Here is a 111,154-nt window from a genome sequence, read left to right as displayed (position 1 = left end):
AACCGCCGAGGCCATGGGTCAGGAAATGAACCCAGGCACTGCGGCAATGATGGCCGAAGACCTCTGTGCCTACCCGGTGCCTGTCGTCAAAGCCACGTTGAAGGCGTGCCGCTTCGAAGTGAAGGGCAAGCTGGCTATGGCTGACATCCTGCAGCGCGTCCAGACCTCCGACGGACGTCCAGGTAAGGACGAGGCCTGGGCCATCGCCATGACCACCAACGACGAATTCGAAACAGTGGTGCTGACCGATGAGATCCAACTGGCCCTGGCTGCCGCGAAACCCATCTTGGATGGTGGTGACAAGATCGGTGCTCGCATGGCGTTCATTGACGCCTACCAGCGGTTCGTGAGCCAGGCCCGTGAGGATGCGAAGCCGGTCAACTGGCACGTGTCCGTGGGCTTCGACGCCAACCGTCGAATCCAGGCCGTAACCAAGGCCATGGAGCTGAAGCGTATTCCCCGCGAGCGCGGCCAAAAGTACCTGGCAGACCTGAGCGTCGAGCCGGTCACCGAAGACGGTCGCGCGATCGCTGGCTTGCTCACCGGTACCGTCACCCGGCCGGAACCCGCTATTCGCACAAAGCTTGAGATCGTAAAGAACTCGATGCTGGAAATGCGCAAGGCCAGCGCAGAGCGGAAGGATGAGATGCGGATTGCAGCGGCCAACGAGTTGGCGGATCGCCGAGCGCTGCTGATAAAGCAGGTCCAGGAATTGGAAGATAAGAGGGCGGCGCAATGACCAAGCCAACGAAACCTCGCCCAATGCCCGTGTACCTGGTGCTGCGCCGCCTGATTGATCCTGCCACCGGCAGGGAGGTGGCTGCGTTTGTGCCTTCCTCCGACGCTGACCGGTCGATCCTTCGTGAGCGTGATTTCCGGATCAATACCAAGATCCGCGCCGAACTCAAGCAGCCGCGCAATCCACGGTTCAACGGATTGGTCCACGGCCTGGGCCGGGTACTGAGCCAGAACATCGATCGGTTCTCTGGCAAGCAGTCCCATGACGCAATCAAGGCCCTGCAACTAGAGTCGGGCGTGTACTGCGACGAGGAGCAGTTCGATATCCCTGGCTTGGGCCAACTCACCCGCAAGACCCCCCGCAGCCTTTCCTACGATTCGATGGGGGAGGAGACATTCCAAGACTTCTGGCGCCAGTGCTGTGCTTACCTGGTGCTGCATGACTGGCCGACGCTCACGGAAGAGCGCCTGACCGAAATGGCAGAGTTCGAAGCATTCAAGGAGGCCGCATGAAGCGCACCCCATTACAACGCAAAACCCCGCTCACGTCCGGAGGGCCACGCCGCAAACGCTGCCCAGAGTGCCGAGTGATGTTCACGCCCGCCCGCGGCTCGCAGGCGGTGTGCGGCGAGATCGAGTGCGCCATCGCTTACGGCAAGTCGGAGAAGGGGCAGGCGAGCGCCAAGAAGGCCCTAGCTGATGTTGGTCGCCGGGACATCAAGGTGCGCAAGGAGAAGCTGAAGAGCAGGGCGGATCACCTCAAAGACACACAGATCGCCTTCAACGCCTGGGTGCGCGCCCGTGACGCGGAGCTTCCGTGCGTCAGTTGCGGCCGGCACCACCAGGGCAAGTACGATGCCGGCCATTATCGAACTGTGGGGAGCAACCCAGCGCTGCGCTTCGAGCCCAAGAACTGCCACCGCCAGTGCTCACCGTGTAACACCCGGCTCTCCGGTAACATCGTTAACTACCGCATTGAGCTGGTGAAGCGTATCGGGGCTGAGGAAGTTGAGTGGCTGGAAGGACCTCATGAGGCCAAGAAGTACACGGTCGAAGAGCTGAAGGCGATGACCGCCGACTACCGAGCGAAGACTAGAGAACTGAAGAGGGCTGTCGCATGAAGATCAATTCAGCGCGCCAGGCATGGCATGACTGCAACTACAACCCAGCGCCTGGCCAATCCTCAGATGCCGCAGAGCTTGGAGTGGTGGTGCAGAGCACCCAGCGAGGACCTACTGCAAATCACGCGGTGCACGGAGCGCTTGCTGGTCACATCCAGTCGGCGATCGCGCGTCTCCATTACCAGTTGCGCGCCTTTGGCAATGCTATGTACGCCGCAGAGCCGACCGATGATGATCGGGAGGATGCGGAAGAGGCAGTTTTCAACCTGGCTTGCTCCCGAGTAGAGCGCATGACTTCCAGCAAGCGTGAACGTGCCGCGCATGTCGCCAAGGGGGTATTTCGCCGGTATCGATACATGCACCAGGGCGGGCAGTCTTCGAACCCTGATCCACTCATCAAGCCAGAGATCTTTCGTGCCTGGTTGGAAGGAGAGTACGGCATCAAGCTCCCATCGGCAGCTTGGGGGAGGGACTGGGAGCCTTTTGTGCAGCTCTGCTTCGATGCCTGCTATGACATCGACGCCAAGGCACTGAGCCCAATCGGCGGGATAATCTACAAGATGAATGAGGCCGCTTGACTTCCCGCACGGCTGAGAGCATTATTTCCCCACAGTTAGTATTTTGCCTACGGCAACTTGCACTAAAAATCTACGAAAGCCCGGCCATTGTGCCGGGTTTTTTATTGCGCTTAGTTTGTGCAAGGTCGAAAATAGAGCTTCCGACTATAAACTGGGAGAGCGTCATGGTTTTGCGTGGCATGGCACAGATGCATGTCGACGACTTGGCGGAACGGTTCAAGAAGTTGGTTGTAGGGCAGGCTGGCAACGCGGATATTCAGTTTGCGTGGGTTGTTTTTTATCAGGGCCGAATGTTCGGGGCTTATTCAACGGCCGAGCTTGCGCTGAAGAAGATAACGGACATTGAGCACTGCATCAGCATCGACGAGGCCCCAGTCCCTCAAACTTCAAGCGACTAAAATTTTTATGAAGCCCCGCCTAGAGCGGGGTTTTTTATTGCCCAGGGAAAGGGTGATTCAGCAAAAGGAACTTGCAGATGTTGAAAGAATTCAGATGCGGTAACTGCAAAAGACTTCTCGCCCGTACGGGTGGGTTTACAGAGCTCCAGATCAAATGTTCCCGATGCGGGACGTTGAATCATGTGAAGGCCACGAGCCTCGAGCAATCGCCTTTGAGCGACATGAAAGCGGAATTCTCCGCGAACAATCATTCGACTCAACAGGTGAAAAAATGACTCTCGAACTACAACCTACTTACGTTTATCCAGATGAATACGGCACTATGCGCGGTTCTGGCTTCGCCGTTCCGTCCCCTCATTTAATGGTTGCCCGAATGGTGGAGGAGCGAAGCATCGCATACGGGCGAGGTGACTGGTCCCCTATGTTTCAGCGCCATGCTAAGGCAATGCGAAACAATAAGCCTATTCCTTATGGTCTTGATGGATTCATCACTGGCGATATTAAGGTCGCTTATGGGGCAGATCGTGTCCATTTGAAGAACCAGGATCTTTCTACGCTCGATGCATGGACACAGGGGATCAAAGAAGGAACAAAGATCAAGGATCTGAAAGAGCTCGCAGTCGAGAATGAGTTTTCAGGTAATGTCTTTACCCCGTTTGCCGCACTGGCCCATTGGCTGGTAGGGGACGGCAAACCTACCAGTGTGAAAATTGAAAACACTGGTATTCGACCGACACCAGACAAAATTCCCGATCTGAAAGCGATTATTGACACGGCCGGTATTGGTGAAACGTCCGTTAAGCTGAAAGTCCCGTACTCCACTGGGCAAGACTCTCAAATTGCGCGTGTTTACCTGGGTAATATCACCATCAGCGTGGAGGGCACAGTAGTCCACACCACCTCGGGTAAAGTCACCTTCAACGGCACTGTAAAGGCGTTTTCGGATCGTTACGATGCAAATGCCAGTAGCCATCGGGCGCAATTTGATGAGGGCGCCACCTCGGCTCTGCGGGAAATTGGTCGAGTAGCCAATGCAAAGGACTACGAAATCAAGATCACCGGGGCTCTTCCGATCAATTTTTCACGCTAATCGGATGTTGTCCTCAAGAGGCTCGATTGGGCCCTAGCTGGTAAGACTGCGACGGACTTTGAAGATAGTCCGTCGCAAGTTTTAGGCTCCAGAAGTGAACCAGCCGATCACTTGGGATGAAATGAGAGTGTTTCTCATTGTTTGGCGCTGTGCTTATACTGAGAGGCCCCTACAAATTCATTACCGAGTGCCGACTATGGGTCGCTATAAAAGCTTGTTGACTGCCATTGCCTTATTTGTTGCCGCTTGGTTCATGCTGTTATCTGCAACAGCCGGGATTCCAGAGAATCCGGCGGACTTATCCGATACAAGCGGGCTTCCTCCGGTATCGATTTATGCGGTAGCCCTACAAGCGATCGGTATTGTGGCGATCATAGTTTCAGTGCTTGGAATGTTGGCTTCCTACAAAATCAGGTCAGTCTCTTTTGGATTCAGGCTGGCCGTATTTTGGGTTTCTAATGCCCTGCTGGTGCTTGCATCGTTCTTAGGTGTCTTTGTCATTGCTTCGTATGTACTCGGAACAATATCTGGGGTAGCCGGAGCTGTTCTGTACATTGCGTCACTGGCGTTGGTCGTCATCGCGGCACCAAAGCGAGTAACGATTAAGCACCAACCGTAGAGTAGTGGGGTGAGAAGTATGGCTGAGGTCGCTGCACTTTCCTGGCGTTTAGCATCCTGGGGATGGTGACCGAGTGGCCATGGAGACTCGCTGGTAGCTAGTCGTTGAGATGGCCACTATGGGGCGATGCCAACGCGACAAAGGGGATGGAGACTGAACATACCCCATCAATTCAAGCCTCGGCATTTGCCGGGGCTTTTTCGTTTTCGGTCCCACCTCACCCATCGCTCCGAGCTGGGGGTGCTGCTGGGGCTGATTCAAATTCGCAGGTCATGGCCTGCTGTATTCCTAACTCCCTGACGGGGAGGAACCGAGATGTCCAACATGCCAGACAAACCAGACACCTGGCTCATCGTGCTTGCATGGCTGAGTCAGCATTCGCCAACGCTTTATGCTGCCGGGCTATCTGCCTTGATGGCTGGTATCAGGATCATCTATGGCGGCGGTACCCGGCGCCAGGCTCTGCTCGAGGCGGCGATCTGCACCTTGATCACGATTGGTCTGATCCCAGTCCTTGAATACTTCGGTCTGCCGCAGAACCTTGCTACGGCTGCCGGGGTGTTTATCGGGTTCCTGGGCGTGAAGAAGCTGGCCGACTTTGCTGATCGGGTCGCCGAGTTCAAGTTTCCCAGGAGCGGTGCGGGGCAGTAACTCGCGCCACGTTTTTGAATTCGCCAAATCGTGGCGCGGAGTTAACCGAGGTATGACTCACCCACATGGGTTACAAATCAGTTCACGCACATAGGTAACAGTTTTTAACTGGCAGGGTCGATTTCGCGAGGATCTGACCATGCCCTGGAAAGAGCTGAAACCTATGGACCTTAAAGTACTGTTCATTGCCGATTACCTGTCCCAGAAGCACAGCCTTAGCCAGCTGTGCCGGGACTATGAGGTCAGCCGCAAGACTGGGTATAAGTGGATCAGGCGTTACGAGGCAGAGGGCCCGAGTGGGCTTGATGAGCGTAGCCGCTGCCGCCACAACCAAACCTACGTGGTGCCCTTGGCTGTGAAACAGGCAATCGTTGAATTTCGCTTAAGTGGCGAGACGATTCCCGGCCCGAAAAAGATTCAGAATAGTCTCATCCAGCGTTTCCCAGATCAGGATCCGCCCTCGAAGACGACCATTTACAACATTCTCAAGGCAGCTGATTTGATTACCCCCAAGCCATTGCGCCGACGGGTGGCTGTGTATCCCAAGCCTTTACGCAAGGCAGAAAATCCCAACCAGTTATTCAGCGCTGATTACAAAGGCCAATACCTGACCGGAGCAGGGATTTGGTGTTATCCGCTGACGATCATGGATCATGCCAGCCGGTTTTTGCTGGCGTGCCAGAGCATGAGCAGCACCAATCTGAAGGAAACCCAGCAAACCTTCGAAAGGGTTTTTCGCGAATACGGCCTGCCAGAGCGCATTCGTACCGACAACGGCATACCGTTTGCCAGCACCAGTCGAGCGGGGTTGTCACAGCTGTCGATCTGGTGGATGAGACTTGGGATCATTCCTGAGCGGATCGAGCCAGGTCGCCCAGATCAGAATGGGCGGCATGAGCGTATGCACCGAACGCTGAAAAGCACGTTACCTCACCCGTCGGCAATTGCCTGGGAAGCCCAGCAGCGCCACTTTGATCGCTTCCTGCAGCACTATAATTACGAGCGTGGGCACGAGGCGCTTGGCCAGAAAACGCCTGCCGCTTGCTATACGCCTTCAACTCGAATGTACCCGGAGAAGCTACCGGAAATGACCTATGCGAGCCATATTGAGAGTTACCTGGCCGACAGTAGCGGAATCATCAATCGAGGAGGCATGCGGGTTTATATCGGCAATTTACTTCGTCACCAGACCATCGGAATGGAGATGATTGGTGATGGGGTATGGAATGTAATCTTCGGTCCGGTGATCTTGGGCCATGTGAATGCGAGAGATGCAAAGAACGGTTATGTCTCAATCAAAGTGTCACCTATGTGAATGCACTTTTTTGTAACCCATGTGGTTGTCCCGTACACCGATGCATAACGTCACACGCCTGCGTCACGCTCTCCCATTGAGCCAAGACATCAACGCCGCGGTAGGCGCCCTAGACAAGGCCATTGCCGATGCTATGGATGCAGCCAAGGCTGCCGGGCTGCCCCAGGGCGTGATCGTCAGCTTGCTCCACGGTCACGCACATGCACAGACATACATCATGGTGAGTGGTAGCGGGGAGCATCAGTAAGGTTATGAGGATGATTACTTTAGTCGAGCGTTGCATTATCGATTTCCTGTGATTTAAGAACTCGATACCCAGTATCTAGATTCAGAGGGTTGTAACAACTCAACTCTGTGCTTTTGCCCACCCCTTGCTAAATGCTCAGCCCTGAAGGCAGACAATGACCACAAAGCAACCCGACTGGGAGGCAATCGAACGCGCTTACCGGGCTGGTTCGCTTTCCATCAAATCCACAGCCAGGTGTAATGGCATCTGTGGCAACTATGATGAAGTACACTCTGCAGAATTTGACCGTAGGATTGCGATCATGAGCTGGCAAATCAGAGAGGCTGTCCCCAGCGACTTTAGATCGTTGGTGCGCGTGGATTCTGTAGCGGAGAAAGACGATGGCCGTCGGGCGCAAATAGCAAGTGCAATAAGCAAGGGCCATTGCTGGGTTGCTTGTGGCGAAGACGATCCAGCTGTCCCGGTCGGTTACGGATGCTTGGATAGAAGTTTTTTCGGTGAGTGGTTTGTTCCGCTCGTAATCGTCTCGAATGCACACAGAAGATGCGGAATAGGGAGGAAGATCATTGCTCACTTAGAGCGTTGTTCCTCTGCCAAAAAGATCTTCACTTCAACCAACACGTCCAATACACCCATGCGGCAATTGCTCGCGCAGCTTGGATACCAATCTAGCGGCGTAGTGGAGAATCTTGATCCTGGTGATCCGGAGTTGATTTTCATGAAGGTTCTTGACGAGTAGAAGCCCCTGTATTCCTCTGATTCATCTTCACTGATAGTGGCTTGCCATTCATGTTCATATCTCGGGGAGGACTCATGTGCAGGCCGTACCCTCCGACGTCTTTGCTTGAACTGTCCGACTTCGGCATCCGCCTCACTCCAGCTCCCGAAGTGTGGGAGTGGCTCCAAGCCGAGATACTTGCCGACACCGGCAGCATTCACAACGAAGACCATGCCCACCTACTGGATGCAGACATCCGGATCATGTGGGCGTCGTCGAGCTTCGAGAAGCAGGGCCGCACAGTTCTGGGCCAGGCCGAACAGGTAGCGTTCCGCGCGGGCGGCTGGCAGAAAGCCCGGATGGAACAACAGATGCGTGATTGGTTCGGCGATGTGCCGGCCTTCATCATCACCCTGGCTGCTGACTACTGCGCCGAGTGCAGCGACCTTGAGTTTTGCGCCCTGATCGAACACGAGCTTTATCACCTGGCTCACGCGACCGACAAATACGGTCAACCAGCATTCACCCAAGACGGCGCACCGAAGATCAAGCTGCAGGGCCACGACGTGGAAGAGTTCGTCGGTGTGGTCCGCCGCTATGGTGCGAGCCCTGACGTTCAAGCGTTGGTGGACGCTGCAAACAGTCCTGTTGAGGTGGGGAAATTGAACATTGCGAGGGCCTGCGGAACCTGTCTGCTCAAGTCGGCCTGATTCTTGACAGGCTCTAGACGGATGAGAACTTATGGCAGCCCTGAAAAATGAGGTGAAGAGCTTCATCGTTCAGGCGCTTGCGTGCTTTGACACCCCCTCCCAGGTGGTGGAAGCCGTCAAGAACGAATACGGGGTTGTGGTGAGCCGCCAGCAGGTGGAGACGCACGACCCAACCAAGGCTGCGGGGAAGGGGCTTGCGGTGAAGTGGGTGACCCTGTTCCACGACACCCGTAAGCGATTCCGCGAAGAGACCGCTGAGATTCCGATCGCCAACCGCGCCTACCGGCTTCGTGGCCTGGGGCGAATGGCTGAAAAGGCCGAGAGCATGCGCAACCTGGCGCTGACCGCTCAGTTGTACGAGCAGGCCGCCAAGGAGGTGGGCGACGTTTACGTGAATCGCCGCCTCGAACCTGAGAAACCTCTGGGCTCCCAAGCGGACCAGCAGCACGCCGTTGCTGAGTACACACTGGAGCCTGATGAGAATGTCCCCGCTACCCCGTACCTTTGACCCGCCGGTGAAGCTGACGCCCAAACAGGCGAACATTTACTGCTGGGGCTTCCAGCCTGAGGCCCGCTTCCGCGATGCGGTGTGTGGCCGTCGGTTCGGCAAGACATTCCTGGGCAAGGCCGAAATGCGCCGTGCCGCTCGCCTTGCTGCGGAGTGGGGTGTGAGCGTTGAGGACGAGATCTGGTACGGCGCGCCGACGTTCAAACAGGCCAAGCGCGTGTTCTGGCGGCGCCTGAAGCAAGCCATCCCTGAGGCGTGGCGTGCGCACCGCCCGAACGAGACCGAATGCTCTATCACCCTCAAGTCCGGCCACGTCATGCGCGTGGTGGGGCTCGACAACTACGATAACCTGCGGGGCTCCGGCCTGTTCTTCGTCCTGGTGGATGAATGGGCAGACTGCCCGTGGGCGGCGTGGGAAGAAGTGCTGCGGCCGATGCTATCGACTTGTCAGTACCAGATTCCAGACGTTGGTATGCGAAAGGGAGGCCATGCGCTTCGCATTGGCACTCCGAAGGGCTTCAACCACTGCTACGACACTTATCTGGACGGTAAACCAGGCGGCGAGCCGGACCACAAGAGCTGGCAGTACACCTCGTTACAAGGCGGCAACGTTCCTCCTGAAGAGCTTGAGGCGGCACGCCGGAAGATGGACCCGCGCACCTTCCGGCAAGAGTACGAAGCCGGCTTCGAGAACTATGCGGGCGTCGTCTACTACACGTTCAATCGAGATGAGTGCCGAACCAGCGAGCGAATCAAGCCGGGCGAGGCGTTGCACATCGGCATGGACTTCAACGTCATGAAGATGGCGGCCGTTGTCTATGTCGTGCGTAACGATCTGCCGATGGCTCTGGATGAATTTCATGGTGTTCGGGACACGCCTGAGATGATCGAGAAGATCCAGGCACGGTTCCCTGGTCACTCAGTGGCGGTCTATCCCGACGCCAGTGGGCAAAACACCAGTAGCAAAAACGCGAGCGAGTCCGACTTATCGCTGCTGAAGAAAGCAAAATTCACGGTGATCGTCGACTCCACAAACCCTGGTGTGAAAGACCGCGTGAACTCGGTAAACGCCATGTTCCTGAACGCCTACGGCGAGCGACGACTGAAGGTCAACATCGACCAGTGCCCTCAGCTCACCTTGTGCCTTGAGCGACAGACCTACACCGACAAGGGCGAGCCTGACAAAGACCCGAAGAAGGGCCATGACCACATGAACGACGCGGCGGGCTACTTCATCGCCAAGCGTTACCCGATCAAAGCAATCGTCACCTCCATCAAAATGGGATACGCCCGATGAGCAACGACGTCTCCTTCAAGCGGGCGGAATACATAGCTGTGCTGGATCGCTGGGCGACCGTTCGCGACGTCTGCGCCGGCCAGCACCGGGTTGTCGACCGACTGCCGTACATCAACTCACACGACAAGTCGCCTGAGAACGTAGACCGGAATAAAGCCTATCGCGAACGTGCGGTATTCAAGAACGCCACTGGGCACACCCGTAACGGGCTGCTCGGCCTGGCGTTCCACAAAGACCCAACGTTGACGGTATCGAAGAAGCTGGAATACCTGCAGGACAACGCCAACGGTTCGGGCGTGAGCATCTACCAGCACTCGCAGGGCACGCTGGAGAAGGTGCTTGAGGCCGGTCGGCATGGCCTGTACGTCGACTATCACCAGGACGACGGTATCGGCGGCCACTCGGTGATCCTTTCCTACTGCGCCGAGGACATCATCAATTGGCGCACAGGGATGGTGAACGGGCACAGCGTGCTGACCCTGGTGGTGCTGCACGAGTCTCCTGAGATTCCTGACGGCTTCGGCTACAAGACAGTTGAGCAGTACCGCGAATTGGCGCTTGAGGATGACGGTTTTGTCTGCCGTGTTTGGCGTCGGTCCGGGCCGAAAGGTGGCGGGCCGCTGGCTGTCATCGAAGAGTTCAGGCCGGAAGGTGTAACAGGTCGCCTCAAGGAGATCCCGTTCACCTTCGTCGGCGCACAGAACAACGATCCAAGCATCGACGAGTCGCCGCTCTACGACATCGCCATGATCAACCTGGGCCATTACCGGAACAGTGCCGACTACGAAGATAGCGTTTTCTGGTGTGGGCAGGCTCAGCCCTATATCTCGGGTCTCGATGAGCAATGGCGTGATCACATGGAGAAAAACGGCATTTACGTCGGTTCCCGGGCGCCAATGCTGCTTCCTGCTGGCGGTGCCTTCGCCTATGCGCAGCCGTTACCGAACACCCTGGTCAAAGAGGCCATGGCCGACAAGAACCAGATGATGATCGAGCTGGGCGCCCGGATGGTGGTTGCGTCACTTGCTACCAAGACCGCTACGGAGTCCCGCGGCGATCAGTCAGCCTCAACATCGGTACTGGCCGGCTGTGTGGCCAACGTCAGCGAGGCATACACTCGGGCAATCATGTGGTGCTGCGCTTACATGGGCATCACCGACAAGAAGGTCGCCTACCAGGTCAATCAAGAGTTCGTCGAGCTGACGGCAGATCCGCAGATGATCACGGCGTTGGTGGGCTTGTGGCAAAACGGCGGCTTTGCGAAAGCGGACCTTCGAGCATATCTGCGCAAGCTTGGACTGATCGCACCAGAGCGCACCGACCAACAGATCGACGGCGAGTTGGAAGAGCAGGGCGACGGCCTGGGTCTGGACGACGAGGACAAAGTAGATGGCGGTGAACCAAGCGATACTTGATGCGATCATCCGGCACGCAGTGTTCCTCGAAAAGCTCAAGGCGGGGGAGGTGGGCAAGTTTGCTCCCTTCCTCAAGGAGATTGACCGGTCTATCCGTGAGCGGCTGACCCAGTCGGACCTAACGGAATACAACACGAAGCGTCTGGAGGCACTGCTGAAGGAAGTCGACAGCCTGTTACTGGGCATTTTCGACCGCTATAGCGCGCAACTGAACCTCGACCTGGTGGAAATCGCCAATTACGAGGCTGAGTTTGAGGCGACAAGTCTCGCCAGGTCGGCGCCGGTTGGCGTGTCGCTGGATGTGGTCGCCCCGACGGCCGCTGCAATCCGCACCGCAGTGCTGACGAACCCGCTCAGCGTGCGCGGTACCGGTGGAGGGAAGCTGCTTAAGGCCTTCATCAAGGGGTGGACTGGCGCAGAGCGTGAGCGCGTCACCGGCACCATCCGGCAGGGCTTCTTCGAGGGGCAAACCAACTTCCAGATCATCCGCAACATTCGCGGCACCAAGGCGGCCGGCTACAAGGACGGCATTCTTGCCACCACCAACCGCAATGCCAGCACCGTCGTGCACACCGCCATTCAGCATGTGTCGTCACAGGCGCGCATGGAGGTGGCCAAGGCCAATAAGGGCATCGTGTCCGAAGTCGAGATGGTCGCTACGCTGGACAGCAAGACCAGCCAGCTATGTCGCTCGATGGACAAGCGCCGGTTTCCAGTCGATTCAGGCCCACGGCCGCCGTTTCACCCGAACTGCCGCACCACCTTCATTCTGCTGACCAAGCTAAGCGAGCTGTTTGCCAAGGGCGCTACCCGCGCCTCGGTAGGCGCTGACGGTGCAGGGCAGGTCAGCGCGAGCCTCGACTACTACCACTGGCTCCAGCAGCAGCCGGCGGGGTTTCAGGACGTGGCTATCGGGCCGGTGCGGGCCAAGCTGTTCCGCGAGGGCGGTCTGACCATCGAGCGTTTCACTGAGCTGCAGCTTGATCGCAACTTCGCACCGCTGACGCTGGCTCAGATGAAAAAGCTTGAGCCGTTGGCCTTCGAAAAAGCAAGAATTTAAGCAACTCTTTGTTTTTTCTAGAATTTAAAAGTATTGAATTGCCTATCTCCACTTGAAACCATAGCTGATCCATTCCGAGGGTTATCGCCATGAGCTTCAGGATTATCAGGCTTCAAACCAACGCTAAGCGTAACTACATTTTGTTGTCGGATATTTTTGATTGGTTCGAGGCAAGTATTGTAGGAGGGACGAAGAAAGCGGAGCCCTCAATTCAAAAGGCGTATGTGATATACGGCGATATAGAAACTGTTGAGGACTTTATTGTTTCCGACAAGAAAATATTCCAACAGAGAAAAGCCCGCTTTGTGACTGCCTTTTTGGATAAGTACATGTTGAAAGAAGGTGATCTCGTGCGCATAGAGCGTCTGGCACCTTTCACTTACCGATTCTCGCCTGGTTAATACAGGCACTCATACAAGCCCGCTCATGCGGGTTTTTTTATGCCTGCAAAGCGGGCCGACCAAACCCAAGGGGTGCATCAACGTGGCAGAAGAAAACGAAATCGACCTGGAAAACCCGGCAATCAAGGCCGCTATCGCGACTGCCGTTGAAGCATCCGTTTCCGGTTTGAAAACCAAGAATACAGAACTGTTGGGCAAGCTGAAGGACACCTCCACCAAGCTGACCCAGTTCGAGACCCAGTTTGAAGGCATCGACATCGATGCCGTCAAAGGCCTGCTCAGTCGTGCCGGCCAGGACGAAGAAACCAAGCTGCTGACAGAGGGCAAGGTGGACGAGGTCTTCAACCGCCGCACTGAGCGCCTGCGTGGCGACTACGACAAGCAGCTGAAGGCCATCAGCGAGCGCGCCGAGAAGGCCGAATCCTTCGCCGCCAAGTTCCAGGGCAAAGTCCTGGGCGACTCGGTACGCGGTGCCGCACTGAAAGCTGGTGCTCTCCCCGAAGCAACCGACGACATCATCCTGCGCGCCAAAGGCGTGTTCACCCTTAACGAAGATGGCGATGCGGTCGCCGTTGATGAATCCGGCCAGGTCATCCTCGGTAAAGACGGCAAGACCCCTCTGACTCCGCTCGAATGGGCGGAATCTCTGCGTGAAAGCGCACCCCACCTGTGGCCAAGGGCTTCAGGGACATTTGCCCCGGGCGGGGGTGGCGGCAAGGCTGCATTCAAGCGCTCCGAAATGACCTCCAAGCAGAAGCGTGACTTCCAGCGCAAGCACGGCCAAACCGCATATCTCGCATTGCCCAAGTAAGGGGATTAACCCATGGCTACAACCGTTAACAGCGACCTGATCATCTACAACGATGAGGCGCAAACCGCATATCTGGAGCGTGTCCAGGACAACCTGGATGTGTTCAACGCATCGTCCAACGGCGCGATGGTGCTGGACAACGAACTGATCGAGGGCGACTTCCGCAAGCGCGCCCTCTACAAGCTGAACGGCTCCCTGGAACACCGCGACGTCAACTCCGAAGGCAAGGTAACTGCCAAGAAGATCAGCGCTGGCGAAGCTGTCGGTGTCAAGGCCCCCTGGAAGTACGGCCCGTACCAGACCACCGAAGAGGCGTTCAAGCGCCGCGGTCGTCCGGTAGAGGAGTTCTCCCAGATCGTTGGTGCCGACGTTGCTGACGCGACCCTGGAGGGCTTCATCCAGTACGCAACGGCTGGTCTGCGTGCCGCCATCGGCTCTAATGCTGACATGGTGGTCTCGGCCAACATCGAAACCGACGGCAAGAAGACCCTGACTCGCGGCATGCGCAAGTTCGGCGACAAGTTCGGCCGGATCGCCCTGTGGGTCATGCACTCCAGCGCTTACTTCGACATTGTCGACGAAGCGATCACCAACAAGATCTACGAAGAAGCGGGCGTCGTGATCTACGGCGGTCTGCCTGGCACCCTGGGCAAGCCTGTATTGGTAACCGACACCGCGCCGGCGGATGTCATCTTCGGCCTGTTGCCGAATGCCGTAACCATCACCGAGTCGCAGGCCCCGGGCTTCCGTTCCTACGAAGTCAACGACGAAGAAAACCTGAGCATCGGCTACCGCGCGGAAGGCACCGTGAACATCGATGTGCTGGGTTATAGCTGGAAAGCCACCACTGGTGGTTCCAACCCGACCTTGGCTGCCGTCGGCTCGGCTGCCAACTGGGTCAAGCACGCGGGCAGCAACAAGGTCACCGCCGGCGTGATGATCAAGCTCACTGCGACGCCTCCTGCCTCCGGCGACTAAGTCTGAAACTCAACGCGCGGTCAGCGATGGCCGCCTTGGAGAAACACATGGAATTGACTTACAGCAACCAACTCTCCGGCTTCGATCCGGAGAAGCGTTACCGCAACCCGGAACACTTCGACAAGCCAGAAGCGGGAGTGACCAGTGTGCTGGTAATCGGCCATTGGCCGAGCGTTGTTGAAGCGTACGAAGCGGCCGGCATTGATGTGTCGGTGAAGGAGGCCAAGCGGGTGCAGCTTGTTGGCGCCGCCAATCAGGTCGAACTGGAAAAAATCATCGCGGCTTTACGGGCTGAACATGGATCTATCCAGGTCCTGGTTGACGGCCTGGAAGCTGGCGAGATTCACCGTCCCGAGTCGGGCGAGCTGGCGCTACGCTTGTTCGAAGCGCTGGGCACCATCCACGCCTCAGTTGGCGAGCTGACCGCCGAGCGTGACGGCCTGCTTCTTACTGTCGACGAGCTGCGCGATGAGGTTGAAGCTCTGAAGAAAGCCGCCATCACGCCGACGGCTGGTGAGGTCGACGAGATCGTCGCGCTGAAAGCAAAGCTCGATGAGGCGAAGGTTCCGTACCGGGCCAACGCTTCTAAAGAATCCCTGGAAAAGCTCGTCGCTGAGCTGACCAAGGAGTAATACTGCTGGCTGTCGGCGATCCGGCGGCCAATCTTCAAACCATTCCAGCGAGTTGACGCATGACACTCATCATCGAGGACGGCACCGGCAAGCCTGACGCCGAAAGCTACGCGAGCGCCGAGGATCTGGCCATGTATGCCGTGAAGTTCGGCACGGTCATTCCTGACGGTGTGCCAGCGCAGGAAGCGTTGCTGCGCCGGGCCGCTTTGGCTATGGATGGAATGACCTGGAAGGGCCGCAAGACCAGCAGCGAGCAGGGGCTGGCCTGGCCGCGCCAGGAGGTGCGGTTGGATTATGAGATCAAGCCGAACAACTACCTTCCGGCGAGGATTCAGTACGGGCAGATGGCCCTGGCCGCCGAAATCCATCAGGACGATATTGACCCGGTGGAAAAACGTAAAGGCGCGGTGCTGCTGGATCGTGTCGAAGGAGCGGTGACCCGGCAGTACGCGGCGATCCCAAACACCAGCAACCGGCTACTGCCTGCGGCGCCGGATCGGCCCAGCGCTACTCAGTTCGCTGACTACTTACAGAAGCGGGGCTTGTTTGTGGTCCGAGCCTAAAGACCCATATCTGCTTCAAGCTTTCGGGTCCAATATTTCTCTGTGAGCGGTCTTCTTTTGGTCATTCCGCCTTTTTCCAGCTCGGTTAGCAGTTCGATATCTGCTGGTTTTCCGTAAGGAAAGCAGTCCTCATAAATATCCAGATAGAGATCACTCAAGTGAGTTTTCTCTATCTCTTCAGCAAGCCTAGTTTTTACGATCAGCTCCTTTGCAGGAATGTTCCCGTGCTTGCTTGCAACTGCTTCTTTCAAGTCCTGCAACGCCTCTTTAAAGGTCGCCTTTTTCATGAGTGCTCCGGAGGGTATATTGCTTTTCTATAGTGAAATGGCCGCAACGGCGCTCGAGATGATTACAGAGTTCGGTCAGCCTGTAACGATCACTAAGACGGAGCCGGGTGAGTACGACCCGGATATCGGCGGCGAAGCGCCAGGCGCAAGTGTCGAGCAAATCGTCCAGGGAATCCTGCTCGACTTCACTGGTCTCGAATTCCAGAACAACAGCCTGATCAAACAGGGCGACAGGAAGCTCAAGATCGCCGCGAAGGGCTTGGCGTGGGTGCCCGGCCTGCTCGACAAGGTAATCGCCCAAGGCCGCACCTGGTCAATCGTCCCTCCGCTGAAAGAGGTCAACCCGGCCGGCACTCCGATCCTGTATGAACTGCAGGTGCGGTCGTGAGTCGCGCAGGCGCCGGCCAGTCCGGCAGTTTCGCCCTAAGCCTGGCTGAGTTCGCCACCCAGGCCGGCGAAGCCATCGACGCCAGTGTGCGCGAGATCATCATCGAGGTCGGCAGCAGCCTTATTCGCATGTCTCCCGTGGGTAACCCGGAGATATGGGCACAGAACGCCGTAGCGACCCAGTACAACAAGGCCGTCGACGAGCACAACAGCGCGTTGCGCAGCGATCCGGCCAACCTCACGAAAGGTGGCAGGCTCAAGAAGGGCCGCAAGCTACACGACGGCATGGATATTATCGCCCCAGAAGGCTATGTCGGCGGCCGGTTCCGGGCGAACTGGCACATCTCGCTCGGCGTGGTCGAAAACGTCACATTTGACGAGGTAGACCCCAGCGGCGCCGAAACCACTGCCGCACTCGTCGCTGCAATGAGCGACTTCACCGCCGGCCAGATGGCCTACATCATCAACAACTTGCCCTACGCGATTCCGCTGGAGTTTGGCCATTCCACCCAGGCCCCTGGCGGCATGGTCCGGGTAACCGTGGCTCGCTTTCAGCAGATCGTGTTGGAGGCCATCAGGAACAACCAGGTATGAGTCACGCATGCGCCCGTCAGGCCATCGAAACGAAGCTGGCCGTATGGGCGGCTGCGCGCCCGATACGAGTGGCCTATCCGAATCAACCGTTCACACAGAGTCCGTCTGAAACCTATCTGCGGGCTTTTCAACTGCCGGCCAGCACCACCTGCCGCTATCTCGGCGGTGAGGCCTACGAGTACGCAGGCGTTTACCAGATCAGCATCGTCTGCCCCTCCACCCAGGCCATGTCCACCGCCGAGGCGCTTATTGATGAGCTGACGCGGTTGTTTCACGCCGATACGCCACTGACCCGCAACGGGTTCGAAGGTTTGATCACCGAGCCTGTAGATCAGGGGCCAACCATCACAGAGTCGGCGACCTACACGGTCCCGGCCAGCTTCACCTATCTGGGTGTCGCAGACCAACCGCCCGCTGGGGCATAACCTACCGCCGCCAGGCGGGCACTCAAGAGGAAATACACCATGGCCGCACGCTTCCCGCTGCCGAACGGCGCTGTGCTGGAGATCGCCAGCGTTATGGGCTCCGCAGTCGCCTTCACCACATTGACCAATGCAAAATCGCCAGTCGCTGCGTCTGTAGGGCACAGCATTGAAAACGGCGACGTCCTGCTGATCAACTCTGGTTGGGCGCTGATCAACGACCGCGCAGTAAAGGCTTCCGGCATTACTGCTGATGCTTTCGCTCTGGCCGGCCTCAACACCACCAATACCGACAAGTACACCGTGGGCGCAGGTGCTGGCTCAGTGATCCCGGTATCCGGCTGGACGCAGATCTCCAAGGTCACGTCTTTCACATCTTCCGGCGGCGAGCAGCAGTATCAAACTGTCGGCTACCTGGAGGATGACGACGACAAGCAGTTTCCAACCAACCGCAACCCCACGACGATCACCATCGTTGTAGAGGACCAGCCAACGGCCCAGTACGTCGAAACTGTTGAAGGTTATGACGATACCAAGGAGTTGGCGGTGGTCCGCATGAAGCTGCGGAACGGCGATCAAATTCTCTACCCGGGCTATGTGAGCATCACTCCCGACCCGACGATGGAGCGCAACAACGTGATGACGCGCACTATCAGCATCGGGCTTTCTGCTCGTTCGCTTCGCTACTTGGCTGGCGCATAAGGACTTCCCATGGCAAAGATCAGGATCGCCCAGAGCCCAACATTCAAGGCATTCGTGCTGATCCCAATTGTTGGAGATGAGCCCGAAAAAATCGAGTTCACCTTCAAGTATCGGGATCGCCCGGGACTTGCCGCCCTATTCGATGAATGGAGCGCAAAGGGGAGGGAGATGCGCGAGAGCTTCGGTGAGGCGACCACATTGTCCGATGTCGTCGCAGCTGAGACGGAGCTTCAAGTGCAGCAGATCAAGGACCTAGTTGTAGGCTGGGGCTTCGATGACAAGTTCGACGACAAGAGCATCCAGGCCCTTGTTAAGTCCTGTTATGGCACCGCCGAAGCGGTCGTCAGCGCTTATCAGGACGCGTTCAGCCAGGCTCGCCTGGGAAACTGATAGCGGCAGCCAAGGCAATGTACGCAAGCGGCCAATCTGCTGAGCAGTTGGCTGCTCTCGGGCTGACGGCTGCCGATCTCGATGAGGAAGATGTTGAGGTCTGGCCTTGCAACTGGCCGGCCTTCCTGCTGTTCAATCGTATGTCTACCCAGTGGCGAGCAGGCGCCGGCGGCGCGATCGGTCTCGACTACAGCTGCATCCGCGACGTGGCCGGGTTCCTCGGCATCAAGAAAAAGAAGCTCGCTGAAATCTTCCCTGACCTTCAAGTCCTGGAAGGCGAAGCCCTGCGCGTCATGGCGGAGGAAAGGGAAAACAGCCCGTAACCACGGGCACTTATTCAAGGTGAGTCGATGAACATTGCAGAACTCGGCGTCAAGATCGACTCGGCCGATGCGATCCAGGCAAAAACGAGCCTGGATGAAATGGCGAAGGCCGGCGGCCGGGCCGAGCAGTCCGCAGTTTCGCTGATGAACGAAATGCAGGCGCTGGAGAAATCGCTTTCCACCAGTGCCAAGACCACACAGGACCTGGCAAAGCAGCGTGAGGCACTCGCCAAGCTGACCAAGACCGGCGCCTATGGCGAGGCCGAGGCGGCGAAGATCTCCGCGCAGCTCGACAAGCAGCAGGTGGCTCTGGCCAAGTCTGCCCTGGATGAGCAGAAGGCCCTGAACAGCCTTCTGGGTGCCATCGACCCGGCCCGCGCTGCTCTGGCGAAGCTGGATACCCAGGTCGAGCAACTTGGCAAGCACCTGGACGAGGGGCGCCTGAGCCAGGAGGACTACAACAAGGCCCTGGGCAAGATCGACAAGGATTACGTCAAGCTCGAAAAGACGGCCACCGGTTTCGACAAGCTGCGCCTCGGCACCCGTCAGGCGCAGGAAAACGTTGTGCAGCTGGGTAATGCGCTGTCCTCTGGCGACTGGGGTAGCGGCGTACGCGCCGTGGCTCAGTTGGGCGCGGGCGCCGGGGCTGGTGCTGCGGGGCTGCTTGCCATTCTGGGGCCGCTGGCCCTGGCCACAGCAGCCGTGGGCGGCCTAGCTGTTGCCTACTACAAAGGTAGCGATGAGCAGGACCGCTACAACAAATCACTGATCCTCACCGGTAACTACGCTGGTATCAGTGCTGGGCAGCTTGGCGATATGGCCCGGCAGGTGAGTGCCACTGTCGGCACCACCGGGCAGGCCGCCGAAGTTTTGGCCCTGCTGGCTGGTAACGGAAAGATCGCCGGCGAGAGCTTCACTGGCATTACCCAGGCTGCCGTTTCGATGCAGGAAGCCACCGGCAAGGCGGTGAGCGAGACGGTCGCCGAGTTCTCCAAGCTGGCAGACGACCCGGTAAAGGCCTCTGCTGCACTAAACGAGCAGTATCACTACCTGACGGCCTCGGTTTACTCACAGATTGCCGCGCTGGAAGCGCAGGGTGACCATGCGGGTGCTGTGAAGCTGGCCACTGAGCAGTACGCCGAGGCTATCAACGAGAGAACTCCGAAGATTCTGGAGAATTTGAGTTGGTGGGAGAAGGGTTACAACGCGGTGACGCGCGCGGCAGACAATCTCAAGAATATCGGGCGCCCAGATATCGGCGCAGACATCGAGCAAGCTCGGCAGGATCTTGCTCGAGCGCAGGCTGGAGACATCGGCGCCTTCCAAAATAAAGATGCGATGGTCGAGCTGTACACCGACCGACTCAATCTGTTGGAGGACCAGAGGGACGCCCAGGCCGATATCGCTAAGTGGGAAGGTGATCAGGCCAAGGCGCAGCTAGCGTCTGAGCAAGCGATGGTCAAAGTTGATGCGCTGACCAAGTCGACATGGACGAACGAGCAGAAACGAAATGAGGCTCTCAAGGAGTATCGCCAGCAACTTGAGGACATCCGAAAAACAGATCCCAACGATTCTCGCCTCAACCAGTCAGCGATCGACAAAAACATCTCGAACATCAACGCGAAGTTCAAGGACTCGAAAGCTGCAGGTACTCCAGTTGATCTGACCGGTTTCAACGGAACCAAGAACAACCTGGCCGGAATCGTCAACGAGTACAAAAACGCTCAGAAGGAACTGGACGCCGCACAGAAGGCTGGCCTGGTATCGCAGTCGGACTACGCCCTGAAGCGCGAAGCCATGATCGGCAATGAGCGCGATGAGGTGACAGCCGCTTACGAGGCTGAGATCGCCGCGCTGGAGGCCGCCAAGGGCAAGAAGACAACGTCGGCCGCGCAGAGCATCCAGCTGGACCAGAAGATCGCCGACGCGCGAGCAGGGATGGTAAAGGCGCAGAAGGACGCCGACAGCCAGCTCGAGGTGTTGGCTACCAATGAGACCGGGCGACTCGCCAAGCAGGAGCGGGCGATCAGTTCGTACGCGCAGGCGCTGGGGCAGCAACAGCGGGCTCTGGAATTGGCCGGGCAACGCGCCGTGCTGGGCGTCGGCCAGGGTGATCGCCAGAACGCGCTCAACGGGGAGCTGAACAGTCAGCAAGATCGGTTTGCACAGCAGTCGCTGGATCTGGAAAACCAGCGCTCCGATCCATCGCGCAATATGTCGGACGAAGAATTCACCCGAAAATCGCAGGCGCTCGCCGATGCGAACAAAAAGGCAACCGACCAGATCCGGCAAAACTACGCGGATGTGGAGGCCGCCCAGGGCGATTGGACGAAGGGCGCTACATCGGCCTGGGCCAACTACCTGGATTCGGCGCAAAACATCGCAGGGCAGACCAAGAGCCTGTTCGGCAACGCGTTCAGCTCTATGGAGGATTCAATCGTCAACTTCGCCATGACCGGGAAGCTGTCGTTTGCTGACTTCACCAAGTCGATCCTGGCAGACATGGCGCGCATTGCCACCCGCCAGGCCAGTTCGGCATTGTTGGGCAGTTTGGTGGGGGCAGCGGCCAGCTACTTGGGCGGCAGCGCCGCGGGTGGCGGCAATGGGCTGGCAGCTGGGTCTGCTGGTGCCACATCGTCAAACCTCGGCGCGTCCTCGGCCGGTTATTCAGGTACCTACCTCAGTGGCTTCAGGGCAACTGGCGGCCCCGTTGATCCGAACTCTCTGTACCAGGTGAACGAACTCGGTCCAGAGCTCTACAACGAGGGAGGGAAGTCGTACCTGATGACGGGTGCAAACGGCGGGAGTGTCACGCCGCTTACTACGGGGGGCGGGCCTGGGATGTCCGCATTGACTGGTCGCGGGGGCGGCGGAGGGACTTCGGTTAGCCTCACCATGCCGATTATGGTCATGACGGATGAAGAGTCGGGCAAGTCGGATGGCGACAAACTTGATACAGAACTCTTCCAGCGAAACATGCAGGAGCGCATGCGCAGCGTCGCGAAAGAAGAGATCGCCAAGTCTTGGCGCCAAAATGGTGTGAGCCGCCAAAACGCAAGAGGGTGAAGTATGGCAATCGAACGATTCATCTGGGAGACGGAGAAGGGCGCGGAAGGGGATGTTACCCAGCGCGTCCGCACCAAGCAGTTCGGGGACGGTTACGAGCAGTCGGTCGAGGACGGCCTCAACAACCAGTCCCAGTCCTGGCCGCTCACCTTCACCGGTGCCAAGCCCCGGGTTCTGTTAATCAAGGCGTTCCTTGATCGGCACAAGGGGGCAAAGGCGTTTCTCTGGACGCCTCCCCTTGGGGATCTGGGCCTCTACAAGTGCAACGGCTACAAGCCTGTGCACCGCGGCGGCCAGGTCTATGCCATCACCGCCACCTTTCAGCAAACCTTTCACCCCTGAGATAACCGCCCATGGCACTGATCACGGACATCCAGAAACTGGAGCCCGGCGGCGAGATTCGCCTGTTTGAAATTGACGGAACCGAGTACGGCGCGGATTACCTGCGCTTTCACGGGCACGCTATTCCGCACACACCCGAAGAACTGCTGGCCTACGAGCATTCAGATGAGGAGCTCCCGGCCAAGTCGATTTGGTGGCAGGGCGAAGAGTACGCGGCCTGGCCGGTGCAGATTGAGGGTATTTCCTCGAGCAGCGACGGCACCGCTTCTCGGCCGACTTTCGCCGCCGGCAACGTGAATGGGCGGGTCACCGCGCTATGCCTCGCCTTCGAGGACCTGCTCAAGTTCAAGCTGACGGTTCGCGAGACGCTGGCCAAGTACCTGGATGCAGCGAACTTCCCCGAGGGAAACCCAACTGCTGACCCAACTCAGGAAGCGCTGGAGATCTGGTACATCGACCAGAAAACCAGTGAGGACGGCGAGGCCGTGGTTTGGGAGCTGTCCTCCCCTGGCGAGATCGACAACCACGGTCTGCCAGGCCGGCAGATGACGACGTTCTGCCATTGGGCCATGACCAACGGCTACCGCGGGCCAGACTGTGGCTACACCGGCGCGGCGATGTTCGACGACGAAGACAACCCCACGGATGACCCTGCGCTTGACCAGTGCAAGGGCTGCCTTTCTTCCTGCAAGTTGCGCTTCGGCGAGAACGAAGAATTGGGATTCGGGGGATTTCCGGCTGTGAACTTGATCTCAAGGAGCTGACCATGCTCAAACACATCATCACCGCCATCCAGGCGCACGCGGCTGCCCAGTACCCGAAAGAGTGCTGCGGCTTGCTGCTGGCTGTTGGGCGGTCCCAGAGGTACTTCCCGTGCCGGAACATTGCCACGGAGCCGAATGAAGAGTTTCGGCTCGACCCCGAGGACTACGCGGCTGCGGAAGACCTGGGTGAGGTTGTCGGCATCGTTCACTCGCACCCGGATGCAACCAGCAGGCCTTCACCGCACGACCTAGCAATGTGCGAGGTCACTGCCTTGCCCTGGCACATTTTGAGCTGGCCTGAGGGCGACCTGCGCACGATCACACCGACCGGCAGCACGCCGTTGCTCAAGCGACCGTTCGTACATGGTGCCTGGGACTGCTGGCAGGTCTGCTCTGATTGGTATCAGCGAGAGTGGGGAATTGAGTTCGAGGCATTCCAGCGCACCGATGGCTGGTGGGAGGGTGCCGAGAACACCAGCTTGTACGAGGTGAACTACGAGGCGGCAGGCTTTGTGCGCGTAGACAGCCCTCAGCACGGCGACATGATCGTAATGCAGGTTGGGCGCACAGCTCACCCGAATCATGCAGGTATCTACCTGGGAACTGATCCCGAGCTACCTAACGAAGAGTCAGGCGCCTTTGGCCCTGGCCCCTTCCTGTTGCACCACCTGTACGGCAGGCCGTCCGAGATTATCGTCTACGGAGGCCCCTGGCATGACCGAGCACGCCTGATCCTCAGGCACAAAGACGCAAGACAACCAACATGACGCGGCATGGCCGCAGGAGAAGGGTGTGAATCAGGTACAGGACGCTTCAGAGGAAGTGCCCCTTGTTGACACGGAGTTCAGCAAGGAGCAGCAGCTATTTCAATGGTTCAGGTCGGTAATCCAGAGCTCGGAGGTTATTGCTTCGCTTGCGATTCCTTAATTTGCTCAATAATTACCAACGCAGCTTCAAGAGGGAGCTTATAAGTACCCAATAGGTTTTCAGGAAGCCCAGTATCTTTGTCGTTCAAGAAAATACGTAGTTGTTGTTCAAGACCTTCCCTTTTAGGAGAGGTGCTATAGATGACGGCTGTTAAGGCCTGAATAGCCTTCAGCATTCCTTGCAGCATTGCATCTTGACGATCAAATCCAGCAGGTATTGAACTCACATTGACCTCCAGGTCATAAACGCGCCGAAATTGGCGCTATCCCAGTCCTTGGGCTTGCAGGCGAAGGACTGGGGAAATCCTTTAGCCTTTGGTTTGGGTTTGGACGATCAAGCGCCATCCAATGTTAGCTGCTGAGCCTGGGTGCTGATGCTTGTTCTGCGGCGGAAATTCCGTCCCTTTGTTGGACGTAATTTCATCGCCGCACCCTTCACAGCGATATATCCCTGATACGGGAACGGTGCTGCCGATTGCGTGGATTTTTCCCCAAACCGCACTGCCGAGAACGGACATCGGTGTCTTTTTGAGGTACTGCGCTGTTTCGTCAATTACGAGTGCCATGCTTGCGTCTTCCTTGATTGCTGGAGGCACAAAGCTACTACGGCGAACCTTTGCCCAGTTACTGGCATTCCATCCACACTGGATGCCTGGACAGGATCAAGCTACTCTCGGTTTTTTCGTGGCGAGCAATGAGATGGTCAAGACAATAACTTCGAACACTTTTTCAGAAGAGCTGAAAGCCAGTATTTCCATGACTGGAAGCCTGAAGCCCTCAGGATCCATTAAAATTGATGATTTGGTTGGTGCCAAGTACCTAATCCTATGCGAAAAACAAGAGCCGAAACTGGTAGCTAAGATCCGCGAGGTGGTAATAGATCCAGAAGGTGATGGATCAGTGATTGTTAGACTTCAAAGCGCGAAGTCACTGGACTGCATAAGCCAGGAGTATGAAGCCGCTTACAAGGCTTATGAGAGTGTACGACGGGAAGGGAGCTGGCCGTTCGTACATGAGTTTGAAAGTGACGATTTTTTTGAAGTCGGCAACCCTGTACGCATAAGGCCTCAGAGTGAAATTGATGGCTTATTCTCTATGGAGAAAGCAATCGATGAGCTCGCTAAGGCTTATCGCGTGGATGCTGATCAGATTGAGGTGATCATCAAGTCTAAGCCTCGAAAATCATCAGTAAAGAACACCGAAAGTTAAGTGTGTAGAGCCCATCCCAACGCTACGCTTTTTGCATCTGGTCTCCCAGTGCTACAGTCCCGCCAAACCAAAGAGGGAACGAAATGCGGATTTTGATTGTAGGGATAGCGGTGGCGATGCTGGCGGGTTGTATGGCACCGACGATGAATGAGGCGCGTCAGGATGGTCCGTACAAGGTGTTGATTTCGAAAAAAACCGACGCGGCGTTGGCCAAGTGCGTTCACTACGAATGGCAGAATCAGCCGATCTTCGGCGGCACTCCTGGTGCAACGCTTCAGCCAGGACGAGATGCTGGATACACGGTATTTACTGAAGGCTCGCAGTATTTCGTTGATATTCAGCCGAAAGGCGAGGGGTCTGAAGCGAAGTACTACGTGGTGGTTGGTAACTGGATCGCCAATAAAAGACTGACCGCACTGCAAGGCTGCCTGTAGCAGCACAACAACCTTTTCAAGGCTCGCTTCGGCGGGCCTTTTTATTATCTGGAGAAAAGCACATGGCGGCACTTGCCATCAACTATCAGCCCATGACGACGATCCTTCTCTATGGCCAACTTCGCCAGTTTGGCAGGTCCTTCCGTATGGCCGTGAGGACGCCCGCTGAAGCAATCAAGGCTCTTTGCGTGCAGCTTCCAGGGTTTGAACGCTTCCTTTCGAATGCCAAGTCGCGAGGCGTTGAGTTCGCTGTCTTTCGAGGGAAGACCAACCTGGCGGAGAAGGAGATTGGCTTTACGGGCGAAGGTGATATTCGTATTGCGCCGGTCATCACCGGCAGCAAACGAGGCGGAGCGCTGCAGACCATCATCGGAGCAGTGTTGATTGTCGTAGGCCTTGTCATTACAGGTGGCACCTTCGGCGCAGGCGCGCCTTTTGGCTCGGCCCTGATCATGATGGGCGGCTCGATGGTGCTGGGTGGCGTTATTCAAATGCTCAGTCCTCAGGCCGGCGGCCTCAAGACAAGCGCCGCACCTGAGAACACACCCGGCTACGCATTCGGCAGCGCCAAGAACACCACGGCTTCCGGCAACCCGGTCCCTCTGTGCGCGGGACGACGCCCATGGGGTGGGGCAATCATCAGTGCAGCGATTTACGCCGAAGACCAGATGTAGCCCGCACGTGAAGCACCGCAGCCGCCATTGAGGCGGTTTTTTATTGCCTGGAGGAAAGCATGGGCGCAGTACGCAAAATTGATATCCGCGGCGCCAAGGGTGGTGAAGCAAAGCCTAAAACCCCAACTGAGGCCCCGGACAGTCTGCGCTCAGTAGCCATTGCAAAGATGCTGATTGCTGTAGGCGAGGGCGAGTTTGAAGGCACGCCTACGGATCGCGACATCCGCCTCGACGGTACCCCGTTGCAGGACCCCCAAGGCAACACGAACTTCCCGAACGTGAAGTGGGAGTGGCGTACCGGAGCGGTGGACCAGGCCTATATCCAGGGCATTCCGTCGATCGAGAACGAAACGACGATCAGCACCGAGTTGCGCAGCGGTACGCCTTGGGTTCGAGCGATCAGCAATACCCAGCTTTCTGCCGTGCGAGTACGTTTCGCCTGGCCGGCGCTCCAGTCCGTGGATGCGAGCGGCAATATCAATGGCTACCGGATCGAATATAAAGTCGAAGTGGCCACCGACGGCGGCGCCTACCAGCAGGTGCTGAGCGAGGCCGTCGACGGCAAGACCACGACTGTGTACGAGCGAACTCGCCGAATCGACCTGCCTAAGGCAGTCAGCGGTTGGCTGATGCGCATCACGCGACTGACGATCAATCAGAACAACAACAAAATCTCCGACACGATGCAGATCGCCGGCTTCACGGAGGTGATCGACGCGAAAATCCGCTACCCGAATACCGCGCTACTTTACATCGAGTTCTCCGCTGAGCAGTTCCGCAGCATTCCTGCCGTGACTGTCGTGTGTGATGGCCGAAAATGGCAGGTTCCAAGCAACTACGACTCGCGCTCTCGCAGCTATACAGGCGTGTGGGATGGCACCTTCAAAGAGGCTTGGACGGACAACCCCGTCTGGCACACCTACGGCATCACCACGAACGACCGCTTCGGCCTGGGCCGCCGCATCAAGCCGTGGATGGTCGACAAGTGGGAGCTGTACCGCATCTCGCAGTATTGCGACCAGCAGGTGCCGGATGGGAAGGGTGGCATGGAGCCGCGCTTTATCTGCAACCTCAACCTTCAGAGCAAGGCTGACGCGTGGTCGCTGCTGCGTGATATCTCGGCGATCTATCGGGGCATGACTTACTGGGCTCAGGGCCAGGTCTTCACCCTGTCGGATATGCCGCGCGCTACGGACTTCGACTTCGCCTACACCCGCGCGAACGTTATTGATGGCAAGTTCACATATTCCAGCGCGTCGGAGCGTACCCGCTATAGCCGGGCCCTGGTCAGCTACGACAACCGTGAGAATAACCACGACACCGATGTCACCTCTGTTACTGACCAGAAGCTGCAGCGTCGCTACGGCGATAACCCGCTTGAAATCAGTGCTATTGCATGTGACCGCGAGTCGGAGGCCCAGCGCCGCGGTAAGTGGGCGCTGCTGACGAACTCCAAGGATCGGGCCGTTACCTTCAAGGTTGGTCTCGACGGGCGTATCCCGCTGCCTGGCTACGTTATCCCTATCGCTGACGAACTGCTTGCTGGGCGGCCGGTGGGCGGACGCATCTCGGCGGTGAATGGCAAGGTCATCAAGTTGGACCGTGATACCCAGGCCAAGCCCGGTGACCGTTTGATCCTCAACCTGCCCGACGGCAAGTGCGAGGGGCGCACCGTGCAGTTGGTCAGCGGCCGGCAGGTCACCGTGACCGTTGCCTACTCCGTTGCGCCCGAGCCTGAACTGGTGTGGGCGCTGGATGCCGACGACCTCGCAATCCCGCTATACAGGGTGGTAAGCGTGGCCCGGCCGGAGCCCGGCGTGTTCGAGATATCGGCCGTCCAGTACGACCCAAGCAAGTTCGCACACATCGACACCGGCGCGCGCCTTGAAGATCGCCCGATCAGCGTTGTGCCGATCACCGTCGTTCCGGCGCCGGCGAGCGTCGACATCACGTCGAATTACTCCGTGGACCAGGGCCTGGCCATCAGCACCATGAACATCTCGTGGCCCGCCGTTGCTGGCGCTGTCGCCTATGAAGTGGAGTGGCGCAAGGACAGCGGCAACTGGATCAAGCTGCAGCGCACTGGCTCGACGAGCGTGGACGTTACGGGCATCTACTCGGGTGCCTATCTGGCCCGGGTGCGGTCGGTGAGCGCCTTCGAGATCTCTTCGATTTGGAAGAGCTCAAAGCTGACCAACCTGGAAGGTAAAGTAGGCCTGCCGCCGGCTGTGGCGTTCCTGACTACCACCAGTCTGGTCTATGGCATCGGCATCCAGTGGGGCTTTCCACCAGGTGCAGAGGACACCCAGCGCACAGAGGTCTGGTACAGCGAGTCGCCGGACCTGACGACGGCGATCAAGCTGAGCGACTTCAGTTACCCGCAGGCCAAGCATGAAATGCACAGCTTGCTGGCGGGGGCGAGCCTGTTCTTCTGGGCGCGCCTGGTGGACCGTACCGGCAACGTCGGGCCGTTCTTCCCGATCCCTGGTGCGGTCAACGGCCAGGCGAGTTCTGACCAGACCGAGTACGACAAGTACTTCGCCGACAAGATCGGTAAGGGGGCGCTGTACCAGAGCCTGCGCGAAGAGATTGAGCTAATTACGGGCGATGGGCCTGGGTCCGTCAATGACCGCCTGGAGGAGGCCAAGCAGGAGCTGGAAGAGCTGATCAACCAGGTCACAGACGCCCTTGCCTATGACCCTGCCAAGCCGTACCGGACGGGTGACATCGTTCGTTTGGACCAGCACCTATTCCAGGCGAAAAACCCGGTACCGGTGAACACCAGCCCGCCGAACGCCACCTATTGGTCGGATATCGGCACCATCCTGGAAACTGCAAACGCCTTGGCGTCGCAGGTTCAGATCATCGAAACCAAGATCGAAGAGCTCGACGGCAAGGTGGTGGCCACCGCGTCATCGATTGAGGCGCTGCGCTCAGCAGCACGGGAAGATGACGGCGCTGGCGACCTGGCGGGCGTGATCAAAGGCTGGCAGTCAACCGCTGATCTGGCTCTGGAGAAGCGTACCAGGGCAACAGAAAACGAGTCGATGGCACAGCAACTGCTGACGATGAACGCGCAAGTAGGGGCGAACAAGTCAGGGCTGACCGTTTTGGAACAGGTGGTGGCGACCAACAGGGAGGCTGCCGCCACTCAACTGAACCAGCTCAAAAGTGACCTAGCACTGACCGATGAGAAGGTAGGCGGTAATGCCGTGGCTATCACTGGCCTCGACACAAAGGTCACTGAGGTTGATGGCAAGGTCACCTCTTTGGCCGCGAGCAACGAGTCTTTAAGGGCTTCGGTTCGAAGCGATGATGGTGCTGGCGATCTTGCTGGAGTTATCAAGGCTTGGGAGAGCACCGCGACAATTGTCTTGGAGCGGAGGGCTACAGCTACAGCATTCGAGGCCCAGGCTAAAACCACTGAAACGCTGCAGTCGAGTATTGGGAAGAACAGCGCTTCGATTCAGCAGGTGAGCCAAACCCTTGTGAGCGTCGATGGTCGCGTGTCTTCGATGGTTACCCTTAAGGCGCAGACTATTGCTGGAGGCAAAAGAGTTACATCTGGTTTTGCCTTTGGTTCGGATGGAGATCAAGCCGAATTCCTGATCTTTGCCCAGCGCTTCGCCGTTGTGGATGAGGTCAGTGGCCAGCTTGTCCCAATGTTTGTCGTGCAGGGCAATCAGGTTGTGCTCAATTAGGCGATCATCAGCAAGGCGTTTATTCAGGAAATCATCCTGGGTATGACGCTCCGCTCGGAAGCCGTGGATTCCAAAGGGCGCCCATTGTTGGAGATCAACGTGAGGGCGGGAACGTTCACGCTGCGCAGTGCTGGAACTGGCGGCTCGGCGCTGCTGAACAATGATGGTTTGACTGTATTCGATGCCAACGATATCGACCGCGTGACCGTCGGGAGACTTTCGCCATGATTTATGGCCTTCGCACAAAGAGTGCTACTGGAGTTGTTGAACTCGATGAGAACTCATTTACGGTAAGGATTATTTACTCGGCTCTTATTCCAAAGTCTGCTGGGAGATTTGTAGATATATCTATACCGGAAGTCGAGCCCGAAAAATATTCTGCGGTGTGCGTGCCTGTTGCTCCCTACAACACATCTGGACAGTCTTGGGACGCTATTTGTTTTATTCCAGAAGTTACCCTGGGAAATGTAAGGGTGTGGTTCGGTAACAGGCAGAGCAATGATGGCCCACTTGGTACATCAACGCAGAGGTTGTTGGTCATGAGGTATAAGTAATGTCGTATGGGCTAAAGTTTATAAACAATAGTGACGCCGTAACTCTCGATTCTGAGTATGCACGGCTTGTAGTCCTTGAGAGTGGGACGTGGGATGGCTTCGGGCAGGGGGTGAACGTTCCATTTGTCAGGCCTGTACATACTGCTGAACCTCCCCTGATCTTCGTCAGGCCAGAAACCGCTGACATATTCTACTTCTGCACGCTAGGTGCTGGGCCAGATGGTTGGTATGGGTTCTCATTCCAGGGCGTGAGAGGAGTACGAACAACCGGCAAGTGGTTCTCTGCTGCATTCAGCGCTGTCCCAACTGCAGACTATGGTATGAGGTTGAGGGATGGCAATTCAAAGCTTCTATTTGACAGTGCAACGCCTGCTGCTCAATTCACAAGAACTATCACAAGCTGGCAGTATCTTGGAGCTTCCCACGATAGTCAGGGATTAACTAGGCTAAGTTGGACAGCTCCGTTTAACCTGTCGTCTGGGGATTACATGCTATTAAATAACATCGCTATGGATGTGGCCGGTTTAACATCTAGACAGGGAAATATGTACGCAGTATGGGAGTATGCACTTGATAGGCTTGTAATGCAGGTCGTTGGAGTAGATATATCAATGACCCTCTATAACCCTGTTGTCTTCGCCAAGCCCATGTCTTAGCGATTGTAATTACTGATCAATTTAATAACCGCCTTGTGCGGTTTTTTGTTGCCTGGAGTTAAATATGCCCTGGTACAAAGTAGGAAAAGTAAACGTTGTCTCTGGACAATCTAGCGTCATGGGAGTTGGTACCGACTTCGCCGCAAACTCTCTGGTGGGTGATGCATTCATCGGCCCGGACGGCCAGTGGTACGAGGTCATCAACGTCCCGAGCCCGACCACGCTTTCGATCAGTCCTGCATACCGCAGTGCCACGGTATCGAACGCAAACTATGCGCTGATGCCGGTGCAGGGCTACCAGCGCGATCTGGCCATTGTTGCCGGCGGCATTATCCAGCAGTGGGGAGCCACACTTGCAGGCCTGGGTACTGTGTCGACGGAGAACATCGTACCGGTGACGAAAGGTGGCACTGGTGCCGCTACTTCGGCTGCCGCTCGGTCCAATCTGGGCCTTGGCTCGGCCGCTGTTGCGCCAATTGTAGGAACTGTCACTCAATCAGGGGGCGTCCCCAACGGAGCAATTATTGAGCGCGGTAGCAATGCAAACGGGAGCTTCACCAGGTATGCAGACGGGACCCTTGAATGCTGGCATACGACGAACCCGGTAACACATGCGGCAGGAGCAGAAGTGATTACTCCCTGGACATTGCCGTCCGCGCCAGTACTCAATTCTGATGCAATCACTCTGGTCTCGGTGTCTGCGCCGAACTCAACGCAGAATTATACCAATACCAAGTTAGCCGCCGTCATCGCTTCGGCCTCGACGGTCACGGTCAGGTCGATATTTTCAGCGGCTCAAGGCTACTCATTCAGCTTGTACTTTAAAGGGCGGTGGTTCTGATGATTATTAAGTTTTCTCCATCGAGATGCGATGAGACGTTGAAAGTATCAAAGCGCGGTGACGTGCTAACGATCAATGGTGAGCGCTTTGATTTTCGAGGGATCCCCGAGGGTGCTGTGCTGCCTACGTCAGCTGTTGATTGCCGTTTCGTAATAGGGGATATCCCTCGGGTCAATGGGGAGTTAACCATCACCTTGCTACTGCCGTGCGGCCCAGATGCTACCGATGCGGCAAACTATCCGTTCGATATTGTCAGCCCGCCTGACGGAACCGTGAGTATCCCCCAATGAATATTGATTTCAGCCAGATGAAAACTGCCGGCCAGTTGCAGACTGCAAAAGACCAAGAAGCTCGCGATGCTGCTCTTGCCTCTCGACGATCTGCTTACCTGGCCGAGTCGGACCCCCTTCGCCTCGAGGCCGACTACGACGCCCTGAGCCAGGGCCTCACGCCCGACTACACCGCATGGCTTGCGTCGGTTGCGGCTATCAAGGCGCGATACCCGCTGCCAGTCAGTGTTGATCCTCTCGCCGACTGATCCGCGCCTGCGTACAGCCACCCGCCATCGAGCGGGTTTATTTTTGCCTGGAGAAAAGCATGACCACTTCCGATAAAGACCGGGACATCCTGGCGCGCACGCTTTGGGGTGAGCGATGAGGGAGATTCCCTTACCCGCCGGGATTAGTCTCGATGCCATTGAGTGGCGCCCCTGTCACGCATCTGGCGATTACGAGGTGAGCGAATACGGCCATGTGCGTCGGCGCACGCCAGGCCGCCGCACCTTTCCGGGCAAGATCCTATCCTTCTGCTGGCACCACGCTGGATACCCAAGGTTCAAGCTCACGATCAATGGCAAGCACGCGTACTTCGAAGCTCACCGGCTGGTAGCTATGGCGTTCCTTGAGCCGCCCTCAATTGGTAGAAACGAGGTTGCGCACGTCGATGGAGATCCCGCAAACACCCACTACACGAACTTGTGCTGGAAGACTCACGCCGAAAATGAGAGCGACAAGATCGGTCACGGCACAGTTCCAGCGGGCGTAAAGAATGGCGGCGCAAAACTTAACGACGACTTAGTGTTGGATATCCGGGCGCGCCGGACTGCGGGAGCAAGCTTGACCGCCATAGGCCGTGAGTTTGGGGTCGCCTTCCAAACCATCTCCAAAATCGTCAACCGAAAATCCTGGAGTCATATCTCATGAACGCGACCGAAAGAGACCGCGATATTTTGGCGCGGACGTTGTACGGCGAGGCCCGGGGGGAAGGCCTGGACGGCCAGATCGCCGTGGCCTGGACCATCCGCAACCGAGTATTCGACGGCAAGGCCAAGTCCTGGTGGGGTGAGGGCTACGCCGGCGTGTGCCTGAAGCCATGGCAGTTCAGCTGCTGGAACCAGAACGACCCGAACTACGCCTACCTCAGCGGTGCGAAGCCGATCCCGGCCGCGCAACTCGCCCAGGCCCAGCGCGCTGCTGACCAGGTGATGGCCGGCGCGGTACCGGATCCAACCGGCGGGGCCACGCACTACTACGCAACCACGATGCCCAAGGCGCCGGCCTGGGCGGCGAAGGCCAAGCAAACGCTGCGCCTCGGGCATCACGTCTTCTTCAAGGATGTACCGTGATGACTCCTGTCCAAAAGCTGGCCGGGCTTGTAGTACTGATCCTGGTGCTAATGACCATCGCCGCCGGCGTTACCTGGCAGGTGCAGGAATGGCGCATGGGCAAGATGCTGGCCGAGCAGTCCGGCCTGCACCAGGATGACCTGGCCGCTATCAGCAATGCCGCAAGCGCCCAAACCCGCCAGGCACTGGAGAAACAACAGGCCGCCGAGCAGGCCAGGGCCGACCTCGACGCCAAGGCAACCAAGGAGAAAACGAATGATCTTGCTGAAAATGAAAGGCTGCGCCGTGCTGCTGACGATTCTGCTCGCCGGCTGCGTATCGCGGGAAGTTGTCATGCCGATAGCGGCTACCTGTCCAGTTCCACCAGCACCACCGGCCTGGGCAATGCAGGAACCGTCGAACTCGCTCCAACTGCTGGACGGACTGTTTTCGATATCAGGGCCGGGATCATTGCTGATCAAGCTGCCTTGAGGGCTTTACAGAGGCATGTGCTGGAGTTCTGCCCGCAAGCCTCAAATGATGAATGAACAGCTGAATAGGCGATCCGATCAGGCCCTAGGTAGGAAAGATTTTTGGTTAATGGTTTTTAAGATCCGATTGTTCGTACATAATTTTGATATTGATGGGGTCTAGGCAGTCAGGCGCTTTATCTTGGACTTTTTTGAAATAGCCACGTGCTGCTGAGCTCCCAATATCACCACCCATGACCGCCAGCAGGTAATAACCATCAGCGCGAAACTGATCAAGACTCAGAAAAACAGGAGTGTAAAGGCCTCTCAGAGTGGTCAGCGGTTTCTGATTGTTGACCTGGGGTACGCTTGCAGTTTTGAAACAGTACGAATTTAGCGTTGGTAGCGGGTAATGATCCGAATATGGATCTGATTGCTCCAGTGCTCTTTGTAGTTGCGCCCGAAGCCGCAAACTTTCTGGGGCATCGTACTTGTATGTCCGGAAAGCTTTGTCACATTCACGTAATTGCAGTACTGCGCCGGCCAGCAGACCTTGATCTGTTGAGCGCTGGTACAGTTCACAGGCCTCCGCGTGCATCACTGCGGAGTCCTTGCGTCTTGCTTTCGTGCTTGCCAGCAGGTAACTGGCTACGCCATGACCTTCTTCGCTGGCCTTGCGCAATTCGCTCTCGAAGATCTCATTGTTTTTTGCCAATTTCTGCATGACTTCATTTCGTTCAAGCTTGTCGATTTTGCCTTGCTGTTCCCGCTCAACAAGTAAATCTATCTGTTGCTTGTTATCTTCAGCTATACGTAGCGCGTGTTGGAATGTCGCTTCAGTCTCGGCGGACGGCGCGGCCTGTACAGCGCTGCATAGAGTGAGACTGAACAGAAGTGTTGAATAATTCGATTTCAATGGCACTGTCTCCTCGGTTGCCTGCCTAAAAATACTTAGGCTGAAGGGTTTTCTTGCGTTAGTCCGGCGTACAGGGGCGAGCACCACTCCCGAACTAGTATGTAGCGGTATTCGGTTTACCACTGCGCCATCTGTTAACGCCGAGCCATATAGATCACTTTGAGATACTGCCCCTTCGATCATGACTTCTTGTTAGCTAGGTGTATTCTCAATAATCATCGGGCCAGCCTAACTCTTAAAGCGAGAGTTTTGCACGTGTGCCTGCCACCTCCGGCCCCGGCGGCGTGGTTCATGCAGCCCGTCGAGCCCAACTTGACCCAGCGCATGCTCAACGAATTATCGCCATCACCGATGCCGGCGACCAAGGATTGATCGCGCTGCGGGCGTGCCAGGCGTATGTCAGAGCCATTGCGCGTTGAGGATGATGGGCTACGCTTTGGGCATGAACGCTTAGGACGGCAATTTTCCATTAAAACTGACAGGCTCTTATGGACAAGCAGCTGGCAGGTCTTTCATTCTTTCTCACGCTTAGCTGGGTTGCCTCTGTGATCTTCGTCATGTGGTTTTTCAGCAAATGAACACATTGGCTGTATCAGCTCCGGCCCCTTGTTTCGAACGTTGCCCACGGCCGTATTGACTTTAAACCATTCGAAAGCCTCGGCCGGCTCGCCTTGGTGCAACACCATCTGCTCGGCACGCTCCTTGGGCGTGGCCGGGTCCAGCCATTCCCTGGCCAACTCCGGCGTTAGCACCACGGGCCGCCGGTCGTGGATGTCCACCATGCCGCCGGCGCTGTCGGTGGTGATGATCACGAAGTCGTCATGCTCGCCTGGGCCTTCATCAGTGTCGGGCAGTTGGCAGGTAGCTACCTATCTCTTCGACATTACATAGAAAAAGCCCCGTAGCCTATTCAGCTGCGGGGCTTCTTCTATGTAATGGCTTTAAGCTTTAAACCACAAACTTCGCAATCATCGTATTCAGGTCCACCGCCACACGCGACAGCTCTTGGCTAGCGGCAGTCGTCTGGTTTGCGCCAGCGGCGGTTTGGGCCGACAGGTCGCGGATATTCGTCAGGTTGCGATCCACCTCCCGGGCAACTTGGGCCTGTTCCTCGGAGGCGCTGGCGATGATCAGGTTGCCTTCGGTGATGCGGGTTATTGCGTGGGTGATCTGCTCTAGGGACTCTCCCGCACTATGGGCCACGGTCAGTGTCGAGCGTGCGCGTTCATTGCTGCTGTGCATCGCCGAGACTGCCTGCGTCGAGCCTTTTTGCACGCCGCTGACCATTTGTTCGATTTCCTGTGTCGATTGCTGGGTTCGATGGGCCAGCGCGCGGACTTCGTCGGCTACCACGGCGAAACCACGCCCTGCTTCACCGGCGCGAGCGGCTTCGATGGCGGCGTTCAGGGCCAGCAAATTGGTTTGTTCGGCAATCGCGCGGATCACATCTAGAACCTTGGTGATGTCCTGGACACTGTCGGCCAGGCTCTGGATTTCCCCGGTTGCCGTCGTCACTTCCTCTGCCAGCAACGAGATCGACGCCACGGTGTCCATGACATGACTGCGGCCGTTGCCTGCCAAGGTGTCACCGTCGCGGGAGGCGTCGGCGGTGCTGATTGCGTTGCGCGCCACTTCATCAACCGCGGCGGTCATCTGGTTGACCGCCGTGGCGGCCTGTTCGATTTCACCGTTCTGCTCGTGCAAGGCACGGGTCGACTCTTCGGTCACCGCCGACAGTTCCTCTGCCGCCGATGCCAGTTGATTGGACGAGTCGGTTATCTGGTGGATTGTTTCGCGAAGGTCCGATTGCATGGTTTCCAGGGCGCGCAATAGCTGGGCAGGTTCGTCCTGGCCCTCGACGACAATCTGCACGGTGAGGTCGCCCTTGGCCACTTGTTCGGCGATGCTTACCGCTTGGTGCAACGGCACCACGATACTGCGGGTAAACAGGGTGGCGAGGAGGGCGGTGAGCAGTGTTGCCAGCAGCATGGCGATGAACACCCATTTCACTGCGCTGGTGTACGTTGCGTCGGAGCTCGTCGCCGCGTCGTCGGCTTCTTGGATGTTGATGACGAGCAGGCTCGCCAACTCTGACCCTAGCCTGTCGCCCAGGGCGATCAGCTCGCCATTGAGCAGCGCGAGTGCTTGTGGTCGCTCGCCTTGTGCGGCCAAGGCTAATACCTGTTGCTGTACCTGCAGGTATTGCGCTTGGACCGACTTGAAACGTTCGAACGTATCCCGCTCGGCATCCACTGTGAGTTTGCTGGTGTACAGCGCGTTGTCTGCTTGAATCTTCTCGCGCAGTTGCGAAAAAACGCGCTGGCTGGCCTTTACCTGCTCCGGGCTGTCAAGCAGCATGACCCGGTAGGTTGCGACACGGATCTCGGACATGGTGGTCTGCAGATCGCCCAGGGCCAAGATGCTTGGCAGCCAGTTTTTGTCGACTTCATCCGACTGGCTGGCCATGTCGCGCATCTGGCTTAAAGAGAACAAGCCCAGTAACACCACGAGCAGTCCGACCAGGCCAAAGCCAAAGGCCGAACGCAACGCTATTTTCATCTTTCTTAAACTCATGAACTCCCCCGGTGACAGGAAAAATAAGTGGCCGCAGTATTGGTTTGTCCGCGCGAAATCGCAGGGGCAACGGGTGCGTCACTCTGTTGGTTTGGTTGTTTTAAGGATGCGGTAAGGGGCTATGGCCAGTGCTGTGCGTGATGGGCGAGCGCTGTGTGGCGACGTTTCTGTCGATCAGCCATGGCAACAGTTGGTGTGCAGGCATGGGGCGAGCAAGCAGGTAGCCCTGACCGGTTTCGCACCCGAGGTTGAGCAGGATGTCGCGTTGCTCAGTTGTTTCGATGCCTTCGATAACCACGCCGATGTTCAGCTCGCGAGCCAGTGACAAAACGCTGGAGATCGCCGCGCGGCTACGCGCTTCCGATGACAGGTCGCGGATGAATTCAGCCTCTATTTTTATTTCGTTGAACGGCAAACTGCACAGGCGTTGCAAGGAGGAATACCCACCACCGAAATCGTCGATGGACAACCCGCAGCCCATCATGCGCAGGCGCACCATGTTCTCCAAGCTGAGTGAGCCGGGATCGAGCGTGCCGGTCTCGGTCATCTCAAATGACAGGCTGGAACCGGGTGCGTCGAAGCGTTTGAGCAACAGCGCTATGTGCGCACTCATCTGCGGGTTGGCGAACTGGCTTGCGTTGACGTTCACCGCGAAGTTAATTGACAGCTGTTTGGCCAGTGCGGCCTTGCGCAGCGTCAGACATTGGTCCACCTGTCGATAGAGCAAGCTGTCGAGCAGGCCATGGCGTTCGAGCACCGGGATAAATGCAGTGGGCGCCAAGATGCCCCGCTCAGGATGGTTCCAGCGTGCAAGCGCCTCTACGGAAGTAACCTGTAATGTCCGAATATCGAATTTTGGCTGAAAATAAACTTCCAGCTCGCCGTTTTCCAAGGCGCTAAGTACCTGGTGTTCGTTGCTCTCATCGGCGACGTGCAGCGGGTAGGGATTGCGCGGGTTGTGGTCGAGGTACTTACCGACCAGTCTTTTCACACCCTGCTCGTACAAGGGTTTGCAGAGCTGACCAAGCACGCGCAGGCCGAGCAATGTCGCCATGCCGCTGATGGCCTGCCGTAACTCGGGGGCAATACTGCTGGTGATCACCACCGATTTGAGTGCGTGCCGTTGGCTCGCTCGTCGCATGAAGGTAATGCCGTCCATGCCATCCATGCAGATGTCGCAAAATGCGATGTCTACCGGCCCACTGGTTTCCAGGAGTTGCAGCGCTTCACAACCGTCCGAGGCTTCCAGAATGCGTGTACAACCAAGCTGCGCGAGGAGCGCGACGGCGTAACGACGCTGTACTGGCTGGTCCTCCAGCACCAGGATGCTAAGTGTGGACATTGACATCAGAAGGGCTCATCTAAAGGCTAAGGCGCTAGCTTGCCCAAGACTGATCGCCTTTTAATCTCGAAATCCCTTACGTCTTTGCAAGAAATTTCTTAAGGTGATTTTCCACCGGCACTCGCCTGCAGCAGATCCAGAAGCCGCTGCATGCAATTTTCCATTGCTGTCGTCGAGGCAACCAATACGCTTCGCTCGGCTTCCTTTGCGCAATCAGCCTCAAGATTCTCGCAGGTGAGGATCAGTTGCTCATGGCGGATAAGCCTTGCCCCGCCTTTCACTCGATGCGCGAAGTGGGCCAAACCTGGGCGGTCATCGCGGGCAAGCAGCTCGGCGAGCTGTTGCAGATCCGCGTGGGTGCTTGACGCCAATTCTTCACGCAACGACTGCAGCGCCGATAACTTGCCCAGGGTCAGCGCTTTCAGCTGCGCGTCGAGTGATTCGCCCGTCAGCTCGGTGCTCGTCTGGTCACTTAAGTAGTCCGTTTGCAGTTGCTGAAGGCGTGCACTCAATTGGTCCAGGCTGATGGGTTTGAAGAGACAGTCATTCATGCCGGCATCCAGGCAGCGCTGTTTTTCTTCGGCGACGGCGTTGGCTGTGAAGCCCAGCAGTAAACAGCTGGGTTCACCGCTCGCCTCCTCAGCCTGTCGAATCGCCCGGGCCAATTGGTAACCGTTCATGCCAGGCATATCGCAGTCTGTCACCACCACATCGTAAGGCTGCTCGTTCCACAAAGCCAAGGCTTGGGCACCGTCGCAAGCCTCCCGCACCTCATGGCCCAAGTAAGCGAGTTGCTGTGAAAGCACTAGGCGGTTGGCGGCGTAGTCATCGACGACCAACACGCTCAACGGCATCCCCGGCAGACTGTCGAGCGGTTCGCAGATCTGCGGTGACGGTACGTCCGCAGCGGGCAGAACCAGCGTTACGGTGACCCTCGTGCCTGTGGCTGGGGCGCTGATCAACTCCAGGCTGCCGCCCATCATTTCGATCAGTGACCGGCTGATGACCAACCCCAGTCCCGAGCCCTGTTGCTGTTTGCCAGCCTGGCTGAACGGCGAAAACAACTGCTGCTGATCGGCTTTGCAGATGCCCACGCCGGTGTCGACGATGCTCACCGATAACTGCATGGGTTGAGTGGCTTCAGCCTGTCGTGCTTGCGCGGTGATACGCACTTCGCCTACAGCGGTAAACTTGATCGCATTGCTCAGCAGGTTGGCGATAATCTGTTTGAAACGCATCGTATCGATCAGTACGTTGCGGTCTAGGGCTGGATCGATCTCCAGCTTCAGTGCGATCGCCTTCTCGCGTGCCAGGCCATCGAACACCCGCGCCACCGAGGTCACTAGCTGGTGCGGGTTTGCACTCTCGGGCGCCAGGCTCTGGCGCCCGGATTCAATACGAGCAATGTCGAGTACGTCACCGATTAGCGCCAGCAGCTCCTTGGCGGCCCCCGACGCAACATCGATGGCGGCCCGGTCGAAGATGCCTTGTTCGGATTTGCGCGAGGCCATTTCGAGCATGCCCAGTACCGCATTCATCGGCGTGCGGATCTCATGGCTCATGGTCGCCAGAAACGTGGTCTTGGCCCGATTGGCGCTGTCTGCTTCCTGCTTTGCCGCGTGCAGTTGTTCCACCAGACGCTGGCGGTCGCTGACGTCGACCCAGCCGCCGATCAAGCCATCGACACGGCCTTCACTGCCGCGAAATGGCAGGATCCAGTGATAGATCGTCAGCACTTCGCCACTTGGCAAGACGATCAGGCGATCGCGCAACATCGGTTCGTCAGCGGCCATAACGGCGAGGTAGTCGCGGTGATATTCCCGGGCCTGCTCTTCGCCGGAGAGCAGGCTTTCCATCACCGTGGTCCCCAGCAACTGCTGCTCGTCCTCGACACCAAACACCTGCCGGTAAGCCTTGTTGCACAGCAGCAGGCGCCCCTCGCGGTCCCGCACGTAGGTGGGATGGGGCGTGCCATTGATCAGAACACGATCGAATTCCAGCCTGGCGCTGAGTGCGCGTTCGGCGCGTTTGCGGCGTAGCACCTGGCGTCGCAGTAACACAATCCACACACAGGCGCTCAGCAATAGCACGGCCGCCAACGCAAAGCCCCTCAGGATTGCCGCGCGGTGTTTACTCCAGTAGCTGTCGTCGAGCACCACCGGGCTGCGCCAGCGATTGGTCAATTCGTCCATTTCCTCGGGCGAGATGCTGAGCAGTGCCTTGTTAAGGATCGAGAGCAGAAGCGGCGATTTGTAATCAACCGCAAACGCCAGTTGGGCTGCGCGAGCACCGACCGTTGCGCTGATTTTGAGTTGGTCAGGGTAATTTCGGGAAATCAGGTAACGTGCGCTGATCAGCGTACTGACACTGGCATCCACACTACCTTTGGCGAGCAACGAAAACGCATCGGCGAGACTCTTCGCCTCGACGATCTGCACCTCTGGAAACTCGCGTTCAATCATCTCCTGACTGGCGTTGCCACTGATTATAGCTAGGCGTTTTCCCGATAAGTCCTGCAGGTTGTTCGGGCTTTCGGGCACGTTGCGCGTCACCAGCACAAAGGGCGTGGACAGGTAGGGGCGGCTGAAACTGACGCGGCGTTCCCGGTCGATGCTGGGCGTCAGTGCTGCCAGCAAATCGGCTTCGCCCTGCTTGACGCGGGTAATCATCGCATCGACCGAAGCGCCTTTTTGCGGGTCGAATTTCAATCCGGTCCGCAGGCTGATTTTGGCGATCACGTCAGCACTCAGACCCCTGAAACGTTCATGCTCATCAAAAAAGGTAAACGGCAGAAAGTCTTCGTTCACGACCACTTTTAATCGGGGATGCTGCGCCAGCCAGCGCTGTTCCTCGACGCTGAACTGCACTTGATGGGTACCGGAAATACTCACGCCGCCGGCATTCCAGCGGCGCGCGATGGTCATCTCTTCACTGGCGGGAATCGCTTTCAGGGCGGCGTTGACGAGGTGCAACAGCTGCGTGTTGCCGCGCGTCGCGGCGAATGAGAAGTTGTTGACCTCCATGCGCGAGAAGTCCACCAGTTGCACGTTGTTCAGGTAGCTCTTGTTGATCAGATAGCTGGCCGTCACCGAGTCGCCTAGGTAAAGGTCAGCTTTGGAAAACGCCACTGCACCCACCGCGTTGAGAATCGAGGGGTACAGCTTGAAGGTGGCGTCGGGGTAGAACGCTTGCACCGTTTTCAGGGGCAGATAGTGATCCACCATGGCAACCGTTTTGCCAGCCAGAGTCGGGTCGACCAGCGGCGAATCGTTGCTGCGTGCCACCAGCGTCGGCTGATCCAGGGTGTAGGGTTGCGACAGCCGAAGGTCCGGGTCTGCAGCCTCAAAGCCATTGGCAGACGCCAGCAAGTCGATGTCACCATGTTTGAGCGCCCGGATCACCTCGGTGCGATTGGGATAACGCAGTACCTGTATGCGTACCGTCAGCAGTTGGCCAATCAGTGCCAGGTAATCCGCACTGATACCCTCGAACTCATGGTTATGGTTGGTGATGTCAAACGGAGGATAGTCGGGGGCGGACGTGCCCACGCGCAGCTGTTTTTTAGCGTCCAGCAGCTTTAAATCGGCGGGGCTCAACGGCAGTTGACTGTCTTGTAGCGAGGATCTTCCCAGCACCGTTAACGTGACTGGCGCATCACCCGCCCACGCCATGTGAATGCTTGTCCATAACAACAGCATGGCGACGAACAACTTCAAATCAAAGGTCCTTAATGCGGTGCAGAGAGGTCGAAAACCGGTGGTGGCATCAGCATAACGCCATTGTAGGCTCGGGCGTAACTCGCCCGGAATTTAGTAGTGGCATTAAGGCATTATGGTACATTGTCGCCATTATTGCCGACGATGCACTACTAAAAACCGAGGAAGGCTGCAGATGTATAAAGTCCTGCTAGTCGATGACCACCCTTTTATCAGGACCGCGCTGCGCACGCTGGTGAGTGAGGAGGGCTATGAAGTGGTGGGCGAAACCGACAACGGTGTCGATGCCATCAGCCTGGTACGTCAACTGGTCCCGGACCTGGTGTTGCTGGACATCACCATGCCGCGCTTGGACGGCATTTCGGTGATCGAAAGAATCCGTGCCTTGGAGTTGAACACCCGGATTATCGTGCTCACGTCCCTCAGCTCAGAGCAGTACGCCACGCGTTGCATCAGTACCGGCGCCTCGGGTTTTATCAGCAAGACCGATGAGCTGAGCGTGCTCGCGCAAGCGATGAAAACCGTGATGAAGGGCTACTTCTACTATCCGGAAGCAGTGGTGGCGTTTTCGAAGAAGCACAAATTGGCAGTGGATGAAACGCAGCTTATTTCCTCCCTGTCCAATCGCGAACTGTCGGTGTTTCAGCAACTGTCCCGAGGCATGAGCAATAAGGACATTGCGCAGAATATTTTGCTCAGCAGCAAGACTGTGAGCTGCTACAAGGCGCGTCTGTTGGCGAAGCTGAACGTGAAGTCGGTGGTGGACTTGGCGGACATTGCCAGGCGCAATAATCTGATTTGAAACGGTGTGAAGTGGGCCCTACATGACCGTCACGCTTTTCATACACACTTCCAAAACGTTCCATACAGGTAGCGAATTGCGCTCCCTGTATGGAACGCATTATCTTTCGGTCTCGACGATTTCTCAGGTGGAAATTCCTACACCGCAAAGGAAATGCACCATGAGTACGAACACCAAGAAAACCTCCGAAAATATGGCCACGTTGGCCGCGGAAACGCTCAGCAATCAAAATGCTTCTGTGATTGCCAAAGGTCTGGCTCCTTCCGCGTTGGCTCAAAGTGGTACCGGCAAGCAGACGAGCTAGTCTGGAGATGTATACGATGTCAGTGCAGTCCAGTTTAAGGCAAAGAGGTGTCTACGAAACCCGGGGCGATTCACTGCTCAAGTACATACTGTTGCAGTATCAGGTTGTGACTAGAGCCTTGGTGCAATTAATTCAGGCCCGTTGTTTCGCACATTTCCCACTGCCGTGTCGGCTTTGAACCATTCGAAAGCCTCGGCCGGCTCTCTCTGGTGCAACACCATCTGCTCGGCACGCTCCTTGGGCGTGGCCGGGTCCAGCCATTCCCTGGCCAACTCCGGCGTTAGCACCACGGGCCGCCGGTCGTGGATGTCCACCATGCCGCCGGCGCTGTCGGCGGTGATGATCACAAAACCGTCATGCTCGCCTTGGCCTTCATCTGCGTCGGGTAGCTGGCCTATGGCCGCGCACAGCACAGGCGCGCCATCCCGCCGGCGGATCAGGTAGGGCTGTTTCTTTGGCCCGCCTTCATCAATCCACTCAAACCAGTTGTCCACGGGCGTGATTGCCCGGTGTGGCCAGATCGCCAGGAAGAATGGGCCGTGGGCCACTTTCTCGACTCGAGCGTTTATCGGCGCAGCACGGTCCTTGGCCCAGTGCGGCCGCCAACCCCACCGCACCAGGTCTGCGTGCAGCGTTTCATCCTGCTGGTGGAGCAGGGCGACTTGGGTGGTTGGTGCCACGTTGTAACGCTCAAGCGGTGCCTCACCCACTGAGTTTGCCAGGGCGTTCGGCATGCTCAGTGCTGCAACGAAGTCATGAATTCCGCTGTACTGTGAAAGTCTTCCGCACATCGGCAAGCCCTCGGTAGAAATTTCAGCTTAGATCACGCGGCAAAATTTCTAAGGGTTTGCTTCCCCATGCCCCGTTTGTAGCCCGCGCAAGCGCCCACTCAAGTGAATTGAGCTTGCTTGTGACAAAACCCAGGTCTGTATTGCAGCTAGCAAGAGCGCTATCGGACGCCTTGAGCTCAGCCCGAAGCTTGTCGCGCTCGGTAGATAATTCAGCGTGCATTCGTACCAGGCCGTAGATGTCCTCTCGGGCTTTGCGAAGCTGCAGGTGCAGTTCCTGAATCTCGTTCTCCAAGAGCAGCGCGTGTTGCTTGTGCATTTCTAGAGGAGTAGGGCATCCAAGCCACTCGCAGGTGTCTTCATCGATGTTCATGGTGGGGTAATCCGAAGCTGTATGTTTATACAGTAATCGAGATTCTTGCGGACTGAGGTTGCGAGGCGACGAGCAGCAGGTGTTCCCGACGATCAGTCAGGGAGCGTTGAGAACGGCCAAGGTTAGCTTGATGAACTCTTCGTTGCGGTCGATGGTGTCCAGCGCGCCGCGAACGTTGTCGGCTACTTCGGTGCCGCCTTGCTGCTCAACCCAATTCGTCAGCTCCATGATGGCCGCTTCAAGGGCGAGTTGGTTTTCGTTGATTTTGGACAGCAGGGAAGGGAGCAGGTCTGAGTTTGGCATCGGTGTTCCTCCTTGGAGTGAACAGCGTAGCAGTTGGGTTGCTTGGTGGTGGATTGTGAGCGGTCGGCAGGACGCCGGGAAGAGAATTGCGGAACAGCTTGTAAAATTGCGGAACAGAAAAGATAAGGGCCTGCATGAAGTTCATCATGCAAGCCCTTGATATCTATGGTGCCCGAACCCGGAATCGAACCGGGACGCCCTTACGAGCGGGGGATTTTAAGTCCCATGCGTCTACCAGTTTCGCCATTCGGGCGGCAGCGCGATGAAGCAACTCAGTGGGGCTTTGCCTGGCAAAGCGCTTGAGCGGTGCAGCAGGCTAGGGAATATATAGATCAAGGCACCTTGGCGCAAGTTTGCGTGCGGTCTTTTTCTGCTTGATCACGTTTGTCCGTTTGTAAAAAAAGCCCGTCATATCAGTGATCTACATTTGCTTGGCAGGGGCGTGCGACTCGCTGGCGCACCCATTGCTGCCCCAGGATGCTTGCCGATACGGCCTGGTTCATGCAAGTCGAATGCACTAAGTCCAACCCAGGCTGTCAGTGTTGTTTCAGGCATTCGACCCTATTCGCAGGAGAGAAACATGGCTACTACACAGAGTGATGACAAGCGCCCAACTCCAGATCCTGCAGAAGACAATGCGTTTTTCCCTTCTCCCTATTCGCTCAGTCAATTTACTTCCCCCCAATCTGATCTCAGCGCTGCGGATTACCCAAACCCCTACACGGGCGGGCGCTGGAAGTTCTTGATGATCGGTGCCGATGAGCGCTACTTGCCTACGGACAACGGAACGCTGTTCTCCACGGGTAATCACCCGGTCGAAACGCTGCTGCCGATGTATCACCTCGACAAGGCCGGCTTTGCTTTTGATGTGGCGACCCTGTCCGGCAATCCGGTGAAGTTCGAGTTCTGGGCCATGCCGTCGGAAGACGCCGAGGTCAAAGGGTTCTATCGCAAGTACCGCGATCAGTTCAGGAGCCCGCTTAAACTGGCCGATGTGATTGAGCAGGCGTTGGGTGAAAACTCGGATTACATCGGTGTGTTCATCCCAGGAGGGCATGGGGCGCTGATCGGTTTACCGCACAGTGCTGATATGAAGAGGCTTTTGCAGTGGGCCATCGCCAAGGACAAGTTTGTGGTTTCGTTGTGCCACGGCCCTGCGGCGCTGCTGGCGGCGGGCGTTGGTGAGTCAAAGGATTCCTATATCTTCAACGGTTACAGGATTTGTGCGTTTCCCGATGCGCTCGACGCGACGACGCCCGATATCGGCTACATGCCCGGGCACCTGACCTGGAAGTTCGGCGAGCAGTTGCAGGCGCTGGGTGTTGAGATTGTCAATCAGGATATCGACGGGGCGACGCTACAAGACCGAAAACTGCTGACCGGCGACAGCCCGTTGGCGGGTAACAATCTGGGCAAGTTGGCGGCGAGTGTGCTCTTGAAGGCTGTCTGAACGAGTCGAGCCGCAGCGAGGCTGCGGCTCGACAGCGGCTACTAAAGCCAGGCTTTGATCCGCGCGCTGACCGCCTCGGTCGAAATGCCGTAACGATCATGCAGTGTCGGCAACGCGCCGGCATCAAGGAAGGCATCCGGCAGGGCGATTTGCCGGAAGGTCGGCGTCACGCCGTTGCGTAACAGGACGCCTGCCACCGCTTCGCCAAGCCCGCCGATGATCGAATGGTTTTCCGCCGTGACCACCAGCCGTCCCGGCTTCCTGGCCTGCTCCAGAATGGTCTGCTCATCCAGCGGTTTGATGGTGGGTACATGCAACACCGCCACATCCACGCCATCGGCGCGCAGCTTTTCGGCGGCTTCCAGTGCCCGCATGGTCATCAGGCCGGTGGAGATGATCAGCACATCGTTGCCGGTGCGCAGGGTTTTCGCCTTGCCAATTTCAAACGTGTAGCCATATTCATCCAATACCACCGGTACGTTGCCACGCAGCAAGCGCATGTAGACGGGGCCCTGGTGGGCGGCGATGGCAGGCACGGCCTGTTCGATCTCCAGGGCATCGCAGGGGTCGATGATCATCAGGTTGGGCATGGCCCGGAAGATTGCCAGGTCGTCCGTGGCCTGGTGGCTTGGGCCGTAGCCGGTGGTCAGACCCGGCAAGCCGCAGACGATCTTGACGTTGAGGTTTTCCTCGGCAATCGCCATGCAGATGAAGTCGTACGCACGACGAGAGGCGAATACCGCGTAGGTGGTGGCAAAGGGTACGAAACCTTCACGGGCCATGCCGGCCGCGGCGCTCATCAGCAGTTGCTCGGCCATGCCCATCTGGTAGAAGCGATCGGGGTGGGCCTTGGCGAAAATATGCAGGTCGGTGTACTTCGACAGGTCAGCGGACAAGCCGACAATGTCCTGGCGCTGCTCAGCCAGCGCGGCCAGGGCATGGCCAAAGGGCGCTGAGCGAGTGGCTTGGCCTTCAGAGGCAATCGAGGCAATCATTGCGGACGTGGTCAGGCGTTTTTTACCCGTTTGCAAGGCTGTGTGCTTGACGCTGCTCATGCGGTTTTCTCCATCTGAAGATTGCTCAATGCCAGTTCCCACTCGTTCTCGTCGACACGGATGAAGTGGGTTTTTTCCCGGGACTCCAGAAAGTCCACGCCCTTGCCCATGCGTGTGTCGCAAATGATCACCCGCGGCTGGCTACCGGTGTGGTTGCGGGCGTTGTCGAAGGCGGCGACCAACGCTTGCAGATCGTTGCCATCCACGCGCTGGGTGAACCAGCCAAAGGCCTGCCAGCGATCGACGATGGGCTCAAAGGTGAGAATTTGGCTGGAATGCCCATCGGCCTGCTGGTTGTTCACATCGATGATTGCAATCAGGTTGTCGAGCTGCCAGTGGGACGCAGACATCGCCGCTTCCCAGGTCGAGCCCTCGTTCAGCTCGCCGTCGGACAGCAGGTTATAAACCCAGGATTGCGAGTTCTTACGCTTGAGACCCAGGCATGCGCCGACGGCGATGCCCAAGCCATGACCCAGCGAACCGCCGGTGATTTCCATGCCCGGGGTGTAGGCCGCCATGCCCGACATCGGTAGGCGGCTGTCGTCCGAACCGTAGGTTTCCAGCTCCTCGAGTGGGATTACCTGGGCTTCGATCAAGGCGGCATATAGCGCGATGGCGTAGTGACCGATCGACAGGTAAAAACGATCACGCTCTTCCCACTCCGGGTTATGGGGCTGATAGCGCAGGGCATGGAAATACGCCACCGCCAGCAGGTCAGCCGCGCCCAGGGCTTGCCCTACATAGCCTTGTCCTTGGACCTGGCCCATGCGCAAGGCATGGCGACGGATGTTGTAGGCGCGTTCTGCCAGGGACAGCGATTCAGTGTGTGATGCAGCAGTCATGATAAAGACTCCGTTAACTCAACGATTGACCAAGGCGGCCGGGACTCGCAGCACCAGCAGTGCTCCGGCGCACAGCACGGCGGTGATCAGGTACATGCCGATGGCGCTGGAGCCTGTCGTGGTGGTGATCCAGCCGATCAAATAGGGCGAGCAGAACCCGGCCAGGTTGGCAAAGCTGTTGATGCCAGCGATGCCTGCTGCGGCCGATACACCGCCGAGCAAGGTGGTGGGCAGCATCCAGAACAGCGACGAAGCAGACAGCACTCCGGCAGCGGCCAGGCACAGGCTGAGCATCGACAGGAGCAGGTTGCCGCCCATCAGTGCGGCCAGGGTGAGGCCGATAGCGCCGGCAATCATCGGGATGATCAGGTGCCAGCGACGCTCTTGATGTTTGTCGCCACTGCGGCCCATCAGCAGCATGGCGACGATGGCGCACATGTACGGCAGGCTGGTCAGCAGGCCGATATGCAGTGGGTCGGACACCCCGGCATTGCGGACCAGGGTCGGCAGCCAGAAGGTGATTGCGTACTGGCCCATGACCACGCAGAAGTAGATGCCGGCCAGCAGCCACAAGCGTCGATCGCGAATGAACTCGCCGACCGAGGCGTGGGTGACTTTGCAACTGTCGTCCTCGGCCAGCTCTTTTTTGATCAGCCCCTTTTCGTCGTCCGTGAGCCAGGTGGCCTGGTCGACGCCGTCTTTCAGGTAGCTGAGCACCATCAGCCCGACGATCACCGTAGGGATGGCCTCGATCACGAACATCCATTGCCAGCCATGCCAGCCGTGTACTCCGGCAAACGCATTCATGATCCAGCCCGAGAGTGGGCCGCCGATCATGCCCGACAGGGGGATGGCCACGAACCACAGCACGGTCATCCGCGCCCGGCGATAGGAAGGGAACCAGTAAGTGAGGTACAGCAGCAGGCCCGGTGCCAGGCCCGCCTCGGCAATGCCCAGCAAAAAGCGCAGGGCATAGAACTGCCAGGCGGTTTCAACAAAGGCGAAGAGGGCCGAGATGATGCCCCACGAGATCATGATGCGGGCGATCCAGCGGCGTGCGCCGACGCGGTGCAGGATGATGTTGCTCGGCACCTCGCAAAGGAAATAGCCGATGAAAAACATCCCGGCACCCAAACCGTAGACGGCCTCGCTGAGCGCCAGGTCGTTCATCATCTGCAGCTTGGCGAAGCCAACGTTGACTCGGTCCAGATAAGCGCACAGGTAGCACAGCATCAGGAACGGCATCAGCCGCCAAGCAGTCTTGCGGTAGGCGTTGGCGCGAACGGTCGCGCCCGCGTCCAAGGATAAGGTGGTCATTGTGGTCTGATCTCTTATTTTTATTGACAGCTGACGGCTGCAACGTCGATTCAGAACAGCGCTCGCCGTGACGGCGGGCGCAAGATCCATCAGTGAATGAGCATGCCACCATTCACATCAAGGGTAATGCCGGTCAGGTAGGACGAGAGGTCGCTGGCCAGGAACAGCGCGGCGTTGGCCACGTCCTGCGCGGCGCCCAGGCGGCCCAGTGGAATGCCATCGATGATCGCGTGACGGCGCTCGTCCTGCATCAGGCCGCCGGTGATGTCGGTGTGGATCAGGCCCGGGGCAATCGAGTTGACCCGAACGTTGTCCGGCCCCAGTTCCCGCGCCATGGCTTTGGCCAGGCCCAGCACGCCGGCCTTGGCGGCGCTGTAGTGCGGGCCGCCGAAGATGCCGCCGCCGCGCTGCGCCGACACCGACGACATGCAGACGATGCTGCCGGATGCCTGTTGACGCATCAACGGGATCACCGCCTGGGACATCAGCAGCGTGCCGCGTAGGCTCACATCCAGCACTTTGTCGTAGTCGGCGTGGCGAATATCGAGGGTCTTCAGGGGTTGGGTGATGCCTGCGTTGTTGACCAGCACATCAATGCGACCGAAGTGCTCGATTACCCTGGCAATGGCGGCATTGACCTGGGTTTCGTCCGCCACGTTGGCGGCCAGGCCGAGATGACCTTCGCCCAGTGCGGCAGCGGCGTCACGTGCCGCCGACTCATCCAGGTCGAGGATGACCACCCGCGCTCCGTGTTGGGCGAAGGTGGAAGCAGTAGCGCGGCCGATGCCACGTGCAGATGCGGCGCCAGTGATGATTGCGACTTTGCCTTGAAGCAGCATGTGAAAGACCTCTGATGATTGTTTTTATGGTTCGACCCTGACGAATCGATGACTCAGCTTGGGCTGCTGATTGACCCTGAGCAATAACGCAAAAGTCTTTGGGTGCTGAAAAAAATTCAGCACTCGTCAGTGCCAGGCATTGATGATTGAATGGTGAACACCAATAAATACACCGGTACGACCGGGAGGTTTTGTCGATGCGTGGCGATCTCGAAACATCTGTTGTGCTGCCACCCTTGAGAGCAATTCAGGCCTTTGAGCAAACCGCTCGCTTTGGAAACGTCGCCAGGGCGGCCGAGGTCCTGGATTTGACGCCGTCCGCGGTCAGCCATCAACTGGCCAAGCTCGAGGCCATGATCGGTCGACAGCTGTTCTTGCGTAATGCCCGCGGGGTGTCGCTCACGCCGGTGGGGGAGCAGTATCTGAAAGAGGTGTCCGGCGTTCTGCACAGCTTGGCCGTGGCCACCGAGCGCGCAGCCAGCGACCTGAGCCTGGAATGCCTGCATCTGCATTCGGCGCCCAGTTTTGGCCTGCTATGGTTGATGCCCAGGCTGGAAGCGTTCCGTTTGCAGCACCCGGATATCCAGATCAACCTGTCGTGTTCGTACGAGTCGTTGCACTTTAGTCGTGACAAGATAGACGTGGACATCCGCCACGGTTTTCCCAACTGGCCAAGCTATGAAGTGCGCACCGTGCGCAACGAAACCTTTGCGGTACTGGCCTCGCCCAAGCTGTTGGGCTTGCGCCCAGTCAGAAGCGCGGCCGATTTGCTCGACAGGGAGCTGATCCTGTCGCAAGCCACGTTGCTAAAATGGCCGCAATGGTTCGCTCAGCATGGCCTGGCGCGACCTGAAAACCCCTATGCGTTGAGCTTTGATCGCTCGTACATGAGCCTGGAGGCCGCCAGTCATGGGTTGGGATTTGCATTGGAAAGCACCTTGCTGGCGCAGAAGTACCTCACCGCTGGAACGCTGGTCGAAGTTGCGCCGCAAACGCTCAGTGCCCCGGTGGCGGCGCACCATCTGGTTTTTCCAAAAGCCCATTCCAGTTTTCCTCGAGTCAGGCGTTTTCTGGAGTGGATGGAAAGTGAGCTCGGGCACAGTTTCAATTATTGAGTGTTAGTCGGCGCGCCGCTGTTTCTTGCATTGCAAACAGGGCGCGCAAATCCACCAAACCCGACCAGACGCTTACTCTCGCAAGCGCCGAATAATCTCCTCGTACCCGACCGCCCGCGACAGCCGCTGCAGTGCATCCAGGCGGCGGGAATAGGCTTTTGCGTCACCATAGGTCAGCTCGACATGCAGGCTGTCGATCGTCACCAGATAGGCCTCTGCCAGCACTTCACTGGCCTGGTCCTCTACGCCTGGATGGGCTTTAAGTAACCCTTTCTGGAAGTGACTGCGGATCGTGGCCATGTAGTCATTGAACCCGGACATGACCACGTGCCTTAGCGGCGTCGGTGGGTAAAAGGCGGCCCTGAGCAAAAAGCGCAGGGACTCATGCTGGTTGTAGCGGCGTTGCAGGTTGTCGATGTAGACCTCGCCGGGGGCCTTGATCGATCGAGAGTTTTTCGCAAATTGGCTTTGCACGTAGTCCAGTTCGGCGCGCAGTGCGAGTTCGAGTGCGACCACGTACAGCGCATCCTTGCTCGCAAAATGTGCGTACAGCGAGGCCTTTTTGATGCCTGCGCGCACGGCGATATCATTCAGCGAAGCGGCGTCGTAACCGTGCTCGGCAAATTGGTCCAGTGCCAGATACGCGATGCGTTCGGCAGCCGAGGTCAGGATGGTGGCTGTCATGTGGTTCTTCCTTAATCAGTGCCCGGCCAGGTCAAAGGTTTCGCCCGCTCCTCGGGGGAGGCTGATTGTCGTCAGCAGGCAGGTCAGCAATGCACTGGCCAGCAGCAGTGCGGTCCAAGCCACCGGTCCATAGGTCAGCGCCAATGCCGACAATGGCGTCGCGCTGGCGGAAACGGACAGTTGGAATGCGCCCAGCAGTGCAGCGGTGGAGCCCAGTGCGCGCTTTTGCGAGGACATCACCAGTGACATCAGCGTGGACTCGGCGATGCCCAGGCCAAACAGGGCAAGGGCCATGCCCGCCACTATACCGGGCAGACCCACGTAGGTCAGGGTGGATACCACCGCGATTGCCGAGCCAGCGGCCATGCTAAACACGCCGATCAGTGACAGGCGGCCCAAGCCAAGCCGGCTGACCAGTTTCCCGGCGCTCATCGCCCCGATCAGGATGGCTACCCCGGTGACGCCGAACAGCATGCCAAAGGCTTGCGGGCTGAGGCCGTAGGTCTGCTGGTAGACCAGTGTCGCGCCGCCGATGTAGGCAAACAGAAAGAAGAAAACGGCGGCCACGGCCAGGGTCGGACGCAAGAAGTGTCGGTCTCTGGCGATCGTCAGGTACGTGCGGCAGGCGGCGCCCAAGCGTAACGGCTCGCGTTGGCTGGCGGGCAGGGTTTCCGGCAGCGACAGCCAGCTGTTGCCCAGGACTGCCAGGCCAAATGCAGCAAGCACCAGCATCACCGCACGCCAGCCGTAGTGAGTGTCGATCACCCCGCCCAGTGCCGGGGCGAAGATGGGCGCGACGCCTTCGATGGTCATCAGCAATGCGAAGAGCTTGGTCGCCGCCACGCCCTCACTGACGTCCCGCACCATGCTCATGATCACCACCAGCGTCAGGGCGCTGCCAAGCCCCTGCACGAAGCGCAGCGCGATCAGCGTTTCAAGTGTCGGCGCCCATGCTGCGCCCAATGAGCACAAGGTAAACACCACAAGGCCGGCCAGCAGGGGCCGGCGGCGCCCATAGGCGTCGACGATGGGCCCGAAGATCAACTGGCCGGCACCCATGGCCAGAAGGAAGAACGTCAGGGTCAACTGCACGCTGGCGAAGCTGCTCTGATATTCGCGGGCAATTTCGGGAAGGCTCGACAGGTACATATCGACAGCCGAAGGGCCAAGGGCGCCGATCAGTCCCAGGCCAATAGCCAGCCTCAGGGCGACCCTGTGGGTGGGTTGCGAATTCATAGCGTCTCCAACGAAAAAAACAGCCTACCGGTCGGTAGGTTTTCGCATAATAGCGACACCTCTTAAATCGGTCAACGTCCCAGTATTCGGGAGGATTTGCACATGCACAGTGCAATCCGAGCGAGCGAATGAGAGTTGTTATCAATTATGTTTCTTTAGTTTTTTGATTGGATTAGACTCCCGCCAGCTGTGCACGAGCAGCGTTCTGGGCATTAGAACAAACAAAAAAAACGGCGTAGGGAGCAGGACGTGAATTTCAAGAAAACCACAATGGCAGTGGCTGTTGGCTCGGCGATCTACCTGTGCAACGGTGCGTGGGCCGCAGAACCTGCGAGCGCGCTGGAGATTGCACCGATCACCGTCACCGGTGAAAAGATCAACCGCAGCCTGGAGCAGACCCAGTCGAGCGTGGTGGTGGTCACCGACCAGCAACTGCGTGAAAAGCAGGACCGTGACCTGGTGGACGTATTCGCGCGTACGCCAGGCGTGTACAACCAGTCCGGCAACGAAAACTGGGGTATTCGCGGCGTGCCCGTGTCCGGTTTCGACGACCAGGGGCCCGCCACGCTCAACGGTGCGGTTTCAGTATTTGTCGACGGCGCCGTGCAACCCAACCGCGCCCTGACCCTCAGCCCGATGCCGCTGTGGGACGTCGACCAGGTCGAAGTGTTCCTCGGCCCGCAATCCACCACCCAGGGCCGTAATTCCCTGGCCGGTGCGGTGGTAATCCAGACCCGCAACCCCACCTTCGAGCCGAGTTTTTCCGCACGCACCAACATGGGCAGCTATGGCGAGCGCGGTGCGGCAGTGGCCGGTGGCGGGGCGTTGGTCGATGACAAGATCGCCGGGCGTATTGCCGTGGATTACCAAGAGGGTGACGGCTATATCGACAACGTCGCCCTGCATGACGACGCCAACCCCACACGTACCGGCAATGCCCGGGGCAAGCTGTTGATCCTGCCCAACGATGACCTGGATGTGCTGCTGACTTACGCCCACAGTGAAAGCCGCAAGGGCGATAACTCGGCGATGCGCCAGAACGACAAGATCCGTTATTACAAGATGACCTCCAACACCAAGGCCTATGACAAGCTTGAGCAGGACACGCTCAGCGCCAAGGTGGACTATCGCCTGGACGACAACTGGTCGCTGACCAGCCTGACCGCCAATACCCGCTCGGACTACGACGCGCGCCTGGATTTCGACCAGTCGGCCGACGCCAACCAAGTGGTATTGCGCAAACAGGACGGCGACCTGTTCAGCCAGGAACTGCGCCTGAACTACAGCGGCGATACGGTGAAGAGTTTTGTCGGTGCCTACTACGGCCACAACACCAACAACTTCCACGACCGCCTGTTGTTCAACAACCTTCTGTTCGGTACCGCCAAGGGCGATACCACCATTGAAAGCAAGGCCGTGTTTGGTGAAATCAACTGGACATTCGCCCCGCGCTGGACCTTGATCACCGGCCTGCGCTACGACCACGAGACCAACGACACCGATATCAAGCAAGACGATTTCTCCAGCCCCGGCAAGCTCAGCAAGTCGTTTGATGCGCTCCTGCCGAAACTGGGCCTGGACTATGAACTGGCCGCCAACCAGTACCTGGGCGTGATGGTGCAGAAGGGCTATCGCGGAGGCGGCGTCAACGTACGTGCCGGTGGCGGCCACGAAGGTTATGACCCGGAATACACCACCAACTACGAGCTGTCCTACCGTGGCTCGTTCTTCGACAAGACCCTGCGCACCCGCGCCAACCTGTACTACACCGACTGGAAAGACCAGCAGGTCAGCGCGCTAGAGCGCAACACCGACTTCGTCCAGGTGTTCAACGCCGGCAGCAGCGATATCAAGGGCCTGGAAGTATTTGTCGAAAAAGACCTCGGCGAGCAGTTGACCCTGACGGCGGGTGGTTCTATCACCGCGGGCAAGTACAAGGACTTTGTGACAGGTGATGGTCGCGATATGAGCGGCGAGGAGTTCCTCTATTCACCCAAGTACAAACTGTCCCTGGGTGGCATCTACCGTTGGAATGACCGCCTGACCCTGAACACCGACCTGGTGTACCAGAGCACCGCGCCCTCGGAGTATGAGTTCGATACCGCAGGCCAGGTCACGGGCGAGCGCCGGAGCGACAGCTACTGGCTGGTCAACTTCAACACCGAGTACAAAGTCACCAAGAATGTTGCGGTTTCCGGCTTCGTGAAAAACGCTTTTGACAAGGAGTACATCACCAACAACCGCAGCGGCAATATCGTCGATGTGGGAGCGCCACGTACGGTTGGGCTGGTGTTGCGCTACGACATGTAGGGCAACGATTCGTAGACTTAAGCTGGTGAGCGGGCGATGCGGCGTTCCGACAAGCCCGCTCGCCACAACAGCCTTTTCTGCTGGGACTCAAGGGTACAGCGACGGTCCGTGCCGGCAAACCAGGTCCTGCCGTTGTTTGGCGGCGTTTTCAAACCGTGGAATTTTCGATTTCTATTTGGGAGTTTTCCTAAATACGCCGATACGAGGTGTCGTGAGAATGAGCGCACTTCTATCTCATCTGTGATGTGTCATGTCCTTTCTACCGATTCGTGTCCTGGTTGTCGAAGATCACCCCTTCAAACAACTCGTTGCCACTCAAGCCTTCCGGGAGGCCGGGTGTGACAGTGTGCTTGGCGTGGCGGATGTGAACACTGCCCTGCAGCTGCTGGACCGGACAGGGCCGGTGGATATCGTGCTCTGTGCCCTGAAGGAGGAGGGCATGCAGGGGCTGACGACGCTTGAACTACTTAGCCGTAGCCAGCGGGTCAAGTCGCTCATCATTTGCAGCGTTCTTGCCCCAGACCTGCAGGACGCCATCGATCGTATGGTCGGCATGCTTGGGGTCTGCGTCCTGGGGTATGTCGATGTGCCGGTGCGCGCTGGCTCAATCACGCCGCTGTTAAGCCGGTATCTGGAAACCACTGTTGCCCCTGGGCATGCCTCTCAGAACGCTCGCTACACGACTGTCAGCCAGGCTGGCCTGGAACAGGCCATTGCAGGGCATGAACTCAAGGCATTTTTTCAACCCAAGTTCAACTTGGCGACCGGTGAAGTCGGCAGCCTTGAAGTGCTCGCGCGCTGGGCGCATCCGCAGTACGGCGTGCTGTGCCCGGCAGATTTCCTGCCGCAGGTCAGCCAGTTCGGTTTGATGGATGAGCTGTTTTTTGCCCTGCTGGACCAGGCCTTGTCCTTCCTGCAAACGGCACAGGCGCAGGGGCATATGTTGTCCCTGGCGTTTAATCTGGAGGCGCAGCAACTGTCCAGCGAGTCACTGCTGGCGCATCTAGGCTCGGCGCTGGCGCGCTACGCCATCCCGGCGTCGTGCCTGACGTTCGAGATCACCGAAAGCGGCCTGCTGGAAGTCTCTCCCCGAGTGCTCGAAACCTTGATCCGCCTGCGGATGATGGGGGCCGGCCTGTCTATCGATGATTTTGGTATTGGCTACTCGTCGTTGGAGCGCCTGTGCCTGTTGCCATTCACCGAGATCAAGCTCGATGCCCGCTTCGTGCGCGACCTTGATCGCAGCCCGCGTAACCGTGCAGTGATCAGCAGCACCCTGGCACTGGCTGAAGCACTGGATATGGCGGTCGTGGTAGAGGGCATAGAGCACGAAAGCCAGCGCCAGCACCTGCTCAAGCTGGGCTGCCAGCAGGGCCAGGGCTATCTCTGCGCACGCCCCATGGACGCAACGCGCACGCTCTCGTGGCTGGCAATGAAGTTGGCATCACGCAGCACGCTCTGATGTTGCAAAACAGGGGCTAGACTCAAGGCTCACTTGCCTTTCCTGGAGACTCCAGATGCCCCACAAAAACACCATCTGCCTCTGGTTCGACGGCACAGCTCTGGAGGCTGCCAGATTCTACGCCGCCACCTTCCCGGAAAGCACCGTAGATGCCGTGCACACAGCGCCGGGCGATTATCCCGCGGGCAAGCAAGGCGATGTCCTGACCGTGGAATTCACCGTCATGGGCATCCCGTGCCTGGGCCTCAATGGCGGGCCGGGTACCCAGCACAACCAGGCGTTCTCATTCCAGGTGGCCACTGACGACCAGGCCGAAACGGATCGCCTGTGGCTAGCGGTTGTCGGCAACGGCGGCGAGGAGGTTGCCTGTGGCTGGTGCCGTGACAAGTGGGGCCTGTCCTGGCAAATCACCCCGCGCGTGCTTACGGCAGCGATCATCCATCCCGACCCCGCGGCGGCCAAGCGCGCATTCAATGCAATGATGGGCATGGTGAAAATCGACATCGCCGGCATTGAGGCGGCGCTCAAGGGTTGATGAGACTCTGGTATAACCTGCGTTTTCAACATGCAGTAACGGCAAGGGAATGCGTATGAAATTGACGGCCCAGAGGCTGGTCGAACTGGCGATGGTCAACCCCATCAACGCTGAACTGGTGGCGCGCCTGCCAGCCCTTGGCCTGGACCAATGCCTGCTGACGGCAGGTTGCCTGTTCCAGGCGGTGTGGAATCATCAGGCCGGGCTGAGCCCCGATTGGGGGGTGAAGGATTACGACGTGTTCTACTTTGACACCGATATGTCCTGGGAAGCCGAGAATGAGGTGATTGAGCGCGCCAGTGAGCTCTTGCGCGATCTGGATGTAAACATTGAAGTGAAGAACCAGGCGCGTGTACACCTCTGGTATCCGCAGCGGTTCGGCATGCCTTACCCGCAATTGCACACAGCCCGGGGTGGGGTAGATCGCTACTTGGTGGCGGGCACTTGCATCGCCTTGGCCGTGGACACGGGGGAAATCTATGCGCCCTACGGCCTGGCCGACGCCGAGCAGGGAATACTTCGGCTCAACCCCATCACCCCGCAGCCAGAGCTGTTCGAGCACAAGGCCAGGAGCTATCAGGCTCGTTGGCCATGGCTCAGGATTGAAGACCCACGAACTGCGTAGAGACGGACTCGTTCACGGCTACGACGGTTGTACGCGTTTCTCGAGGGCCTCTTCCTCATAGCGCCTTATTGCTTCATTCACGATGCTGTCGATTTGTGGTGAGTAATTCTCGATATTGGCCTTGCCGCTTTTCAGATAAAGCGCGTGGTACATCAACTGGTCGCTCAAGGTTGAGTACCAGTTTTCATCATCCCCCACTAGCGGCAAGATCGATTCGGCGGAGTACAGCAAGAACCCAACAAAGTACTCATATTTTTCATATTCCTCGCTGCCCGGCTTAAAGCTCTCAAATTTCGGCGACTCAATCGGGTAGGAGGCTGCGGAAAAATTCGGGTTTGCAAAGGCCAGGGAAATGTAGTCTTTGTAGATCGACTTGGCCGAAGCCAGTTTCGATTCATTCAACTGGTCGTAGGCAACGAATGCCGCACTAAAGGCAACCGTCAATGTGAAAAAAGATGAGACTGCGCTGAATTTTTCATACTTTTGCTCTGATGGGACTGCGGCCCATAGCTTGTAAAAAACAAGCAGTGCCCCAACGGCCGCGATAACCAGAAAAATCATTTGGAACTATCCTCTTCAATACAGAAATATCGACTGTTCTTAATACTTCGGATACGGCTGATTCAATCAGCGCAGATCGAAGTGGCTGTTCTTGAACCGCTCGTAGTTATCCAGGGCCAGTGCCACGATCCTCTCCCTGACATGCCCTGTGTAAGCCTCCCATTGAGCGCGGTTGTAACGTTTGATAGCCCGCAGCACATACCATTCAATGTTGTTCATTGCATCGTCTGGACGCCGGGGAGTGCAGGCTTTGAGCAATGTGTAATAAGTGTGGTAGTCGACTTTTTCGCTTTCAACCGAAGCACTGTTCGGATTGAAGAGGGTCTTCGAGTACGCAATGACCTCCAGCAACGTTTCGATCTCATGCTGCGCGATTAAGCGAAGCAGAGCGTCAGGCTGCTCCAGCGCGGTTTTATGTTGTTCGCGAATCATTGGTTCGGTAATTTCTTCGAACCAAAGCTTGTGGTTGTACTCGGGAGAGGCTTTGATTTCTTCGCCGTTCGGGCCAAGTAAATGCGCGAGCGTGAACTGCGTGGTGTGTGCCCTGATTTTTTCCTTGATGGTAGCCTGGTCCTCGTTGAGACTGCCCTTGATCACCCCATCTAGTCGCTGATCCAGTTGTTTTTGGGGTACGTCGCCGTCATTCACTGCCAACGCCGAAAAGAATGGAATTTGGTACGTCCCTGCCAACTCGTTACCGTAAGTGTAGAAACCATACATGCACGCAGCCTGATTGAGCCAGGATCCAGAAACAACGCACTTGACCGAAGACTTTGGCCTATCGCTGGAATTCTGATCTACGACTAGGTCGATAATTTTTTCTGCCAGTTTGTCTTCAACGAAAACATAGATGAAGGGAATGAACTTCCCTACCATTGAGCCTGTGCGCGTGACTGTTTTAGTGCCGATGGTACCGATACTCATCCTATTGCCTTTTGCAAGTGACAGACCTTACGAGTGAAGCGTTGTCAGGATTTCGCTATCGGCAGATGCGCGCGAGTCTTTAGGCTCGCAGCCCTCCCTCACTTATCCCGACGCCCTGGAATCGCCACCCGGCTGGTGGTCTTCACCTCGCGCAGCGCCAGGCTCGACTGGATCGAGGCAATCCCCAACTGGCGCCGCAGCACGCTTTCGACAAAGTCGCTGTAGCTATCCAGATCTTCGGCCAATACCTGCAACAGATAATCGGCATCGCCGGTGATCTTGTGGCAGGCCTGCACCTGCGGCAGTTGCTTGATCACGGCCTCGAAGGCCTCGGGCGTGTGGTCGGTATGGGTGGAGAAGCGGATGTGGACAAATGCCATGATATCCAGCCCCAGCTTGCGACGGTCCAGGTTGGCCTGGTAATCCTTGATCACGCCTTCTTCCTCCAGGCGTTTGCGTCGGCGCCAGCACGGCGTGAGGCTCAAGGACAGGCGTTCGCTCAATTCAGCGTTGGAAATGCTCGCGTCTTCCTGCAGCAGGGCGAGGATGGCCAGGTCGGTGTCGTCAAGCGTGGGGCGGTTGGATAGATTTTTCTTCATTGTCTTTTTTTTGAGGAAATATTCCCGATAAAGCTAGCATTGCGAGAAGTAAAAGCAAAGAAAGCCCCTCAAGCCCCGAACAAAATAGACGCCTGAACCTCATTAGGCGGATATCTTCCCATGTTGACTGTTTTCAGCGATTCCCACCGTTTGCACCATGGCACCGAACTTAAAGATGGTGTCCTCAAGCCGTCCTTCGAACAGCCGAGCCGGGCCGATACCGTGCGTGATCGGGTCAGGCATGTCGGTTTGGGCGATATCATCGTGCCGCGCACGTTTGATCGTGCCTGCTACGTCAACGCCCACAGCGAGCGCTACGTATCCTTCCTTGAAACCGCCTGGGCACAGTGGACAGCCGTAGGCCGCAGCCATGACGCTTTGCCCCTGGTCTGGCCGGTACGTGACTTGGCCAATCAACAGGTGCCGGACTTTATTGATGGCAAGCTCGGCTTCTTTGCCATGGACGCCGGTTCGCCGATTACCGCCAACACCTGGGACGCGGTGAAGACCAGCGCCGATATTGCGCTTACAGGCCTGGCCTTGATCGATGAAGGCCACGACAGTGCCTTCGCCCTGTGCCGCCCACCTGGGCATCATGCTGCGCGCGAATACATGGGCGGTTATTGCTACCTCAACAACGCCGCCATCGCCGCGCAACAGGCAATTACCCAGGGCGCGCAGCGGGTGGCAGTGCTGGATGTGGACTTTCACCATGGCAATGGCACACAGAACATCTTCTATGACCGCCCGGATGTGATGTTTATCTCCCTGCACGGCGAGCCTTCGGTGTCTTATCCGTACTTCTCTGGCTTCCGTGAGGAGCAGGGCGCGGGTGCCGGTGAAGGGTTCAACCTGAACTATCCATTGCCCAAGAACACCAGTTGGCAGGCCTACAAAAGTGCGTTGCTCGATGCCTGTAAAAAACTGCGCGACTTTGCCCCGCAAGTATTGGTGATCTCCCTGGGTGTCGACACGTTCAAGGACGATCCCATCAGCCATTTCCTGTTGGAAAGCCATGACTTTCTAGGCATGGGCGAGATCATCGCCAGCGTCGGCGTGCCCACGCTGTTTGTGATGGAGGGTGGCTATATGGTCGACGAGATCGGCATCAATGCGGTCAATGTGCTGCACGGCTACGAGAGCCAGCGCGCCTGAGGATTCAACGCCCAAAGTCCGAACCACGTTGACCCCAACAATAAAAAACCTTCGATATTTTTCTGCCAAAACTCAAAAACATAAGAGCAAGAGGTTTTGTGATGAAAACATCTGCACCCGGGCTGGAAAAGCCTGCGCTTCAACGCACCCTCAGTAATCGTCATATTCAACTGATGGCCATGGGCGGCGCGATTGGTACGGGCCTGTTCATGGGCTCGGGAAAGATCATTGCCTTGTCTGGCACCTCGATCATCCTGATCTACATGATCATTGGCCTGTTCGTGTATTTCGTCATGCGGGCCATGGGCGAGTTGCTGTTATCCAACCTGAACTTCAAGAGCTTCGCGGACTTTGCCGGTGCGTACCTGGGGCCGCGCGCGGCGTTTTTTCTTGGCTGGTCCTACTGGTTGAGCTGGAGCGTGGCGGTGGTCGGGGACGCGGTGGTAGTGGGCGGGTTCTTCCAGTACTGGTTCCCCAATGTGCCGGCCTGGCTGCCGGCCATAGGCATGATGCTGACGCTGTTTGCCTTGAACGTGCTGACCGTAAAGTTGTTCGGTGAGGTTGAGTTCTGGTTTGCGATCATCAAGCTCATCGCGGTTGTGACGCTGATCGGTGTGAGTGTGTTGCTGATCGGCAGTTCATTTGTTTCCCCCACGGGCGTAACGGCGTCGCTGGGCAACCTCCTGGATAAACAGGCGGTGTTTCCCAACGGCTTGCTCGGGTTCTTCGCCGGCTTCCAGATGGCGATCTTTTCTTTTGCCGGCACCGAGCTGATTGGCACGGCGGCAGCGGAAACGCGCTCGCCGGAAAAAACCTTGCCCAAGGCCATCAACTCGATTCCGCTGCGCATCATCCTGTTTTATGTGCTGGCCCTGGCGTGCATTATCGCGGTCACCTCGTGGCAGGCGGTGTCACCGACCAAGAGCCCGTTTGTGGAGTTGTTCCTGATCGCCGGCTTTCCGGCAGCCGCCGGTATCGTCAACTTTGTGGTGCTGACCTCGGCGGCGTCCTCGGCCAACAGTGGGGTGTTTTCCGCCAGCCGCATGCTGTTCGGCCTGGCGGACCTGGGCAGCGCGCCAGGGGTGTTCAAGCGATTGTCGAAAAATAGCGTTCCGTTTGTCAGTCTGGCGTTTACCACTTTCCTGATGCTGCTGGGCGTATTGCTGCTGTTCATCGTCCCGGAGGTCATGACAGCGTTTACCATCGTTTCCACCGTGTCCGCGATTCTGGTGATTTTTACCTGGTCGACCATCCTGGCGTCCTACATCGCCTACCGTAAGAAACGCCCTGACCTGCATGCGTCGTCACACTACAAAATGCCGGGTGGCGTGCCGATGGCGTGGTTTTCCCTGGCGTTCCTTGGGTTCGTCCTGTGCCTGCTGGCGCTGCGTCCTGATACCCGATTGGCGCTGTGTGTCATGCCGGGGTGGTTTATCTGGCTGGCGATTGCCTATCAGCTCTCGACGTTCAAAAAACGCTGGTCCTTGTCGCACTCCTTGTAAGGACCTGCTGCAGCGATCGCCAGCAAGCCGCCTCCTGCGGTAGCCCGATGGCTTTAACTCGGGCTTTTACCGCGTACCTGCAACGAATTTCGCTGTCCTGAGTGCTGGCAGGGTGCCACAATGCCATTTTGTCGCAGCACTAGGATCAGGCGAACCAAATGAATGGCCTTGGGCGTGAGCAGGACCAGGATTTTTTCATCGAAGAGCAGGTGCGCACTGATCGCCTGCGTCAGTTGTTTAGCCAATCATTCTCTGCGGTTTTTGGCAGTTATCTGGCCGCGGGCATGCTGTGCTGGCTGTGTTGGGACCGGCTTGATCCCCGCCTGATGATCGGTTGGCTGGTATTGCTGGCAGGCTCGTCGCTCCTGCGTGTGTCGATGTTCCTCCAGTATTTTCGCAGCCCCCGCAGCGAGCGCACGCCCCAGCGCTGGGAGCGTTATTACTGGATCACCCTGGTGCTGTCGGCCGGGATCTGGGGGGCAGGGGCCTTTGCCGTGATGCCCGCCGATGACCGGCTGACCCAGGCGCTGGTCATGCTCTTTGCCGTGGGCATGTCGGTCAGCGCGGTGTCGTGCTACTCGGCCTACCGTTACATGACCATAGTGTCCATGGCCCTGGTGCTATTGCCGTGCACCCTGTGGCTGTTGTTTCAACCCTCCAAGATGCAGATGGGCATGGCTGTTGCCGTGCTGGTGTTCTCGTCATTCGTCGTGGGGGCTTCGCGTAAATTGTCCGAGGCCCTGGAGACGGCGTTTCGCCTGACCCGCGAAATAGAGCGCGCCCACAGTATTTCAACGCGCGCCGCCCAGACCGATGAACTCACCGGTTTGATGAACCGCCGCGCGTTCTTCGACAATGCCCAGGTGCTCTATGACCAATGCAAGCGTACTCACCAGCCGCTATGCGCGTTGATGCTGGACATGGATCACTTCAAGGCGATCAACGACACCTACGGCCACCAGGCCGGCGATCAGGTGTTGCGCCAGATTGGCCAGGTGATCAGAGCGTCCTTTCGCCAGTCGGATATCTACGGTCGCCTGGGGGGCGAGGAGTTTGCGGTGCTGCTGCCCAACACCACCCTGGAAGTGGCACAGAACATCGGCGAACAGTTGATCCGCGCCATTGCGCGCTTGACCATCGACCCGGTACAGGGATTGAGTGCGAGCCTGGGCGTGGCCCCGAACTATGCTGCGGGTGACGACTTGCAGCACTTGATGAATGTCGCCGACAAAGCCCTGTACCGCGCCAAGGCCATGGGGCGCAACCAGGTGGCGGTTGCGTCCTAGCCTCAATCCTTGCCCATGATCTTGGCCAGCACCCGGGAGATCTGGTCGGCGGAGTAGGGTTTGGCCAGGAACTCAAAGCCGTCGTAGCCACAATTGGCCAGCTCCTCGCTGTAGCCAGACGTCAGGATCACCGGCAGGTCGGGCCGGCGTCGGCGCAGCTCACGGGCCAGCGCTACGCCCCCCATGCCCGGCATCACCACGTCGGAAAACACCCCGTCGAACGCCCGGGCATCCGGGCCGATCATCTCCAGGGCTTCTTCGGCATGGGTGGCCCAGACGGTCTGGTAACCCAGGTCCTGCAGGATCTGGTTGGCGAAGCGGCCTACTTCCAGATTGTCTTCCACGATCAGGATGCGCCGCCGCGCGGCGTCCGGATCCAGCTCCAGTGGTGCCTGGACCGTGTTGTCGAGGATCGACTCGGGCTCCACTTGTGGCAGGTACAACGTAAACACGGTGCCCTGGCCGAGCACACTGGCCACATCCACGTTGCCCCCCGATTGCTTGGCGAACCCGAACACCTGCGACAGCCCCAGCCCGGTGCCCTTGCCGACCTCCTTGGTGGTAAAGAACGGCTCGAAGATGCGTTCAAAGGTCGCCTGGGCAATCCCGCTGCCGGTGTCTGCCAGGGAGATTGCCACGAAGGGTTTGCCTGACCCGCCATGCCCGCGTATGCACGGCAACGGCTGGTCCCGGTCCAGGCGCAGCACCAGCGTGCCCTGGCCGTCCATCGCATCCCGGGCATTGAGGGCCATGTTGATCAAGGCCGTTTCAAATTGGCTGGAATCGGCGCAGACGTAACAGGCCAGTTCCGGCAATTGGACGCTGACATGGATTCGCGCGCCGGTGACCGTCTCCAGCATGTCGCCGATGTTCTGTACGCGCTGGCCCACATTGAACACTTGCGGGTTCAGCGGTTGGCGCCGGGCGAAGGCGAGCAACTGGCTGGTCAGCTTGCTGGCCCGCTCTACGGTATCGGTCACGGCGCTCATATAGCGCTGGCCCGCTCTACGGTATCGGTCACGGCGCTCATATAGCGCTGGCGGCGTTCTTCGGGCAGGTTGGGCATGCGCAGGAAGTCGACTGACGAGCGGATGATCGTCAGCAGGTTGTTGAAGTCGTGGGCCACGCCACCGGTCAACTGGCCGATGGCTTCAAGCTTCTGCGACTGGCGCAACGCCGCTTCGGTCTGGTTGAGCAGGGTGGTGCGTTCCACGACCCGCTGTTCCAGGGTCGCATTCAAATCGGCCAGTGCCGACAAGCCCTCGCGGACGATGGCATCGGCGCGCACCCGTTCGATATGCGCCCAGGAGCGCTCCGTGACCTCACCCAGCAGCGCCAGGTCGTAGGAAGACCAGCGGCGCGGCACGCGGTCGTGAATGGCCATCAGCGCGGTCAAGCGTCCGGACTTGATCAGCGGCATGCAAATCGTCGCCGTCACACCCAGAGCCTGGAAGGTCGCGGCTTCCTCGGGCGTCAGTTCCGTCAGGTTGTCATTAATGATCAACGGCTCACCGGCCTGCAGGCGCTCGACCGCCAATTGGCCGAAGTCGGCCAGGCGGTAGTGCCCGACAATGCTGGGCGAACCTTCTGCAGCCCAGTTGCCGCGAATGGTAAAGCCGTCTTCATCGGCCTCCATGTCGGCATAGGCGCAGTTGGACAGGTTCAGGTGGGTCGCCAGTATCTGTGTGGTGGCCGCCATGATCGCAGCAGGATCGGTGGCATTGACTACACCGTTGCTGATCGCATCCAGCACGGCGAGGCGGCGGGCCATGAACACCGAGCCGGTAGTTTCGGTGACGGTATCGAGAATGCCCACGACGTTGCCGCAGGCATCGCGAATCGGGCTGTAGCAAAACGTGAAATAGGCCTGGTCCGGCGCATCACCACGCTCGACGATCAATGGGAAGTCTTCGATAAACGTTGCGTGGCCTGCAAATGCGGCATCGGCGATCGGGCTGATCTGGCTCCAGGCTTCCTGCCAGATGGCACTGAAGGGCTGGCCGAGTGCATCGGGTTTGCTACCAAGGATCGGGACGAAGGCGTCGTTGTACAGGGTGGTCAACTCGGGGCCCCACACCACCGCCTGGGGAAAGTGGGAGGCCAGGCTCAAGGACACGGTGGTCTTGAGCACATCCGGCCATTGGTCCATCGGCCCCAGGGGCGTGTTGGTCCAGTCGTGGCGGCGAACCCGTTCGGCCATTTCACCGCAGCCTTGTAGCCAGTCTGTCATCTACTCAACACCTAGTTCGTCCCACGTTGCGATATGGCACCGCAATATCAAACAACAGACCCGGGCAATGTCCGGCAGTTCAGCGCTACTGCACGCCCAGAAGTGCCGTCCAGTAAATCCCGGCGTCGCTCTTTGGGTCCAGCCCGTAGGCGGCACCCAATTCGCGAAACTGCGGGTTCATCAAGTTGGCGCAGTGCCCGGGGCTGGCGAGCCAGCCATCGACCACTTTGCGCGGCGTATCCAGGCCCGCTGCAATATTTTCACCGACCTGCTGGGCCACGTAGCCAGCCAGCTCCGCGCGGTCGCCCGGGGTGCGGCCGTCGCGGTCCAGATGGTCGAAGAAGTTGTGGTTGGCCATGTTGCGTGCATGACTGTCGGCGGCGCTTGCCAGTTGCGCGTTCCAGGCCAGTGGCGTGGTGGCGGCGAAAGCCTGCTCGCCACATTGGCGCGGTTGCTTGCGGGCGGCGTTGACCATCTCCAGCAGTTGCGGGCCGGCCTCCTGGGAACTGGCCAGGCCGCGGCTCAGCAGCGGACGGGCGAGGACAATGCGCCAGTCCTGGCCATTGTTGCTGACGCCGATATCGACGAACTGCGGGTCCAGTACCACGCGGCAGAAACTCTCGCGCACCGCTTTCATCGCCGATTGCGCGTCGCGAGGTCCGGACAGGCTGATCGCCTGGACATTCACCATCGGGTAGGCCGCCTGGGCCAGGTCCTGCTGCAAATCGCCGGCATTATTGACCGGCAATACCAGGCGTGGGTCGACCGCCAGCGGTGGCAACTCCTGGGAACCCTGGTCGCCACAGCGTTGCAGTTGGCTGCGGTACTGGTTGATTGAGTCGATCAATTGACTCTCTTCGCTCGCCGACGCCGTGGCGCAAAACACCAGGCTGGCGGCCAGCGTCGTAACACCCATCATCAATGACAGAACGCGCATGGACGTTTCTCTTGAGCATGAAAGTGCCCATGATGCGCGATCAAGGGGCGCAGATGCACCCCTTGGGCAACATTTTGCCCTCAGTTCTTGAATGCCGAGTGCTTGCGGCCCTGGTCACACAGGGCAAACACCACCACCAGCACCGAGGCGATAGCGAGGATGATCACCACACCGTCCGTCGAGTGCGTGGTCGAAGCGGCCACCATCGACAAGGCACCCAGCGGCGCCAAGCCACCGGCGATGGCCGTACCGATTTCACGCCCGGTACCAAAGCCCGAAGAGCGAGTCTGGGTCGGGAACTGGCGGCTGAGGAACGAACCTTGGGGGGCGAACATCATCGGCGCGAGGATCCCGGTGCCGATCCCGATGGCCAGGTAGATCATCAGGCTTTCACCGGTGTTCAGCAGCGCCAGGAACGGGTAGGCGAACAGCAGCGACAGCACGCCACCCAGCACCAGTACCGTTTTGCTGCTCCATTTGTCACACAGCCAGCCGAAGCAAGGCACGGCGACAATGGCGACCAGGCTGGCAATGGTCACCGACAGCGACGTGACATGCACGTCGACACCCTTGAACTGGGTGAGGTAGGCCAGGGAGAAGGTCTTGAAGATGTAGCTCAGGGCGTTGTAGCCAATAGCCACGAAGAACACCACCGCCAGGCCCTTGAGGTCGTTCTTGAACAGCGCCTTGAGCGGCGAAACCTTGGCCTTGGCCGGCTCCTGGCTCAACTCTTTGAACTCCGGGGTTTCCGGGATGCTGTTACGTACCCACAGGCCCACACCCACCAGGGCGATGCTGCAGATAAACGGGATACGCCAGCCGCCGGCCAGCAGGAACTCATTGCCATTGATGGTCAGCAGGTACACGGTCAGCGATGACAGCAGCAGGCCGAGGTTCAAGCCCAGCGCCGGCCAGGCACCCTGGCTGCCGCGCTTGCCTTCTGAAGCATGCTCGTAGGAAGTGACCGCTGCGCCCGACAACTCGGCGCCGGCGCCCAGGCCCTGGATGATGCGGATAAACACCAGAATGATCGGCGCCCAGATGCCAATCGAGGCGTAGCTGGGGATCAGGCCGATCAGCGTGGTGCACACGCCCATCATGCAGAATGTCAGCACCAGCACATGTTTGCGGCCGAACTTATCGCCCAGGTAGCCGAACAGAATGCCGCCGAAGGGGCGGGCGATAAAACCGATGGCGAAGGTGGAAAACGCCATCAGGGTCGCGGTCTTCGGGTCACTGTTATCAAAGAAGATCTTTGAAAAGACAATCGCCGCCATGGTCGCGTAGAGGTAGAAGTCATACCACTCCAGCATCGAGCCGAAGATGGTGGCGGCAGCGACCTTGCGCAGGCGTTTCTTGGTTTGTGCCGGGGTTTCCACCGTGGCGGGGTTATGGGCTTTTGCCGTCATGCTTTACTTCCTTCTCAGTCATTATATTTATTAGGGTGTTGCGAACGCGTTCAACTGTGGGAGCTGTCGAGCCTTGGCGAGGCTTCGATAGCGGTGGGTCAGGCGATATTTTTCTTGCCTGTGCCGCCGTCATCGCAGCCTCGCGGGGCGAGACAGCTCCCACAGGGGGTATTCAGTTGGGGGTGAACATGCGGTCGGCGATCATTTCGCCAATCGGAATGGCAGAGGTGGCCGCCGGTGACGGCGCGTTGCACACGTGCAACATGCGCGGCGTCTGGGCGAACAGAAAGTCATGTACCAAAGTGCCGTCGCGCATCACCGCCTGGGCGCGGATCCCGGCTTCGTAGGGCAGCAGATCGTCGAGTTCCAGGGATGGGCAATACTTGCGGCACTGCTCCAGGTAGCCGGACTTGAACAACGAGTTCTTCATTTCCACGCTGCCGGAGCCGAGGTTCTGCCAGATGGTTTTCCAGAAGCCGGGGAAGCGCGCGTACTCGGCCACATCCTTCCAGTTGACGGAAAACTTCTTGTAGTTTTCCCGACCCAGGCCCAATACGGCATTGGGGCCGACGGTGACGCTGCCATCGATCATGCGGGTCAGGTGCACCCCCAGGAACGGCAGCTCAGGGTCGGGGATCGGGTAGATCAAGTGGTTGACGATGTTGTTCTTCGACGCTGGCAAGCGGAAATACTCGCCACGGAACGGGATGATCTGGTGGTCGATATCAATCCCGGCCAGGGTCGCCAGGCGGTCCGATTGCAGGCCGGCGCACACCACCAGGTGCCGTGCCTGCCAGGCGCCATCGAGGGTGTTGACGGTGACTTTGTCGGTGTCTTCGGCAATCGCGGTGACGGTTTTTTCCAGGCAGATCTCACCGCCCTTGCGACGAATCACTTCGGCCATGGTTTCGCAGACCTGGCGGTAGTCGACGATCCCGGTGGCATCGAGGAACAACCCGCCCAGGCCGACGATATTCGGCTCGCGGGCGCGCAGTTGCTCGGCGTCCAGGCGTTCGACTTTCATCCCGTTGAGTTGCGAGCGCGCATACAGCGCTTCCATGCGCTGCACTTCCAGGGCCGTGGAGGCCACCAGTAACTTGCCGCACACCTCGAACTTGATCCCATGTTCGCGGCAGAACTGTTTGGTGGCCTCGGCGCCGCGCTTGCACAGGTCGGCCTTGAGGCTGCCGGGTGCGTAGTAGATGCCGGCATGGATCACGCCGCTGTTATGGCCGGTCTGGTGCTTGGCCAGCACCGGTTCCTTTTCCAGGATCACCAGTGATGCGTTGGGCTGGCGCTTGAGCAGCTCCATCGCGGTGGCCAGGCCGACAATGCCGCCGCCGATGATGCAAAAGTCATAAATCATGTGGGGGCTACCTAAATCAATACATTTCAGTCTGCTTATCAGGTTGTCAGACTAATGTTTTTGTTAAAAAAACGGCGCGCCCGCAGGCACGCTTTATCGGTATGGGTCGATCAGTGGGTCGCGGGCAGCTCCAGTTGCAGGCGTTTGGCGGCAGCACGCAAATGCGCTTCGGCGGCAGCGGCGGCGCCTTGTGGGTCGGCGTCGACAATGGCCTGGTACAGCGCCTGGTGTTCCTGGGTGGCATCGGCCGAGCCGCTGGCAAAGCGCGAGGCCGAGTTTTCCCAGGCGGTCTTGCGCGCGCTGGCCAACTGGCTGCGCAGAAAGTCGTGGAAGGCGACGAAGTATTCGTTTTTGCTGGCGTCGGCGATGGCCCGGTGAAACTCCACGTCGGCGAGGGCAGCGGCTTCAAAGTCTGCGCGCTTGTCGTGCATTTCCTGCAGGGCCCGCTTCATGCGCTGCAGGTCGCCTGCGTCACGGCGTTGGGCGGCAATTGAGGCTGCCTGGGTTTCGATCCACAAGCGCACTTCGAACATTTGCGCGAGGTCAGGGCGCCGGCCGTTCTTTTCTGGAAAGCGGAACACCGTACCGGCCGGGGTCTGCGAAATAAACGAGCCCAGGCCACGCCGGGCGGTCAGTACGCCATCGGCCTTGAGCTGGGCAATCGCCTCGCGCACCACCGAGCGGCTGACATTCAACTGTTCGGCCAGTTGCTGCTCGGTCGGCAGGCGCGACTCGGGCGCCAGTTGTCCGGAGTCAATCTCGGCCCGTATGGCGCTGACTACACGCACGACGAGGGAATCTGGACGCTGGAGCTCAAGCATGGCAAAACCTAGGTGATCAGGTTGTCAGACAATAGCTGTTACGATTTTCCCTTGTCAAGGCGCTGTGCTGGCCTGCAGCGTTTTTACCCGGCGCGCGCAGGCCAGCAGCAGAGCCAGTGCGACCAGCCCCGAGGCGACCCAGAACGCTAGGCGAAACCCTCGGCCAACCGCGGCAGGCAGCGCCGCATGGACATCGCCCATGCCCCAGGCAAACACCGCTCCCAGCGCCCACGCGCCGACAATCAAGCCCAGGTTGCGCGACAGGTTTAGCCAGCCGGCAATCGTCCCGCGTCGATCCGCCGGCACATTGCCCATTACCGCCGTGTTGTTGGCCGCCTGGAATTGCGCGTAGCCCAAGGTGAGGATCCCCAGCGCACCGATGTAACCCGTGACGCCCAAAGGCATCAACGCCAGCACCAGGCAGCCGGCCAGCATGCACAGCAGGCCGCCCAGCGTGGTGGCGTAGCTGCCGCAGCGGTCGGTCAGGCGCCCGGCCGGTATGCCCGCCAGCGCCGCGATACACGGACCTACCGCCATCGCCAGGCCCATCTGCGCGGGATCGAGTCCTATGCCATGGCTCAGGTAAAACGGCCCGGCGACCAGGGTGGTCATCATCACCGCGGCCACCAGCGTACTCATGCCCAGCCCGGCGCCCAGGGCCCGGTCATGGAGTGTCGCGAAGACACTCAAGCGGCCCGCACCTGCTGGTTGCGGGTCTCTGTCGGCCTGTGTGCGTTGCACCAGCACAAAGGCGAGGGCGGCCAACGGCAGCATCACCAGAAACAGCGCACGCCAGCCAGACGCCGCAATCAGTGCGCCGCCGATGGCCGGGCCCAGGCCAGTGCCCACCGCCGACAGCGTCCCCAGCAAACCCATGACGCGACCGGTCTGCGCTTTGGGGACGGTGGCCGCGACCAGTGCCATGGTCATTGCCAGCATGATCGCCGCGCCAAACCCTTGCAGCGCCCGCGCCGCGACCAGTACGCCAAGGGAGGGCGCGGCACTGCACAGAGCACAGGCCACCGCGAAGACCAGCACGCCGGCCAACAGCAGGCGGCGATGGCCGAAGCGATCCCCGAGGCGACCGACACTCACCAGCACAGCGGTGATTGCCAGCAAATAGCTCAGCACCACCCACTGCACCGCCGCAAAGCCTGCCGCAAAGGCCTCGGCCATTTGCGGCAGGCCGACATTGGCAATGCTGGTGCCCAGCGACGCCAAGAGCATGCACAGCGACAAACCGGCGAGCGCGCCGCGTGGGGGAGGGGATGTCATGGGGTTTCCTTGTTCTGCACCGTGGTCGTTGCCCGCACTCTAGGGTGTCGCCTAACATGGCGGAAGACGCATCAGTTGCACTCTATATGTGCGTCAAACGCCTGATAAGGATTGCCGCCGTGTCGCTGCCTGACTTCAACCTGCTGATCACCCTGGACGTGCTGTTGGCCGAAGGCAGCGTCGCCCGTGCCGCCCAACGCCTGGGCCTGAGCCCCTCAGCCATGAGCCGTGCGTTGGCACGGCTACGTGAAACCACCGGCGATCCGCTGCTGGTGCGTGCCGGACGCGGCCTGGTGCCGACGCCCCGGGCCCTGGAACTGCGCGAACGGGTCGGCCAACTGGTGCAGGAGGCCGAAGCGCTGCTGCGTCCGCTGCAGGTCCTGGACCTCAAGGGCCTGGTGCGGACCTTCGTGCTGCGCACCAGCGAAGGGTTCGTCGAAAGTTTCGGTCCTGCGCTGATCGCCCATGTGGCTGAGCAGGCACCCGGCGTGCGCCTGCACTTTGTGCATAAGCCCGGTGCGCCGCTGCGCGACAGCAGCGTGGACCTGGAAACCGGCGTCGTCGATAGCAGCGCCCACCCCGAAGTCCTCACCCAGTTGCTGTTTCGCGACCGCTTTATCGGTGTGGTGCGCGCCGGCCACCCGTTAAGCCAAGGTCCCATCACCACCGCGCGCTACGCCGCCGGCCGGCATATCTACGTGTCTCGGCGCGGGCGCGAACGTGGGCAGATCGACCACGCACTTGAGGCCTTGGACCTGACGCGAGACGTGGCAACCATCGTCACCGGGTTCTCTACGGCCGTGGCCCTGGCGCAACGGACCGACCTGATCGCCAGCGTTCCCGAGCGCTATACCAGCGGCCTGCGTGAGGGCCTGTTCAGCTTTGCCCTGCCGGTCGAGGTGCCGCCGTTCAGCGTGGCGATGCTCTGGCATCCACGGCTGGATGCCGACCTCGCGCATCGTTGGTTGCGCGGCTGTTTGCGCCAGGTATGTGGCGCAGAACAGGTACAATCCCCGCTGCCTTGATTGCGAAATACCAGGAAACAGGAATTCGATGTTCACCCTTACCCACTACACCAGCCCATGCCCCGAGCCCGTCAACAGCCAGATCTTGCAGATGGTGGTCGACTACCTGACCGATATCAGCTCGGTCGCCTTACCGCCGAGCAACCTGCTGTACAACATCTACCAGTATGCAATCGGCTACGAAGTGCACCTGTACCTGGAGGCGCTGGCTGGGGCCAAGGGCATTGCGGTCGAGCTGATTGTGGCGACGGATGAGCAGGATCCGGCCAAGGTCATCGGCTTCTTGCTATACCTGCCGGTCAAGGACGATCCCGAGGCCTGCGGCGTGGCCTATATGGCCGTGCATGCCAGCCACCGCCGCCAGGGCGTGGCGCGGGCGATGATGGATGAGATGCTCAGCCGTTACCCCCATGGCGAATTGACCTGCACCGTGGAAAAAGTCCCGGCCTTTGAATCCATGGGCTTCCAGGTGCGCGGCGTGCGCGGGACTCAGGTGTTGATGAATACACGCGACTACAGCACCGATGGCCTGATGGGCGTGTTGGATGTGGCATCGATCTATAGCTCGCTGGAAGTGCGGCAAATCCACACCTACCTGCTACAGAAACACGGCAAGCGCGCGATGATCGATGCCGAGAAACAGCGCGACCGGCATTTCGACCAGATGACCCGCAAGGCCCAACTATTTGTACAAGTCCGGCAGGAGTAACTTTCTGCTCTTTGCATAGATGTCCTCAGTTGCGGTAGGCACTGGACTCAATGGCAATTAACAGAGCGCGCCCGGATATATAGGAACTGTTTTTGTTTATCGGCCACTACTGGTGACCAGCCCGCACAAGCTGCAGTAGAGATGCCGCCGAGGTTGGTGAAACTATTACCAATGGAGAAAAACATGTTTTCGATTTCCGCCAATACCCCAGGAATACTTGCCCCCACCATCGATACCTCACAGCAAAAACCCACTGCATTCGATGCAAGGCTGGAGACGTTGGATAATGTTCAAAAACACAAATTAGAAAACGAGCAATCGGCGAACAATAACGAGGGGCAAGACGCTGCCAAGCAAAATGCATTTACATTTAAAACGCCGGGTGGCGGCAGTTATACTTGGTAAATCATGCATTTGACTCCCGTCACCGGTTTATCCGGTGGCAGGCCTAGTTTTCTCGAAACAAGTCATGGGCATCGAGCAACCGGTACGCAATCTCCGGCCGTTTCTCCAGCCCTTTGCGAATCGCTGCCGGAATCGACTGCCGCGTCTTGCGGCACAGCCCCGGCAGTTCATCGATCACGATCTGGATCCCGCGCATGCTTTTGACTTCGGTATGCCCTGGGGCGATGTGCACGCGGATGCCCAATTGCTGGTGCATCAAGTGTTGCATGCGTTCCAGGTCTGCCAGGCTTTGCAGGTTTTCCAGGCGTTCGAGCAGTTTTTTTTCTTCCTGGCGGGTCAATTGCAGGATGCGCTGGTCGGTACCGGGCGCATCGAGCAATTGCTCGCGCGCGCAATCACACACAGCAGGTGGGCAGGGTTGGCGAATTGTCATGATCACTCCCTCCCCACGCTGGTGCTGACGGCTCAGTAGGTCAGTTGCACGCCCAGGCTGCCCAGGGCGTTCCAGTACTCAGGATAGGTCTTGCCCACGCAGTCCGGGTCCTGGATCCGGATGCCCGAGACTTTCAGGCCCGCCAGGGCAAAGCACATGGCGATGCGGTGGTCGGCGTGGGTGTCGATCAGCGCGGTGCAGGCCGTGCCCGCCAGCGCTGGATCGCTGGCCACCAGCAAGTCATCACCGATAATGGTCGCCAGGCCTGGGCGGATCTCGTTGAGGCCGTCATGCAGGGCCTGGACGCGGTCGCATTCCTTGACGCGCAGGTTGGCCAGTTCGGTGAAGCGCACCGGGGTGTTGTTGAACGCCGCCAGCACCGCCAGGGTCGGGATGGCGTCCTGCATCTGCGAGCCGACCACCGTGGCCGGCATCTGCGGGAATTGCGCGATCACGGCCTGGGCCTTGGCGTCGGGTTGGGTGAAATCCTGTGCGGCGACGCCTAGGTCGATGTTGCCGCCGGTCAGCACTTCGGCAGCCCACAAGTAGGTGGCGGCAGACGCGTCGGGTTCGATCAGGTAATCATGGGCGATGTAGCCGGTAGGGGCCACGCGCCAGGTGCTGTCGTTGACCACGTCCACCTGGGCGCCAAAGGCGCGCATGCAGTCCAGGGTCAGGTCGACGTAACCACGGGCACCGATGTCTTTGCCGGTCAACGCCACTTCGATCGGCGCTTCGCCACAGGCGGCAAGCATCAGCAGTGCCGAGACGTATTGGCTGGACAGGCCGCCATCGATCTCGAAGCGCTTGGCCTGCACGCGGCCAGTGCCGTGCACGGTCACAGGCGGGCAGCCGGTGGGGCTTTCAACCTTGATGCCATTGTGGTTCAGGGTCGTCAGTAGCGGGCCGATGGGGCGCTTTTGCATGTACTCGTCGCCGTCCAGTACCACGGTGCCTTCCACGGTCGCCACGGCGGCTGTGAGAAAGCGCATCGCGGTGCCGGCGTTGCCGAGGAACAGCGGTTGCGCCGGCAACTGCAGCTTGCCATGGCCGGTGACAACAAAGGTCACGTCATCCGGCTCATCGATGGTCACGCCCATCTGGCGCAAGGCCACGGACATATGCCGGGTGTCATCGCTTTTCAACGCGCCGCTCAGGCGGCTGGTGCCCTTGGCCAGGGCTGCCAGCAGCAGGGCGCGGTTGGTAATGGATTTGGAGCCGGGAGGCGCTACCTTGCCGTGCAATGGAAAGTTGGGCGGTGTCACGGTCACGGTTTTCTGCGAACTCAAGGTACAAGGCTCCTGATTCAAGGCGCGGTGGCTGGGAGTGGCCGGCTGGCGGAGACGAATAATCGACCATCCGGCACGCTAGGGTCAAATCATGGCGCAGGTTTAACCGCGCAGGCTCAACCAATAGGCATGCAAGGCCCTGGCCGCCGGTTCGATGCGGGCCACCTGTTGTTGATGGGCGGCCACATCCAGGTCGGCCGGCAATTGGAAGTTGTCCTGCTCGGCGCACCAGGAGATGGCTTCCAACTGCGCTGCCTGCTCGGTCGGCAGGGCTGGCCATTGGCTGATCGCGGCGCCACGGATATAGCCAAAGCACCATTCCTCGGCGAGGGTTAGCGGCAGGCCCTGGTGTTCGGTTTGTTCGAAGCGCGCCTGAAAGCCCTGGGCATCACTGGCCAACTGCTGGGCGATGCCAGTGAGATGACGTGTGCACAGGTCGATGAACTGCTCCAGTTCGGCCTTGCTTTCCCATGCCGGGATCTGGTCGCCCCAGATGGCCGGGAACCAGATGGCAACATCCACCGGCGCCGGGCCGGACACCAGGGCGGTGAAGTAGCCATCGAACTCGGCCAGGTTCAGTACCGAGTTGTCGTCGCCGTACTTGAGCAGAATGTCTTCGATGAACTCGAAATCGGCAGGGGCGAGGGCTGGGTCGTGCATGAAAATATCCTTTGAGCGTCAAGCGCCGCAGATAAGGCGGCGTAAAGCGCGGAGGATGGCGCGAGTCGGCGTTTTAATCCAGTGCTAGATCACCTTCACCGCCCGGCCAATCGCCTGGATCGGCCCGGTTGGCTTACCGGTCGGCGAGCCATTGGGGCCTTCCAGGGTCATCTCGAACAACTGGTTTGGCGCCAGCGGCGGCAGCTTGTCCAGGGGGATCGACAGGCTCTGCCCCGGCTTGACCAGCCCGAGGGAAACCGGGCCTTGCCAGTCATCACCCTTGGTCCAGAACTCCAGTGCCTTGTCCGCCGGTATCTGCATGACGCCCAGGGGGATCAACTGGATTTGCTGATCGTTGCTGGCCTGGATTACCCAGCCTGGGGCCTGGCTTTGTGGCGCCGTCAGCACCACCACGTAGGCCGTCGGGTTGATGGCGGCGGGGCGGGTCAGCAGCAGCGAAGCCAGCACCAAACTGGCCAATAAACCTGCACCGGCCAGGCCACGCCACAGCGCGAGCAGGTTCCACCAGGGCACCGGCGGCGTGTCGCCCACAGCGTGATGGCCCAGGCTGCGTTCAATGCGCCGCCACAGGTAGGGTGAAGGCGCCACCGGCTCGGCCAGCTCGGTCAGCGGCAACAAGCGCTGTTCCCAGGCCTCCACCGCCGCGCGCAAGGGCGCATCGTGTTCCAGGCGTTGCTGCACGTTCAGGCGTTGCTCGGCCGCCAGGGTGCCCAATACGTATTCGCCGGCCAGGTCGTTCAATTCTTCGGGGGTCATGCCATGCACTCACGCAATGCCGCGAGGCTGCGTTTGATCCAGGCTTTGACAGTCCCCAGCGGGGTGCCCAGTTTCTGTGCGATTTCACTGTGGGACAGGCCGTCGACATACGCATGCAGGATGCAACTGCGACGCGACGGTTCCAGGTGTTCCAGGCACTGGTAAACCTTGCCGCTACGGGCACGGTATTCGAAATGCTCGGTGCTGGGGTCAGCCGCCAAGGTCTGTTCATGCTCATCACTGAGCGCAACTTCGCGGCCCTTTTTGCGCATGACGTTGAGCGCCAGATGCCGGGTCACGCTATACACCCAGCCACGGGCCGAACCCCTACGGGGGTCGAAACCGCTGGCGCCGTTCCAGATATTGATAAACGCCTCATGCACGATGTCCTCCGCCAGGGCCGTATCCCGCGCAATGCGCTTGGCCACGCCGAGCAGCCGGGCGCAATCCTGTTCGTACAACTGACGCAAGGCTTGCTGTTCGCCGCGGGCGCAGGCCAACAGGCAGGCTTCATAGTCAAAGAGAGGTTCGGGCAAGGAGTGGGGCCGCCTTTGAGGGTCAAGCCCCGGCCGCGATTGGCCGGGGTGCTAGCGCAGCAGCTTAGACGACTTTTTTTGCCAGGCGCATCATTTGGCCGCCCAGAAGATGTAATCCGCCTGGTACTTCACCACTTCTTGCTGGCCTTTGTTGGCGGTACTGCATTCGGCACTTGGCGCCACGCCACCCTTGAGCGCGACGCGCTGGATATAGCTGACACCGCTCATTGCACCCTTGCCTTCGGCCGGGTTGGCCTTGACCAGTTGATAGGGCAGGTTGCCCGCGCTGGACGGCGCCACGGCCAATTGCGTGCCGGTGACTTTCGAACCGTCCTTGGCCTGCCAGGTGGCGGGCGGGCCGAAGTAGGTGCCGACCTGCTTGCCGCTGCGATCATTGAGCACTGCCTTGGGGCCGACGAAGACCCATTCGGTCTGGCCGGCAGCGTTGGCCTTGTCGCGGCACTCGTAGGTGATTTCGCCGACACCGATGGTTTCCATGGTCACCTTGTGGCCGTCCGGCACCTTGATGCTGTCGGGCAGGCTGGTCTGGGCAAAGGCCGCGGGCGCCGCGAGCAGCAGGCAGGTCAGGCAGAGCAGGGGTTTAGTGTTCATCGGTGTCTCTCCGTAGGGGTGAACAGCAGAGCAGCGTTATGGCTACTACCTGTACTACTCACGGCACGGCTGACTGGATGCACGGCGCGACAAATAAATCCCTGAGACGTAAAAGGAATAAAGTCAGATCGTATTGATATAAGTCGTTATAAGAAAAATCGCTATGCTGCCGCCAGAATTTTATAAGGCCGCAGGTAGTTGTAATGGATGTGGGTAATTTTGGTTTTGTAGTGGCAGGCCTGATCGTTGGTTTTATCGTCGGCATGACCGGCGTGGGTGGCGGGTCGCTCATGACCCCGATCCTGTTGTGGTTCGGCATCAACCCCGCCACGGCGGTGGGCACCGACTTGCTGTATGCGGCCATCACCAAGTCCGGTGGGGTGCTGGTGCATGGCAAGAACAAGAACATCGACTGGACCATCACCGGCTGGCTGACCCTGGGCAGCGTGCCGGCAGTATTGTTGACGCTGTGGTTCCTCAAGAGTCTGCACACCGACCCCAGCGCGATGAACGAGGTGATCAAGCAGGCCCTGGGCGTGGTACTGCTGCTCACGGCCCTGGCGATTCTGTTCAAGAAAAAACTGTTGGCCTTTGCCCAGCACCATGCGGGCGACAACTACCATATGAGCCCGCGCAACCTCAACGGGCTGACAGTTTTCACCGGCGCGATCCTCGGCACCATGGTCGCCCTGACCTCCATCGGTGCCGGCGCGCTGGGCACCGTGGCGTTGTTTATCCTGTACCCGTTCCTGGCCACCAAGCGCCTGGTGGGCACTGAAATCGCCCACGCCGTACCGCTTACCCTGGTCGCAGGCCTAGGGCATGCGAGCATGGGTAACATGGACTGGCATTTGTTGGGGTTCTTGCTGATGGGGTCGCTGCCGGGGATCTACGTTGGCAGCCATATGTCAGGCCGGGTGCCGGATGAACTGTTGCGCCCGTGCCTGGCGGTGATGCTGGGGTTGATTGGTTTCAAGCTGGCGTTCTGACTGCGGCATACTGTGGCAGTGGTGCTTTTGTGGAGAGGGGGCTGCTGCGCAGCCCAGCGCGGGGCAAGCCCGCTCGCCACAACAAGCCCGCTTCCCACAACAAGTCCGCTTGCCACGATAAGCCTTATGCCTTACGCGATTTATCCAACCACTCCACCGCCGTGCGCCAGATACAAATCCCCAGGAAGTACGCCGACATCAACAACCACAAGCCCATGGTCAGCTTGTTGGTATACGGCTGGTCGATCACCAGCAACAGGCTGCACAGCAGCCACACCGTGGTCACCGCAATGTTGATCGGCATGAAGCGCTTGACCCGGAAGGGGTGCAGGAACTTCATCGGGGTCACTGTCAGCAGCGCCAGGCCAATCACCGTGGCCAGGGTGATCCAGGCGTCCGGGTCAATGATGTAGACACACAGCGCCACCACGTTCCAGGCAGCGGGGAAGCCCTGGAAGTAGTTGTCCTTGCTCTTCATGTTGACGTTGCAGAAGCAGAACAGCGACGACACCAGGATCACCGAGACGGTGAACAGGTGGGTGAAGTCCGGCAGGTCGATGTAGCGGTAGATAAACAGCGCCGGGATAAACACATACGTCAGGTAGTCGATCACCAGGTCCAGCACCGAGCCATCAAAGCTTGGCAGCACGGTCTGCACATTGACCCGTCGCGCCAGCGACCCATCCACGCCATCTACAATCAATGCCAGGCCCAGCCACAGCAGGCAGGCCTTGGGTTGGTTCTCCAGCAGCGCCAGCGTCGCGAGGAAGGCCAGCACCACGCCGGTGGCGGTAAAACCATGGGCGCCCCAGGCTTTGAGTCTGGCTACATGCAGGGTCGATATCACAGGGGCGTTCTCCAAAAGGTGAAACACGGCAGCCGACGGCGATTGAGCGTCGAATCTGGCCAAGGGATGCAGGTATCGACCGGAAAGGTGGGGATAAGGTTCACCACCACGGCGTTAGGTTTAGCGTAGCAAGCGTTGACGGATTCGGCATCAGCCCTGACGGAACACCAGGGCCTTCAAGCCGCTTTGCGGGTCGACATCGGGAAATTCCGGCGGGTTTGCCAGGCGCTGCTCAAAGCGCAGCCCCGGCGCTTCGCGGGTCACGCCTTCGATCAGGAAGTCTTCGCCAAACGCCGGGTCGTTCATGCAGGCCAATACTGTGCCCTGGGGCGTCAGCAAATCTGGCAGGCGGCGCAGTACGCGCTGATAGTCCTTGGTCAACAGGAAGCTGCCTTTCTGGAAGGACGGCGGATCGATGATCACCAAGTCATAGGGACCGTTGCCGGTGACCTTGGCCCAGGACTTGAACAAGTCGTGCCCCAGAAAGCTCACCTTGCCCAGGTCATGGCCATTGAGCCGGTGATTGTCGCGGCCCCGGCTCAGGGCGCCACGGGCCATATCCAGGTTGACCACATGCTCGGCCCCGCCCTCGATGGCGGCCACGGAAAACCCGCAGGTATAGGCAAACAGGTTCAGCACCCGCAGGCCACTGGCGTGTTCGCGTACCCAATTGCGGCCGTAGCGCATATCCAGGAACAGCCCACTGTTCTGTTTTTTGCCCAGGTCGATGCGATACAGCAGGCCGCCTTCGGTGATGGTCAGCTCCTCGACCATCTGCCCCCACAACCATTCGGTGGTGCTTTGCGGCAGATAGCGATGTTGCAACGCCAGGGTGTGGGCGCCGGCCTGCTGCCATTCGTCGCTGGTGCAGAGGTTGCGCAGCAATTGCTGCAAGGCATCCAGTTGCACCGCTTCGGGCTCCTTGAACAAAGCAACCAGCACCACGCCTTGCAGCCAATCCACAGTCAGTTGTTCCAGGCCCGGCCAGCAGCGGCCCCGGCCGTGGAACAGGCGCCGGGTTTCTGCAGGTACGTCGCGCAGGGCGGCGAGCAAATGGGTGTGGAGCAGGGCGAGGGCGTCAGGGGTCATCGGGCAGCGTCGATCATTAAACGGGCGGCATTTTAAACACAATTGCGGTGTTTCAGGTGGTTGAAGCACAACGTGCTTTTAATTGGCTGTGTTTAAGCATTTTGTGCTGCAAATCGCCCGGCAACCTATCCAGAACAGTCAAAAAATCCTTTTGGGCAGACATAAACTGGAAAAAACAGCTCGGAGGTGCCCATGAACGGTTTCGTAAAGACAGTCAATCAAACAGCCATTGACCAGCAGGAGCTCACCGAGTGGCGCGACGCCCTGGCATCCCTGGTACGCCACGCCGGTCCTGAGCGCGCGCGGGAGATCCTCGATATGCTGGCCGACGCCGGCAACACCCCGGCCATCGGCTGGAAGCCGCGCCATGGCACGCCGTACATCAACAGTATCGACGTGGATCAGCAGCCCCACTTTCCTGGCGACCTGGCCACCGAAGAACGCCTGGCCTCGCTGGTTCGTTGGAATGCCCTGGCCATGGTGGTGCGGGCCAATCAGGCTTATGGCGAACTGGGCGGCCATATCGCCAGCTATGCCAGCGCGGCGGACCTGTTCGAAGTGGGCTTCAACCATTTCTTCCGTGCGCGCCACAACAACGAGGGCGGCGACCTGGTGTTCTACCAGCCCCATTCCGCGCCTGGCATCTATGCGCGGGCGTTTCTTGAAGGCCGCTTGAGCGAGCAGGACCTGGCCCATTACCGCCAGGAACTGGGCGCCGTCAAGGCGGGCGCCCGTGGCCTGTCCAGCTATCCGCACCCGTGGTTGATGCCGGACTTCTGGCAGTTTCCCACCGGCTCCATGGGCATCGGCCCGATCAGCTCGATTTTCCAGGCGCGCTTTATGCGCTACCTGCACCATCGCGGCTTGCAGGACACCACCGACCGGCACGTCTGGGGCGTGTTTGGCGACGGCGAGATGGACGAGCCGGAAAGCATGTCGGCCCTGACCCTGGCCGCTCGCGAAGGCCTGGACAACCTGACCTGGGTGGTCAACTGCAACCTGCAACGCCTCGATGGCCCGGTGCGCGGCAACGGGCGAATCATCGACGAACTGGAAGCATTGTTTGCCGGTGCCGGCTGGAACGTCATCAAGCTGGTCTGGGGTTCGGACTGGGACGCCTTGCTGGCCAAGGATGAAGACGGTGCGTTGGTGCGCACCTTGTCCCAGACCGTGGACGGGCAGTTCCAGACCTTTGCCGCCAAGGACGGTGCCTACAACCGTGAGCATTTCTTCGGCCAGAGTGAATCCCTGGCCAAGCTGGCGGCGGGCTTGAGTGATGAGCAGATCGACCGCCTCAAGCGCGGCGGCCACGACATGCTGAAAATCCATGCCGCCTACCATGCTGCGCGGCGGGTCAAGGGACGCCCCACGGTGATCCTGGCCCAGACCAAGAAAGGCTTCGGCATGGGCGAGGCCGGCCAGGGCAAGATGACCACCCACCAGCAGAAAAAACTCGACCGCGAGGCGTTGATCGGCTTTCGCAACCGCTTCCAGTTGCCCTTGACCGACGAGCAGACCGAATCCCTGAGCTTCTACAAACCCGCCGCCGACAGCCTGGAGATGCGCTACCTGCACCAGCGCCGTGCCGTGCTCGGCGGCTATGTGCCCAGCCGCAGCCAGAGCGCCGAGCCGGTACCCGTTCCGCCCGTGAGTGGCTACGCCGGTTTCGCCACCCAGGCCGAAGGCAAGGAAATGTCCACCACCATGGCCTTTGTGCGCATGCTCAGCAACCTGCTCAAGGACAAGGCCCTGGGCCCGCGGATCGTACCGATTGTCGCCGACGAGGCGCGCACGTTTGGTATGGCCAACCTGTTCAAGCAGATCGGTATTTATTCCAGCGTCGGCCAGCGCTACGAGCCGGAAGATATCGGTTCGATCCTCAGCTATCGCGAAGCCACCGACGGGCAAATCCTGGAAGAAGGCATCAGCGAGGCCAGCGCGATCAGCTCCTGGGTCGCGGCGGCCACCAGTTATTCGGTGCATGGCTTGCGCATGCTGCCGTTCTACATCTACTACTCGATGTTCGGTTTCCAGCGCGTGGGCGACCTGATCTGGGCCGCCGCCGACCAGCGCGCCCGCGGCTTTCTGCTCGGTGCCACGGCGGGGCGTACCACCTTGGGGGGCGAGGGCTTGCAGCACCAGGACGGCAGCAGCCACTTGATGGCTGCGACCGTGCCCAACTGCCGCGCCTACGACCCGGCATTCGCCGGCGAGTTTGCGGTGATTCTCGACCACGGCATGCGCCAGATGCTTGAGCACGACGTCGACGAGTTCTACTACGTGACCCTGATGAACGAAAACTACCCGCAGCCGAGCCTGCCGGCGGGCGTCGAAGCCGCGATCATCAAGGGCATGTACCGCCTCGACGGCAATGCCGGCGCCAAGGTGCGCCTGCTCGGCTCGGGCACCCTGGTGCGCGAGGCCCAGGCTGCCGCGCAGTTACTGGCTGACGATTGGCAGATCGACAGCGAGGTGTTCAGCGTGACCAGTTTCAGCGAACTGGCCCGCGAAGCGCGGGAGGTGGAGCGCCATAATCGCCTGCATCCGCTGCAAAGCCCACGGCACAGCCACCTGGCGACCTGCCTGCCACCAGGCGCGCCAGTGGTTGCGGTGTCGGACTACGTGCGCGCAGTGCCACAGATGATCGGCTCGTACCTGGGGTCGAGCTATACCGTGCTGGGGACTGATGGGTTCGGGCGTAGCGACACCCGTGCGGCGTTACGCGACTTCTTTGAGGTAGACCGCCACCACATCGTCCTTGCCGCGCTGGCGGCCCTGGTGGAACAAGGCAGCCTGCAGGCGCAGGTGTGCCAGCAGGCTATCGACCGCTACGGCCTGCACACCGAGCGCGGGGCGTCCTGGACCCACTGACGAGGACTCACTGTAGGAGCGGGCTTGTGTGGGAGCTGGCTCCCACACAAGCCCGCTCCCACAGGGTTTTTCGGTGTGTTCTAGAGCGTGGCAATCAACGCCGGCCCAAATGCCTCATGCAAAAACTGCGGCGCGATGTAGCGCTGGTAATGCGCCTCCGACAACAGGAAAAACTCCCGATCAATCGCATCCCGCAAATCCGCCAGGTGCCGCTCACGAAACTCCGGCAGCAGCGCCAGGCCATAGGCATCGAGCCTGGAAATCACCCGCGCACCGCGGGCAATCAACTGATAGGCCCAGCAGTAAGGTGACTGGTGCGGCATAAAGCGGATCTTGCGCGCTTCCAACTGCTGGCGCAGGCGCGGGGCATCCAGCACTTGCAGCTTGCTGGCCATGACCTGCACCAGCAACTGTTCGAGGCGTAGCCAGACCGCTTGTTTTTCCTCGGCGCTATAACCGTTCCACTGAATGACTTCATGGTGATAACGCTTGCAGCCACGGCACACCAGGTCGCCATACACGGTGGAGCACAGGCCGACGCACGGCGTCTTGATGGTTTGATTTGGCATAAAAACCGCGTCTTTCCTAATCCACGACAAAAGGGTTCATCGGCGCTCCAGGGCGCTGAACTGCTGGTTCAACCACTGATACAACTGGGTGACTGCCCGTGACATCTGCCCACGGTGGGGGCAGGCGAAACTCAAGGGGTACACATCACCGGGAACCTCGGGCAACAGCACCACCAAACGCTCGGCCTGCACATCGGCGTACACGTCCAGCCAGCATTTGTAGGCGATGCCTTCACCCGCCACCGCCCAGCGCCGCACCACGTCGGCGTCGTCACTGAACAAGGGGCCGGCAACCTGCACGGTCTGCTCACCCAGTTCCCAGCGGTCATGCAGACGGCCGTTTTGCAGGTACAGCAGGCACGGGTGGCGGGTCAGGTCGTTGACCGATGCGGGGGCACCGTGGCGCGCCACGTAATCGGGCGATGCCACCAGCACCCGGCGATTCCAGGGCGCCAAGGGCAGGGCGATGTAGTTGGCATCCTCGTTCCAGCCATAGCGCAGGGCCACGTCCACCGGGTCGCGAAACAGGTTGGTGACCTGATCCGATACCAGCAAGCGCAAGGTCAGCTCAGGGTGTAGGCGGCGGAACTCGGTGAGCATCGGCAGCAGGATATTGCGCCCCAGGTCCGAAGGCGCGGCGACCTGCAATGTGCCCTGCAGCGGCGCGTCATCGCCGCGCAAGCGTTCGCGGCCCAGGGCCAACTGCTCCAGCACGCCACGGGCGGTGGGCAGGTACTGTTCGCCCTCGGCACTCAACCGCAGGCTGCGGGTGGTGCGGGTAAACAGGCGCACCTGCAGTTCCCGCTCCAGGCGCTTGATGGCTGCGGCGACTTGCCCCGGCAACAGATTGGCCTCAACCGCGGCGGCGGTGAAGCTGCCCAGGGCGGCGCTGCGCAGGAACAGCCCAAGATCATCGATGCGGATCATTTTCACTCCAGGGATGAAAGTGTTGCTGCATTTTGTCGATTTTTCTTCGCGCTGGGAACGGTAAAGATATAAGCCATCGAGGGCCATCGCCCCTCATCAACCGTGAGTTCCCATGAAAGCAATCTCCTTTACCCAACATGGCCTGCCCATTGACGACCCGCGCTCGCTGATCGACGTGAACATCGATGCTCCCCAGCCAGGCCCCCGGGACCTGCTGGTAGAAGTGCAGGCCGTGGCGGTCAACCCGGTCGATACCAAGGTGCGCGCCGGCACTTTCGCCAAGGAGCCGAAAATCCTCGGTTGGGATGCGGCGGGCATCGTGCGCCAGGTGGGCGCCGACGTCACCCTGTTCAAACCGGGCGACGCGGTGTACTACGCAGGCTCCTTGATCCGTTCCGGCAGCTACAGCGAGTTCCAGGTGGTTGATGAGCGCATCGTCGGTCACCGGCCGCGCACAGTGGATGCGGCCCACGCCGCCGCCTTGCCGCTGACTTCGATCACTGCCTGGGAGTTGCTGTTCGATCGCCTTGGCGTGACCGAAGGCGGCGGTGAGGGCGAGGTGCTGTTGGTGGTCGGTGCCGCTGGTGGGGTGGGTTCGATCCTGGTGCAACTGGCCCGCCAACTCACCCGCATGACCGTGATCGGCACCGCCTCGCGGCCCGAGACCATCGAGTGGGTCCAGCGCATGGGAGCCCATCACGTGATCGACCATCGCCGGCCCATGCTCGCCCAGCTCAAGGCACTGGGGGTTGATGGGGTCAGCCATGTCGCCAGCCTCACCCATACCGAGGAGTATCTGCCGCAACTGGTAGAAGTGCTGCGCCCCCAAGGGCGGCTGGGGTTGATCGACGATCCGGCCAGCCTGGATGTCATGCCACTCAAGCTCAAATCCCTGTCCTTGCACTGGGAACTGATGTTCACCCGCTCGCTGTTTGAAACGGCGGACATGATCCAGCAACACCATCTGCTCAACCGCGTGGCCCAACTGATTGACCAGGGGGTGTTGCACACCACCCTCGGCGCGCATTTTGGTGCGATCAACGCGGCCAACATGCGCAGCGCCCATGCCCTGGTGGAAAGCGGCAAGGCGCGGGGCAAGATTGTGCTTGAAGATTTCCAATGAACACCCTGATCAAAGCCCTGGGCTTATCGCTGTGCGTAATGCTTGCCGGCTGCGCCAGCCAACCTACCAATGGAGTCGCCAGCATGACCAAACCGTTGATATCCATCGCCGTACTCAAGGCCAAACCGGGCCAGGAACAAGCGCTCAAGGCCGGCCTGCTGGCCTTGGTCGAACCGACCCGCACCGAGCCAGGCAACCTGGACTACGTGCTGTTCGAACTGCGTGACGAGCCCGGCACGTTCTATATGCGTGAAGCGTTCAAGAACCAGGCGGCCCTCGATGCGCATTTTGCGATGCCGTACTTCCAGCGCTTTGCCGCCACGGCAGACGACTTGCTCCAGGAACCGCTCAAACTGATCTTCCTTGAGCAAGTGTCCAACTGACGCCGTACACCGCAACTGATTGTAGGAGCGAGCTTGCTCGCGAAAAAACGCCTAGGCGCCGCGTTTATCCGGGGGGCCTGGGTTATCGTTGACGATCTTCGCGAGCAAGCTCGCTCCTACAAAAAGTGTGGGGCGATCAATCCCAGCTCAACGCCCCGCCAGTCTGATACTCGATCACGCGGGTCTCGAAGAAGTTCTTCTCTTTCTTCAAGTCCATGATTTCGCTCATCCACGGGAACGGGTTGGTGGTGCCTGGGTATTCTTCCTTCAAGCCGATCTGCGACAGACGACGGTTGGCGATGAACTTGAGGTAGTCCTCCATCATCGCTGCGTTCATGCCCAGCACGCCGCGCGGCATGGTGTCGCGTGCGTATTCGATCTCCAGTTGGGTCCCTTGCAGGATCATCTGGGTCGCTTCTTCCTTCATCTCGGTATCCCACAGGTGTGGGTTTTCGATTTTGATCTGGTTGATCACATCGATGCCGAAGTTCAGGTGCATCGACTCATCGCGCAGGATGTACTGGAACTGCTCGGCCACGCCGGTCATTTTGTTGCGACGGCCCATGGACAGGATCTGGGTGAAGCCGCAGTAGAAGAAGATGCCTTCCAGCACGCAATAGTAGGCGACCAGGTTGCGCAGCAGTTCCTTGTCGGTGTCGACGGTGCCGGTTTCGAACTTCGGATCGGAGATCGAACGGGTGTACTTCAGGCCCCAGGCGGCTTTTTTAGCGACCGATGGGATCTCGTGGTACATGTTGAAGATCTCGCCTTCATCCATGGCCAGCGATTCGATGCAGTACTGGTAGGCGTGGGTGTGGATCGCCTCTTCGAAGGCCTGGCGCAGGATGTACTGGCGGCACTCCGGGTTGGTGATCAGGCGGTACACGGCCAGCACCAGGTTGTTGGCCACCAGCGAATCGGCGGTGGAGAAGAAGCCCAGGTTGCGCATCACGATGCGACGTTCGTCGTCGGTCAGGCCTTCGGGGTTTTTCCACAGGGCGATGTCGGCGGTCATGTTGACCTCTTGCGGCATCCAGTGGTTGGCGCAGCCGTCGAGGTACTTCTGCCAGGCCCAGTCGTACTTGAACGGCACGAGTTGGTTGAGGTCGGCGCGGCAGTTGATCATGCGCTTTTCGTCGACAGCGACACGGGCGGAAGCGCCTTCGAGCTCGGCCAGGCCTTCGGCAACGTCGAGTTTGTCCAGGGCAGCCTTGGCCCGCACGATAGCGGCGGAGTCATTGGCGGTCACGGCGCGGGCTTCGATGGCAGCGGCAGCGCCGGCACCGTCGAGGCGGTCCATGTTGGCTTCGGTGGCGTGGCCGGCGTTGGCGCCGCGGATCACGGCGGTGCCGGTGTCTTCGTTGTCGACTTCATCCCAACTCAGCATGAAATACTCCTTCCTGGTCTGTTCTGACGGCGTATGAAACCGTCCAGAAAATTCGATAGTTACCGGCTTCGCACACTATGTAGTGGTCGGCTTCCTGGGTGGGCACACTATATGGTGTGTAGGAAATATGGTCAACGCACAAGATATGCGGTTTTCGGTCACTGCCTGGCGTAGGTTCAGCCATAACGCCTGGGTGGCTGGACGGGGCGCCTAAGGTCAATGTGGGAGCTGGCTTGCCTGCGATAGCGGTTCACCAGCCTCCGGAGATGGCTGACTGAACCACCGCTTTCGCGAGCAAGCCCGCACACAGGGGGCGTAGGCTTGAGCGATCATGCAAAAAAACCATCTGTAGCCAACCGCCCACCCAATACCCGACCAAAACCATCGGCATTTCTTGATCGCCATCAAGCAGCTTTTACCCCCCGGCTTCCTATCATGGTCCCCGCCAAGCAATGAGGAAGCGACCATGTCAGAGACCTTCACCAAGGGCATGGCCAGGAATATCTACTTCGGAGGAAGCGTGTTCTTCTTCCTGATATTCCTGGCCCTGACCTACCACACCGAACAAACCTTTCCCTCTCGCAGCAATCAGGAGCTACTCACCGAATCAGTGGTGCGCGGCAAGGGCGTCTGGGAGCGCAACAACTGTGTCGGCTGCCACACTCTGCTGGGCGAGGGCGCGTACTTTGCGCCGGAACTGGGCAACGTGTTCAACCGCCGTGGCGGCGAGGAGGCGTTCAAGCCGTTCCTGCATGCCTGGATGAAGATGCAACCGTTGGGCGTTCCCGGCCGGCGCGCGATGCCGCAATTCAACCTCAGCGACCAAGAGGTGGACGATATGGCCGAGTTCCTCAAGTGGAGCTCGAAGATCAACACCAACGGCTGGCCGCCAAACAAGGAGGGCTGAGGGATGCGTACCGTCAATCCATATCTGAAATTCCAATCCCAGGCCGTGGCCAAACCCTACTTTGTGTTCGCCCTGATCCTGTTCCTGGGCCAGGTGCTGTTCGGTTTGATCATGGGCCTGCAATACGTGGTCGGCGACTTTCTGTTCCCGTTGATCCCCTTCAACGTGGCCCGCATGGTCCACACCAACCTGCTGATCGTCTGGCTGCTGTTCGGCTTCATGGGCGCCGCTTACTACCTGGTGCCGGAAGAAGCCGACCGCGAGTTGCACAGCCCCAAGCTGGCAATCCTGCTGTTCTGGGTGTTTGCCGTGGCGGGGGTGTTGACCATCCTCGGCTACTTGCTGGTGCCCTATGCGGCCCTGGCCAAGCTGACCCACAACGAACTGCTGCCGACCATGGGCCGTGAGTTCCTGGAACAACCGACCATCACCAAGATGGGCATCGTGGTCGTGTGCCTGGGCTTTTTGTACAACATCGGCATGACCCTGCTCAAAGGTCGCAAGACCACGGTGAGCATGGTGATGATGACCGGGCTGATCGGCCTGGCGGTGTTCTTCCTGTTCTCGTTCTACAACCCCGGCAACCTGGCACGGGACAAGTTCTACTGGTGGTGGGTGGTGCATCTTTGGGTCGAAGGCGTGTGGGAGCTGATCATGGGCTCGATGCTGGCTTTCGTACTGATCAAAGTCACCGGTGTCGACCGTGAGGTCGTGGAGAAATGGCTGTACGTGATCATCGCCATGGCCCTGATCACCGGGATCATCGGCACCGGTCACCACTTCTTCTGGATCGGCGCGCCCGAGGTGTGGTTGTGGGTCGGCTCGATCTTCTCGGCCCTGGAGCCGCTGCCATTCCTGGCGATGGTGATGTTTGCCTTCACCATGGTCAAACAGCGCCGGCGCCAGCACCCGAACCGGGCGGCCACGTTGTGGGCCAAGGGCACCACGGTCACGGCGTTCTTCGGCGCCGGGGTCTGGGGCTTCCTGCACACCCTGGCACCGGTCAACTTCTACACCCACGGCACCCAATTGACCGCCGCCCACGGCCACCTGGCGTTCTTCGGCGCCTACGCCATGATCGTCATGACCTTGATCAGCTACGCCATGCCCCGCCTGCGCGGTATCGGTGAAGCGCCGGATGCACGCTCGCAGACCTTGGAGATCTGGGGCTTCTGGATGATGGTTCTGTCGATGGTGATGATCACCCTGTTCCTGACGGCGGCCGGTGCCGTGCAAGTCTGGTTGCAGCGCTGGCAGGTAGACGGTGTGGCACTGCCGTTCATGGCCACCATGGACCACCTGACCGTATTGTTCTGGGCCCGACTGGCCAGTGGCGTGGTGTTCCTGCTTGGCCTGCTCTGCTACCTGTGGAGCTTCCGGCAGCGGGGCAAGGGCTTGGACTCTGCCGTCCCCGTGACTGCGTGAGCGGTCAACGTTAATCCCCAAGAGGGCGGCCCGGCAGGTAGTGCGGGCCGTTTTTATGTCTGGAGCACTTCACATGGCCTTTACCCTTGAGTTGGAAGAGTGGGTCGGCAGTGTCTGGCACCGCTTTATCACCCGCCGCGCCAGTGCGGACTTCCCCGAGGCGCGGGTCGACCTGGTCGACCGCCAGCGCAGCCTGGCCCTGCTGTTCCGCGCCCTGGGCGGCGCCCACGCAATTGCCCTGGAGGCCGCCAGCGAGCGCGACCTGCTGCTGCGGCGCAACCTGTTGATGCGCATCGCCGGCACCTGCCGGCAAGCCCCCCTGGCCTCATGCGATGGCCATCGCCTGCGCCTGCCGGCAAGCCTGGCGGTGTTTCCTTCGGCCGCCCTGAACCTGGAGTTGTACCGCTGGCTGGCGCTCCTGGCCGCACACGCCGGGCCGATGACCCACTGGGCCCGCGACAACCAGCGCTGGACCTGGCTGCTGTTGCAGCGTTACCCGGCCATGCTCCCCAGCTATCAGCGCCTGGTGGACGCCCACCTGCAATTGCGCCCGGATCCCGCCAGCCTCAATCCATCTGAAGCTGCCGTGGAAAAGGCCTTGCGCAAGGCCCTGCGCGAACCCGGCAGCATCCGCCAGTTACCCCGCAGCGAGCGCGCCGCCTGGCCGCTGCCCCTGTGGCTGTATCCACCCTTGCACCTGCACAGCCCGCAGGCCGGCGATCTGGATGACGAGGGCGATGACCTGGCGACCCGCCCCGGCCAACAACAGGGCGCGCCCAAACAAGCCAACCGGGTAGATGACAACAGCCGCGACGGCGGCCTGTTGGTGGTGCGCCTGGAAAACCTGTTCAGTTGGACCGAACACGTCGACCTCGACCGCTGGGCCGATGACTCCGAGGACGAAGATGCCGCCCGCGTTGCCGAAGACCTCGACCAGTTGAGCCTGTCACGCCAGCGCGTGCGCAAGAGTGGCGGCTTGAAGCTGCACCTGGATCTGCCACCGGCCGATGTCGACGACATTCCCCTGGGCGAAGGCATCAAGCTGCCGGAGTGGGATTACCGCCAACAATGCCTGCAAGCCAACTTCGTCAACCTGCAACTGATGCAACCCCGCGACAGCACGCCCCAGCCGCTGCCGGCACGCCTGCTGCCCCAGGCTGCGCGGTTGCGCCGCCAGTTCCAGCAGCTGCGTACCGACCGTCAATGGCTGCGTCAACAGCCCCAGGGCGCGGAACTGGACCTGCAGGCGTGGCTGGATTTTCATGTCGAGCGCCAGCACGGCGCATGCGCCGAGCGCGGTCTGTTCAAGGAGCAGCGCCGCACCCGGCGTGACCTGGCCTGTTTGCTGCTGGCCGATGTGTCGATGTCCACCGACGCCCACCTCAACGATACGCAAAAGGTCATCGATGTGATCCGCGACAGCCTGTTGCTGTTTGGCGAGAGCCTGGCGGGCCTGGGTGATGCGTTTGCCCTGTATGGGTTTTCATCCTTGCGCCGCCAGCAGGTGCGCCTGCAACAGCTCAAGTCGTTCCAGCAACCCTATGACGACCACACCCGCGGCTGCATCCAGGGCCTCAAGCCGGGTTACTACACCCGGATGGGCGCGGCTATCCGCCACGCCACCCAGACCCTTGGCGCGTGCAAGCAACGGCGCAAACTGCTGTTGATTGTGACCGATGGCAAGCCCAACGACCTGGACTTGTATGAGGGACGTTATGGCGTGGAGGACACCCGCCAGGCCGTAATGCAAGCGCGGCGCCAGGGCCTGGTGCCGTTCTGCATCACCATCGACAAACAGGCCGCAGATTACCTGCCGTACATGTTCGGCGCCCACGGCTACACCTTGATCCGCCAGCCGGAGCAGCTGCCGCTACGCTTGCCGCAGCTGTACCGGCAGTTGACCGAAGATCAGTAAAAGTCCCGGGGCAGCCACAAGAACATGGTGATGCAGAACACGGCCAGCCCCAGGCAGAACCATTGGAAACGTTTGAGTCGCCGGGCCTCAAGGCTGGCGGTGGAGGCGGGCAGGGGCATGGCGCAGCGTGAGCAGGCTGGCTGCGTTGGCGGGTTGGCATGTTGGCAATACAGGCACACACACGCGGCGCTCATTCAAATTGCTCCAGGCGCAGGCGATCAAGAATGGCGATCTGCCGACCGTCCTGGGTGATGATTTTTTCATCGATCAGCCGGCGAATGATCCGCGAGAACGTCTCTGGCTGGATCGACAGGTGCCCGGCGATCAACTGCTTGGCCATGGGCAATTCGAACGAACTGTCGGCGCTGTGCAGGCGCACCAGTTGCGTCAGCAGGTAGCGCACCACGCGGTGGGTGGCGTTTTTCAGGGACAGGGTCTCGATCTCGTTGACCCGCTGGTGCAGGCGCACACACAACTTGCCCAGCAGGGCGAAGGTCAGGCGGCTGTTGCTGTGGAGCAGGCGCATATAGGTGGCGTTGGACAGGCGATACAACTGCGTCGGGCACACCGCCTCGGCGCAGGCCACGTAGTTGGGGGTGTCCATCAGCATCATCGCCTCGGCGAAGGTCTGCCGCTCGCCGATCACTTCAAAGACTTTCTCCTGGCCGTCCGGGGTCAGGCGGTAGATCTTCACCGCGCCGGCAATCACGAAGTAAAACCCCTCGGCCGGCTCGCCCTGGCGGAACAATGGTTCGCCCTTGTCGACACTCAGCAATTGACTGCTGGCCATCAACTCATCCATCTGCTCTTCGTTGAGCGGCTCGAACAGGTGATGGCTGCGCAGGATCTGATGATGCACGCGGTGCAGGACCCTCGGTGCGTCGGTGATCATACAAGCCACAACGACAGGCCACTGGCCGCCGCCATCATCGAACCGAGGATCACGAACCAGGCGAGGGGCTGGATGACTTTTTTCATGGGGACTCCGTGGGGCAGGGTAATGACGGGATAACCGGGTAGAGCAAGAGCTGGGCCAAAGAGAGGGCGTTGCAGAATGCGGGCTGTAGCGTCACCAGGGTTTGAATGACCCTATCAATAAGGGTTTTTTTAACCCTCTAATGGTCATTTAAACCCTCATTATCAGCGCCGATCCCATGTAGGAGCTGGCTTGCCTGCGATGCAGGCACCTCGGTCTCCCAGTAAAACCGCAGCGATGCCATCGCAGGCAAGCCAGCTCCCACCCGTGATTGCGGTGGGCATAAGGAGCCGGCCCGGCCCTTGCAACGCCAATCCCGCGACGGCCCCCAGGATATTGCGCCGCCTCGAAGCCCTGCTTGATCTGCGACAAGGGCCGGGCGCGGGCAATCCCGGATGATCGGGCCGGCAATGACTTGAGGAGTGGTGGTATGCAAGTGCTGGATCGACGCAAGGCCATGTCGATAACCCCGTTGTTTCGCCTGGCTTTCCGGCCATTTTTCCTCGGTGGCTGCCTGTTGGCGTTGCTGGCGGTTCCCCTGTGGTTGCTGGCCCTGGCCGGCGACGCAGGCTGGCAGCCGGCGGGAGGCTGGCTGGCGTGGCATCGCCATGAACTGCTGTTCGGTTTCGCCTTGGCGATCATCGGCGGGTTCCTGTTGACGGCGGTGCAGACCTGGACCGGTCGCCCCGGCATCAGCGGTACGCCGCTGGCGATGTTGGCCGGGGTGTGGCTGGCCGCACGCCTGGCCTGGCTGTTCAACCTGCCGTGGCCGCTGTTGGCCGTGCTGGAACTGACCTTTCCCCTGGCCGTCGCCGGGTTGATGGGCTGGACCTTGTGGAAAGTGCGGCAACAGCGCAACTACCCGATTGTGCTGGTGTTGCTGCTGTTGACCCTGGCCGACGCCCTGTCCCTGTATGGCTTGCTGCGCGGTGACGAAGGCTGGCAGCGCCAGGCGGTGTTGACCGGGCTGTGGCTGGTGGCGGCGATGATGGGCTTGATCGGCGGTCGGGTGATTCCATTCTTCACCCAGCGTGGCCTGGGGCGCACGCAAGCCGTGAAGCCCTGGCCGTGGCTGGATTACCTGTTGTTGGTAGGCTCGGCGCTGGTCGCTCTGTTGTATGCCAGCGGTGTCGCGCTGATGCCCAGCCTCTGGGTTGGTTTAGTGTTTGCCCTGTTGGGGATCGGTCACCTGGTGCGCCTGGTGCGCTGGCACGACCGTGGCCTGTGGCGCGTGCCGCTGCTGTGGTCGCTGCACCTGGCCTATGCCTGGTTGGCGGTGGCGTGCCTGGGCATGGCGCTGTGGCACTTGGGTGTCCCATTGAACCCGAGCCTGGCGGTGCATGCGCTGACGGTAGGGGCGATGGGCGGCTTGATCCTGGCGATGATCGCGCGGGTCAGCCTGGGTCATACCGGCCGGCCACTGACGCCACCCAAGGGCATGACCCTGGCCTTCACCCTGCTGAACCTGGCCTGCCTGAGCCGGGTGCTGCTGGTACTGATCTGGCCGTACGCCGCGCTGTGGCTGGCGGGCCTGTGCTGGACCCTGGGCCTGGGCGTGTATCTATGGCGCTATGCCCCAATGCTGTGGCATGCGCGGGTTGACGGCCATCCGGGCTAGGAGAACGGGAATGCTGTATTCGTGGCTATTGATTGTGCATCTGCTGGCGGCCATTGCCTTTATCGGCACGCTGTTCTTCGAGGTTTTTATCTGGCACCGCGCCCGTGAAGAGTTGGCGTGGTCGGCGCAGTTCACCAGCGACCAAGCCATTGCCCGGCGTTCGCGGCAGGTGCTGCATGGCGTGGTGGTGCTGTTGTATGGCGCGGGCATCGGCCTGGCCTGGCATTACCGCGGCGTGCTGGGCGCGCCATGGGCCAGCCCTTTTTCGGCGATGTTGAGCCTGAAGATCCTGTTGGCGCTGAGCATCATCGGGCACTACCTGCTGCTCGCGTACTGGTTGACGCAAAAGCGCCTGAGCCCGCTGCGGGCGGTATGGATTCGCCGCAGCATCCTTGGGCACATGGTGCTGATCGTGATCCTGGCCAAACTGATGCTGCGTTAAGACACCTCGATCCCTTCCTGTAGGAGCGAGCTTGCTCGCGAAAAACTCACGGACAACGCGTCTACCCAGGCAGCCCGCGTTTTGGTTGATGTTCTTCGCGAGCAAGCTCGCTCCTACAGGTCGGTCAGGCCTTCAGTGCGCGGACAAACAACACGTCGTTTTCCAGATGAATATGCTCCAGCAAATCCCCATGAAACACCTCCAGCCCGTGATACAAGGCCCGCCAGGTATTGCACGCATCGCTGGGCGGTTGGATGTGGTTGGTCAGCGCCTGCAACTGTTCCAGGGCCTGGCCATGTTGTTCGTGTTCAAAGCGCATGACCTGGATCGGCGGCGCAGCCTGGGGCCCCAGGCCCATTTGCAGCATTGGGAACAGCACTTGTTCTTCCTTGAGCATATGGCCCTCCAGTTCCTGCTCGATGTCACGCAGCAAGTCGGCCAGGCCATTGGGGCAGGCCAGGTGGTGACCGTGGACCTGCTCGACGCGGCTGGCCAGGCGAATCAGTTCCGGCAGTTGTTCGCGGTGGCGGGCGTGGTAGCGCTCCAGCAAATGTTCGATCAGTTGCGCCTGGGGCAGGGTGTCCGGGGCGATGGTGTTCATGGGGTTTCCTCATCAAGTGAACAGATGAAGCGGTGATTGCATGCCGTGTGCCATTGCCAACTTATTGAAAAATAGAAATTAATTTTTTGTAGTGGTCAGGATCACCCTGATGCTGCACGGTAGATCCGACCATACAAGGGTAGTAATGACCATGCTGCGTGAAAGTCTGTCGGCCGACCTGATTGTCGAATTGCCCAACGCGGTGCGCCTGCAACGCCTGGTGCAGACCCTGCGCGAATATTTCCATAGCGGCGCCGTGGGCCTGTTGCGCCTGGATGGCGACGACAGCCTGCGCCCCGTGGCCACCGTGGGCCTGGTGCATGAGGCCCTTGGCCGGCGCTTTGTGATTGCCCAACACCCGCGCCTGGCAGCGATCATGGCCTCCCGCGAGCCGACCTGGTTCGAACCCGACAGCCGCCTGCCGGACCCGTACGACGGGCTTCTAGACAGCCAGGTCGGCGAACCGCTGCCCGTGCATGACTGCATGGGCGTGAGCCTGTTCGTCGAAGGCCGGCCCTGGGGCGCGATTACCCTGGATGCGCTGCATGCCGGAACCTTCGATGCCAATGCCCGCGAGCAACTCAAGCGCTGCACCCTGCAGATCGAGGCGGCGGTGCGCGTCACGCGCCTTGAGCAGGAAAACCGCAGCCTGCGCCTGTCGCGCAGCGAACCGGTGGCGGGTTCGCCCAGCGTCGAAGACGGCGAGATCCTCGGCCAGAGCCCGGTCCTGCATCAACTGCTCAACGAGCTGGATGTGCTCGCCGACTCGGATTTGCCGGTGCTGTTGCTCGGCGAAACGGGGGTGGGCAAGGAGCTGTTCGCGCGGCGCCTGCATCGCCTGTCGCGGCGCAGCAAAAAGCCGCTGATCCAGGTCAACTGCGCGGCGCTGCCGGAATCTTTGGCCGAGAGCGAGCTGTTCGGCCATGTCAAAGGTGCGTTTTCCGGGGCTACCAGTGACCGTGCCGGGCGTTTTGATGCGGCCAACGGCGGCACGCTGTTCCTCGATGAAGTGGGCGAGCTGCCGCTGAGCGTGCAGGCCAAGCTTTTGCGCACCTTGCAGAATGGTGAGATCCAGCGCCTGGGCGCCGACAAGCCGTTGCATGTGGATGTGCGGATCATCGCCGCCACCAACCGCCACCTGCCCGAGAGCATTCGTGAAGGGCTGTTCCGCGCCGATCTGTACCACCGGCTGTCGGTGTACCCGGTGCCGATCCCGGCGTTGCGTGAGCGCGGTCACGATGTGCTGCTGCTGGCCGGGCATTTCCTGGAACTCAACCGTGCGCGGCTGGGCTTGCGCGGTTTGCGCCTGTCGCCTGCGGCCGAGCAGACCCTGCTGGCTTATGCCTGGCCGGGCAATGTGCGCGAGCTGGAACATGTGATCAGTCGCGCCGCCTTGAAGCAGCTGAGCCGGGGCGGCAATCGCAACCAGATCATGACCCTGGAAGCCGAACTGCTGGACCTGGACAGCGCCACCTTGGCGCAGGCCCCTGTCTTTCAAGCCCCGGTGCAGGCGTTCCAGACCTTGAGCGACGCGGTGGACGACTGCCAGCGCCAGAAGGTGCGCCAGGCGTTGAGCCTGTCGGGCGATAACTGGGCGAGCGCCGCGCGGATGCTGGGCCTGGACTCCAGCAACCTGCACAAATTGGCGCGGCGCCTGGGTCTCAAATAGCAACGCTGCGACGCCATGCCGCGGCGCGCAGTTGATCGTGGTCAAGGTGCCGGGCGCCTCGGCTGATCAGACTGTGGCGAACTGACCGGAGGTTCGCCCCATGCCCCTTTCCCTGGCGCAGATGCGCCGCAACTACACCTTGTACGGTTTGCGGGATGACCTGGTACAGGACGATCCCCTCGTGCTGTTCGGCCAGTGGCTGGAGCAGGCGCGCAAGACCGAAGTGGCGCCTGTGGAGGCCAACAGCATGGCCCTGGCCACGGTCGATGCCGAGGGCCGCGCCCATTGTCGGATTCTCTTGCTCAAGGGCTTCAGTGCCGAGGGCTTCACCTTTTTCGGTCACTACCAGAGCGCCAAGGGTCAGGAACTGGCGAGCAACCCCAGCGCGGCCATGACCTTTTTCTGGCCGGGCCTGGAGCGCCAGGTGCGCATCGAAGGCACCGTCGCACGCCTGGCGCCGCAGCTGTCCGACGACTACTTCCATTCGCGGCCGCTGGCCAGCCAGGTGGGCGCCTGGGCGTCGCCGCAAAGCCAGCCCTTGGCCCATCGCGCCGAACTGGAAGGGCGCCTGCGCGACGTCACCCAACGCTTTGCCGGCCAACAACCGCCGCGCCCGGCAGAGTGGGGCGGCTATTGCCTGCAACCCGAGCGCGTGGAGTTCTGGCAAGGCCGCCCCGACCGCCTGCACGACCGCCTCGATTACCGTCGCCACGACGGCACCTGGCAGCGCAGCCGCCTGGCCCCCTGAATCCGCCTAGAGGTACCTCCTCGGAGGAATAGGCCCGCAGACCTTTGCGGTGCAGGCTTGGGCCATTGCTCATTTATCCCGGGATTTTCACCATGGCACACCTGACTCAACGCAATTTTGTCTCACTGAATATCGCCGTCCTGACCATCAGCGACACACGCAACTTTGACAACGACACCTCCGGGCAGACCCTGTGCGACCGCTTGCAGGCGGCCGGGCACGAGTTGATCGACCGGGCGCTGGTGGTGGACGACATCTACCAGATCCGCGCACGCATTTCGCAGTGGATCGCCGACCCACAGGTGCAGGTGATCCTCACCACCGGCGGCACCGGCTTCACTGCGCGGGACAACACCCCACAAGCGGTACTGCCGTTGCTGGACAAGCATGTCGAAGGCTTTGGCGAGCTGTTTCGCCAGGTGTCCGTGCCAGAGATCGGCATGTCGACCCTGCAGTCACGCGCCCTGGCCGGCATGAGCAACGGCGTGCTGGTGTGCTGCATGCCCGGCTCCCCCGGCGCGTGCCGCACCGGTTGGGACAAGATCCTGCTGGGGCAACTGGACAGCCGCACCGGGCCGTGCAATTTCGCCCCACACCTCAAGCCCCAGGCCGCGCAAGCGCTGGAACCCTGCGAGGCGCGGTCATGAGCACATCGGTGTGTGAAAGCGGTGAATTGATCCCGGTGGACGAGGCCATCGAACGCCTGTTGGCCCAGGCACCACCCCCACCGTCCAGCCAGCAGGTGAAGACCGCCCAGGCCTTGGGCCGGGTGCTGGCTGGCGATATTTTTTCCCCGGTCAACCTGCCGGCCTGGGACAACAGTGCCATGGACGGCTACGCGCTGTGCGCCGCAGACCTGCCGGCCGAGGGCGGCTACCTGCGCCTGGCCGGGCGGATTGCCGCTGGCGACGCCGCCGCGACGGCGTTGAGCAGTGGGCAGACCATGCGCATTTTTACCGGTGCTCCCTTGCCGTCCGGGGCCGACACCGTGGTGCCCCAGGAGCGTTGCCGGGTCTATGGCCAGCGTATCTGGTGCCCGCCCATGCGCACCGGCGAACACGTACGCAAGCAGGGTGAAGAGGTGACCCAGGGCGCCTTGCTGCTGCCGGCCGGCAAGCGCCTGCGCGCCCAGGAGTTGGGGTTGCTCGCGGCGGCCGGGCTGGCTCAGGTCAAGGTCTACCGGCCGCTGCGGGTGTGCCTGTTGAGCAGTGGCGATGAGTTGCGCGAACCGGGCGATCACCTGGCGCCGGGGCAGATCTACAACAGCAATCGCCACTGCCTGGCGGCACTGCTGCAAGGCTGGGGAGTGGAAGTGCATGACTATGGCGTGATGGCCGACGAACTGGCCGTCAGCCGCGATGCGTTGACCCTGGCCTCCTCGGAATGCGACCTGCTGCTGACCTCTGGCGGGGTGTCGGTGGGCGAGGAAGATCACCTCAAGCAGGCGATCGAGGAACTGGGCCGCGTGGACTTCTGGCGCCTGGCGATCCAGCCGGGCAAACCCCTGGCCTTTGGCGATGTGGCGGGTAAACCGTGGATCGGCTTGCCCGGCAACCCCTCGGCGGCGCTGATTACCGCGTTGGTGGTGGTGCGCCCGTTTCTGTTGCGCGCCCAGGGTGTGACTGACGTCACCTTGGTGCCGATGCTGCTGCCTGCCGATTTTACCTGGACCCAGCGCAACCGCCGCCGCCAATACCTGCGGGCACGCCTGGCGCCGGGCATCGACGGCCAGGCGCGCATCACCCTGCACCCACGGCAAAGCTCGGCGATGTTGAGCGCGGCGTGCTGGGCCGATGGCCTGGCGATTGTGGAGCGTGAGCAGTTGGTGGAAAAGGGCGGCCTGGTGCGGTTCGTGTCCTTCGCCGAACTGATGCAGTAACTGCCGGCGGTGATCAATGTGGGAGCGGGCTTGCCCGCGATAGCGGTGTATCAGTCACCATAAATGTCGACTGGTAGGCCGCCATCGCGGGCAAGCCCGCTCCCACACAAGCCCCACACAAGCCTGCAGCGACACAAGTGCGATAGTTTTTTTGATGAGGATCAACCATGCAACTGGTCTGCCCGGCAGGGAACCTGCCTGCGCTCAAAGCCGCCGTGCGCCAAGGTGCCGATGCGGTGTACGTGGGGTTTCGCGACGACACCAACGCCCGGCATTTTGCCGGGCTGAACATGGACGACAAGCAGTTCGACGGCGCCGTCGCCCATATCCGCCAGCACCAGCGCAAGCTGTATGTGGCGGTCAACACCTACCCGCAGCCCAAAGGCTGGGAGCGCTGGCAACGGGCAGTGGATCGCGCCGCCGACCATGGCGTGGATGCGCTGATTGCCGGTGACCCGGGCGTGCTGCAGTACGCCAGTAGCCGCCATCCGCAGATGGCCTTGCACCTCTCGGTACAGGGTTCGGCGACCCATGCGGCGGCGTTGCAGTTCTACGCCGAGCGCTATGGCATCCGCCGTGCGGTGCTGCCACGGGTGCTGTCGCTGGCCCAGGTCAAGCACGTGGCTGCCAGCAGCTCGGTGCCGATCGAGGTCTTCGGTTTCGGCAGCCTGTGCATCATGGCGGAGGGCCGGTGCCATCTGTCTTCGTACATCACCGGCGAATCCCCGAACCTGTGCGGCGTGTGCTCGCCGGCCAAGGCCGTGCGCTGGAGCGAAGACGCCGACGGCCTGAGCGCGCGCCTGAGCGAAGTGTTGATCGACCGCTATACCCCGGACGAACCGGCGGGCTATCCGACCCTGTGCAAGGGCCGTTTCATGGTCGATGGCAAGCGCTTCCACGCCCTCGAAGAACCCACCAGCCTCGATACCCTGGACCTGATCCCCGAGTTGATCGCCATGGGTGTGGAAGCGGTAAAAATCGAAGGCCGCCAGCGCAGCCCGGCGTATGTCGAGCAAGTCACCGGGGTCTGGCGCGCGGCGCTGGACGCCCACCGCAGTGCGCCGGAACGCTTTGTGGTCAAGGACCAGTGGCGCAGCGTGCTGGCCGGTCTATCCGAAGGCAGCCAGACCACCCTGGGCGCCTACCATCGTTCGTGGCAATGAGGAACCGCACATGAAACTCAGCCTGGGACCGGTGCTGTTTTATTGGGATAAGCAACAACTGGGGCAGTTCTACTCCGAGATGGCCAGCTTGCCGCTGGATGTGATCTACCTGGGGGAAACCGTGTGCTCCAAGCGTCGCGCGTTCAACCTCGATCAATGGTTGGGCCTGGGCCGCGAATTGCACTCGGCGGGCAACGCGCAAATCGTGCTGTCGAGCCTGACCCTGATCGAGGCCGCATCGGAGCTGTCGAGCCTGCGCCGCCTGTGTGACAACGGCGAGGTGCTGGTCGAGGCCAATGACATGGGCGCCGTGCAACTGCTTGCCGAGCGCAAGCTGCCCTTTGTCGGTGGGCCGGCGTTGAATTTGTACAACGGCCACGCCCTCGTGCAACTGCTGGACGCCGGGATGATGCGTTGGGTGCCGCCGGTGGAGTGCTCGGCCGCGCTGATTGGTGATGTGCTGGAGCAGGTGCGTGAACTGGGTCGGCCGTTGCCGGAGGTTGAAGTCTTTGCCTATGGGCATTTGCCCCTGGCCTACTCGGCGCGCTGCTTCACGGCCCGAGCGGAAAACCGGCCCAAGGATGACTGCCAGTTCTGCTGCCTGAACTACCCCGATGGCATGGCCTTGACCAGCCAGGAAGGGCAGGCGTTGTTTACGTTGAATGGCATCCAGACCATGTCGGCGGATGTCACCAACCTGCTGGCCGACTATCCAGGGCTGGTGAGTTGCGGCGCCGACCTGCTGCGCCTGAGCCCAAGGGCGCAGGGCATGGTGGGCATCGTCGAAGCCTTTGATCGGGTGCGCCAGGGCGCCACGCCGCCGGTGTTTGTCGAGGGCTGCAATGGCTACTGGCATGGCCAGGCCGGGATGTTGCGGGTCGAGGAGGTGGGGCTGTGTTGAATCGCAAGCAATGGCTGCTCAAGGGCGCCGATCGTTTATTGCCGCTGATGTGCAAGGTGCCCTTTGTGGTGCAGCGCCTGGCGTTGCAACAGGCGTTGAACCGCTGCCTGGCCGAACCCTTGCGCGATGGCGGCTTTGAACTGCTGCGTGGACGCTGGATGTGCCTGCGCATTCCCGACCTGGGCTTGCGCTGGTACCTGACCCTGGGCCGCGACGGGCTGCGCATCGCCGAGCGGGCCGAGGCCCAGGTGACCATCAGCGGCAACTGGCGCGAGTTTCTGCTATTGGCCAGCCGCCAGGAAGACCCGGACACCTTGTTCTTTCGCCGGCGGCTGGTGATCGAGGGGGATACGGAGTTGGGGTTGGGCCTGAAGAACCTGATCGACAGCCTCGACCCGGACGTGTTGCCGCCCTGGTTATGGCGCAATCTGGAACGGGCCGGTAAAGGCCTGGCGACAGGAGCGACCTGATACCCCTGTGGCAAGCCTGGTGCTACCGCTTCAGTGGTCCATGGCCTGCAAGATTGCATGGGCCGCTTTCACCCGCTCGGCATTGGGGTAGTTCTTGTTCGCCAGGATCACGACACCGATGCCTCTGCTCGGCACATAAGCGATATAGGCGCCAAAGCCGCCGGTCGAGCCGGTCTTGTTTACCAGGGTATTGGCGCGCAGCGGCTGGGCGGGTGTCAGCCACTTGACCGGATGCGGCTCCATGGCCATCGGGGTCGAGTTGCCTTCGACCAGGGCGTCGACGCTCAGCGGGTAGGCGTACATTTCCCAGCCAAGCCCTTGGGTGGTGCCTTCTACCGTGTAATAACCCGTGTGCGTGGCGGCAATCGCCTGTTGCAGCGGCTGCTCCAGCGACGTCGGGTGCATGTTCAGCGCCATGTAGCGAGCCAGGTCGGCGGGGCTGGTCTTCACCCCGTAGGCTTCGCTGTCCAGTGCACCGGGGCTGACGCGCACCGGCTTGCCGGCCTTGTCATAGCCCTGCGCATACAGGCCCATTTGCGCCTTGGGCACCGTGAGATAGGTGTGCTTGAGACCGAGCTTGGGCAGTAGGGTCTGTTCCATCGCCACGTCGAAGGGTTGCTGCAGGCTTTGCGCCGCCAGATAGCCGAACAGGCCCAGGCTGGGGTTGGAGTACTGGCGCTGGGTGCCGGGGGCGAAAGCGGCTTTCCAGTGCTGGAAGTAGCCGATCATCTGCTGGGCATTGTCCGCCTCGCTGGGGAACTGCAACGGCAACCCGCCTGCGGTGTAGGTGCCCAGTTGAAGCACGCTGATGTGCTCGAACAGGCTGCCGCGCAAGGCTGGCAAATAGTCGCTGGCGGGGGCAGAGAGCTTGAGCTTGCCGGTGGCCTGGGCATAACCGGCCAGGGTGGCGGCGAAGGTCTTGCTCACCGAGCCGATCTCGAACAGGGTGTTTTCGCTGATGGGCTGTTGGCTGTCCTTGGCGGCGATACCGTAGTTAAAGTATCGGGCCTTGCCGTCTTGCACGATGGCGACTGCCAAGCCGGGAATTGCCTGTCGCTGCATCAGGGGCTTGACGCTGGCGTCCACCACCTGGCGCAGATTGTCGGCGGCCATGCAGTTGCCCGCGCCGAGCAATAGGCTGAGAATCGTGACGTTGCGCACGTGTTGGTACATGATGAGGTCGCTTCCATGAGGATGATCGGAGGTATCACAGCCTGCGCAGGCGTGGCCAAGATAGGCAGTTTCAGGGCCCTGGACAACCGATGATATCTCGCACCAGTCATTAGAAAAATTTGGGTTTAAACCATGTTGCGTTCCCATCTGCCCCTCAACGCACTGCGTGCGTTCGAAGCCTCCGCCAGGCATTTGAGCTTTACCCGGGCGGCCATCGAGCTGTGCGTGACCCAGGCGGCGGTCAGCCATCAGGTCAAGAGCCTGGAGGCACAGCTCAACGTCACGCTGTTCAAGCGCCTGCCCCGTGGCCTGATGCTGACCCGCGAAGGGGAGACGTTGTTACCGGTATTGCGCGAGTCCTTCGACCGTATCGCCCAGACCCTGGGCCAGTTCCAGGCCGGTCACTACCGCGAAGTGCTGACGGTGGGCGCAGTGGGCACGTTTGCGGTGGGCTGGCTGCTGCCGCGCCTGGGGGATTTCCAGGCGCGCTACCCGTTTATCGATCTGCGCCTGTCGACCCATAACAACCGCGTGGATGTGGCCGCCGAAGGCCTGGATTATGCGATCCGGTTTGGCGCCGGCGCATGGCATGGCACCCACGCCTGTGAGTTGCTGGCGGCGCCGCTGACGGTATTGTGTGTGCCAGCGATTGCCCGCCAGTTGCACGGCCCTGGCGATGTGCTCAAGCACACGTTGTTGCGCTCTTATCGGGCCGATGAATGGAGCCTCTGGTTCCAGGCCGCCGGGTTGCCCGCTGACACCCTGGTGCCGCGCAGTATCGTGTTCGACTCGTCCTTGGCGATGATGGAAGCGGCGCTGCAGGGCAATGGCGTGGCCCTGGCGCCGGCAATGATGTTCTCGCGGCAGTTGGCCCAGGATGTGATCCGCCAGCCGTTCGACGTGGGGATCACCACGGGTAGCTATTGGCTGACGCGCCTGCAGTCGCGGGCAGAAACCCCGGCCATGCTGGCGTTCCGGCAATGGCTGGAGGAGGTGACGGCGATTGAGATGGCTTGAGCGGCCTTGTTGTGGTTGTGGCGAGCGGGCTTACTGTGGCGAGCGGGCTTGCCCCGCGCTGGGCTGCGAAGCAGCCCCAATAAGACCGCTGAGTTGTATCAGATAGGCCGAGGGTGCAGGTTCTGGGGCTGCTTTGCAGCCCAGCGCGGGGCAAGCCCGCTCGCCACAACCACAACCACAACCGCAACCGCAACCGCAAGACCAACATTACTGATCAGGCAAGGTACTTGCGGAACCAGCCCAACGTGCGTTCCCACGCCAGGTTCGCTGCCGCTTCGTCGTAACGTGGGGTCGAGTCGTTGTGGAAACCGTGGTTGGTGCCCTTGTAGATATACGCTTCATAGGTCGTGCCGGCGGCCTTCAAGGCGCTTTCATAGGCCGGCCAGCCTTCGTTGATTCGTGTGTCCAGCTCGCCAAAATGCAACATGATCGGCGCCTTGATCTTCGGCACGTCCTTGGCGTCGGGTTGGCGTCCGTAGAACGACACCGCCGCGCCCAGTTCCGGGTAGGCCACCGCCGCTGCATTGGTCACGCCACCGCCGTAGCAGAAGCCGGTGATTCCCACTTTGCCGGTGCTGGCGTCGTGGTGCATCAGCCATTCGATGGCGGCGAAGAAATCATTCATCAGCTTGGTCGGGTCGACGGTCTGTTGCAGTGCCACGCCTTTTTCGTCATTGCCGGGGTAACCGCCCACCGAGCTGAGGCCATCGGGAGCCAGGGCCATGAACCCGGCTTTGGCCAGGCGTCGGGCCACGTCTTCGATGTAGGGGTTGAGCCCGCGGTTTTCATGGACCACCACCACCGCCGGGCATTTGCCCTCGACCTTGGCCGGGCGTACCAGGTACCCACGCACTTGGCCGGTGCCCTTGGGCGAAGGGTAGGTGATGTAGTCGGCCACGATGTCCGGGTCGGTGAACTTCACCTGTTCGGCCAGGGCGTAGTTGGGGCTCAGGGACGCCAGCAACGCCGATGCGGTCAGCCCGCCAAAGGTGAACAGGGCCGCGCGGTCGAGAAACTCGCGGCGGTTGATCTTGCCGTGGGCGTAGCCGTCGTAGAGTTCCAGCAGTTCAGGGGCGAAGTCTTTGGCGGTCAGGCGAGGCATCGGCAGGCTCCTATAGCGGCGTGTGGGGTTGAATGTAGACCATTGTCAGGCCTGCCGGCCATGGGCGGTGTCCGCCAGGCGCCCGGTATCGACCCGCACGAAGATCGAATCGCCAATCGCCGTCAGCACACCATCGGCGTACACCTCGCACACCACGCGGCTTTTGCGCCCGACCTCACCCTCGACCCTGGCGCGCAAGGCCAGTGGCACACCCATTGGGGTCGGCTTGATAAATTTGATGCCCAGGTTGCCAGTCACGCAGTCGATGCGCGGCAACTCGCCCGGTTCGCGCTGTTCGGCACGGTAGTGATAGGCCATGGCGGTCCAGTTGGAATGGCAATCCACCAACATGGCGATCAGCCCACCGTAGACCAGGTCCGGCCAGCCGCAGTATTGGGCCTCGGGCAGGTGCTCGGCGACGATATGGATGCCGTCCTCAGCCCAACGGCTCTTGATGTGCAGCCCATGGGCATTGCGCGGTCCGCAGCCGTAACAGACGCCGTCCGGCGCGGTGGTGTCTTGCAGGGAAGGGGTGTGCATCGTCGATCCTTATTGTTCTTTGGCCAATCCCTGAGCCTAAAGGCGCACGCCCCTAACGTGCAAACTTCTTCGCCCCGGCCACGCAGGCAATCACCGCGACGGTCACGGCCAGCATGCCCAGGCTTACCTGTTCATGCAGCAGGCTGGCGGCCAGCGCCAGGCCGAAGAACGGTTGCAGCAACTGCAACTGGCCGACGGCGGCGATACCGCCCTGGGCCAGTCCGCGGTACCAGAACACAAAGCCGATCAACATGCTGAACAACGCGACGTAGCCCAGGCTGAACCAGGCCGGCAGGCTGATCCCGACGAAGGAGGAGGGCGCCAGTAGCAACGTCAGCGGCGCCACCACGGGTAGCGCCACCACCAGCGCCCAACAGATCACCTGCCAACCGCCGAGGGTGCGCGACAGTTTGCCTCCTTCGGCGTAACCCAGCCCGCAGGCCAGCACGGCCAACAGCATCAGCAGGTCGGCGATGGGTGCGGCGTTCAAGCCCTGGGCCAGGGCATAACCCATGACCAGCAGGCTGCCGAGGATCGAAAACAACCAGAACACCGGCCGCGGCCGCTCGCCGCCGCGCAGTACGCCGAACACGGCAGTGGCCAGGGGCAGCAAGCCGATAAACACGATGGAATGGGCGGACGTCACAGACTGCAAGGCCAGCGCGGTCAGGAGCGGGAAACCGAGCACCACGCCGAGAGCGACAATCAGCAACGGTGCCCATTGCTCGCGCGTCGGCCGCCTGGCCTTGAGCAGCCACAGCAGGCACAGGCCCGCCATGGCGGCGAGAGTGGCCCTGGCCACGGTGAGAAACACCGGGTCGAACTCCAGCACCGCGACCCGCGTGGCCGGTAGCGAGCCGCTGAATATCAGCACGCCAAGCAAGCCATTGATCCAGCCGCTGCGGCTGTGTTGGGCAGTGATAATCCGGGAAGTCTGTTCCATGCAGGGCGTGCTCGATAAGTGAGGGTTGCGTGACCGGCATCCTAGGACTGAAGATTGGGGCAATCAAAAAATTGTCATGGATACATCGCCCATGCCCCGTGCCCGTTACAAAACCTTGGTGGACGCCTTTGCCCGGGATATCCGTGCTGGCACCCTGGTGCCCGGCACCCGCCTGCCGACCCACCGCCAATTGGCGGCCAGCCACGGCCTGGCGCTGGTCACGGCCAGCCGGGTGTACAGCGAACTGGAGGCCATGGGCCTGGTCAGCGGCGAGACCGGGCGCGGCACGTTTGTACGTGAGATCGCCCTGGCGCCGGGCCAGGGCGTTGGGCAGGTTGCCGTGGCGGCGGGCATGGTTGACCTGAACTTCAATTATCCGTCCTTGCCGGGCCAGGCTGACCTGCTGCGCACTGCGCTCCGCCAGTTGGCGTTGTCGGGCGATCTGCAAGCGCTGTTGCGCTACCAGCCCCAAGCCGGGCGCTTGCACGAACGGGCGGCGATGGCGCGGCATCTGCTGCACCGCGGTGTAAGCGTCGCGGCCGAGCAGGTGTTGGTGGTCAGCGGCGCGCAGCATGGGTTGGCGGTCAGCATGATGGCCAAGCTCAAGCCGGGCGATGTGGTGGCGGTGGACGCACTGACCTATTCGGGGTTCAAGGTGCTGGCCGAGACGCTGCACCTGGAGATCGTCGCGATCCCGGTCACGCCCACTGGTCCTGATCTTGCTGCGCTTGAACAGGTCTGTCGGCGGCGCCCCGTGCGGGCGCTGTATTGCATGCCGACATTGCACAATCCCCTGGGGTGGGTCCTGGACCTTCAAACGCGCCAGCAACTGGTGCGCATCGCCCGTGAGCATGGGCTGATTCTATTGGAGGACGCGGCCTACGCCTTCCTCGCCGAACACGCGCCGCCACCGCTGGCGCAGTTGGCGCCGGAGCGCACGCTGTACATCGGTGGCTTGTCCAAGAGCGTTGCCACGGGCCTGCGCGTCGGGTTCGTGGCGGCGCCACTTGAGTGGGTGCCGGCCCTGGAGCGCACGATCATGGCCACCGTGTGGAACGCGCCTGGGGTGATGACGGCCATTGCGGCGGGCTGGATCGACGATGGCACGGTGCTGCAACTGGAAGCGCAAAAGCGCCAGGACGCACAGGCCCGGCAGGCATTGGCGGCCCAGGTGCTGGCGGGGCTGGACTACATTGCCCATCCTGCGTCGTATTTTTTATGGTTGCCGCTGGGAGAAGACGCGCGGGCCGATCAGATCACCATGGCGCTGGCACGGGAGAATATTTCGGTGTCTGGCGCAGAGCCCTTTGCGGTGTCCGAGCATGTGCCCCATGCGATTCGCCTGGCGCTGGGGTCGGTGGACAAAAACGCGCTGCGTGCGGCGCTGTTGAGGGTGCGGTGGGTGGTGGCGGGTTATTGAGATTGGCCGAGGGGCGTAAAGCCCGTTCGACCCTCCTGCGCCGTGGCGAGGGTCGAACGGTGCACGGTTCAGCCGCTAGGCATTGATCCAGGAGTGTTCAGCGCCAATCTTGACTTTGAACTGGTGGTACAGCGGCATGTAATGCTCCTTGGCCCTTTGCACCTTTAGGCCGAGCAGGTCGGGTGGGGTAATGCCTTTGCTCTGGTAGTAATTGCGAGCGTTGGCTTCGATGTTGACGATTGGCCCGGATGAGACGCCCCGCCCGTCGACGAGCTTTGATTCTTTGGTGAGGCCATCAAAGCCCAGGTCGTACATGTCCGGTCGTTTCGATTTAAGGATGTCATTGAACAGGTTGGGGCCCACCGTATCGAAAATCTTGCGCTCATAGGCTGCGAATTCCGGGGTGTATTGCACACGACCATCGGCCCCTCTGGAGGCCGTGGGCCGATTAGCGGCGAAATAGGCCTTGTTCTCGGCAAATCGTTTGTCCATATCGGCGATCACCTGGCTAATCACCGGGTTGCCAGGTTGCGTTGCAAAGTTGCTGGTGTTGTAGAACGGTTTGTAGTCCGTGAGGCTATGGGCAACAGGCCGATTAAGGAGGACGTCATTCGCTCCGGCATTCAATACGGCACTGCCGATATTGGCTTGGATTACGTCATCGGTATCGAGATAAATGCCGCCGTATTTGTTCATGATCGGATAGCGCGCGACATCCGAGGCCGCCGCCAGGTTCTTGCCTTGTCCTTGGCGAAAGTAGTCGTAC

Annotated in this window: 118 protein-coding genes, 1 tRNA gene and 4 pseudogenes (2 of these 123 cut by a window edge); 77 read left to right on the top strand and 46 right to left on the bottom strand. The window is 59.9% G+C overall.

Annotation, left to right across the window (positions count from 1 at the left end; translation table 11 throughout):
- From HKK57_RS25255 to HKK57_RS25150, 22 genes are all read left to right on the top strand, one after another.
- A protein-coding gene (locus tag HKK57_RS25255) for a hypothetical protein (protein ID WP_169391047.1) crosses the window boundary here: on the top strand, window positions 1–739 show its 3' portion. Its footprint begins 59 nt before the window's first position; 739 of the gene's 798 nt are visible here — the last part of the coding sequence; its start codon lies beyond the left edge, outside the window; the stop codon is at window positions 737–739.
- Window positions 736–1,251: a hypothetical protein gene (locus tag HKK57_RS25250; RefSeq protein ID WP_169391046.1), complete on the top strand. Its 516-nt coding sequence runs from the start codon at window positions 736–738 to the stop codon at window positions 1,249–1,251. The genes HKK57_RS25255 and HKK57_RS25250 overlap by 4 nt, the downstream gene beginning before the upstream one ends.
- Window positions 1,248–1,859, top strand: coding sequence for a recombination protein NinG (locus HKK57_RS25245; RefSeq protein WP_169391045.1), 612 nt, complete (start codon window positions 1,248–1,250; stop codon window positions 1,857–1,859). The genes HKK57_RS25250 and HKK57_RS25245 overlap by 4 nt, the downstream gene beginning before the upstream one ends.
- The gene (locus HKK57_RS25240) at window positions 1,856–2,437 is read left to right on the top strand and encodes a hypothetical protein (protein ID WP_169391044.1); all 582 of its coding nucleotides are present in this window, start codon (window positions 1,856–1,858) and stop codon (window positions 2,435–2,437) included. Before HKK57_RS25245 ends, HKK57_RS25240 begins: the two co-directional genes overlap by 4 nt.
- 164 nt (window positions 2,438–2,601) lie before the next feature.
- Window positions 2,602–2,835 carry a hypothetical protein gene (locus HKK57_RS25235; protein WP_044288146.1) on the top strand — a complete coding sequence of 78 codons (234 nt, stop codon included), beginning with the start codon at window positions 2,602–2,604 and terminating at the stop codon, window positions 2,833–2,835.
- 77 nt (window positions 2,836–2,912) lie between these two features.
- Entirely contained in the window at window positions 2,913–3,110 is a 198-nt protein-coding gene (locus HKK57_RS25230) for a zinc finger domain-containing protein (protein WP_169391043.1), read from the top strand.
- Window positions 3,107–3,925, top strand: coding sequence for a lipid II-degrading bacteriocin (locus HKK57_RS25225; RefSeq protein ID WP_169391042.1), 819 nt, complete (start codon window positions 3,107–3,109; stop codon window positions 3,923–3,925). Before HKK57_RS25230 ends, HKK57_RS25225 begins: the two co-directional genes overlap by 4 nt.
- 94 nt (window positions 3,926–4,019) lie before the next feature.
- Window positions 4,020–4,544, top strand: a complete 525-nt coding sequence (locus tag HKK57_RS25220) for a hypothetical protein (protein ID WP_169391041.1) — start codon at window positions 4,020–4,022, stop codon at window positions 4,542–4,544.
- A gap of 315 nt (window positions 4,545–4,859) precedes the next feature.
- Window positions 4,860–5,195 carry a phage holin, lambda family gene (locus HKK57_RS25215; protein ID WP_029294997.1) on the top strand — a complete coding sequence of 112 codons (336 nt, stop codon included), beginning with the start codon at window positions 4,860–4,862 and terminating at the stop codon, window positions 5,193–5,195.
- A gap of 139 nt (window positions 5,196–5,334) precedes the next feature.
- Window positions 5,335–6,510 carry an integrase core domain-containing protein gene (locus HKK57_RS25210; protein ID WP_169389806.1) on the top strand — a complete coding sequence of 392 codons (1,176 nt, stop codon included), beginning with the start codon at window positions 5,335–5,337 and terminating at the stop codon, window positions 6,508–6,510.
- Window positions 6,511–6,550: 40 nt separating this feature from the next.
- On the top strand, window positions 6,551–6,757 hold the full coding sequence (locus tag HKK57_RS25205; RefSeq protein WP_169391257.1) for a hypothetical protein: 207 nt from the start codon (window positions 6,551–6,553) through the stop codon (window positions 6,755–6,757).
- Between the two features lie 301 nt (window positions 6,758–7,058).
- Entirely contained in the window at window positions 7,059–7,496 is a 438-nt protein-coding gene (locus tag HKK57_RS25200) for a GNAT family N-acetyltransferase (protein ID WP_169391040.1), read from the top strand.
- A 74-nt stretch (window positions 7,497–7,570) separates the two neighbouring features.
- On the top strand, window positions 7,571–8,185 hold the full coding sequence (locus tag HKK57_RS25195; protein ID WP_169391039.1) for a putative metallopeptidase: 615 nt from the start codon (window positions 7,571–7,573) through the stop codon (window positions 8,183–8,185).
- Window positions 8,186–8,216: 31 nt separating this feature from the next.
- Window positions 8,217–8,693, top strand: coding sequence for a DUF2280 domain-containing protein (locus HKK57_RS25190; RefSeq protein ID WP_169391038.1), 477 nt, complete (start codon window positions 8,217–8,219; stop codon window positions 8,691–8,693).
- Window positions 8,668–9,990, top strand: coding sequence for a phage terminase large subunit family protein (locus HKK57_RS25185; RefSeq protein WP_169391037.1), 1,323 nt, complete (start codon window positions 8,668–8,670; stop codon window positions 9,988–9,990). The genes HKK57_RS25190 and HKK57_RS25185 overlap by 26 nt, the downstream gene beginning before the upstream one ends.
- Window positions 9,987–11,405 carry a DUF4055 domain-containing protein gene (locus tag HKK57_RS25180; protein WP_169391036.1) on the top strand — a complete coding sequence of 473 codons (1,419 nt, stop codon included), beginning with the start codon at window positions 9,987–9,989 and terminating at the stop codon, window positions 11,403–11,405. Before HKK57_RS25185 ends, HKK57_RS25180 begins: the two co-directional genes overlap by 4 nt.
- Window positions 11,380–12,465, top strand: coding sequence for a minor capsid protein (locus HKK57_RS25175; protein WP_169391035.1), 1,086 nt, complete (start codon window positions 11,380–11,382; stop codon window positions 12,463–12,465). The genes HKK57_RS25180 and HKK57_RS25175 overlap by 26 nt, the downstream gene beginning before the upstream one ends.
- Before the next feature lie 89 nt (window positions 12,466–12,554).
- Window positions 12,555–12,866 carry a hypothetical protein gene (locus HKK57_RS25170; protein ID WP_169391034.1) on the top strand — a complete coding sequence of 104 codons (312 nt, stop codon included), beginning with the start codon at window positions 12,555–12,557 and terminating at the stop codon, window positions 12,864–12,866.
- An 82-nt stretch (window positions 12,867–12,948) separates the two neighbouring features.
- Window positions 12,949–13,677 (top strand): hypothetical protein, encoded by a 729-nt coding sequence (locus tag HKK57_RS25165; RefSeq protein ID WP_169391033.1) that lies wholly within the window; start codon window positions 12,949–12,951, stop codon window positions 13,675–13,677.
- Between the two features lie 12 nt (window positions 13,678–13,689).
- The gene (locus HKK57_RS25160; RefSeq protein ID WP_057959953.1) at window positions 13,690–14,655 is read left to right on the top strand and encodes a major capsid protein; all 966 of its coding nucleotides are present in this window, start codon (window positions 13,690–13,692) and stop codon (window positions 14,653–14,655) included.
- Between the two features lie 47 nt (window positions 14,656–14,702).
- Window positions 14,703–15,287: a hypothetical protein gene (locus HKK57_RS25155; RefSeq protein WP_169391032.1), complete on the top strand. Its 585-nt coding sequence runs from the start codon at window positions 14,703–14,705 to the stop codon at window positions 15,285–15,287.
- A 59-nt stretch (window positions 15,288–15,346) separates the two neighbouring features.
- Window positions 15,347–15,850 carry a DnaT-like ssDNA-binding protein gene (locus HKK57_RS25150; protein ID WP_169391031.1) on the top strand — a complete coding sequence of 168 codons (504 nt, stop codon included), beginning with the start codon at window positions 15,347–15,349 and terminating at the stop codon, window positions 15,848–15,850.
- Here HKK57_RS25150 and HKK57_RS25145 read toward each other — a convergent pair.
- Entirely contained in the window at window positions 15,847–16,137 is a 291-nt protein-coding gene (locus HKK57_RS25145; RefSeq protein ID WP_169391030.1) for a hypothetical protein, read from the bottom strand. The two genes, HKK57_RS25150 and HKK57_RS25145, sit on opposite strands and share 4 nt — an antisense overlap.
- A gap of 19 nt (window positions 16,138–16,156) precedes the next feature.
- Between HKK57_RS25145 and HKK57_RS25140 the strand changes: the two genes are divergently transcribed.
- Genes HKK57_RS25140 through HKK57_RS25095 form a run of 10 tightly spaced genes read left to right on the top strand, consistent with a single transcriptional unit; the run spans window position 16,157 to window position 23,894 of the window.
- A complete protein-coding gene (locus HKK57_RS25140) occupies window positions 16,157–16,525 on the top strand; it encodes a hypothetical protein (protein ID WP_169391256.1) in 369 nt (122 codons plus the stop codon).
- The gene (locus tag HKK57_RS25135) at window positions 16,522–17,118 is read left to right on the top strand and encodes a hypothetical protein (RefSeq protein WP_169391029.1); all 597 of its coding nucleotides are present in this window, start codon (window positions 16,522–16,524) and stop codon (window positions 17,116–17,118) included. Before HKK57_RS25140 ends, HKK57_RS25135 begins: the two co-directional genes overlap by 4 nt.
- Window positions 17,115–17,543: a phage tail terminator-like protein gene (locus tag HKK57_RS25130; RefSeq protein ID WP_169391028.1), complete on the top strand. Its 429-nt coding sequence runs from the start codon at window positions 17,115–17,117 to the stop codon at window positions 17,541–17,543. Before HKK57_RS25135 ends, HKK57_RS25130 begins: the two co-directional genes overlap by 4 nt.
- Window positions 17,544–17,582: 39 nt before the next feature.
- Window positions 17,583–18,242 (top strand): phage tail protein, encoded by a 660-nt coding sequence (locus HKK57_RS25125; protein ID WP_169391027.1) that lies wholly within the window; start codon window positions 17,583–17,585, stop codon window positions 18,240–18,242.
- A gap of 9 nt (window positions 18,243–18,251) precedes the next feature.
- A complete protein-coding gene (locus HKK57_RS25120; protein WP_169391026.1) occupies window positions 18,252–18,632 on the top strand; it encodes a phage tail assembly chaperone in 381 nt (126 codons plus the stop codon).
- A 17-nt stretch (window positions 18,633–18,649) separates the two neighbouring features.
- Entirely contained in the window at window positions 18,650–18,955 is a 306-nt protein-coding gene (locus HKK57_RS25115) for a DUF1799 domain-containing protein (protein WP_133714842.1), read from the top strand.
- 27 nt (window positions 18,956–18,982) lie between these two features.
- Entirely contained in the window at window positions 18,983–22,021 is a 3,039-nt protein-coding gene (locus HKK57_RS25110) for a phage tail tape measure protein (RefSeq protein ID WP_169391025.1), read from the top strand.
- Window positions 22,022–22,024: 3 nt separating this feature from the next.
- Complete coding sequence (locus HKK57_RS25105) at window positions 22,025–22,363, top strand: phage tail protein (protein ID WP_169391024.1); 339 nt, start codon at window positions 22,025–22,027, stop codon at window positions 22,361–22,363.
- 11 nt (window positions 22,364–22,374) lie between these two features.
- The gene (locus tag HKK57_RS25100) at window positions 22,375–23,127 is read left to right on the top strand and encodes a phage minor tail protein L (RefSeq protein ID WP_169391023.1); all 753 of its coding nucleotides are present in this window, start codon (window positions 22,375–22,377) and stop codon (window positions 23,125–23,127) included.
- A 2-nt stretch (window positions 23,128–23,129) separates the two neighbouring features.
- Window positions 23,130–23,894: a C40 family peptidase gene (locus HKK57_RS25095; protein ID WP_169391022.1), complete on the top strand. Its 765-nt coding sequence runs from the start codon at window positions 23,130–23,132 to the stop codon at window positions 23,892–23,894.
- 134 nt (window positions 23,895–24,028) lie between these two features.
- Here the strand turns inward: HKK57_RS25095 and HKK57_RS25090 are convergent, their stop codons facing one another.
- Window positions 24,029–24,280 carry a hypothetical protein gene (locus tag HKK57_RS25090; protein ID WP_169391021.1) on the bottom strand — a complete coding sequence of 84 codons (252 nt, stop codon included), beginning with the start codon at window positions 24,278–24,280 and terminating at the stop codon, window positions 24,029–24,031.
- A gap of 81 nt (window positions 24,281–24,361) precedes the next feature.
- Window positions 24,362–24,619, bottom strand: coding sequence for a protein L (locus HKK57_RS25085; RefSeq protein ID WP_169391020.1), 258 nt, complete (start codon window positions 24,617–24,619; stop codon window positions 24,362–24,364).
- Here HKK57_RS25085 and HKK57_RS25080 point away from each other — a divergent pair.
- From HKK57_RS25080 to HKK57_RS26830, 12 genes are all read left to right on the top strand, one after another.
- Window positions 24,618–25,262: a hypothetical protein gene (locus HKK57_RS25080; protein WP_169391019.1), complete on the top strand. Its 645-nt coding sequence runs from the start codon at window positions 24,618–24,620 to the stop codon at window positions 25,260–25,262. The two genes, HKK57_RS25085 and HKK57_RS25080, sit on opposite strands and share 2 nt — an antisense overlap.
- Before the next feature lie 83 nt (window positions 25,263–25,345).
- Window positions 25,346–25,696 carry a hypothetical protein gene (locus HKK57_RS25075; RefSeq protein WP_169391018.1) on the top strand — a complete coding sequence of 117 codons (351 nt, stop codon included), beginning with the start codon at window positions 25,346–25,348 and terminating at the stop codon, window positions 25,694–25,696.
- Between the two features lie 62 nt (window positions 25,697–25,758).
- The gene (locus HKK57_RS25070) at window positions 25,759–26,370 is read left to right on the top strand and encodes a tail assembly protein (protein ID WP_169391017.1); all 612 of its coding nucleotides are present in this window, start codon (window positions 25,759–25,761) and stop codon (window positions 26,368–26,370) included.
- Window positions 26,371–26,429: 59 nt separating this feature from the next.
- On the top strand, window positions 26,430–30,071 hold the full coding sequence (locus HKK57_RS25065) for a phage tail protein (RefSeq protein ID WP_237150423.1): 3,642 nt from the start codon (window positions 26,430–26,432) through the stop codon (window positions 30,069–30,071).
- Window positions 30,072–30,113: 42 nt separating this feature from the next.
- Window positions 30,114–30,299, top strand: coding sequence for a hypothetical protein (locus HKK57_RS27120; RefSeq protein ID WP_237150424.1), 186 nt, complete (start codon window positions 30,114–30,116; stop codon window positions 30,297–30,299).
- Window positions 30,296–30,625, top strand: a complete 330-nt coding sequence (locus tag HKK57_RS25060) for a hypothetical protein (RefSeq protein WP_169391016.1) — start codon at window positions 30,296–30,298, stop codon at window positions 30,623–30,625. The genes HKK57_RS27120 and HKK57_RS25060 overlap by 4 nt, the downstream gene beginning before the upstream one ends.
- On the top strand, window positions 30,625–31,281 hold the full coding sequence (locus HKK57_RS25055; protein ID WP_169391015.1) for a hypothetical protein: 657 nt from the start codon (window positions 30,625–30,627) through the stop codon (window positions 31,279–31,281). The genes HKK57_RS25060 and HKK57_RS25055 overlap by 1 nt, the downstream gene beginning before the upstream one ends.
- Before the next feature lie 64 nt (window positions 31,282–31,345).
- The gene (locus HKK57_RS25050; protein ID WP_169391014.1) at window positions 31,346–32,122 is read left to right on the top strand and encodes a phage tail protein; all 777 of its coding nucleotides are present in this window, start codon (window positions 31,346–31,348) and stop codon (window positions 32,120–32,122) included.
- Between the two features lie 286 nt (window positions 32,123–32,408).
- On the top strand, window positions 32,409–32,660 hold the full coding sequence (locus HKK57_RS25045; protein ID WP_169391013.1) for a hypothetical protein: 252 nt from the start codon (window positions 32,409–32,411) through the stop codon (window positions 32,658–32,660).
- 115 nt (window positions 32,661–32,775) lie between these two features.
- Window positions 32,776–33,324: an NUMOD4 domain-containing protein gene (locus HKK57_RS25040; protein WP_169391012.1), complete on the top strand. Its 549-nt coding sequence runs from the start codon at window positions 32,776–32,778 to the stop codon at window positions 33,322–33,324.
- A complete protein-coding gene (locus HKK57_RS25035; RefSeq protein ID WP_169391011.1) occupies window positions 33,321–33,746 on the top strand; it encodes a cell wall hydrolase in 426 nt (141 codons plus the stop codon). Before HKK57_RS25040 ends, HKK57_RS25035 begins: the two co-directional genes overlap by 4 nt.
- The gene (locus HKK57_RS26830) at window positions 33,746–34,273 is read left to right on the top strand and encodes a lysis system i-spanin subunit Rz (RefSeq protein WP_201975813.1); all 528 of its coding nucleotides are present in this window, start codon (window positions 33,746–33,748) and stop codon (window positions 34,271–34,273) included. Before HKK57_RS25035 ends, HKK57_RS26830 begins: the two co-directional genes overlap by 1 nt.
- Before the next feature lie 49 nt (window positions 34,274–34,322).
- Here the strand turns inward: HKK57_RS26830 and HKK57_RS25020 are convergent, their stop codons facing one another.
- Complete coding sequence (locus HKK57_RS25020) at window positions 34,323–35,111, bottom strand: hypothetical protein (RefSeq protein WP_169391009.1); 789 nt, start codon at window positions 35,109–35,111, stop codon at window positions 34,323–34,325.
- A 257-nt stretch (window positions 35,112–35,368) separates the two neighbouring features.
- On the opposite strand from HKK57_RS25020, the pseudogene HKK57_RS27115 reads away from it, so the two are divergent.
- Window positions 35,369–35,530: pseudogene (locus HKK57_RS27115) on the top strand (lysis protein); the annotation flags it as partial.
- Between the two features lie 93 nt (window positions 35,531–35,623).
- Here the strand turns inward: HKK57_RS27115 and HKK57_RS25015 are convergent.
- From HKK57_RS25015 to HKK57_RS25000, 4 genes and pseudogenes are all read right to left on the bottom strand, one after another.
- Window positions 35,624–35,968 (bottom strand): annotated as a pseudogene (locus tag HKK57_RS25015) (SOS response-associated peptidase family protein); the annotation flags it as partial.
- 91 nt (window positions 35,969–36,059) lie between these two features.
- On the bottom strand, window positions 36,060–37,685 hold the full coding sequence (locus HKK57_RS25010) for a methyl-accepting chemotaxis protein (protein ID WP_169391008.1): 1,626 nt from the start codon (window positions 37,683–37,685) through the stop codon (window positions 36,060–36,062).
- A 100-nt stretch (window positions 37,686–37,785) separates the two neighbouring features.
- Window positions 37,786–39,033: an EAL domain-containing response regulator gene (locus HKK57_RS25005; RefSeq protein WP_237150425.1), complete on the bottom strand. Its 1,248-nt coding sequence runs from the start codon at window positions 39,031–39,033 to the stop codon at window positions 37,786–37,788.
- A 92-nt stretch (window positions 39,034–39,125) separates the two neighbouring features.
- Complete coding sequence (locus HKK57_RS25000) at window positions 39,126–42,743, bottom strand: transporter substrate-binding domain-containing protein (protein WP_237150426.1); 3,618 nt, start codon at window positions 42,741–42,743, stop codon at window positions 39,126–39,128.
- 175 nt (window positions 42,744–42,918) lie between these two features.
- Here HKK57_RS25000 and HKK57_RS24995 point away from each other — a divergent pair, with 175 nt between their 5' ends.
- The gene (locus tag HKK57_RS24995; RefSeq protein WP_169391007.1) at window positions 42,919–43,545 is read left to right on the top strand and encodes a response regulator transcription factor; all 627 of its coding nucleotides are present in this window, start codon (window positions 42,919–42,921) and stop codon (window positions 43,543–43,545) included.
- Window positions 43,546–43,705: 160 nt separating this feature from the next.
- Complete coding sequence (locus tag HKK57_RS24990) at window positions 43,706–43,849, top strand: hypothetical protein (RefSeq protein WP_169389583.1); 144 nt, start codon at window positions 43,706–43,708, stop codon at window positions 43,847–43,849.
- 110 nt (window positions 43,850–43,959) lie between these two features.
- On the opposite strand, the gene HKK57_RS24985 is transcribed toward HKK57_RS24990, so the two are convergent.
- From HKK57_RS24985 to HKK57_RS24970, 4 genes are all read right to left on the bottom strand, one after another.
- Complete coding sequence (locus HKK57_RS24985) at window positions 43,960–44,640, bottom strand: SOS response-associated peptidase family protein (protein WP_169391006.1); 681 nt, start codon at window positions 44,638–44,640, stop codon at window positions 43,960–43,962.
- A gap of 22 nt (window positions 44,641–44,662) precedes the next feature.
- Entirely contained in the window at window positions 44,663–45,010 is a 348-nt protein-coding gene (locus tag HKK57_RS24980; protein WP_169389582.1) for a hypothetical protein, read from the bottom strand.
- A 96-nt stretch (window positions 45,011–45,106) separates the two neighbouring features.
- Window positions 45,107–45,313 carry a hypothetical protein gene (locus HKK57_RS24975; protein ID WP_169391005.1) on the bottom strand — a complete coding sequence of 69 codons (207 nt, stop codon included), beginning with the start codon at window positions 45,311–45,313 and terminating at the stop codon, window positions 45,107–45,109.
- Between the two features lie 166 nt (window positions 45,314–45,479).
- Window positions 45,480–45,566, bottom strand: a tRNA-Leu gene (locus tag HKK57_RS24970).
- 327 nt (window positions 45,567–45,893) lie between these two features.
- Between HKK57_RS24970 and hchA the strand changes: the two genes are divergently transcribed.
- Window positions 45,894–46,763, top strand: coding sequence for a glyoxalase III HchA (gene hchA / locus HKK57_RS24965; RefSeq protein WP_070994978.1), 870 nt, complete (start codon window positions 45,894–45,896; stop codon window positions 46,761–46,763).
- Between the two features lie 41 nt (window positions 46,764–46,804).
- Here the strand turns inward: hchA and HKK57_RS24960 are convergent, their stop codons facing one another.
- The 4 genes from HKK57_RS24960 to HKK57_RS24945 all read right to left on the bottom strand — a co-directional run bounded on the left by HKK57_RS24960 (window position 46,805) and on the right by HKK57_RS24945 (window position 50,816).
- Window positions 46,805–47,818, bottom strand: coding sequence for a transketolase family protein (locus HKK57_RS24960; RefSeq protein WP_070994977.1), 1,014 nt, complete (start codon window positions 47,816–47,818; stop codon window positions 46,805–46,807).
- Window positions 47,815–48,660, bottom strand: a complete 846-nt coding sequence (locus HKK57_RS24955; RefSeq protein ID WP_169391004.1) for a transketolase — start codon at window positions 48,658–48,660, stop codon at window positions 47,815–47,817. The genes HKK57_RS24960 and HKK57_RS24955 overlap by 4 nt, the downstream gene beginning before the upstream one ends.
- Before the next feature lie 18 nt (window positions 48,661–48,678).
- The gene (locus HKK57_RS24950; RefSeq protein WP_070994975.1) at window positions 48,679–49,977 is read right to left on the bottom strand and encodes an MFS transporter; all 1,299 of its coding nucleotides are present in this window, start codon (window positions 49,975–49,977) and stop codon (window positions 48,679–48,681) included.
- An 89-nt stretch (window positions 49,978–50,066) separates the two neighbouring features.
- Window positions 50,067–50,816: an SDR family NAD(P)-dependent oxidoreductase gene (locus HKK57_RS24945; RefSeq protein ID WP_070994974.1), complete on the bottom strand. Its 750-nt coding sequence runs from the start codon at window positions 50,814–50,816 to the stop codon at window positions 50,067–50,069.
- A 197-nt stretch (window positions 50,817–51,013) separates the two neighbouring features.
- Here HKK57_RS24945 and HKK57_RS24940 point away from each other — a divergent pair, with 197 nt between their 5' ends.
- Window positions 51,014–51,931, top strand: coding sequence for a LysR substrate-binding domain-containing protein (locus HKK57_RS24940; protein ID WP_169391003.1), 918 nt, complete (start codon window positions 51,014–51,016; stop codon window positions 51,929–51,931).
- A gap of 72 nt (window positions 51,932–52,003) precedes the next feature.
- Here the strand turns inward: HKK57_RS24940 and HKK57_RS24935 are convergent, their stop codons facing one another.
- Together HKK57_RS24935 and HKK57_RS24930 are read right to left on the bottom strand one after the other, a co-directional pair.
- Window positions 52,004–52,615: a TetR/AcrR family transcriptional regulator gene (locus tag HKK57_RS24935; protein WP_070994972.1), complete on the bottom strand. Its 612-nt coding sequence runs from the start codon at window positions 52,613–52,615 to the stop codon at window positions 52,004–52,006.
- Window positions 52,616–52,630: 15 nt separating this feature from the next.
- On the bottom strand, window positions 52,631–53,851 hold the full coding sequence (locus tag HKK57_RS24930; RefSeq protein WP_169391002.1) for a multidrug effflux MFS transporter: 1,221 nt from the start codon (window positions 53,849–53,851) through the stop codon (window positions 52,631–52,633).
- Window positions 53,852–54,100: 249 nt separating this feature from the next.
- Here HKK57_RS24930 and HKK57_RS24925 point away from each other — a divergent pair, with 249 nt between their 5' ends.
- From HKK57_RS24925 to HKK57_RS24910, 4 genes are all read left to right on the top strand, one after another.
- On the top strand, window positions 54,101–56,161 hold the full coding sequence (locus HKK57_RS24925; RefSeq protein WP_159907281.1) for a TonB-dependent receptor: 2,061 nt from the start codon (window positions 54,101–54,103) through the stop codon (window positions 56,159–56,161).
- Window positions 56,162–56,411: 250 nt separating this feature from the next.
- Window positions 56,412–57,623, top strand: a complete 1,212-nt coding sequence (locus HKK57_RS24920) for an EAL domain-containing response regulator (RefSeq protein ID WP_029295085.1) — start codon at window positions 56,412–56,414, stop codon at window positions 57,621–57,623.
- Between the two features lie 55 nt (window positions 57,624–57,678).
- Window positions 57,679–58,158, top strand: coding sequence for a VOC family protein (locus tag HKK57_RS24915; protein WP_169391001.1), 480 nt, complete (start codon window positions 57,679–57,681; stop codon window positions 58,156–58,158).
- Between the two features lie 55 nt (window positions 58,159–58,213).
- Complete coding sequence (locus tag HKK57_RS24910) at window positions 58,214–58,783, top strand: nucleotidyltransferase family protein (protein ID WP_092236167.1); 570 nt, start codon at window positions 58,214–58,216, stop codon at window positions 58,781–58,783.
- Window positions 58,784–58,801: 18 nt separating this feature from the next.
- Here the strand turns inward: HKK57_RS24910 and HKK57_RS24905 are convergent, their stop codons facing one another.
- From HKK57_RS24905 to HKK57_RS24895, 3 genes are all read right to left on the bottom strand, one after another.
- Window positions 58,802–59,344 carry a hypothetical protein gene (locus tag HKK57_RS24905; protein WP_169391000.1) on the bottom strand — a complete coding sequence of 181 codons (543 nt, stop codon included), beginning with the start codon at window positions 59,342–59,344 and terminating at the stop codon, window positions 58,802–58,804.
- Between the two features lie 66 nt (window positions 59,345–59,410).
- Window positions 59,411–60,268, bottom strand: coding sequence for a hypothetical protein (locus HKK57_RS24900; protein ID WP_169390999.1), 858 nt, complete (start codon window positions 60,266–60,268; stop codon window positions 59,411–59,413).
- A gap of 98 nt (window positions 60,269–60,366) precedes the next feature.
- Window positions 60,367–60,867 (bottom strand): Lrp/AsnC family transcriptional regulator, encoded by a 501-nt coding sequence (locus tag HKK57_RS24895; protein ID WP_070994957.1) that lies wholly within the window; start codon window positions 60,865–60,867, stop codon window positions 60,367–60,369.
- A 120-nt stretch (window positions 60,868–60,987) separates the two neighbouring features.
- On the opposite strand from HKK57_RS24895, the gene HKK57_RS24890 reads away from it, so the two are divergent.
- The 3 genes from HKK57_RS24890 to HKK57_RS24880 all read left to right on the top strand — a co-directional run bounded on the left by HKK57_RS24890 (window position 60,988) and on the right by HKK57_RS24880 (window position 64,810).
- A complete protein-coding gene (locus tag HKK57_RS24890) occupies window positions 60,988–62,022 on the top strand; it encodes a histone deacetylase family protein (protein WP_029295094.1) in 1,035 nt (344 codons plus the stop codon).
- A gap of 101 nt (window positions 62,023–62,123) precedes the next feature.
- Complete coding sequence (locus HKK57_RS24885; RefSeq protein WP_159907285.1) at window positions 62,124–63,524, top strand: amino acid permease; 1,401 nt, start codon at window positions 62,124–62,126, stop codon at window positions 63,522–63,524.
- Between the two features lie 158 nt (window positions 63,525–63,682).
- The gene (locus HKK57_RS24880; RefSeq protein WP_169390998.1) at window positions 63,683–64,810 is read left to right on the top strand and encodes a GGDEF domain-containing protein; all 1,128 of its coding nucleotides are present in this window, start codon (window positions 63,683–63,685) and stop codon (window positions 64,808–64,810) included.
- A gap of 2 nt (window positions 64,811–64,812) precedes the next feature.
- On the opposite strand, the pseudogene HKK57_RS24875 reads toward HKK57_RS24880, so the two are convergent.
- The 6 genes and pseudogenes from HKK57_RS24875 to HKK57_RS24850 all read right to left on the bottom strand — a co-directional run bounded on the left by HKK57_RS24875 (window position 64,813) and on the right by HKK57_RS24850 (window position 72,848).
- Window positions 64,813–67,040, bottom strand: a pseudogene (locus tag HKK57_RS24875) (response regulator).
- 85 nt (window positions 67,041–67,125) lie between these two features.
- A complete protein-coding gene (locus tag HKK57_RS24870) occupies window positions 67,126–67,977 on the bottom strand; it encodes a CAP domain-containing protein (RefSeq protein WP_029295102.1) in 852 nt (283 codons plus the stop codon).
- Between the two features lie 80 nt (window positions 67,978–68,057).
- Window positions 68,058–69,386 carry an MFS transporter gene (locus HKK57_RS24865; protein WP_169390997.1) on the bottom strand — a complete coding sequence of 443 codons (1,329 nt, stop codon included), beginning with the start codon at window positions 69,384–69,386 and terminating at the stop codon, window positions 68,058–68,060.
- A 172-nt stretch (window positions 69,387–69,558) separates the two neighbouring features.
- Window positions 69,559–70,752 carry an L-2-hydroxyglutarate oxidase gene (gene lhgO / locus HKK57_RS24860; RefSeq protein ID WP_029295105.1) on the bottom strand — a complete coding sequence of 398 codons (1,194 nt, stop codon included), beginning with the start codon at window positions 70,750–70,752 and terminating at the stop codon, window positions 69,559–69,561.
- A gap of 110 nt (window positions 70,753–70,862) precedes the next feature.
- On the bottom strand, window positions 70,863–71,573 hold the full coding sequence (locus HKK57_RS24855) for a FadR/GntR family transcriptional regulator (protein WP_029295107.1): 711 nt from the start codon (window positions 71,571–71,573) through the stop codon (window positions 70,863–70,865).
- 54 nt (window positions 71,574–71,627) lie between these two features.
- Window positions 71,628–72,848, bottom strand: a complete 1,221-nt coding sequence (locus HKK57_RS24850) for an MFS transporter (RefSeq protein ID WP_169390996.1) — start codon at window positions 72,846–72,848, stop codon at window positions 71,628–71,630.
- Between the two features lie 119 nt (window positions 72,849–72,967).
- On the opposite strand from HKK57_RS24850, the gene HKK57_RS24845 reads away from it, so the two are divergent.
- The 3 genes from HKK57_RS24845 (at window position 72,968) to HKK57_RS24835 (ending at window position 74,987) form a co-directional block, all read left to right on the top strand.
- A complete protein-coding gene (locus HKK57_RS24845; protein WP_154908067.1) occupies window positions 72,968–73,873 on the top strand; it encodes a LysR family transcriptional regulator in 906 nt (301 codons plus the stop codon).
- A 28-nt stretch (window positions 73,874–73,901) separates the two neighbouring features.
- A complete protein-coding gene (locus HKK57_RS24840) occupies window positions 73,902–74,582 on the top strand; it encodes a GNAT family N-acetyltransferase (RefSeq protein ID WP_169390995.1) in 681 nt (226 codons plus the stop codon).
- A gap of 183 nt (window positions 74,583–74,765) precedes the next feature.
- Window positions 74,766–74,987: a hypothetical protein gene (locus tag HKK57_RS24835; protein ID WP_029295115.1), complete on the top strand. Its 222-nt coding sequence runs from the start codon at window positions 74,766–74,768 to the stop codon at window positions 74,985–74,987.
- Window positions 74,988–75,030: 43 nt separating this feature from the next.
- On the opposite strand, the gene HKK57_RS24830 is transcribed toward HKK57_RS24835, so the two are convergent.
- From HKK57_RS24830 to HKK57_RS24805, 6 genes are all read right to left on the bottom strand, one after another.
- Complete coding sequence (locus HKK57_RS24830) at window positions 75,031–75,420, bottom strand: hypothetical protein (protein WP_029295118.1); 390 nt, start codon at window positions 75,418–75,420, stop codon at window positions 75,031–75,033.
- A 32-nt stretch (window positions 75,421–75,452) separates the two neighbouring features.
- On the bottom strand, window positions 75,453–76,709 hold the full coding sequence (locus tag HKK57_RS24825) for a 3-phosphoshikimate 1-carboxyvinyltransferase (protein WP_029295119.1): 1,257 nt from the start codon (window positions 76,707–76,709) through the stop codon (window positions 75,453–75,455).
- Window positions 76,710–76,811: 102 nt separating this feature from the next.
- Window positions 76,812–77,369: a UPF0149 family protein gene (locus HKK57_RS24820; protein ID WP_070994948.1), complete on the bottom strand. Its 558-nt coding sequence runs from the start codon at window positions 77,367–77,369 to the stop codon at window positions 76,812–76,814.
- An 84-nt stretch (window positions 77,370–77,453) separates the two neighbouring features.
- A complete protein-coding gene (locus HKK57_RS24815) occupies window positions 77,454–78,146 on the bottom strand; it encodes an anti-sigma factor (protein WP_169390994.1) in 693 nt (230 codons plus the stop codon).
- Window positions 78,143–78,682, bottom strand: coding sequence for a sigma-70 family RNA polymerase sigma factor (locus tag HKK57_RS24810; RefSeq protein WP_169390993.1), 540 nt, complete (start codon window positions 78,680–78,682; stop codon window positions 78,143–78,145). Before HKK57_RS24810 ends, HKK57_RS24815 begins: the two co-directional genes overlap by 4 nt.
- A 90-nt stretch (window positions 78,683–78,772) precedes the next feature.
- Window positions 78,773–79,294, bottom strand: coding sequence for a DUF3455 domain-containing protein (locus tag HKK57_RS24805; RefSeq protein ID WP_169390992.1), 522 nt, complete (start codon window positions 79,292–79,294; stop codon window positions 78,773–78,775).
- 203 nt (window positions 79,295–79,497) lie between these two features.
- Between HKK57_RS24805 and HKK57_RS24800 the strand changes: the two genes are divergently transcribed.
- Window positions 79,498–80,283 carry a sulfite exporter TauE/SafE family protein gene (locus HKK57_RS24800; protein ID WP_029295128.1) on the top strand — a complete coding sequence of 262 codons (786 nt, stop codon included), beginning with the start codon at window positions 79,498–79,500 and terminating at the stop codon, window positions 80,281–80,283.
- Between the two features lie 124 nt (window positions 80,284–80,407).
- On the opposite strand, the gene pcsA is transcribed toward HKK57_RS24800, so the two are convergent.
- Window positions 80,408–81,130: a phosphatidylcholine synthase gene (pcsA, locus tag HKK57_RS24795; RefSeq protein ID WP_029295130.1), complete on the bottom strand. Its 723-nt coding sequence runs from the start codon at window positions 81,128–81,130 to the stop codon at window positions 80,408–80,410.
- A 150-nt stretch (window positions 81,131–81,280) separates the two neighbouring features.
- Entirely contained in the window at window positions 81,281–82,219 is a 939-nt protein-coding gene (locus HKK57_RS24790; protein WP_169390991.1) for a class I SAM-dependent methyltransferase, read from the bottom strand.
- A 192-nt stretch (window positions 82,220–82,411) separates the two neighbouring features.
- On the opposite strand from HKK57_RS24790, the gene mdeB reads away from it, so the two are divergent.
- Window positions 82,412–85,090: an alpha-ketoglutarate dehydrogenase gene (gene mdeB / locus HKK57_RS24785; RefSeq protein ID WP_169390990.1), complete on the top strand. Its 2,679-nt coding sequence runs from the start codon at window positions 82,412–82,414 to the stop codon at window positions 85,088–85,090.
- A gap of 80 nt (window positions 85,091–85,170) precedes the next feature.
- On the opposite strand, the gene HKK57_RS24780 is transcribed toward mdeB, so the two are convergent.
- Complete coding sequence (locus tag HKK57_RS24780; RefSeq protein ID WP_029295134.1) at window positions 85,171–85,659, bottom strand: DUF1289 domain-containing protein; 489 nt, start codon at window positions 85,657–85,659, stop codon at window positions 85,171–85,173.
- A 36-nt stretch (window positions 85,660–85,695) separates the two neighbouring features.
- Window positions 85,696–86,586, bottom strand: a complete 891-nt coding sequence (locus HKK57_RS24775; RefSeq protein WP_070994943.1) for a LysR family transcriptional regulator — start codon at window positions 86,584–86,586, stop codon at window positions 85,696–85,698.
- A gap of 112 nt (window positions 86,587–86,698) precedes the next feature.
- Here HKK57_RS24775 and HKK57_RS24770 point away from each other — a divergent pair, with 112 nt between their 5' ends.
- On the top strand, window positions 86,699–87,709 hold the full coding sequence (locus tag HKK57_RS24770; RefSeq protein WP_029295136.1) for a zinc-binding alcohol dehydrogenase family protein: 1,011 nt from the start codon (window positions 86,699–86,701) through the stop codon (window positions 87,707–87,709).
- 83 nt (window positions 87,710–87,792) lie between these two features.
- Entirely contained in the window at window positions 87,793–88,092 is a 300-nt protein-coding gene (locus HKK57_RS24765; protein WP_057441906.1) for a putative quinol monooxygenase, read from the top strand.
- A gap of 136 nt (window positions 88,093–88,228) precedes the next feature.
- Here HKK57_RS24765 and HKK57_RS24760 read toward each other — a convergent pair whose 3' ends face one another.
- Window positions 88,229–89,479 (bottom strand): ribonucleotide-diphosphate reductase subunit beta, encoded by a 1,251-nt coding sequence (locus tag HKK57_RS24760; protein ID WP_029294423.1) that lies wholly within the window; start codon window positions 89,477–89,479, stop codon window positions 88,229–88,231.
- Between the two features lie 466 nt (window positions 89,480–89,945).
- Between HKK57_RS24760 and HKK57_RS24755 the strand changes: the two genes are divergently transcribed.
- The 3 genes from HKK57_RS24755 to HKK57_RS24745 all read left to right on the top strand — a co-directional run bounded on the left by HKK57_RS24755 (window position 89,946) and on the right by HKK57_RS24745 (window position 93,726).
- Window positions 89,946–90,386 (top strand): c-type cytochrome, encoded by a 441-nt coding sequence (locus tag HKK57_RS24755; RefSeq protein WP_029294425.1) that lies wholly within the window; start codon window positions 89,946–89,948, stop codon window positions 90,384–90,386.
- A 3-nt stretch (window positions 90,387–90,389) separates the two neighbouring features.
- Window positions 90,390–91,811 (top strand): cbb3-type cytochrome c oxidase subunit I, encoded by a 1,422-nt coding sequence (locus tag HKK57_RS24750; protein ID WP_070996340.1) that lies wholly within the window; start codon window positions 90,390–90,392, stop codon window positions 91,809–91,811.
- Window positions 91,812–91,884: 73 nt separating this feature from the next.
- A complete protein-coding gene (locus HKK57_RS24745) occupies window positions 91,885–93,726 on the top strand; it encodes a nitric oxide reductase activation protein NorD (protein WP_169390989.1) in 1,842 nt (613 codons plus the stop codon).
- Here HKK57_RS24745 and HKK57_RS24740 read toward each other — a convergent pair.
- Both HKK57_RS24740 and HKK57_RS24735 read right to left on the bottom strand, forming a co-directional pair.
- Window positions 93,720–93,920, bottom strand: a complete 201-nt coding sequence (locus HKK57_RS24740; RefSeq protein ID WP_169390988.1) for a protein DnrP — start codon at window positions 93,918–93,920, stop codon at window positions 93,720–93,722. The two genes, HKK57_RS24745 and HKK57_RS24740, sit on opposite strands and share 7 nt — an antisense overlap.
- Window positions 93,917–94,618, bottom strand: coding sequence for a Crp/Fnr family transcriptional regulator (locus HKK57_RS24735; RefSeq protein WP_029294499.1), 702 nt, complete (start codon window positions 94,616–94,618; stop codon window positions 93,917–93,919). The genes HKK57_RS24740 and HKK57_RS24735 overlap by 4 nt, the downstream gene beginning before the upstream one ends.
- A 514-nt stretch (window positions 94,619–95,132) precedes the next feature.
- On the opposite strand from HKK57_RS24735, the gene HKK57_RS24730 reads away from it, so the two are divergent.
- Both HKK57_RS24730 and HKK57_RS24725 read left to right on the top strand, forming a co-directional pair.
- Window positions 95,133–96,320, top strand: a complete 1,188-nt coding sequence (locus HKK57_RS24730; RefSeq protein WP_169390987.1) for an NnrS family protein — start codon at window positions 95,133–95,135, stop codon at window positions 96,318–96,320.
- 10 nt (window positions 96,321–96,330) lie between these two features.
- Complete coding sequence (locus tag HKK57_RS24725) at window positions 96,331–96,762, top strand: hypothetical protein (RefSeq protein WP_070996337.1); 432 nt, start codon at window positions 96,331–96,333, stop codon at window positions 96,760–96,762.
- Between the two features lie 124 nt (window positions 96,763–96,886).
- On the opposite strand, the pseudogene HKK57_RS24720 reads toward HKK57_RS24725, so the two are convergent.
- Window positions 96,887–97,336: pseudogene (locus tag HKK57_RS24720) on the bottom strand (hemerythrin domain-containing protein); the annotation flags it as partial.
- A gap of 178 nt (window positions 97,337–97,514) precedes the next feature.
- Between HKK57_RS24720 and norR the strand changes: the two are divergent.
- The 7 genes from norR to ubiT all read left to right on the top strand — a co-directional run bounded on the left by norR (window position 97,515) and on the right by ubiT (window position 104,193).
- Complete coding sequence (norR, locus tag HKK57_RS24715; RefSeq protein WP_169390986.1) at window positions 97,515–99,032, top strand: nitric oxide reductase transcriptional regulator NorR; 1,518 nt, start codon at window positions 97,515–97,517, stop codon at window positions 99,030–99,032.
- A gap of 100 nt (window positions 99,033–99,132) precedes the next feature.
- The gene (gene pdxH / locus HKK57_RS24710) at window positions 99,133–99,780 is read left to right on the top strand and encodes a pyridoxamine 5'-phosphate oxidase (RefSeq protein ID WP_070996336.1); all 648 of its coding nucleotides are present in this window, start codon (window positions 99,133–99,135) and stop codon (window positions 99,778–99,780) included.
- A gap of 92 nt (window positions 99,781–99,872) precedes the next feature.
- Window positions 99,873–100,427, top strand: coding sequence for a molybdenum cofactor biosynthesis protein B (gene moaB, locus HKK57_RS24705; RefSeq protein ID WP_169390985.1), 555 nt, complete (start codon window positions 99,873–99,875; stop codon window positions 100,425–100,427).
- Entirely contained in the window at window positions 100,424–101,659 is a 1,236-nt protein-coding gene (locus tag HKK57_RS24700; RefSeq protein WP_169390984.1) for a molybdopterin molybdotransferase MoeA, read from the top strand. Before moaB ends, HKK57_RS24700 begins: the two co-directional genes overlap by 4 nt.
- Window positions 101,660–101,826: 167 nt before the next feature.
- Window positions 101,827–102,822 (top strand): ubiquinone anaerobic biosynthesis protein UbiU, encoded by a 996-nt coding sequence (ubiU, locus tag HKK57_RS24695; protein WP_029294516.1) that lies wholly within the window; start codon window positions 101,827–101,829, stop codon window positions 102,820–102,822.
- A gap of 10 nt (window positions 102,823–102,832) precedes the next feature.
- On the top strand, window positions 102,833–103,723 hold the full coding sequence (locus tag HKK57_RS24690) for a U32 family peptidase (RefSeq protein ID WP_070996333.1): 891 nt from the start codon (window positions 102,833–102,835) through the stop codon (window positions 103,721–103,723).
- Window positions 103,717–104,193 carry a ubiquinone anaerobic biosynthesis accessory factor UbiT gene (gene ubiT, locus HKK57_RS24685; RefSeq protein WP_169390983.1) on the top strand — a complete coding sequence of 159 codons (477 nt, stop codon included), beginning with the start codon at window positions 103,717–103,719 and terminating at the stop codon, window positions 104,191–104,193. Before HKK57_RS24690 ends, ubiT begins: the two co-directional genes overlap by 7 nt.
- Before the next feature lie 30 nt (window positions 104,194–104,223).
- Here the strand turns inward: ubiT and ampC are convergent, their stop codons facing one another.
- A complete protein-coding gene (gene ampC / locus HKK57_RS24680; protein WP_169390982.1) occupies window positions 104,224–105,366 on the bottom strand; it encodes a class C beta-lactamase in 1,143 nt (380 codons plus the stop codon).
- 132 nt (window positions 105,367–105,498) lie between these two features.
- Between ampC and HKK57_RS24675 the strand changes: the two genes are divergently transcribed.
- Window positions 105,499–106,383, top strand: coding sequence for a LysR family transcriptional regulator (locus HKK57_RS24675; RefSeq protein ID WP_092236249.1), 885 nt, complete (start codon window positions 105,499–105,501; stop codon window positions 106,381–106,383).
- Between the two features lie 214 nt (window positions 106,384–106,597).
- Here HKK57_RS24675 and yghX read toward each other — a convergent pair whose 3' ends face one another.
- From yghX to HKK57_RS24660, 3 genes are read right to left on the bottom strand one after another with little or no spacing between them, the layout of a single operon-like run.
- On the bottom strand, window positions 106,598–107,485 hold the full coding sequence (gene yghX / locus HKK57_RS24670; protein WP_154905796.1) for a YghX family hydrolase: 888 nt from the start codon (window positions 107,483–107,485) through the stop codon (window positions 106,598–106,600).
- 45 nt (window positions 107,486–107,530) lie between these two features.
- Window positions 107,531–108,025 carry a PaaI family thioesterase gene (locus HKK57_RS24665; protein ID WP_029294528.1) on the bottom strand — a complete coding sequence of 165 codons (495 nt, stop codon included), beginning with the start codon at window positions 108,023–108,025 and terminating at the stop codon, window positions 107,531–107,533.
- Window positions 108,026–108,077: 52 nt separating this feature from the next.
- Entirely contained in the window at window positions 108,078–108,968 is an 891-nt protein-coding gene (locus HKK57_RS24660; RefSeq protein ID WP_092236252.1) for a DMT family transporter, read from the bottom strand.
- A 91-nt stretch (window positions 108,969–109,059) separates the two neighbouring features.
- Between HKK57_RS24660 and HKK57_RS24655 the strand changes: the two genes are divergently transcribed.
- A complete protein-coding gene (locus tag HKK57_RS24655) occupies window positions 109,060–110,388 on the top strand; it encodes an aminotransferase-like domain-containing protein (protein ID WP_169390981.1) in 1,329 nt (442 codons plus the stop codon).
- Window positions 110,389–110,463: 75 nt separating this feature from the next.
- On the opposite strand, the gene HKK57_RS24650 is transcribed toward HKK57_RS24655, so the two are convergent.
- Window positions 110,464–111,154: the 3' portion of a glycosyltransferase family 32 protein gene (locus HKK57_RS24650; RefSeq protein ID WP_237150427.1), read on the bottom strand. It continues 4,148 nt past the right edge of the window; only the last 691 of its 4,839 coding nucleotides appear in the window; the start codon falls outside the window, past its right edge; the stop codon is at window positions 110,464–110,466.

Source organism: Pseudomonas sp. ADAK21, from assembly GCF_012935735.1.
Classification (GTDB): domain Bacteria; phylum Pseudomonadota; class Gammaproteobacteria; order Pseudomonadales; family Pseudomonadaceae; genus Aquipseudomonas; species Aquipseudomonas proteolytica.
The sequence above is the reverse complement of the archived record's forward strand: the minus strand, read 5'-3'. Positions and strand labels throughout refer to the sequence as shown.

Coding starts and splice junctions, on each gene's coding strand:
- HKK57_RS25250 (WP_169391046.1), top strand. CDS start 736: ATGACCAAGCCAACGAAACCTCGCCCAATGCCCGTGTACCTGGTGCTG.
- HKK57_RS25245 (WP_169391045.1), top strand. CDS start 1,248: ATGAAGCGCACCCCATTACAACGCAAAACCCCGCTCACGTCCGGAGGG.
- HKK57_RS25240 (WP_169391044.1), top strand. CDS start 1,856: ATGAAGATCAATTCAGCGCGCCAGGCATGGCATGACTGCAACTACAAC.
- HKK57_RS25235 (WP_044288146.1), top strand. CDS start 2,602: ATGGTTTTGCGTGGCATGGCACAGATGCATGTCGACGACTTGGCGGAA.
- HKK57_RS25230 (WP_169391043.1), top strand. CDS start 2,913: ATGTTGAAAGAATTCAGATGCGGTAACTGCAAAAGACTTCTCGCCCGT.
- HKK57_RS25225 (WP_169391042.1), top strand. CDS start 3,107: ATGACTCTCGAACTACAACCTACTTACGTTTATCCAGATGAATACGGC.
- HKK57_RS25215 (WP_029294997.1), top strand. CDS start 4,860: ATGTCCAACATGCCAGACAAACCAGACACCTGGCTCATCGTGCTTGCA.
- HKK57_RS25210 (WP_169389806.1), top strand. CDS start 5,335: ATGCCCTGGAAAGAGCTGAAACCTATGGACCTTAAAGTACTGTTCATT.
- HKK57_RS25205 (WP_169391257.1), top strand. CDS start 6,551: ATGCATAACGTCACACGCCTGCGTCACGCTCTCCCATTGAGCCAAGAC.
- HKK57_RS25200 (WP_169391040.1), top strand. CDS start 7,059: ATGAGCTGGCAAATCAGAGAGGCTGTCCCCAGCGACTTTAGATCGTTG.
- HKK57_RS25195 (WP_169391039.1), top strand. CDS start 7,571: ATGTGCAGGCCGTACCCTCCGACGTCTTTGCTTGAACTGTCCGACTTC.
- HKK57_RS25190 (WP_169391038.1), top strand. CDS start 8,217: ATGGCAGCCCTGAAAAATGAGGTGAAGAGCTTCATCGTTCAGGCGCTT.
- HKK57_RS25185 (WP_169391037.1), top strand. CDS start 8,668: ATGTCCCCGCTACCCCGTACCTTTGACCCGCCGGTGAAGCTGACGCCC.
- HKK57_RS25180 (WP_169391036.1), top strand. CDS start 9,987: ATGAGCAACGACGTCTCCTTCAAGCGGGCGGAATACATAGCTGTGCTG.
- HKK57_RS25175 (WP_169391035.1), top strand. CDS start 11,380: ATGGCGGTGAACCAAGCGATACTTGATGCGATCATCCGGCACGCAGTG.
- HKK57_RS25170 (WP_169391034.1), top strand. CDS start 12,555: ATGAGCTTCAGGATTATCAGGCTTCAAACCAACGCTAAGCGTAACTAC.
- HKK57_RS25160 (WP_057959953.1), top strand. CDS start 13,690: ATGGCTACAACCGTTAACAGCGACCTGATCATCTACAACGATGAGGCG.
- HKK57_RS25155 (WP_169391032.1), top strand. CDS start 14,703: ATGGAATTGACTTACAGCAACCAACTCTCCGGCTTCGATCCGGAGAAG.
- HKK57_RS25150 (WP_169391031.1), top strand. CDS start 15,347: ATGACACTCATCATCGAGGACGGCACCGGCAAGCCTGACGCCGAAAGC.
- HKK57_RS25145 (WP_169391030.1), bottom strand. CDS start 16,137: ATGAAAAAGGCGACCTTTAAAGAGGCGTTGCAGGACTTGAAAGAAGCA.
- HKK57_RS25130 (WP_169391028.1), top strand. CDS start 17,115: ATGAGTCACGCATGCGCCCGTCAGGCCATCGAAACGAAGCTGGCCGTA.
- HKK57_RS25125 (WP_169391027.1), top strand. CDS start 17,583: ATGGCCGCACGCTTCCCGCTGCCGAACGGCGCTGTGCTGGAGATCGCC.
- HKK57_RS25120 (WP_169391026.1), top strand. CDS start 18,252: ATGGCAAAGATCAGGATCGCCCAGAGCCCAACATTCAAGGCATTCGTG.
- HKK57_RS25115 (WP_133714842.1), top strand. CDS start 18,650: ATGTACGCAAGCGGCCAATCTGCTGAGCAGTTGGCTGCTCTCGGGCTG.
- HKK57_RS25110 (WP_169391025.1), top strand. CDS start 18,983: ATGAACATTGCAGAACTCGGCGTCAAGATCGACTCGGCCGATGCGATC.
- HKK57_RS25105 (WP_169391024.1), top strand. CDS start 22,025: ATGGCAATCGAACGATTCATCTGGGAGACGGAGAAGGGCGCGGAAGGG.
- HKK57_RS25100 (WP_169391023.1), top strand. CDS start 22,375: ATGGCACTGATCACGGACATCCAGAAACTGGAGCCCGGCGGCGAGATT.
- HKK57_RS25095 (WP_169391022.1), top strand. CDS start 23,130: ATGCTCAAACACATCATCACCGCCATCCAGGCGCACGCGGCTGCCCAG.
- HKK57_RS25080 (WP_169391019.1), top strand. CDS start 24,618: ATGCTTGCGTCTTCCTTGATTGCTGGAGGCACAAAGCTACTACGGCGA.
- HKK57_RS25085 (WP_169391020.1), bottom strand. CDS start 24,619: ATGGCACTCGTAATTGACGAAACAGCGCAGTACCTCAAAAAGACACCG.
- HKK57_RS25075 (WP_169391018.1), top strand. CDS start 25,346: ATGCGGATTTTGATTGTAGGGATAGCGGTGGCGATGCTGGCGGGTTGT.
- HKK57_RS25070 (WP_169391017.1), top strand. CDS start 25,759: ATGGCGGCACTTGCCATCAACTATCAGCCCATGACGACGATCCTTCTC.
- HKK57_RS25065 (WP_237150423.1), top strand. CDS start 26,430: ATGGGCGCAGTACGCAAAATTGATATCCGCGGCGCCAAGGGTGGTGAA.
- HKK57_RS27120 (WP_237150424.1), top strand. CDS start 30,114: ATGACGCTCCGCTCGGAAGCCGTGGATTCCAAAGGGCGCCCATTGTTG.
- HKK57_RS25060 (WP_169391016.1), top strand. CDS start 30,296: ATGATTTATGGCCTTCGCACAAAGAGTGCTACTGGAGTTGTTGAACTC.
- HKK57_RS25055 (WP_169391015.1), top strand. CDS start 30,625: ATGTCGTATGGGCTAAAGTTTATAAACAATAGTGACGCCGTAACTCTC.
- HKK57_RS25050 (WP_169391014.1), top strand. CDS start 31,346: ATGCCCTGGTACAAAGTAGGAAAAGTAAACGTTGTCTCTGGACAATCT.
- HKK57_RS25045 (WP_169391013.1), top strand. CDS start 32,409: ATGAATATTGATTTCAGCCAGATGAAAACTGCCGGCCAGTTGCAGACT.
- HKK57_RS25040 (WP_169391012.1), top strand. CDS start 32,776: ATGAGGGAGATTCCCTTACCCGCCGGGATTAGTCTCGATGCCATTGAG.
- HKK57_RS25035 (WP_169391011.1), top strand. CDS start 33,321: ATGAACGCGACCGAAAGAGACCGCGATATTTTGGCGCGGACGTTGTAC.
- HKK57_RS26830 (WP_201975813.1), top strand. CDS start 33,746: ATGACTCCTGTCCAAAAGCTGGCCGGGCTTGTAGTACTGATCCTGGTG.
- HKK57_RS25010 (WP_169391008.1), bottom strand. CDS start 37,685: ATGAGTTTAAGAAAGATGAAAATAGCGTTGCGTTCGGCCTTTGGCTTT.
- HKK57_RS25005 (WP_237150425.1), bottom strand. CDS start 39,033: ATGTCAATGTCCACACTTAGCATCCTGGTGCTGGAGGACCAGCCAGTA.
- HKK57_RS24995 (WP_169391007.1), top strand. CDS start 42,919: ATGTATAAAGTCCTGCTAGTCGATGACCACCCTTTTATCAGGACCGCG.
- HKK57_RS24990 (WP_169389583.1), top strand. CDS start 43,706: ATGAGTACGAACACCAAGAAAACCTCCGAAAATATGGCCACGTTGGCC.
- HKK57_RS24985 (WP_169391006.1), bottom strand. CDS start 44,640: ATGTGCGGAAGACTTTCACAGTACAGCGGAATTCATGACTTCGTTGCA.
- HKK57_RS24980 (WP_169389582.1), bottom strand. CDS start 45,010: ATGAACATCGATGAAGACACCTGCGAGTGGCTTGGATGCCCTACTCCT.
- HKK57_RS24975 (WP_169391005.1), bottom strand. CDS start 45,313: ATGCCAAACTCAGACCTGCTCCCTTCCCTGCTGTCCAAAATCAACGAA.
- hchA (WP_070994978.1), top strand. CDS start 45,894: ATGGCTACTACACAGAGTGATGACAAGCGCCCAACTCCAGATCCTGCA.
- HKK57_RS24960 (WP_070994977.1), bottom strand. CDS start 47,818: ATGAGCAGCGTCAAGCACACAGCCTTGCAAACGGGTAAAAAACGCCTG.
- HKK57_RS24955 (WP_169391004.1), bottom strand. CDS start 48,660: ATGACTGCTGCATCACACACTGAATCGCTGTCCCTGGCAGAACGCGCC.
- HKK57_RS24950 (WP_070994975.1), bottom strand. CDS start 49,977: ATGACCACCTTATCCTTGGACGCGGGCGCGACCGTTCGCGCCAACGCC.
- HKK57_RS24945 (WP_070994974.1), bottom strand. CDS start 50,816: ATGCTGCTTCAAGGCAAAGTCGCAATCATCACTGGCGCCGCATCTGCA.
- HKK57_RS24940 (WP_169391003.1), top strand. CDS start 51,014: ATGCGTGGCGATCTCGAAACATCTGTTGTGCTGCCACCCTTGAGAGCA.
- HKK57_RS24935 (WP_070994972.1), bottom strand. CDS start 52,615: ATGACAGCCACCATCCTGACCTCGGCTGCCGAACGCATCGCGTATCTG.
- HKK57_RS24930 (WP_169391002.1), bottom strand. CDS start 53,851: ATGAATTCGCAACCCACCCACAGGGTCGCCCTGAGGCTGGCTATTGGC.
- HKK57_RS24920 (WP_029295085.1), top strand. CDS start 56,412: ATGTCCTTTCTACCGATTCGTGTCCTGGTTGTCGAAGATCACCCCTTC.
- HKK57_RS24915 (WP_169391001.1), top strand. CDS start 57,679: ATGCCCCACAAAAACACCATCTGCCTCTGGTTCGACGGCACAGCTCTG.
- HKK57_RS24910 (WP_092236167.1), top strand. CDS start 58,214: ATGAAATTGACGGCCCAGAGGCTGGTCGAACTGGCGATGGTCAACCCC.
- HKK57_RS24905 (WP_169391000.1), bottom strand. CDS start 59,344: ATGATTTTTCTGGTTATCGCGGCCGTTGGGGCACTGCTTGTTTTTTAC.
- HKK57_RS24900 (WP_169390999.1), bottom strand. CDS start 60,268: ATGAGTATCGGTACCATCGGCACTAAAACAGTCACGCGCACAGGCTCA.
- HKK57_RS24895 (WP_070994957.1), bottom strand. CDS start 60,867: ATGAAGAAAAATCTATCCAACCGCCCCACGCTTGACGACACCGACCTG.
- HKK57_RS24890 (WP_029295094.1), top strand. CDS start 60,988: ATGTTGACTGTTTTCAGCGATTCCCACCGTTTGCACCATGGCACCGAA.
- HKK57_RS24885 (WP_159907285.1), top strand. CDS start 62,124: ATGAAAACATCTGCACCCGGGCTGGAAAAGCCTGCGCTTCAACGCACC.
- HKK57_RS24880 (WP_169390998.1), top strand. CDS start 63,683: ATGAATGGCCTTGGGCGTGAGCAGGACCAGGATTTTTTCATCGAAGAG.
- HKK57_RS24870 (WP_029295102.1), bottom strand. CDS start 67,977: ATGCGCGTTCTGTCATTGATGATGGGTGTTACGACGCTGGCCGCCAGC.
- HKK57_RS24865 (WP_169390997.1), bottom strand. CDS start 69,386: ATGACGGCAAAAGCCCATAACCCCGCCACGGTGGAAACCCCGGCACAA.
- lhgO (WP_029295105.1), bottom strand. CDS start 70,752: ATGATTTATGACTTTTGCATCATCGGCGGCGGCATTGTCGGCCTGGCC.
- HKK57_RS24855 (WP_029295107.1), bottom strand. CDS start 71,573: ATGCTTGAGCTCCAGCGTCCAGATTCCCTCGTCGTGCGTGTAGTCAGC.
- HKK57_RS24850 (WP_169390996.1), bottom strand. CDS start 72,848: ATGACATCCCCTCCCCCACGCGGCGCGCTCGCCGGTTTGTCGCTGTGC.
- HKK57_RS24840 (WP_169390995.1), top strand. CDS start 73,902: ATGTTCACCCTTACCCACTACACCAGCCCATGCCCCGAGCCCGTCAAC.
- HKK57_RS24835 (WP_029295115.1), top strand. CDS start 74,766: ATGTTTTCGATTTCCGCCAATACCCCAGGAATACTTGCCCCCACCATC.
- HKK57_RS24830 (WP_029295118.1), bottom strand. CDS start 75,420: ATGACAATTCGCCAACCCTGCCCACCTGCTGTGTGTGATTGCGCGCGC.
- HKK57_RS24820 (WP_070994948.1), bottom strand. CDS start 77,369: ATGCACGACCCAGCCCTCGCCCCTGCCGATTTCGAGTTCATCGAAGAC.
- HKK57_RS24815 (WP_169390994.1), bottom strand. CDS start 78,146: ATGACCCCCGAAGAATTGAACGACCTGGCCGGCGAATACGTATTGGGC.
- HKK57_RS24805 (WP_169390992.1), bottom strand. CDS start 79,294: ATGAACACTAAACCCCTGCTCTGCCTGACCTGCCTGCTGCTCGCGGCG.
- HKK57_RS24800 (WP_029295128.1), top strand. CDS start 79,498: ATGGATGTGGGTAATTTTGGTTTTGTAGTGGCAGGCCTGATCGTTGGT.
- HKK57_RS24790 (WP_169390991.1), bottom strand. CDS start 82,219: ATGACCCCTGACGCCCTCGCCCTGCTCCACACCCATTTGCTCGCCGCC.
- mdeB (WP_169390990.1), top strand. CDS start 82,412: ATGAACGGTTTCGTAAAGACAGTCAATCAAACAGCCATTGACCAGCAG.
- HKK57_RS24780 (WP_029295134.1), bottom strand. CDS start 85,659: ATGCCAAATCAAACCATCAAGACGCCGTGCGTCGGCCTGTGCTCCACC.
- HKK57_RS24775 (WP_070994943.1), bottom strand. CDS start 86,586: ATGATCCGCATCGATGATCTTGGGCTGTTCCTGCGCAGCGCCGCCCTG.
- HKK57_RS24770 (WP_029295136.1), top strand. CDS start 86,699: ATGAAAGCAATCTCCTTTACCCAACATGGCCTGCCCATTGACGACCCG.
- HKK57_RS24765 (WP_057441906.1), top strand. CDS start 87,793: ATGACCAAACCGTTGATATCCATCGCCGTACTCAAGGCCAAACCGGGC.
- HKK57_RS24760 (WP_029294423.1), bottom strand. CDS start 89,479: ATGCTGAGTTGGGATGAAGTCGACAACGAAGACACCGGCACCGCCGTG.
- HKK57_RS24755 (WP_029294425.1), top strand. CDS start 89,946: ATGTCAGAGACCTTCACCAAGGGCATGGCCAGGAATATCTACTTCGGA.
- HKK57_RS24750 (WP_070996340.1), top strand. CDS start 90,390: ATGCGTACCGTCAATCCATATCTGAAATTCCAATCCCAGGCCGTGGCC.
- HKK57_RS24745 (WP_169390989.1), top strand. CDS start 91,885: ATGGCCTTTACCCTTGAGTTGGAAGAGTGGGTCGGCAGTGTCTGGCAC.
- HKK57_RS24740 (WP_169390988.1), bottom strand. CDS start 93,920: ATGAGCGCCGCGTGTGTGTGCCTGTATTGCCAACATGCCAACCCGCCA.
- HKK57_RS24735 (WP_029294499.1), bottom strand. CDS start 94,618: ATGATCACCGACGCACCGAGGGTCCTGCACCGCGTGCATCATCAGATC.
- HKK57_RS24730 (WP_169390987.1), top strand. CDS start 95,133: ATGCAAGTGCTGGATCGACGCAAGGCCATGTCGATAACCCCGTTGTTT.
- HKK57_RS24725 (WP_070996337.1), top strand. CDS start 96,331: ATGCTGTATTCGTGGCTATTGATTGTGCATCTGCTGGCGGCCATTGCC.
- norR (WP_169390986.1), top strand. CDS start 97,515: ATGCTGCGTGAAAGTCTGTCGGCCGACCTGATTGTCGAATTGCCCAAC.
- pdxH (WP_070996336.1), top strand. CDS start 99,133: ATGCCCCTTTCCCTGGCGCAGATGCGCCGCAACTACACCTTGTACGGT.
- moaB (WP_169390985.1), top strand. CDS start 99,873: ATGGCACACCTGACTCAACGCAATTTTGTCTCACTGAATATCGCCGTC.
- HKK57_RS24700 (WP_169390984.1), top strand. CDS start 100,424: ATGAGCACATCGGTGTGTGAAAGCGGTGAATTGATCCCGGTGGACGAG.
- ubiU (WP_029294516.1), top strand. CDS start 101,827: ATGCAACTGGTCTGCCCGGCAGGGAACCTGCCTGCGCTCAAAGCCGCC.
- HKK57_RS24690 (WP_070996333.1), top strand. CDS start 102,833: ATGAAACTCAGCCTGGGACCGGTGCTGTTTTATTGGGATAAGCAACAA.
- ampC (WP_169390982.1), bottom strand. CDS start 105,366: ATGTACCAACACGTGCGCAACGTCACGATTCTCAGCCTATTGCTCGGC.
- HKK57_RS24675 (WP_092236249.1), top strand. CDS start 105,499: ATGTTGCGTTCCCATCTGCCCCTCAACGCACTGCGTGCGTTCGAAGCC.
- yghX (WP_154905796.1), bottom strand. CDS start 107,485: ATGCCTCGCCTGACCGCCAAAGACTTCGCCCCTGAACTGCTGGAACTC.
- HKK57_RS24665 (WP_029294528.1), bottom strand. CDS start 108,025: ATGCACACCCCTTCCCTGCAAGACACCACCGCGCCGGACGGCGTCTGT.
- HKK57_RS24660 (WP_092236252.1), bottom strand. CDS start 108,968: ATGGAACAGACTTCCCGGATTATCACTGCCCAACACAGCCGCAGCGGC.
- HKK57_RS24655 (WP_169390981.1), top strand. CDS start 109,060: ATGCCCCGTGCCCGTTACAAAACCTTGGTGGACGCCTTTGCCCGGGAT.